Annotated in this window: 128 protein-coding genes, 5 pseudogenes and 1 other annotated feature (1 of these 134 only partly in view); of the genes and pseudogenes, 94 read left to right on the forward strand and 39 right to left on the reverse strand. The window is 36.9% G+C overall.

Features of this window, described 5'->3' with window-relative positions; translation table 11 throughout:
• From ACFVQC_RS00900 to ACFVQC_RS00910, 3 genes are all read left to right on the forward strand, one after another.
• The coding region (locus ACFVQC_RS00900) for a BclA C-terminal domain-containing protein (RefSeq protein ID WP_377897215.1) at positions 1–901 on the forward strand (901 nt) is incomplete at its 5' end.
• A 124-nt stretch (positions 902–1,025) separates the two neighbouring features.
• Positions 1,026–2,039 carry a GTP 3',8-cyclase MoaA gene (gene moaA / locus ACFVQC_RS00905; RefSeq protein WP_377897216.1) on the forward strand — a complete coding sequence of 338 codons (1,014 nt, stop codon included), beginning with the start codon at positions 1,026–1,028 and terminating at the stop codon, positions 2,037–2,039.
• 16 nt (positions 2,040–2,055) lie between these two features.
• Entirely contained in the window at positions 2,056–3,069 is a 1,014-nt protein-coding gene (locus ACFVQC_RS00910; protein WP_377897218.1) for a molybdopterin-synthase adenylyltransferase MoeB, read from the forward strand.
• A gap of 42 nt (positions 3,070–3,111) precedes the next feature.
• Here the strand turns inward: ACFVQC_RS00910 and moaC are convergent, their stop codons facing one another.
• Positions 3,112–3,597: a cyclic pyranopterin monophosphate synthase MoaC gene (moaC, locus tag ACFVQC_RS00915; RefSeq protein ID WP_002112363.1), complete on the reverse strand. Its 486-nt coding sequence runs from the start codon at positions 3,595–3,597 to the stop codon at positions 3,112–3,114.
• Positions 3,598–3,680: 83 nt separating this feature from the next.
• Here moaC and ACFVQC_RS00920 point away from each other — a divergent pair, with 83 nt between their 5' ends.
• From ACFVQC_RS00920 to ACFVQC_RS00950, 7 genes are all read left to right on the forward strand, one after another.
• On the forward strand, positions 3,681–4,970 hold the full coding sequence (locus tag ACFVQC_RS00920) for a molybdopterin molybdotransferase MoeA (RefSeq protein WP_377897219.1): 1,290 nt from the start codon (positions 3,681–3,683) through the stop codon (positions 4,968–4,970).
• The gene (gene mobB / locus ACFVQC_RS00925) at positions 4,934–5,455 is read left to right on the forward strand and encodes a molybdopterin-guanine dinucleotide biosynthesis protein B (RefSeq protein WP_377897220.1); all 522 of its coding nucleotides are present in this window, start codon (positions 4,934–4,936) and stop codon (positions 5,453–5,455) included. Before ACFVQC_RS00920 ends, mobB begins: the two co-directional genes overlap by 37 nt.
• Positions 5,452–5,916: a molybdopterin synthase catalytic subunit MoaE gene (gene moaE, locus ACFVQC_RS00930; protein ID WP_002112357.1), complete on the forward strand. Its 465-nt coding sequence runs from the start codon at positions 5,452–5,454 to the stop codon at positions 5,914–5,916. The genes mobB and moaE overlap by 4 nt, the downstream gene beginning before the upstream one ends.
• A 2-nt stretch (positions 5,917–5,918) precedes the next feature.
• A complete protein-coding gene (gene moaD, locus ACFVQC_RS00935) occupies positions 5,919–6,152 on the forward strand; it encodes a molybdopterin converting factor subunit 1 (protein WP_002145315.1) in 234 nt (77 codons plus the stop codon).
• Between the two features lie 99 nt (positions 6,153–6,251).
• Complete coding sequence (locus tag ACFVQC_RS00940) at positions 6,252–6,674, forward strand: DUF3888 domain-containing protein (RefSeq protein ID WP_377897221.1); 423 nt, start codon at positions 6,252–6,254, stop codon at positions 6,672–6,674.
• Positions 6,675–6,707: 33 nt separating this feature from the next.
• Positions 6,708–7,565 carry a glucose uptake protein GlcU gene (gene glcU, locus ACFVQC_RS00945; protein ID WP_377890838.1) on the forward strand — a complete coding sequence of 286 codons (858 nt, stop codon included), beginning with the start codon at positions 6,708–6,710 and terminating at the stop codon, positions 7,563–7,565.
• 13 nt (positions 7,566–7,578) lie between these two features.
• Positions 7,579–8,364, forward strand: coding sequence for a glucose 1-dehydrogenase (locus ACFVQC_RS00950; protein ID WP_377890840.1), 786 nt, complete (start codon positions 7,579–7,581; stop codon positions 8,362–8,364).
• 74 nt (positions 8,365–8,438) lie between these two features.
• Here the strand turns inward: ACFVQC_RS00950 and ACFVQC_RS00955 are convergent, their stop codons facing one another.
• Positions 8,439–8,933: a CarD family transcriptional regulator gene (locus ACFVQC_RS00955; RefSeq protein WP_087963297.1), complete on the reverse strand. Its 495-nt coding sequence runs from the start codon at positions 8,931–8,933 to the stop codon at positions 8,439–8,441.
• Positions 8,934–9,198: 265 nt separating this feature from the next.
• Between ACFVQC_RS00955 and ACFVQC_RS00960 the strand changes: the two genes are divergently transcribed.
• On the forward strand, positions 9,199–9,435 hold the full coding sequence (locus ACFVQC_RS00960; protein WP_002089059.1) for a DUF2553 family protein: 237 nt from the start codon (positions 9,199–9,201) through the stop codon (positions 9,433–9,435).
• 1 nt (position 9,436) lies between these two features.
• Positions 9,437–9,619: a sporulation protein Cse60 gene (locus ACFVQC_RS00965; protein WP_002160180.1), complete on the forward strand. Its 183-nt coding sequence runs from the start codon at positions 9,437–9,439 to the stop codon at positions 9,617–9,619.
• Positions 9,620–9,652: 33 nt separating this feature from the next.
• Here the strand turns inward: ACFVQC_RS00965 and ACFVQC_RS00970 are convergent, their stop codons facing one another.
• Positions 9,653–9,880 (reverse strand): DUF3973 domain-containing protein, encoded by a 228-nt coding sequence (locus ACFVQC_RS00970; protein ID WP_215569305.1) that lies wholly within the window; start codon positions 9,878–9,880, stop codon positions 9,653–9,655.
• Positions 9,881–10,303: 423 nt separating this feature from the next.
• Between ACFVQC_RS00970 and ACFVQC_RS00975 the strand changes: the two genes are divergently transcribed.
• Both ACFVQC_RS00975 and ACFVQC_RS00980 read left to right on the forward strand, forming a co-directional pair.
• Complete coding sequence (locus ACFVQC_RS00975; RefSeq protein WP_002160182.1) at positions 10,304–10,732, forward strand: SRPBCC family protein; 429 nt, start codon at positions 10,304–10,306, stop codon at positions 10,730–10,732.
• The gene (locus ACFVQC_RS00980) at positions 10,733–11,056 is read left to right on the forward strand and encodes an ArsR/SmtB family transcription factor (protein ID WP_377890844.1); all 324 of its coding nucleotides are present in this window, start codon (positions 10,733–10,735) and stop codon (positions 11,054–11,056) included.
• A gap of 46 nt (positions 11,057–11,102) precedes the next feature.
• On the opposite strand, the gene ACFVQC_RS00985 is transcribed toward ACFVQC_RS00980, so the two are convergent.
• Positions 11,103–12,545 (reverse strand): MDR family MFS transporter, encoded by a 1,443-nt coding sequence (locus ACFVQC_RS00985; protein ID WP_377897222.1) that lies wholly within the window; start codon positions 12,543–12,545, stop codon positions 11,103–11,105.
• 212 nt (positions 12,546–12,757) lie between these two features.
• Complete coding sequence (locus tag ACFVQC_RS00990; RefSeq protein ID WP_377897223.1) at positions 12,758–14,029, reverse strand: BaiN/RdsA family NAD(P)/FAD-dependent oxidoreductase; 1,272 nt, start codon at positions 14,027–14,029, stop codon at positions 12,758–12,760.
• A gap of 283 nt (positions 14,030–14,312) precedes the next feature.
• Here ACFVQC_RS00990 and ACFVQC_RS00995 point away from each other — a divergent pair, with 283 nt between their 5' ends.
• Together ACFVQC_RS00995 and ACFVQC_RS01000 are read left to right on the forward strand one after the other, a co-directional pair.
• A complete protein-coding gene (locus ACFVQC_RS00995) occupies positions 14,313–15,965 on the forward strand; it encodes a putative polysaccharide biosynthesis protein (protein ID WP_002112344.1) in 1,653 nt (550 codons plus the stop codon).
• A gap of 41 nt (positions 15,966–16,006) precedes the next feature.
• Positions 16,007–16,735, forward strand: a complete 729-nt coding sequence (locus ACFVQC_RS01000) for a pseudouridine synthase (RefSeq protein ID WP_377890850.1) — start codon at positions 16,007–16,009, stop codon at positions 16,733–16,735.
• An 82-nt stretch (positions 16,736–16,817) separates the two neighbouring features.
• On the opposite strand, the gene ACFVQC_RS01005 is transcribed toward ACFVQC_RS01000, so the two are convergent.
• On the reverse strand, positions 16,818–17,039 hold the full coding sequence (locus ACFVQC_RS01005; protein ID WP_000805512.1) for a DeoR family transcriptional regulator: 222 nt from the start codon (positions 17,037–17,039) through the stop codon (positions 16,818–16,820).
• A gap of 357 nt (positions 17,040–17,396) precedes the next feature.
• Here ACFVQC_RS01005 and pepV point away from each other — a divergent pair, with 357 nt between their 5' ends.
• The 4 genes from pepV to ACFVQC_RS01025 all read left to right on the forward strand — a co-directional run bounded on the left by pepV (position 17,397) and on the right by ACFVQC_RS01025 (position 22,775).
• A complete protein-coding gene (pepV, locus tag ACFVQC_RS01010; RefSeq protein ID WP_377897224.1) occupies positions 17,397–18,803 on the forward strand; it encodes a dipeptidase PepV in 1,407 nt (468 codons plus the stop codon).
• 103 nt (positions 18,804–18,906) lie between these two features.
• Entirely contained in the window at positions 18,907–19,452 is a 546-nt protein-coding gene (thpR, locus tag ACFVQC_RS01015) for an RNA 2',3'-cyclic phosphodiesterase (RefSeq protein ID WP_377890854.1), read from the forward strand.
• A 137-nt stretch (positions 19,453–19,589) separates the two neighbouring features.
• On the forward strand, positions 19,590–21,731 hold the full coding sequence (gene pulA / locus ACFVQC_RS01020; protein ID WP_377890856.1) for a type I pullulanase: 2,142 nt from the start codon (positions 19,590–19,592) through the stop codon (positions 21,729–21,731).
• Between the two features lie 246 nt (positions 21,732–21,977).
• The gene (locus ACFVQC_RS01025) at positions 21,978–22,775 is read left to right on the forward strand and encodes a phosphotransferase family protein (RefSeq protein WP_002145333.1); all 798 of its coding nucleotides are present in this window, start codon (positions 21,978–21,980) and stop codon (positions 22,773–22,775) included.
• A gap of 3 nt (positions 22,776–22,778) precedes the next feature.
• Here ACFVQC_RS01025 and ACFVQC_RS01030 read toward each other — a convergent pair whose 3' ends face one another.
• A complete protein-coding gene (locus ACFVQC_RS01030; RefSeq protein ID WP_002112336.1) occupies positions 22,779–23,057 on the reverse strand; it encodes a YtzH-like family protein in 279 nt (92 codons plus the stop codon).
• 232 nt (positions 23,058–23,289) lie between these two features.
• On the opposite strand from ACFVQC_RS01030, the gene trmB reads away from it, so the two are divergent.
• A complete protein-coding gene (gene trmB, locus ACFVQC_RS01035; protein WP_377890859.1) occupies positions 23,290–23,943 on the forward strand; it encodes a tRNA (guanosine(46)-N7)-methyltransferase TrmB in 654 nt (217 codons plus the stop codon).
• 70 nt (positions 23,944–24,013) lie between these two features.
• Entirely contained in the window at positions 24,014–24,868 is an 855-nt protein-coding gene (locus ACFVQC_RS01040; protein ID WP_377890861.1) for a YtnP family quorum-quenching lactonase, read from the forward strand.
• 175 nt (positions 24,869–25,043) lie between these two features.
• On the opposite strand, the gene ACFVQC_RS01045 is transcribed toward ACFVQC_RS01040, so the two are convergent.
• Positions 25,044–25,355, reverse strand: a complete 312-nt coding sequence (locus tag ACFVQC_RS01045) for a PepSY domain-containing protein (protein ID WP_377897226.1) — start codon at positions 25,353–25,355, stop codon at positions 25,044–25,046.
• Positions 25,356–25,503: 148 nt separating this feature from the next.
• On the opposite strand from ACFVQC_RS01045, the gene ACFVQC_RS01050 reads away from it, so the two are divergent.
• The 17 genes from ACFVQC_RS01050 to ACFVQC_RS01130 all read left to right on the forward strand — a co-directional run bounded on the left by ACFVQC_RS01050 (position 25,504) and on the right by ACFVQC_RS01130 (position 41,172).
• Positions 25,504–26,577 (forward strand): M42 family metallopeptidase, encoded by a 1,074-nt coding sequence (locus ACFVQC_RS01050; protein WP_377890863.1) that lies wholly within the window; start codon positions 25,504–25,506, stop codon positions 26,575–26,577.
• Positions 26,578–26,906: 329 nt separating this feature from the next.
• The gene (locus ACFVQC_RS01055) at positions 26,907–27,416 is read left to right on the forward strand and encodes a DUF84 family protein (protein WP_002145339.1); all 510 of its coding nucleotides are present in this window, start codon (positions 26,907–26,909) and stop codon (positions 27,414–27,416) included.
• 83 nt (positions 27,417–27,499) lie between these two features.
• Positions 27,500–27,814 (forward strand): thioredoxin family protein, encoded by a 315-nt coding sequence (locus ACFVQC_RS01060; protein WP_002015619.1) that lies wholly within the window; start codon positions 27,500–27,502, stop codon positions 27,812–27,814.
• Positions 27,815–27,893: 79 nt separating this feature from the next.
• Positions 27,894–28,706 (forward strand): DUF1444 domain-containing protein, encoded by an 813-nt coding sequence (locus ACFVQC_RS01065; protein WP_215572115.1) that lies wholly within the window; start codon positions 27,894–27,896, stop codon positions 28,704–28,706.
• Entirely contained in the window at positions 28,703–29,317 is a 615-nt protein-coding gene (ytpR, locus tag ACFVQC_RS01070; RefSeq protein ID WP_002112328.1) for a YtpR family tRNA-binding protein, read from the forward strand. Before ACFVQC_RS01065 ends, ytpR begins: the two co-directional genes overlap by 4 nt.
• 144 nt (positions 29,318–29,461) lie before the next feature.
• Entirely contained in the window at positions 29,462–29,806 is a 345-nt protein-coding gene (locus tag ACFVQC_RS01075; protein ID WP_377890867.1) for a thiamine transporter, read from the forward strand.
• A 40-nt stretch (positions 29,807–29,846) separates the two neighbouring features.
• Entirely contained in the window at positions 29,847–30,803 is a 957-nt protein-coding gene (locus ACFVQC_RS01080) for an N-acetylmuramoyl-L-alanine amidase (protein WP_377890869.1), read from the forward strand.
• A gap of 157 nt (positions 30,804–30,960) precedes the next feature.
• Positions 30,961–34,785 (forward strand): DNA translocase FtsK, encoded by a 3,825-nt coding sequence (locus ACFVQC_RS01085; protein ID WP_377897228.1) that lies wholly within the window; start codon positions 30,961–30,963, stop codon positions 34,783–34,785.
• Positions 34,786–34,846: 61 nt separating this feature from the next.
• Positions 34,847–35,965 carry a nicotinate phosphoribosyltransferase gene (locus ACFVQC_RS01090; protein ID WP_377890873.1) on the forward strand — a complete coding sequence of 373 codons (1,119 nt, stop codon included), beginning with the start codon at positions 34,847–34,849 and terminating at the stop codon, positions 35,963–35,965.
• Positions 35,966–36,216: 251 nt separating this feature from the next.
• Entirely contained in the window at positions 36,217–37,527 is a 1,311-nt protein-coding gene (gene murC / locus ACFVQC_RS01095; protein WP_377897229.1) for a UDP-N-acetylmuramate--L-alanine ligase, read from the forward strand.
• A gap of 120 nt (positions 37,528–37,647) precedes the next feature.
• A complete protein-coding gene (locus ACFVQC_RS01100) occupies positions 37,648–38,061 on the forward strand; it encodes a MerR family transcriptional regulator (protein WP_377897231.1) in 414 nt (137 codons plus the stop codon).
• Positions 38,051–38,956 (forward strand): DMT family transporter, encoded by a 906-nt coding sequence (locus ACFVQC_RS01105; RefSeq protein WP_377897233.1) that lies wholly within the window; start codon positions 38,051–38,053, stop codon positions 38,954–38,956. The genes ACFVQC_RS01100 and ACFVQC_RS01105 overlap by 11 nt, the downstream gene beginning before the upstream one ends.
• A gap of 55 nt (positions 38,957–39,011) precedes the next feature.
• Positions 39,012–39,560 (forward strand): GNAT family N-acetyltransferase, encoded by a 549-nt coding sequence (locus ACFVQC_RS01110; RefSeq protein WP_377897234.1) that lies wholly within the window; start codon positions 39,012–39,014, stop codon positions 39,558–39,560.
• The gene (locus tag ACFVQC_RS01115; protein WP_377897235.1) at positions 39,557–40,048 is read left to right on the forward strand and encodes a GNAT family N-acetyltransferase; all 492 of its coding nucleotides are present in this window, start codon (positions 39,557–39,559) and stop codon (positions 40,046–40,048) included. Before ACFVQC_RS01110 ends, ACFVQC_RS01115 begins: the two co-directional genes overlap by 4 nt.
• A 77-nt stretch (positions 40,049–40,125) precedes the next feature.
• On the forward strand, positions 40,126–40,530 hold the full coding sequence (locus tag ACFVQC_RS01120) for a PH domain-containing protein (RefSeq protein ID WP_377897237.1): 405 nt from the start codon (positions 40,126–40,128) through the stop codon (positions 40,528–40,530).
• Positions 40,527–40,709, forward strand: a complete 183-nt coding sequence (locus tag ACFVQC_RS01125; protein ID WP_377897239.1) for a hypothetical protein — start codon at positions 40,527–40,529, stop codon at positions 40,707–40,709. Before ACFVQC_RS01120 ends, ACFVQC_RS01125 begins: the two co-directional genes overlap by 4 nt.
• A 16-nt stretch (positions 40,710–40,725) precedes the next feature.
• On the forward strand, positions 40,726–41,172 hold the full coding sequence (locus ACFVQC_RS01130) for a hypothetical protein (protein WP_377897240.1): 447 nt from the start codon (positions 40,726–40,728) through the stop codon (positions 41,170–41,172).
• A 39-nt stretch (positions 41,173–41,211) separates the two neighbouring features.
• On the opposite strand, the gene ACFVQC_RS01135 is transcribed toward ACFVQC_RS01130, so the two are convergent.
• Complete coding sequence (locus ACFVQC_RS01135; protein WP_002034367.1) at positions 41,212–42,327, reverse strand: aminopeptidase; 1,116 nt, start codon at positions 42,325–42,327, stop codon at positions 41,212–41,214.
• Positions 42,328–42,514: 187 nt separating this feature from the next.
• Here ACFVQC_RS01135 and ACFVQC_RS01140 point away from each other — a divergent pair.
• From ACFVQC_RS01140 to ccpA, 5 genes and pseudogenes are all read left to right on the forward strand, one after another.
• A pseudogene (locus ACFVQC_RS01140) lies at positions 42,515–42,784 on the forward strand (DUF948 domain-containing protein); the annotation flags it as partial.
• A gap of 172 nt (positions 42,785–42,956) precedes the next feature.
• Complete coding sequence (locus ACFVQC_RS01145) at positions 42,957–43,013, forward strand: hypothetical protein (RefSeq protein WP_377892591.1); 57 nt, start codon at positions 42,957–42,959, stop codon at positions 43,011–43,013.
• A gap of 13 nt (positions 43,014–43,026) precedes the next feature.
• Complete coding sequence (gene ytxJ / locus ACFVQC_RS01150) at positions 43,027–43,353, forward strand: bacillithiol system redox-active protein YtxJ (protein ID WP_002145356.1); 327 nt, start codon at positions 43,027–43,029, stop codon at positions 43,351–43,353.
• Positions 43,354–43,466: 113 nt separating this feature from the next.
• A complete protein-coding gene (locus ACFVQC_RS01155; protein WP_377897241.1) occupies positions 43,467–44,483 on the forward strand; it encodes a CamS family sex pheromone protein in 1,017 nt (338 codons plus the stop codon).
• Between the two features lie 376 nt (positions 44,484–44,859).
• The gene (ccpA, locus tag ACFVQC_RS01160) at positions 44,860–45,858 is read left to right on the forward strand and encodes a catabolite control protein A (protein WP_204208491.1); all 999 of its coding nucleotides are present in this window, start codon (positions 44,860–44,862) and stop codon (positions 45,856–45,858) included.
• A gap of 37 nt (positions 45,859–45,895) precedes the next feature.
• On the opposite strand, the gene ACFVQC_RS01165 is transcribed toward ccpA, so the two are convergent.
• Complete coding sequence (locus ACFVQC_RS01165) at positions 45,896–46,255, reverse strand: DUF4288 domain-containing protein (RefSeq protein WP_377897242.1); 360 nt, start codon at positions 46,253–46,255, stop codon at positions 45,896–45,898.
• A pseudogene (locus ACFVQC_RS01170) lies at positions 46,243–46,377 on the reverse strand (DUF3949 domain-containing protein); the annotation flags it as partial. The pseudogene ACFVQC_RS01170 and the gene ACFVQC_RS01165, both read right to left, overlap by 13 nt.
• 111 nt (positions 46,378–46,488) lie before the next feature.
• Here ACFVQC_RS01170 and ACFVQC_RS01175 point away from each other — a divergent pair.
• Complete coding sequence (locus ACFVQC_RS01175) at positions 46,489–46,761, forward strand: DUF3917 domain-containing protein (protein WP_002112306.1); 273 nt, start codon at positions 46,489–46,491, stop codon at positions 46,759–46,761.
• A 49-nt stretch (positions 46,762–46,810) separates the two neighbouring features.
• On the opposite strand, the gene mscL is transcribed toward ACFVQC_RS01175, so the two are convergent.
• From mscL to ACFVQC_RS30210, 3 genes and pseudogenes are all read right to left on the reverse strand, one after another.
• Positions 46,811–47,209 (reverse strand): large-conductance mechanosensitive channel protein MscL, encoded by a 399-nt coding sequence (gene mscL / locus ACFVQC_RS01180; protein WP_377897243.1) that lies wholly within the window; start codon positions 47,207–47,209, stop codon positions 46,811–46,813.
• Between the two features lie 128 nt (positions 47,210–47,337).
• Positions 47,338–48,264 (reverse strand): Gfo/Idh/MocA family protein, encoded by a 927-nt coding sequence (locus ACFVQC_RS01185; RefSeq protein WP_377897245.1) that lies wholly within the window; start codon positions 48,262–48,264, stop codon positions 47,338–47,340.
• 79 nt (positions 48,265–48,343) lie between these two features.
• Positions 48,344–48,445 (reverse strand): annotated as a pseudogene (locus ACFVQC_RS30210) (ankyrin repeat domain-containing protein); the annotation flags it as partial.
• A 105-nt stretch (positions 48,446–48,550) separates the two neighbouring features.
• Here ACFVQC_RS30210 and ACFVQC_RS01190 point away from each other — a divergent pair.
• Positions 48,551–48,838, forward strand: a complete 288-nt coding sequence (locus tag ACFVQC_RS01190; protein ID WP_377897246.1) for a hypothetical protein — start codon at positions 48,551–48,553, stop codon at positions 48,836–48,838.
• A gap of 115 nt (positions 48,839–48,953) precedes the next feature.
• Here ACFVQC_RS01190 and ACFVQC_RS01195 read toward each other — a convergent pair whose 3' ends face one another.
• The 5 genes from ACFVQC_RS01195 to acuA form a co-directional block, all read right to left on the reverse strand.
• Entirely contained in the window at positions 48,954–49,373 is a 420-nt protein-coding gene (locus ACFVQC_RS01195) for a VOC family protein (RefSeq protein WP_377897247.1), read from the reverse strand.
• 89 nt (positions 49,374–49,462) lie between these two features.
• Positions 49,463–50,296, reverse strand: a complete 834-nt coding sequence (locus tag ACFVQC_RS01200; RefSeq protein ID WP_377897249.1) for an alpha/beta fold hydrolase — start codon at positions 50,294–50,296, stop codon at positions 49,463–49,465.
• A gap of 52 nt (positions 50,297–50,348) precedes the next feature.
• Positions 50,349–51,515, reverse strand: coding sequence for an acetoin utilization protein AcuC (acuC, locus tag ACFVQC_RS01205; RefSeq protein ID WP_377892590.1), 1,167 nt, complete (start codon positions 51,513–51,515; stop codon positions 50,349–50,351).
• Positions 51,512–52,156 carry an acetoin utilization AcuB family protein gene (locus ACFVQC_RS01210; RefSeq protein WP_377892565.1) on the reverse strand — a complete coding sequence of 215 codons (645 nt, stop codon included), beginning with the start codon at positions 52,154–52,156 and terminating at the stop codon, positions 51,512–51,514. Before ACFVQC_RS01210 ends, acuC begins: the two co-directional genes overlap by 4 nt.
• Positions 52,157–52,173: 17 nt before the next feature.
• On the reverse strand, positions 52,174–52,806 hold the full coding sequence (gene acuA / locus ACFVQC_RS01215; RefSeq protein ID WP_377897250.1) for an acetoin utilization protein acetyltransferase AcuA: 633 nt from the start codon (positions 52,804–52,806) through the stop codon (positions 52,174–52,176).
• 176 nt (positions 52,807–52,982) lie between these two features.
• Here acuA and acsA point away from each other — a divergent pair, with 176 nt between their 5' ends.
• From acsA to tyrS, 6 genes are all read left to right on the forward strand, one after another.
• Positions 52,983–54,701, forward strand: a complete 1,719-nt coding sequence (gene acsA, locus ACFVQC_RS01220) for an acetate--CoA ligase (RefSeq protein ID WP_002145366.1) — start codon at positions 52,983–52,985, stop codon at positions 54,699–54,701.
• Positions 54,702–54,790: 89 nt separating this feature from the next.
• Positions 54,791–55,348 (forward strand): maltose acetyltransferase domain-containing protein, encoded by a 558-nt coding sequence (locus ACFVQC_RS01225; RefSeq protein ID WP_377897252.1) that lies wholly within the window; start codon positions 54,791–54,793, stop codon positions 55,346–55,348.
• Positions 55,349–55,415: 67 nt separating this feature from the next.
• On the forward strand, positions 55,416–55,871 hold the full coding sequence (locus ACFVQC_RS01230; protein WP_002164969.1) for a hypothetical protein: 456 nt from the start codon (positions 55,416–55,418) through the stop codon (positions 55,869–55,871).
• Complete coding sequence (locus ACFVQC_RS01235; protein ID WP_377897254.1) at positions 55,852–56,397, forward strand: RNA polymerase sigma factor; 546 nt, start codon at positions 55,852–55,854, stop codon at positions 56,395–56,397. Before ACFVQC_RS01230 ends, ACFVQC_RS01235 begins: the two co-directional genes overlap by 20 nt.
• Positions 56,378–56,623, forward strand: coding sequence for a hypothetical protein (locus tag ACFVQC_RS01240; RefSeq protein WP_377897255.1), 246 nt, complete (start codon positions 56,378–56,380; stop codon positions 56,621–56,623). Before ACFVQC_RS01235 ends, ACFVQC_RS01240 begins: the two co-directional genes overlap by 20 nt.
• Before the next feature lie 77 nt (positions 56,624–56,700).
• Positions 56,701–56,928, forward strand: a binding site (T-box leader).
• Between the two features lie 70 nt (positions 56,929–56,998).
• Positions 56,999–58,255, forward strand: coding sequence for a tyrosine--tRNA ligase (tyrS, locus tag ACFVQC_RS01245; RefSeq protein ID WP_002034349.1), 1,257 nt, complete (start codon positions 56,999–57,001; stop codon positions 58,253–58,255).
• Between the two features lie 78 nt (positions 58,256–58,333).
• Here the strand turns inward: tyrS and ACFVQC_RS01250 are convergent, their stop codons facing one another.
• Complete coding sequence (locus tag ACFVQC_RS01250) at positions 58,334–58,636, reverse strand: YjdJ family protein (protein WP_377892555.1); 303 nt, start codon at positions 58,634–58,636, stop codon at positions 58,334–58,336.
• A 150-nt stretch (positions 58,637–58,786) separates the two neighbouring features.
• Between ACFVQC_RS01250 and ACFVQC_RS01255 the strand changes: the two genes are divergently transcribed.
• Positions 58,787–58,915 carry a transporter gene (locus tag ACFVQC_RS01255; protein WP_377892554.1) on the forward strand — a complete coding sequence of 43 codons (129 nt, stop codon included), beginning with the start codon at positions 58,787–58,789 and terminating at the stop codon, positions 58,913–58,915.
• A gap of 381 nt (positions 58,916–59,296) precedes the next feature.
• Here ACFVQC_RS01255 and rpsD read toward each other — a convergent pair whose 3' ends face one another.
• Positions 59,297–59,899 carry a 30S ribosomal protein S4 gene (gene rpsD, locus ACFVQC_RS01260; RefSeq protein WP_002145373.1) on the reverse strand — a complete coding sequence of 201 codons (603 nt, stop codon included), beginning with the start codon at positions 59,897–59,899 and terminating at the stop codon, positions 59,297–59,299.
• A gap of 398 nt (positions 59,900–60,297) precedes the next feature.
• On the opposite strand from rpsD, the gene megL reads away from it, so the two are divergent.
• On the forward strand, positions 60,298–61,476 hold the full coding sequence (megL, locus tag ACFVQC_RS01265; protein ID WP_377897256.1) for a methionine gamma-lyase: 1,179 nt from the start codon (positions 60,298–60,300) through the stop codon (positions 61,474–61,476).
• A gap of 216 nt (positions 61,477–61,692) precedes the next feature.
• Here megL and ACFVQC_RS01270 read toward each other — a convergent pair whose 3' ends face one another.
• Positions 61,693–62,172: a GAF domain-containing protein gene (locus ACFVQC_RS01270; protein ID WP_002067564.1), complete on the reverse strand. Its 480-nt coding sequence runs from the start codon at positions 62,170–62,172 to the stop codon at positions 61,693–61,695.
• 147 nt (positions 62,173–62,319) lie between these two features.
• On the opposite strand from ACFVQC_RS01270, the gene refZ reads away from it, so the two are divergent.
• On the forward strand, positions 62,320–62,958 hold the full coding sequence (refZ, locus tag ACFVQC_RS01275; RefSeq protein WP_002145375.1) for a forespore capture DNA-binding protein RefZ: 639 nt from the start codon (positions 62,320–62,322) through the stop codon (positions 62,956–62,958).
• Between the two features lie 11 nt (positions 62,959–62,969).
• Here the strand turns inward: refZ and ACFVQC_RS01280 are convergent.
• Positions 62,970–63,284 (reverse strand): annotated as a pseudogene (locus ACFVQC_RS01280) (EamA family transporter); the annotation flags it as partial.
• Here ACFVQC_RS01280 and ACFVQC_RS01285 point away from each other — a divergent pair.
• The 8 genes and pseudogenes from ACFVQC_RS01285 to ACFVQC_RS01320 all read left to right on the forward strand — a co-directional run.
• Positions 63,273–63,869: pseudogene (locus tag ACFVQC_RS01285) on the forward strand (LysR family transcriptional regulator substrate-binding protein); the annotation flags it as partial. The pseudogenes ACFVQC_RS01280 and ACFVQC_RS01285 overlap by 12 nt on opposite strands.
• A gap of 168 nt (positions 63,870–64,037) precedes the next feature.
• Positions 64,038–65,747, forward strand: coding sequence for a septation ring formation regulator EzrA (gene ezrA / locus ACFVQC_RS01290; RefSeq protein ID WP_002145377.1), 1,710 nt, complete (start codon positions 64,038–64,040; stop codon positions 65,745–65,747).
• A gap of 274 nt (positions 65,748–66,021) precedes the next feature.
• A complete protein-coding gene (locus ACFVQC_RS01295) occupies positions 66,022–67,164 on the forward strand; it encodes a cysteine desulfurase family protein (RefSeq protein ID WP_002160227.1) in 1,143 nt (380 codons plus the stop codon).
• Between the two features lie 6 nt (positions 67,165–67,170).
• Positions 67,171–68,385 carry a tRNA uracil 4-sulfurtransferase ThiI gene (thiI, locus tag ACFVQC_RS01300; RefSeq protein ID WP_377897257.1) on the forward strand — a complete coding sequence of 405 codons (1,215 nt, stop codon included), beginning with the start codon at positions 67,171–67,173 and terminating at the stop codon, positions 68,383–68,385.
• A 79-nt stretch (positions 68,386–68,464) separates the two neighbouring features.
• The gene (locus ACFVQC_RS01305; protein ID WP_000168891.1) at positions 68,465–68,659 is read left to right on the forward strand and encodes an alpha/beta-type small acid-soluble spore protein; all 195 of its coding nucleotides are present in this window, start codon (positions 68,465–68,467) and stop codon (positions 68,657–68,659) included.
• 313 nt (positions 68,660–68,972) lie between these two features.
• On the forward strand, positions 68,973–70,559 hold the full coding sequence (gene mbcS / locus ACFVQC_RS01310) for an acyl-CoA synthetase MbcS (protein WP_377897258.1): 1,587 nt from the start codon (positions 68,973–68,975) through the stop codon (positions 70,557–70,559).
• A 103-nt stretch (positions 70,560–70,662) separates the two neighbouring features.
• On the forward strand, positions 70,663–71,094 hold the full coding sequence (locus tag ACFVQC_RS01315) for a VOC family protein (RefSeq protein ID WP_002145380.1): 432 nt from the start codon (positions 70,663–70,665) through the stop codon (positions 71,092–71,094).
• Between the two features lie 87 nt (positions 71,095–71,181).
• On the forward strand, positions 71,182–72,762 hold the full coding sequence (locus ACFVQC_RS01320; RefSeq protein WP_377897260.1) for an amidohydrolase: 1,581 nt from the start codon (positions 71,182–71,184) through the stop codon (positions 72,760–72,762).
• Positions 72,763–72,997: 235 nt separating this feature from the next.
• On the opposite strand, the gene ACFVQC_RS01325 is transcribed toward ACFVQC_RS01320, so the two are convergent.
• Positions 72,998–73,801, reverse strand: a complete 804-nt coding sequence (locus ACFVQC_RS01325) for an NAD kinase (RefSeq protein ID WP_377897261.1) — start codon at positions 73,799–73,801, stop codon at positions 72,998–73,000.
• A 204-nt stretch (positions 73,802–74,005) separates the two neighbouring features.
• Between ACFVQC_RS01325 and ACFVQC_RS01330 the strand changes: the two genes are divergently transcribed.
• From ACFVQC_RS01330 to ackA, 5 genes are all read left to right on the forward strand, one after another.
• A complete protein-coding gene (locus tag ACFVQC_RS01330) occupies positions 74,006–74,644 on the forward strand; it encodes a DUF2953 domain-containing protein (protein WP_377892543.1) in 639 nt (212 codons plus the stop codon).
• Positions 74,645–74,656: 12 nt separating this feature from the next.
• Positions 74,657–75,052, forward strand: a complete 396-nt coding sequence (gene ytfJ / locus ACFVQC_RS01335; RefSeq protein ID WP_000350005.1) for a GerW family sporulation protein — start codon at positions 74,657–74,659, stop codon at positions 75,050–75,052.
• Positions 75,053–75,185: 133 nt separating this feature from the next.
• Positions 75,186–75,686 (forward strand): thiol peroxidase, encoded by a 501-nt coding sequence (gene tpx, locus ACFVQC_RS01340; RefSeq protein WP_002145386.1) that lies wholly within the window; start codon positions 75,186–75,188, stop codon positions 75,684–75,686.
• A 211-nt stretch (positions 75,687–75,897) separates the two neighbouring features.
• Complete coding sequence (locus tag ACFVQC_RS01345; protein WP_340826228.1) at positions 75,898–76,884, forward strand: class I SAM-dependent methyltransferase; 987 nt, start codon at positions 75,898–75,900, stop codon at positions 76,882–76,884.
• A 299-nt stretch (positions 76,885–77,183) separates the two neighbouring features.
• Positions 77,184–78,377 (forward strand): acetate kinase, encoded by a 1,194-nt coding sequence (ackA, locus tag ACFVQC_RS01350; RefSeq protein WP_377892541.1) that lies wholly within the window; start codon positions 77,184–77,186, stop codon positions 78,375–78,377.
• Between the two features lie 24 nt (positions 78,378–78,401).
• Here ackA and ACFVQC_RS01355 read toward each other — a convergent pair whose 3' ends face one another.
• Positions 78,402–78,833, reverse strand: coding sequence for an NUDIX hydrolase (locus ACFVQC_RS01355; RefSeq protein WP_377892539.1), 432 nt, complete (start codon positions 78,831–78,833; stop codon positions 78,402–78,404).
• A 179-nt stretch (positions 78,834–79,012) separates the two neighbouring features.
• Between ACFVQC_RS01355 and ACFVQC_RS01360 the strand changes: the two genes are divergently transcribed.
• On the forward strand, positions 79,013–79,846 hold the full coding sequence (locus tag ACFVQC_RS01360) for an EcsC family protein (RefSeq protein ID WP_002112252.1): 834 nt from the start codon (positions 79,013–79,015) through the stop codon (positions 79,844–79,846).
• A 31-nt stretch (positions 79,847–79,877) separates the two neighbouring features.
• On the opposite strand, the gene ACFVQC_RS01365 is transcribed toward ACFVQC_RS01360, so the two are convergent.
• Positions 79,878–80,540: a YitT family protein gene (locus ACFVQC_RS01365; protein WP_002015542.1), complete on the reverse strand. Its 663-nt coding sequence runs from the start codon at positions 80,538–80,540 to the stop codon at positions 79,878–79,880.
• 858 nt (positions 80,541–81,398) lie between these two features.
• On the opposite strand from ACFVQC_RS01365, the gene ACFVQC_RS01370 reads away from it, so the two are divergent.
• Entirely contained in the window at positions 81,399–81,593 is a 195-nt protein-coding gene (locus ACFVQC_RS01370) for a hypothetical protein (protein WP_377892536.1), read from the forward strand.
• Between the two features lie 28 nt (positions 81,594–81,621).
• Here the strand turns inward: ACFVQC_RS01370 and ACFVQC_RS01375 are convergent, their stop codons facing one another.
• The gene (locus ACFVQC_RS01375; RefSeq protein WP_219920511.1) at positions 81,622–81,939 is read right to left on the reverse strand and encodes a radical SAM protein; all 318 of its coding nucleotides are present in this window, start codon (positions 81,937–81,939) and stop codon (positions 81,622–81,624) included.
• Between the two features lie 166 nt (positions 81,940–82,105).
• On the opposite strand from ACFVQC_RS01375, the gene ACFVQC_RS01380 reads away from it, so the two are divergent.
• The gene (locus ACFVQC_RS01380) at positions 82,106–83,311 is read left to right on the forward strand and encodes an argininosuccinate synthase (protein WP_377892534.1); all 1,206 of its coding nucleotides are present in this window, start codon (positions 82,106–82,108) and stop codon (positions 83,309–83,311) included.
• Positions 83,308–84,696: an argininosuccinate lyase gene (argH, locus tag ACFVQC_RS01385; RefSeq protein ID WP_377897262.1), complete on the forward strand. Its 1,389-nt coding sequence runs from the start codon at positions 83,308–83,310 to the stop codon at positions 84,694–84,696. Before ACFVQC_RS01380 ends, argH begins: the two co-directional genes overlap by 4 nt.
• Positions 84,697–84,766: 70 nt before the next feature.
• Here argH and ACFVQC_RS01390 read toward each other — a convergent pair whose 3' ends face one another.
• Together ACFVQC_RS01390 and ACFVQC_RS01395 are read right to left on the reverse strand one after the other, a co-directional pair.
• Positions 84,767–85,321: a DinB family protein gene (locus tag ACFVQC_RS01390; protein WP_377897264.1), complete on the reverse strand. Its 555-nt coding sequence runs from the start codon at positions 85,319–85,321 to the stop codon at positions 84,767–84,769.
• Positions 85,322–85,422: 101 nt separating this feature from the next.
• The gene (locus tag ACFVQC_RS01395) at positions 85,423–85,602 is read right to left on the reverse strand and encodes a ProA domain protein (RefSeq protein ID WP_070145106.1); all 180 of its coding nucleotides are present in this window, start codon (positions 85,600–85,602) and stop codon (positions 85,423–85,425) included.
• 94 nt (positions 85,603–85,696) lie between these two features.
• Here ACFVQC_RS01395 and ACFVQC_RS01400 point away from each other — a divergent pair, with 94 nt between their 5' ends.
• Positions 85,697–86,392: a hypothetical protein gene (locus ACFVQC_RS01400; RefSeq protein ID WP_377897266.1), complete on the forward strand. Its 696-nt coding sequence runs from the start codon at positions 85,697–85,699 to the stop codon at positions 86,390–86,392.
• A gap of 43 nt (positions 86,393–86,435) precedes the next feature.
• On the opposite strand, the gene ACFVQC_RS01405 is transcribed toward ACFVQC_RS01400, so the two are convergent.
• Entirely contained in the window at positions 86,436–86,894 is a 459-nt protein-coding gene (locus ACFVQC_RS01405) for a universal stress protein (protein WP_215576584.1), read from the reverse strand.
• A 146-nt stretch (positions 86,895–87,040) separates the two neighbouring features.
• On the opposite strand from ACFVQC_RS01405, the gene ACFVQC_RS01410 reads away from it, so the two are divergent.
• Positions 87,041–87,832 carry an SDR family oxidoreductase gene (locus tag ACFVQC_RS01410; protein WP_377898121.1) on the forward strand — a complete coding sequence of 264 codons (792 nt, stop codon included), beginning with the start codon at positions 87,041–87,043 and terminating at the stop codon, positions 87,830–87,832.
• A 213-nt stretch (positions 87,833–88,045) separates the two neighbouring features.
• Positions 88,046–89,179, forward strand: a complete 1,134-nt coding sequence (ald, locus tag ACFVQC_RS01415) for an alanine dehydrogenase (protein ID WP_377897267.1) — start codon at positions 88,046–88,048, stop codon at positions 89,177–89,179.
• 51 nt (positions 89,180–89,230) lie between these two features.
• Here ald and ACFVQC_RS01420 read toward each other — a convergent pair whose 3' ends face one another.
• Together ACFVQC_RS01420 and ACFVQC_RS01425 are read right to left on the reverse strand one after the other, a co-directional pair.
• Positions 89,231–89,656, reverse strand: coding sequence for a hypothetical protein (locus tag ACFVQC_RS01420; RefSeq protein WP_377897268.1), 426 nt, complete (start codon positions 89,654–89,656; stop codon positions 89,231–89,233).
• A complete protein-coding gene (locus ACFVQC_RS01425) occupies positions 89,653–89,916 on the reverse strand; it encodes a helix-turn-helix transcriptional regulator (RefSeq protein ID WP_088079481.1) in 264 nt (87 codons plus the stop codon). Before ACFVQC_RS01425 ends, ACFVQC_RS01420 begins: the two co-directional genes overlap by 4 nt.
• A gap of 143 nt (positions 89,917–90,059) precedes the next feature.
• Between ACFVQC_RS01425 and ACFVQC_RS01430 the strand changes: the two genes are divergently transcribed.
• The 6 genes from ACFVQC_RS01430 to ACFVQC_RS01455 all read left to right on the forward strand — a co-directional run bounded on the left by ACFVQC_RS01430 (position 90,060) and on the right by ACFVQC_RS01455 (position 93,738).
• Positions 90,060–90,392 carry a cupin domain-containing protein gene (locus ACFVQC_RS01430; RefSeq protein WP_377897269.1) on the forward strand — a complete coding sequence of 111 codons (333 nt, stop codon included), beginning with the start codon at positions 90,060–90,062 and terminating at the stop codon, positions 90,390–90,392.
• Positions 90,389–91,177: a GNAT family N-acetyltransferase gene (locus ACFVQC_RS01435; protein WP_377897270.1), complete on the forward strand. Its 789-nt coding sequence runs from the start codon at positions 90,389–90,391 to the stop codon at positions 91,175–91,177. The genes ACFVQC_RS01430 and ACFVQC_RS01435 overlap by 4 nt, the downstream gene beginning before the upstream one ends.
• A 2-nt stretch (positions 91,178–91,179) precedes the next feature.
• A complete protein-coding gene (locus tag ACFVQC_RS01440) occupies positions 91,180–91,524 on the forward strand; it encodes a DUF6176 family protein (protein ID WP_377897271.1) in 345 nt (114 codons plus the stop codon).
• Between the two features lie 440 nt (positions 91,525–91,964).
• Positions 91,965–92,474 carry an RNA polymerase sigma factor gene (locus ACFVQC_RS01445; RefSeq protein WP_377892518.1) on the forward strand — a complete coding sequence of 170 codons (510 nt, stop codon included), beginning with the start codon at positions 91,965–91,967 and terminating at the stop codon, positions 92,472–92,474.
• A complete protein-coding gene (locus ACFVQC_RS01450) occupies positions 92,455–93,468 on the forward strand; it encodes an anti sigma factor C-terminal domain-containing protein (protein ID WP_377897272.1) in 1,014 nt (337 codons plus the stop codon). Before ACFVQC_RS01445 ends, ACFVQC_RS01450 begins: the two co-directional genes overlap by 20 nt.
• A 63-nt stretch (positions 93,469–93,531) precedes the next feature.
• Complete coding sequence (locus tag ACFVQC_RS01455; RefSeq protein ID WP_219920499.1) at positions 93,532–93,738, forward strand: hypothetical protein; 207 nt, start codon at positions 93,532–93,534, stop codon at positions 93,736–93,738.
• 13 nt (positions 93,739–93,751) lie between these two features.
• On the opposite strand, the gene ACFVQC_RS01460 is transcribed toward ACFVQC_RS01455, so the two are convergent.
• Positions 93,752–94,579: a DUF2785 domain-containing protein gene (locus ACFVQC_RS01460; RefSeq protein WP_377897274.1), complete on the reverse strand. Its 828-nt coding sequence runs from the start codon at positions 94,577–94,579 to the stop codon at positions 93,752–93,754.
• 105 nt (positions 94,580–94,684) lie between these two features.
• Here ACFVQC_RS01460 and ACFVQC_RS01465 point away from each other — a divergent pair, with 105 nt between their 5' ends.
• Positions 94,685–95,059: a DUF3221 domain-containing protein gene (locus tag ACFVQC_RS01465; protein ID WP_377897275.1), complete on the forward strand. Its 375-nt coding sequence runs from the start codon at positions 94,685–94,687 to the stop codon at positions 95,057–95,059.
• 30 nt (positions 95,060–95,089) lie between these two features.
• Here ACFVQC_RS01465 and pepQ read toward each other — a convergent pair whose 3' ends face one another.
• The gene (gene pepQ, locus ACFVQC_RS01470) at positions 95,090–96,187 is read right to left on the reverse strand and encodes a Xaa-Pro dipeptidase (protein WP_002112217.1); all 1,098 of its coding nucleotides are present in this window, start codon (positions 96,185–96,187) and stop codon (positions 95,090–95,092) included.
• Positions 96,188–96,336: 149 nt separating this feature from the next.
• Here pepQ and ACFVQC_RS01475 point away from each other — a divergent pair, with 149 nt between their 5' ends.
• A complete protein-coding gene (locus ACFVQC_RS01475; protein WP_377892587.1) occupies positions 96,337–97,020 on the forward strand; it encodes a metal-dependent hydrolase in 684 nt (227 codons plus the stop codon).
• A gap of 40 nt (positions 97,021–97,060) precedes the next feature.
• Here the strand turns inward: ACFVQC_RS01475 and ACFVQC_RS01480 are convergent, their stop codons facing one another.
• Complete coding sequence (locus ACFVQC_RS01480; RefSeq protein ID WP_377897276.1) at positions 97,061–97,222, reverse strand: hypothetical protein; 162 nt, start codon at positions 97,220–97,222, stop codon at positions 97,061–97,063.
• A gap of 244 nt (positions 97,223–97,466) precedes the next feature.
• Between ACFVQC_RS01480 and ACFVQC_RS01485 the strand changes: the two genes are divergently transcribed.
• Positions 97,467–98,780, forward strand: a complete 1,314-nt coding sequence (locus tag ACFVQC_RS01485; protein ID WP_000201581.1) for a DRTGG domain-containing protein — start codon at positions 97,467–97,469, stop codon at positions 98,778–98,780.
• A 231-nt stretch (positions 98,781–99,011) separates the two neighbouring features.
• Positions 99,012–99,275 (forward strand): DUF3949 domain-containing protein, encoded by a 264-nt coding sequence (locus tag ACFVQC_RS01490; RefSeq protein WP_070145094.1) that lies wholly within the window; start codon positions 99,012–99,014, stop codon positions 99,273–99,275.
• 8 nt (positions 99,276–99,283) lie between these two features.
• Here ACFVQC_RS01490 and ACFVQC_RS01495 read toward each other — a convergent pair whose 3' ends face one another.
• Entirely contained in the window at positions 99,284–99,589 is a 306-nt protein-coding gene (locus ACFVQC_RS01495) for a YtpI family protein (RefSeq protein ID WP_377897277.1), read from the reverse strand.
• Between the two features lie 315 nt (positions 99,590–99,904).
• On the opposite strand from ACFVQC_RS01495, the gene ACFVQC_RS01500 reads away from it, so the two are divergent.
• Positions 99,905–100,837, forward strand: coding sequence for a DHH family phosphoesterase (locus tag ACFVQC_RS01500; protein WP_377897279.1), 933 nt, complete (start codon positions 99,905–99,907; stop codon positions 100,835–100,837).
• 51 nt (positions 100,838–100,888) lie between these two features.
• Here the strand turns inward: ACFVQC_RS01500 and ytrI are convergent, their stop codons facing one another.
• Positions 100,889–101,392, reverse strand: coding sequence for a sporulation membrane protein YtrI (gene ytrI, locus ACFVQC_RS01505; protein ID WP_377892505.1), 504 nt, complete (start codon positions 101,390–101,392; stop codon positions 100,889–100,891).
• Positions 101,389–101,802, reverse strand: coding sequence for a YtrH family sporulation protein (locus ACFVQC_RS01510; protein WP_377892504.1), 414 nt, complete (start codon positions 101,800–101,802; stop codon positions 101,389–101,391). Before ACFVQC_RS01510 ends, ytrI begins: the two co-directional genes overlap by 4 nt.
• A gap of 42 nt (positions 101,803–101,844) precedes the next feature.
• Between ACFVQC_RS01510 and dnaE the strand changes: the two genes are divergently transcribed.
• The 8 genes from dnaE to ACFVQC_RS01550 all read left to right on the forward strand — a co-directional run bounded on the left by dnaE (position 101,845) and on the right by ACFVQC_RS01550 (position 112,717).
• Complete coding sequence (dnaE, locus tag ACFVQC_RS01515) at positions 101,845–105,177, forward strand: DNA polymerase III subunit alpha (protein WP_377897280.1); 3,333 nt, start codon at positions 101,845–101,847, stop codon at positions 105,175–105,177.
• A 133-nt stretch (positions 105,178–105,310) separates the two neighbouring features.
• Positions 105,311–106,519, forward strand: a complete 1,209-nt coding sequence (gene ystJ / locus ACFVQC_RS01520; protein WP_179117546.1) for an NADP-dependent malic enzyme — start codon at positions 105,311–105,313, stop codon at positions 106,517–106,519.
• 14 nt (positions 106,520–106,533) lie between these two features.
• Entirely contained in the window at positions 106,534–107,178 is a 645-nt protein-coding gene (locus ACFVQC_RS01525; RefSeq protein ID WP_002145425.1) for a FadR/GntR family transcriptional regulator, read from the forward strand.
• Between the two features lie 185 nt (positions 107,179–107,363).
• Positions 107,364–108,233 carry an acetyl-CoA carboxylase, carboxyltransferase subunit beta gene (gene accD / locus ACFVQC_RS01530; protein WP_002015500.1) on the forward strand — a complete coding sequence of 290 codons (870 nt, stop codon included), beginning with the start codon at positions 107,364–107,366 and terminating at the stop codon, positions 108,231–108,233.
• On the forward strand, positions 108,221–109,195 hold the full coding sequence (gene accA / locus ACFVQC_RS01535) for an acetyl-CoA carboxylase carboxyl transferase subunit alpha (protein ID WP_000818787.1): 975 nt from the start codon (positions 108,221–108,223) through the stop codon (positions 109,193–109,195). Before accD ends, accA begins: the two co-directional genes overlap by 13 nt.
• A 128-nt stretch (positions 109,196–109,323) precedes the next feature.
• Positions 109,324–110,283 (forward strand): 6-phosphofructokinase, encoded by a 960-nt coding sequence (gene pfkA / locus ACFVQC_RS01540; protein WP_002034288.1) that lies wholly within the window; start codon positions 109,324–109,326, stop codon positions 110,281–110,283.
• Between the two features lie 54 nt (positions 110,284–110,337).
• On the forward strand, positions 110,338–112,095 hold the full coding sequence (pyk, locus tag ACFVQC_RS01545) for a pyruvate kinase (RefSeq protein WP_377897281.1): 1,758 nt from the start codon (positions 110,338–110,340) through the stop codon (positions 112,093–112,095).
• A 232-nt stretch (positions 112,096–112,327) separates the two neighbouring features.
• Entirely contained in the window at positions 112,328–112,717 is a 390-nt protein-coding gene (locus ACFVQC_RS01550) for an FxsA family protein (RefSeq protein ID WP_377892500.1), read from the forward strand.
• A 462-nt stretch (positions 112,718–113,179) separates the two neighbouring features.
• Here ACFVQC_RS01550 and ytvI read toward each other — a convergent pair whose 3' ends face one another.
• On the reverse strand, positions 113,180–113,348 hold the end of the coding sequence (gene ytvI, locus ACFVQC_RS01555; RefSeq protein WP_002145428.1) for a sporulation integral membrane protein YtvI. Its footprint extends 950 nt past the window's final position; only the last 169 of its 1,119 coding nucleotides appear in the window; the start codon falls outside the window, past its right edge; the stop codon is at positions 113,180–113,182.

Below are 113,348 nucleotides of genomic sequence, written 5' to 3' on the forward strand. Positions count from 1 at the left end.
AAGTACGGGAGCGACGGGAAGTACAGGAGCAACGGGAAGTACAGGAGCAACGGGAAGTACAGGAGCAACGGGAAGCACCGGCCCAACGGGAAGTACAGGAGCAACGGGAAGTACAGGAGCAACGGGAAGCACGGGAGCAACGGGAAGCACCGGCCCAACGGGAAGCACGGGAGCGACGGGAAGCACAGGTTCAACAGGAAGTACGGGAGGCACAGGAGTGACGGGCCCGACGGGAAATACGGGAGCAACGGGAAGCACCGGCCCAACGGGAAGTACAGGAGCAACGGGAAGTACGGGAGCCACAGGAGTGACGGGTCCGACAGGAAATACGGGAGTCACAGGAAGTACGGGTCCAACGGGAAACACGGGAGCAACGGGAAGCACAGGCCCGACAGGAAGTACGGGAGCAACGGGAAGCACAGGCCCGACAGGAAGTACGGGACCAACAGGAGGCACCGGGTCAACAGGGAGTACGGGAACGACTGGAGTTAGTACAACGGCTACGTATGCTTTTGCTAATAATACATCTGGAACAGCTATATCGGTTCTTTTAGGGGGGACGAATGTTCCTTTACCAAATAACCAAAATATTGGACCGGGAATTACGGTAAATGGTGCTAATACGGTATTTACAGTTGCAAATGCAGGCAATTACTATATTTCATATACAATTAATATAACTGCTTCGCTATTAGTAAGTTCGCAAATTATTGTTAATGGAACTGCTTTGTCTGGAACTGTTAATTCACCAGCAATAGCTACAACTGCTTTTAGTGCTACGGTTATTTCAAATATTCCAGCAGGAGCGACTATAAGTTTACAATTATTTGGTTTAATTGCTATTGCGACATTGTCAACGACTACACCAGGAGCGGTATTAACAATTATTCGCTTAAGTTAATAAAAAGCCTTGAAGCTTTTATGCTTCAAGGCTTTTTATTTGTTTGAGCAAAAACATCGCAGTTCGAAAATATATTATAATAGAATGAAGATAGATATAAGTTTGGCAGAAAGGGAGAGTGGCGATGCAGGAGAAGGTTAAAGATTTTTTCGGACGCCCACTTCAAGATTTGCGCATCTCTGTCATTGATCGTTGTAATTTTCGGTGTACGTATTGTATGCCAGCAGAAGTGTTTGGGCCTGATTATGCTTTTTTGAAAGATGAGTTTTTACTGACATTTGATGAAATCGAGCGATTAGCAAAAGTATTTGTTAGCATCGGTGTACGGAAAATTAGACTTACTGGCGGTGAGCCATTGCTCCGTAAGGACTTAACAAAACTTATCGAACGTCTCGTGAAAATTGACGGTTTAGTAGATCTAGGATTAACGACAAATGCGATTCATTTAACGAAACAAGCGAAGGCGTTAAAAGAAGCTGGGTTACACCGAGTAAATGTTAGTTTGGATGCGATAGATGATAATGTATTCCGTGCAATTAATGGCCGGAATATGAATACGAAGCCAGTGTTAAAAGGAATTATAGCAGCGAAAGAAGCAGGCCTTGAAGTGAAGGTGAATATGGTTGTGAAAAAAGGGATGAATGATCATCAAGTACTTCCGATGGCTGCGTATTTTAAAGAACAAGGAATTTCACTTAGATTTATTGAGTTTATGGATGTTGGCAGTACGAATGGGTGGAATTTTGATCAAGTTATTACGAAACGAGAATTGATTGACATAATTCATCGAGTATATCCAATTGAGCCGGCTGAAGCTCATTATTTTGGTGAGGTTGCGAAGCGGTATCGATACGTTGGAACGAATGTAGAGGTTGGTTTTATTACCTCTGTTTCTGAGTCATTTTGTTCTTCTTGTACGAGAGCAAGAATTTCAGCGGATGGAAAGTTTTATACTTGCTTGTTTGCGACAGAAGGAATGGATTTAAGGAAACTTCTGAGGGAAAACCTTTCAGATAATGATTTATTAAAAGCCATACAAGGTGTATGGGAGGATAGAAAGGATCGATATTCAGATGAACGGACGGAAGAAAGTGCGAAAAATCGTCCGAAAATTGAAATGTCTTATATAGGAGGATAAGAAAGGGGGATGTCGTATGAAAGAGCGATATTCAAGACAAATGTTATTTTCTGGTGTTGGGGAAGAAGGGCAACGGAAAATAAGAGAGAAGCACGTGCTCGTTATTGGTGCTGGTGCACTTGGAGCGGCGAATGCTGAAGCGATTGTTAGAGCGGGTGTTGGAAAAATAACAATTGCTGACCGTGATTATGTCGAATGGAGCAATTTACAAAGGCAACAATTATATACAGAAGAAGATGCAAAGCATTATAAGCCGAAAGCAATTGCGGCAGCAGAACATTTAAAAGCTATTAATTCAGAAGTAGAAATTGTACCGGTTGTGACTGATGTAACGGTGCAAGAAATGGAAGAGTTAATTAAAGGGGTAGATTTAATATTAGATGCGACAGATAATTTTGAAACGCGCCTTCTTATTAATGACATATCTCAGATGTATAAGGTTCCGTGGATATACGGAGGATGCGTTGGAAGTTACGGAGTAACTTATACAATCTTGCCAGGAAAAACACCATGTTTTCGATGTTTAATGGAACATCCAGCGAGCGGAGCGACATGTGATACGGCCGGTATTATACAGCCAGCAGTGCAATTAGTAGTTGCACATCAAATAACAGAAGCCTTGAAAATATTAGTAGAAGATTTTGAGGCACTTCGTGAAACGATGCTATCATTTGATCTTTGGAATAATCAGCAGATGGCATTTAAAGTGAATAGGCAGAAAAAGGATACATGTTTATCTTGTGGAAAGTTACGTACATATCCGAGTTTAACATTTGAAGCACAAACGAAAACAGAAGTATTATGTGGGCGAGATACAGTTCAAATCCGTCCAGGTGTGCGTCAGGGTTTTAATTTAGAAGAAATTAAAAAGCGCTTACAAAAAAGTGTAGATGTAAAAGCAACGCCGTATTTATTATCATTTCCAGTGGAAGAATATCGTTTTGTTTTATTTACAGATGGCAGAGCGTTTATTCATGGTACGAATGATATGAATGTTGCGAAACGACTATATACAAGATATATAGGTTGAACCTAAAGGGGAATCCTTTAGGTTCAAATGGAAAAGGTAGGATTAAGAATTTCTAATATAATCTCCATTTTTTCCGCCCGTTTTTTCAAGTAAGTACGTTTCGCCAATAATCATACCCTTATCAACGGCTTTACACATGTCATATACAGTAAGGGCGGTAGCGGAAGCAGCTGTTAAAGCTTCCATCTCAACGCCGGTACTACCTTCTGTTTTAACTTTTACTTCAATAAGTAGTCGATATTGTTCTTCTGACTGTTTCCAATCGAAGGAGACATCAACACCTTTTAATAATAAAGGATGGCACATTGGGATAATATCAGAAGTACGTTTTGCAGCCATAATGCCTGCGATTTGTGCAACAGCTAATACATCACCTTTACCAATTTCATTGTGAGAGATTTTATCAAAAATTTCTTTCGTAACGAGGATGCTAGAGCATGCTATTGCTGTTCGAACGGTTATTTTTTTGTCACTTATATCAACCATTTTAGCGCGTCCTTGGTCGTTGAAATGTGTGAATGAAGACATGGAATTCCTCCTTGAAGTAATTGCGATTTAATATATAAAGTGTAATCGAGATTAGATATTTTGCAAATATGAGGTGAGAAACAATGGTAGAAAAACGAATCCCGATTCAAGTTGCTGAGGCAGTAGAGCGGGTTATGAAATACGCTAAGCATGGTGAAGTAGAAGAAGTTTCTATTACAGAAAGTTACGGGAGGATTCTTGGGGAGGATGTTGTCTCAGATCACGACGTTCCACACTTTGATCGTTCTCCTTACGATGGTTTCGCAATTCGAGCAGAAGATACGAAGGAAGCGAGTAAAGAACGGCCGGTTGAATTTGAAGTAATAGGAGAGATCGGAGCAGGTTCTGTTTTTACAGAAGAAGTAGGGGCTTTTCAGGCGGTTCGTATTATGACAGGAGCAGCTATTCCAGAAGATTGCAATGCAGTCGTAATGCTAGAACTGACGGAAGGATGCGAGAGGAAAGAAAGTACATATATGAAGTTGAAACGCCCTTTCCAAAACGGTGACAATGTGTCATTTAAAGGAGAAGATATAAAACAAAATCAAGTCCTTGTTAAGAAAGGTGTTGTAATCAATCCAGGTGTTTCCGCATTATTAGCGACGTTTGGATATAGCACTGTGAAAGTTGTAAAACAGCCTGTTGTCGGTATTGTAACGACAGGAAGCGAATTACTAGAAGTGCATGAGGCGTTAGAGCCAGGGAAAATTAGAAATAGTAACTCTTATATGATTGCCGCTCAAATTATGAAAGCTGGCGGAAAAGTGCGTTACTATGGACAACTTGCAGATGAGTTAGATGCATGTTTTACAGCTGTTAAATCAGCGATGGATGAGGTTGATATTTTAATTACAACGGGCGGTGTTTCAGTAGGGGATTACGACTATTTACCAGCTATTTATGAAAGGCTACAGGCGAATGTACTCTTTAATAAAATAGCGATGAGACCGGGGAGTGTAACGACAGTAGCTGAAGTTGATGGAAAGCTACTCTTCGGTTTATCAGGTAATCCGTCAGCTTGTTATGTAGGTTTCGAATTATTTGTGTATCCAATTATGAAAGCGTATTTGCATGCGAAGGAACCTCACATATATAGGACAGACGCCATTTTGCAAAAAGATTTTCCGAAACCAAATCCGTTTACTCGTTTTGTAAGAGCGAAAGCGAGCATTGTTAATGGGGCACTACAAGTGGCGCCGGTCGGTTTAGATAAGTCGAGTGCGGTCTCTTCACTTGCGGATGCAAATGCTTTTATCGTGCTGCCTGGAGGGACGAGAGGATTTGAAGCAGGAATGAAAGTGTCTGTATTATTGTTAGAATGCTCTGAGGGAAGTGATTGGCCGTGGGCAAAGCCTCTTCAATCTTACAAATAGTAGGGTATCAAAATAGCGGGAAAACAACACTTGTAGAGAAGATGGTACATGCATTAGCTGAAAGAGAAATAAAGGTTGCTACAATTAAACATCATGGTCACGGGGGCTTTCCTGAAGTAGCGCAAAAAGATAGTGAAAGACACCAAAAAGCTGGTGCTGTAGTAAGTAGTGTAGAAGGCGCTGGATTACTATCTCTGTCCTCTTTGCGAGATGAATGGTCCTTGCAAGAAATTATTCGCTTGTACGAATTTTTTGAAGTGGATACGATTTTAATAGAGGGCTATAAAGCTGAGGAATATCCAAAAATAGTGTTACTTCGTTCTGCGGAAGACGCTGAACTTTTACATAAGGTAGAAAATATAGCGGCGGTTATTACGTGGTATGATGCTCCGTCAAATGTACGAGAAGAATATAAAGTATTTCATATAACAGAAGAAAAATTGTATATAGACTGGTTTTTACAAACGGTTAGGGGTGCAAAATGATAAATACGTATTATGAAGTAATTGATACAGAAATCTCGATTGAAGAGGTGGCAAAGAAAGTAGTTCGCCGTGAATGTGGTGCTGTCACAACATTTATCGGAACAGTTAGGGAGTTTACGAAAGGGCGTCGTACACTATACTTAGAGTATGTAGCTTATAAGACGATGGCAGAAAAGATGCTACAGAAAATTGGGTCAGAAGTGAAGGAGAAGTGGCCCGGTACACATGTTGCAATTACACATCGCATCGGCACATTGCAAATTTCTGATATAGCGGTTGTTGTTGCTGTATCAACGCCTCATCGCAAAGAGGCTTATGAAGCGAATGAATATATTATGGAGCGTATTAAGCAAATTGTTCCGATTTGGAAAAAGGAGTTTTGGGAAGATGGTGACTCATGGATTGGTGACCAATTAGAAAAAACACCATATCCAGCAGGAGAGCCTGGGAAGGAGTTATAAATATGATTCGAGTATTGTTATTTGCGAACTTGCAAGAAGAAGCAGGGACGAGTGAATTACAAATAGAGAAAGAAAATATTACGGTTGCACAATTGAAAGATATTGTTGCGAAAGAATATAATGTACCAGTGTCAGCACCAATTATGGTTGCAATTAATGAAGAGTACGCGAACGAAGATGATACGATACAATCTGGTGATGTTGTTGCGTTGATACCACCAGTGAGCGGTGGTTAATATTGGATTTTTGCTATAAAAAACGACTTTCCTAAATAGGGAAAGTCGTTTTTTTATGGCATTTTGGAGAACACTATCTTATAGGAAAAGGAGGAAGTTATGAAAAAGATATGTGTAATGATTTCAATGATATGTTCTGTTTTTTTCTTTTCTCCAAGTAATTCTTTTGCCAAAGAATCGACGGAACAGCTTTTAGAAAGTGCGTTACTGAATAGGTACTATTCAGTTATTAGGCAAGCAACGGAAGATCAATATGAATGTGATTCAGTTATAAATATAAAACGTCTCGGTAAGAAAGATGAGTTCGTTCCTAGATTTGAAATTACGCTACAATTTCTTACGTTTCAAGGTGCACATAATCCGCCGAATGATAAAGTTACACTTACTTTGGAAGATAATTTAGATCACATAAAGATAAAGAAAGTGGAGCGAGAAAAGAATGTTTCTGGCGCTATTGTAGAAAAGATTTGTGCACGAAAAAACGAAAAAATAAAAGCTCACTCTAATGATTTAGAGCGGTAACCTATGACATTTTGTAGAGAAAGGTAATGAGCGATGGATATACTTTTAGCGATTTTACCAGCTATATTTTGGGGGAGTATTGTGCTATTTAACGTGAAACTGGGCGGGGGACCGTATAGTCAAACGCTCGGTACAACGTTCGGTGCACTTATCTTCTCAATTGTTGTTTATATTTTTATGAAGCCGGTATTAACTCCGACCGTTATTGGAGTTGGAATTGTATCCGGCTTATTTTGGGCACTTGGTCAAGCGAATCAATTAAAAAGTATTGATTTAATGGGTGTTTCCAGAACGATGCCGATTTCAACAGGGCTTCAATTAGTCGCGACAACATTATTTGGGGTTATCGTGTTTCATGAATGGTCAACGACGATATCGGTCGTCCTTGGAGTTTTGGCGCTCGTTTGTATTATTATCGGGGTTATTTTAACATCGCTTCAAAGTAAAGAAGAGAAGAATGCAGAGCAAGCAAGAAATTTCAAAAAAGGAATTATTATTTTATTAATTTCAACAGTCGGTTATTTAGTTTACGTAGTAGTTATCCGGTTATTTAACGTGAACGGCTGGTCGGCTTTATTACCACAAGCGGTCGGTATGGTGTTAGGCGGGATTTTACTTACATTTAAACATCATCCATTCAATAAATATGCGATTCGAAATATTCTTCCGGGATTAATTTGGGCAGCGGGAAATATGTTTTTATTCATTTCGCAACCGCGAGTTGGGGTCGCGACAAGCTTTTCCCTTTCGCAAATGGGAATTATTATTTCTACGCTTGGCGGGATTCTTATATTAGGTGAAAAGAAAACAAGGCGTCAATTAATTGGGATTGTTATTGGTATCGTTTTTATTATTGCAGCTGGAATTATGTTAGGCATTGCGAAAGGTTAAGGGAGGTATTGAAATGTATAGTGATTTAGAAGGGAAAGTCGTCGTTATTACAGGATCAGCAACTGGTCTCGGAAGAGCGATGGGAGTAAGGTTTGCTAAGGAAAAAGCGAAAGTGGTTATTAACTATCGCTCAAGAGAGTCAGAAGCGAATGATGTATTAGAAGAAATTAAAAAAGTAGGCGGAGCAGCGATTGCTGTAAAAGGTGATGTTACGGTTGAATCAGATGTTATAAATTTGATTCAATCTGCTGTAAAAGAATTTGGTACGCTCGACGTTATGATTAATAATGCAGGGATAGAAAATGCGGTACCATCGCATGAAATGCCGTTAGAGGATTGGAATAAAGTAATTCATACAAATTTAACAGGCGCTTTTTTAGGAAGTCGTGAAGCGATCAAATATTTTGTAGAACACGATATTAAAGGCTCGGTTATTAATATGTCTAGTGTTCATGAGAAAATCCCGTGGCCATTATTTGTTCATTATGCAGCGAGTAAGGGTGGGATTAAGTTAATGACAGAAACGTTAGCATTAGAATATGCACCAAAAGGTATTCGAGTAAATAATATTGGGCCTGGTGCAATTAATACGCCAATCAACGCTGAAAAGTTTGCTGATCCAAAGCAGCGTGCTGACGTAGAAAGTATGATACCGATGGGCTACATTGGAAAACCTGAAGAAATCGCAGCAGTAGCAACGTGGCTCGCTTCAGCAGAGGCAAGCTACGTAACCGGAATTACGTTATTTGCAGATGGTGGAATGACTTTATACCCATCGTTTCAAGCGGGGCGTGGGTAATATGAAAGGCCAAAGAGATTTAACTCTTTGGCCTTTTTTACGCAAAAAAAAATAGCGGTCGGCTATTTTTAAAATTAATGATTGATTGTATCTTGAAGAAATTCTGTTGCTTGATGTTCTGAAACATTCTGTACGAGCGCAACTTCACTAATAACCATTTTACGCGCATTATCTAGCATTTGTTTTTCGCTCGCATTTAATGCTCTTTCTTTATTGCGACGAAGTAAATCACGAACAACTTCTGCACTATCTTGAAGATTGCCGTTCTTCATTTTTTCCATATTCATTGTATATCTTTGTTTCCAAGAGAGTGAGGGGTCTGATTCCCCATGATGAAATTCAAGAAGTATACCATCTAACGTACCTTTATCGACGATATAACGTATACCCGATTTGTGTAATTGATCTATCGGAAGCATTACTTGCATATCTTTACTAATGATGCGTATAACACAATATTGACGCGTATTGCCTAATATTTCTTTTTCTTCAATTGCTTCGATGATTCCTGCACCGTGCATTGGATAAACGATTTTATCACCAATTTGAAACAAATCATCCACCTCCATATGTGGTAACCATTTTTAATGATAACATACGAGGATAAAAATGTCAAATTTTATATAATATCATATCTGATATACTGTAGTCAATATATAAAAGTCGTTTTTTTATGTGTTTTTTTGCTCTTATAAGTTGAATAAGTAGAGGGGATTTTTTTAGAAAAATAGTACAGGCGCAGAAAGAAGGCATATCCACTTATTTTTAAGCATAAAATATAAAATCGCTAATACAATATACCTAAATCCGTTCTTTGCAAGGGAGGGAGAGAAGGTGGGGCGCACAATTAGAATTGATATTACAAATAAAGTTGTAGCTAAATTTAGGCAAGATTATTTGGAATTATATACGAGTAAGTTTATGATAGGTAAGTTTTATGTCTATACTGAAGATAAACAATATGTGTTAGAAGACGGATATATATATGAAGATGGAAAGTTTTATCGCATCATAGATACGCACCGTGGCAATAAACAAGCGGCGGAGGGCTGCGATCTAGGATGGTGTTAACATGATTCGTGTGAAAGTGTTTGATGAAAGTCATGAAAAAGACTTGGAAGAATCTGTAAATGTATTTTTAAAAAAAATTGATGATGGAAATTTTGTAGATATAAAGTATCAAGTTGGTGTTTCAATTAACGATGATGAAAATCAAATTTATTGTTTTTCAGCGATGATTGTTTATAAAGCATAAAAAAGAGCTGGGGAGCCAGCTCTTTTTTATGCTTTACGTTGGGACAACATGTGTCGGTAAAATATTCATAATAGATTGTGTTGCGTCGATTTTCTTTGTCGTTAAAAGAACTTCTTCTGTTTCATGCTCCTGAGCATCAGTACACATACCGAGGTGATAACGATCACCTAAAAATGGATCAATATAAAAACCGTTTTTGAAAACTTTATCATTCGGGTGTTTTTTGTGGTGAATTTCAGAACAGTTAATGCAGTAGAACATAGCTTTCATCCCCTTTTCGTTGTTGGTTAAAAAAGTGAGTGGGTAGTCATTTCGCTTCTAAGGAAATGTTGAGGAGAAGAGAAATAACTACCTACCCAAAATGGTGGGCATATTCCTTCTGATTTTACATATCTCGCGTATTGTCCCCGAGGGAAGGAGGAGAGACGAAGTACAGGTGAGATAAGTTAGGCACCTCGCTCAATTTGAATGATGGAGTTTCATGTTGAGAGAAGTTTTTATTTTTTATTGCCTTTGTGAGTATATTATGAGGAAATGCCGAGAGGGTGTTTGTCCTGTTGAAAAAATGTTGAGAATTTCTCAACGGTGAAAAGAATCAGCGTTGACATGAAACTAAAAGGTGTTATATTATTTAAATGCAACCAAAAGGTGTTATGTTTTAATGCCGAATAAAGGAGATATAAAATGGAACAACAAAATACATTAAATGATATTAAACAAACAATCGTTTTTGACGCGCCTATTCAAAAAGTATGGAATGTAGTATCAACTGCAGAAGGAATTGCGTCATGGTTTATGCCAAATGATTTCGAATTAGAGGTAGGACATGAGTTTCATGTGCAATCACCTTTTGGACCATCACCATGTAAAGTGTTAGAGATTGATGAACCAAATCATTTATCTTTCTCATGGGATACAGATGGTTGGATTGTTTCATTCATTTTGAAAGACTTAGGAGATAAAACAGAATTCACGTTAATTCACGGCGGCTGGAAACATCCTGATGAAATTCTTCCGAAAGCGAATGCGAAGAGCTCTATTATTCGCGATAGAATGAATGGCGGCTGGGTAGCGATTGTAAATGAAAAACTGAAAAAGGTTGTTGAAGGTTAAATGTCTTCGTCAGCAGCGAAATATGATGTATTTCAAGCAATTGCTGATCCAACCCGCCGAGAAGTGTTACGGTTATTAAGTGATAAAGAGTTACCAATTTCAAAAATAACGAATCATTTTCCGATGAGTCGTACTGCTGTTGTAAAGCACCTTCATATACTTTCCGAAGCGAATTTAGTAAGCGGAAGAAAAAGCGGAAGAGAGAAGATATATCGTTTGCATCCAGAACCATTAGAGGAATTACAGCAGTGGCTCTCGTACTATGAACGATTTTGGGATAATAAATTGTCCGTGCTTAAACATATTGTGGAGAATGAAGAATAGATTTTATGCAAAGAGGATGACCAAAATAAAATGGTCATCCTCTTTATTATTGCTCACTGGTTTGTGTAGCTGGCTTTAATAAAATCCAAGCGATAATTAATGTAAATACCGCTAATACGAAAGTACTCATATAAATAACGTGTACACTTGCTGCTAATGCGGATTGTGATTCAGTTGCTACGTTTGCTGTAGTTCCGCCGTGTCCACCAGAAGATACAAGATCAAGGTTTTTAATACCACGTGCGTGAATCATTGTATTGAAGATCGTTCCGAATATTGCAGCACCTAATGTTTGACTAAATGTATTAATAAATGTGTTTAAACCAACTGCCGTTCCGCGCGTATGGGTCGGTACAGCTGCTTGAATTGTTACCATATAAATTGGTGTAACAAGCCCCATTCCTAAGCCGAATAATCCGACTGCAACATAAATAAGGAATGATGGTGAATCTGTTGATAATGTAAATAATAAGAAAGTAGCAACTGATAAAATGCTAGCTCCAAGTAAAATAATTTGTTTCGTTTGTAACTTGCCAACTAAGTTACCGGAGAACATCGCACCGAATGTCCACATAACAGGAATCGGCATTAAAATGAGTCCAGCCTCTGTCGCATTTTTTCCTAAAACACCTTGGCTCCAAATTGGAAGATACACTGTAATACTAATAATCATTGCGCCAGCAATAAGTGTTAGTATGTTTATTGTAGATAATGTACGATTAGAGAAAAGTGCTAGCGGAATTAATGGTTCCGGAGACTTTTTCTCGATGTATAAGAAAATAATGAATGAAACAGCGGCAAAGATTAATAGGCCGATAATTGAAATGTCTCCCCAGTTTTGCTTACTGCTACCTGTTAATAATGCGTATAGCAGAGCGATTGTACTTAATGAGAAGACTGTTGCACCAAGGTAGTCGATATGTTGCTTAGCTGCGGACTTAACAGATTCCTTATAAGAAGTGGCAAACATTAAGCAAGCGATAATTCCAAAAGGAACGTTTAAGAAGAAAATATAGCGCCAAGAAAGAGAATCAACTAAAAATCCACCTACTAACGGCCCAATAACACCAGATACTCCCCAAACGGCACTCATCCAGCCTTGTGCTTTCGCGCGGTCTTTCGCTTCGCTATATAGATCTCCAATAATCGTCATTGTGATCGGCATAACCGCACCAGCCCCTATACCTTGAAGAGCACGGAAGAAGATTAATTGTTCCATTGATGTAACGACTCCGCAAAGTGTAGAACCGATTAAGAAGATTGTTGCTCCGATGAGCAGAACTTTTTTACGGCCGAATAAATCAGCTAGCTTTCCGTATATTGGAGTCGAAACAGCTGTTGCAAGCATATAGATTGCATATACCCAACTAACAAGTTCGACGCCTGACAAATCACTCGTTATACGAGGGATCGCTGTACTAACAATCGTTCCTTCTACCGCAGAAAGAAACGTCATTAGCATTAAAGACATCATGACTTTTTTTCTCATTTGTTTTCCCCTTACCCTTTTTCGAATATTCAACAATATAAAATATAAAGGTACTAAGGTATATAAAGCAACAAAAAAGCAATGGGAAGTTAGGAGGAAGGGATATTTTTGAAGAAACGGTCGATATATTTAAAGTATCGCCAATATAATTTCGTGTACTGCTTTGCTATTTCAACATACTAAAAAAGAAACAGGAGTCCCTGTTTCTTTTTTTAGTATTGCATTTTCGCATTTTGTCCTGCTGTTGTTCCGGCAATTCGACCAGTAACAAGGGCGGATGTAATGTTATAGCCGCCAGTATAACCGTGAATATCAAGAACTTCTCCGCAGAAGTATAAACCATTCGTGAATTTCGAAGCCATTTCTTTCGGGTTAATTTCTTTAACGGAGACCCCTCCGCCAGTAACGAATGCTTTTTCAATGGACTGCGTACCATTTACATGGACGGTAAATTCTTTAAAGTCTTTCACAAGTGCACGAATCTTCTCGTGAGAAACTTGTCCAGCTTGTTCGCTACCGTCAATTTCATTTTTTTCTAATAAGAATAAGAAGTAACGTTCAGGAACATAGCCTTTTAAAACGTTTTTAATTCCTTTTTTCGGATCTTCTTTCAGTTGTTTCAGCATGCGCTGGAACAGTTGCTCACTATTTTCTTCTGGCAATGCATCGATACTCATGTGCACTGTGTTCGTTTTAAACTTTTTCATCGCTTTCACAACGAATTGGCTACAGCGAAGAGCAGCAGGACCAGATAGACCGAAGTGAGTGAAAAGCATGTCCATTTTATGAGAAATGATAACTTTTCCTTTCGGGTTTAATACACTTAAGTTTACATCTCGTAAAGCAAGACCTTGTAATGTGCGGTCACGAATAAACGGTTCGTTTGAAAGAATTGGTACTTCTGTTGGGAAAAGTTCTGTAATTGTATGCCCAGCTTTTTCAGCCCAAGCGTATCCGTCTCCAGTAGAACCAGTTTGAGGAACAGATTTTCCGCCAACAGCGATAACGACGTGATTCGTTTCTAACACTTCACCTGTTTGCAGAACAACAGCCTTCGTTTGACCGTTTTCATATTCAATCGTTTCAACAGGCGTATTCGTACGTATTTTCACACCTAAGTCTTTTAATCGTGTTAACAGTGCATCTACAACAGATTGCGCTTTATTTGATACTGGGAACATGCGGCCATGATCCTCTTCTTTCAGTTTTACACCGAGATTTTCGAAGAATGTAATAATATCTTCATTACTGAAAATAGAAAAAGCACTGTATAAGAAGCGACCATTTCCAGGTATATGTTTAACGATTTCATCAAGTGGTAGACGGTTCGTTACGTTACAACGACCACCACCAGAAATCGCGAGTTTACGTCCTAGTTTATTTCCTTTATCAAGAAGTAAGACGCTTGCGCCTTCTTCAGCAGCACCGATTGCAGCCATTAGCCCTGAAGGACCGCCGCCGATGACAATAACATCATAATGCATAATATATCGACCTCATTTTCTACATTTCCTGCCTAAAAGAATAGCATGTTTTCCCTTAAAAGAAAAATAGAGTGAAGTACTGCTTAAGAGGAGAATTGTGGTACAATACAAAAGTTAGAGTTCAGCATTATCCTGCTATTTATGGGCAATAAGACTACTACCTTAAGATTTAAGAGAAGTAAAGAGGGAGTTAAAGCGGCCTGTAAATGCTCGAATGGTTAGTAGGAGGAGAGTCTCCCACTAATTATAGTTTCACTTTATGTAGATGTAGGAGGATTTTTGTATGTCCGATTCAAAATTTCTGCGCGGAACGCTTATTGTGACGTTAGGGACATTTTTAGTAAAGTTCTTAGGCATGATTTACGTCTTTCCGTTTCATGCATTAGTAGGCACAGAAGGCGGAACGCTCTATACATATGGATACATTCCATATACGATATTTTTAAGTATCGCAACGGCAGGGGTGCCGCTTGCTGTTTCGAAGTTTGTTTCCAAATATAATGCACTTGGAGATTATAAAACGAGCCGGAGAATGTTCCGCTCGGGAATGGTTATGATGATAGTAACAGGAGTTCTTTCCTTCTTAGTACTGTACATGACCGCACCATTATTTGCAGAAGCAATGCTTGGTAAACAAAGTTTACAAAATAAGATAGAAGAAGTTACGACGATTATTCGCCTCGTAAGTTTTGCGCTTATTGTTGTGCCGGCAGCAAGTTTGATTCGTGGTTATTTCCAAGGCCACCAATCGATGGGACCGACTACGGTTTCACAAATTATTGAGCAAATTATTCGTATCGTCTTTTTATTAGCGGGTAGTTTCATCGTTATTAAAGTACTTGGCGGTACAGTAGCAACGGCAGTTGGGGTTGCGACATTCGCTGCGTTCGTTTCAGCAGTTGGAGCACTTGGCGTATTAATTTGGTACTGGTTAAAACGTAAAAAATATTTGGATCAATATTTAATTGAGCAAACTGTACCAGAATCAACGGTGAGTACCGCTCAATTGTTTAAAGAGTTGTTTGCATATGCAATTCCTTACGTTGTAATTGGATTAACAATTCCTTTATATCAACAAATTGATACATTGACATTTAACTCTATTATGCAGGCGATTGGTCAAGGAGATATCGCAGAGCGGGCACTTGGTATTTTCACGATGTGGACGCATAAATTAATTATGATTCCGGTATCACTTGCAACAGCGTTTAGTTTAACGCTCGTACCAGCGATTACAAAGTCGTTTACTGAAAAGCAATACCGTTATTTGAAATTACAAATTACACAAACATTCCAGGCGAATATGTTTTTAACATTGCCAGCAGTTATCGGTATTTCTACACTTGCATATCCAATTTACACTGCTTTCTACGATTCAGATCCACTAGGTGGACAAGTATTAATGTGGTATGCACCAGTTGCATTGTTATTCGCTTTATTCACAGTAACAGCAGCTATCTTGCAAGGGATTAACAAGCAGAAACATGCGGTTATTGCGCTTGTGATGGGTGTTATTTTGAAATTTGTATGTAACGTAATCTTTATTCGTTATTTCGGTACAGTTGGGGCGATTTTAGCTACTGCAGTCGGTTTCTTAGCTTCCGTATGGTATACGAATAGACAAATCAAAAAACACGCACACTATTCATTTGGTGTTGTATATAAGAGAACATTCCAAATTGCAGTATTAACACTTGTAATGGTTATTGCTGTAAAACTATCACAATGGCTTCTATCCTTCATGATTTCGCCTGATGGCCGTATTGGTGCTCTTATTACAGTTGCGATTTGTGCAGGTATTGGTGGTCTTGTTTACGGATTGTTAGCGATTCGCACGGGAGTACTAGAAAGAGTATTTGGCGGAGAAGCTTTAGAGAAAATCCAGCGTAAACTTGGTAGTAGATTCAAAATAAAGTTGAAATCAAAAGGGGCGTAAATACGTCCCCTTTTCTATGATAAATAAAGAAGGTGAAGAACATGAGATTAGATAAATTATTAGCGAATATGGGACACGGAAGTAGAAAAGAAGTAAAGAAATTACTGAAAGACGGCGTTGTGAAAATTGATGGAACGCCAGTGAAAGATGCGAAGTTTCATGTGAATATAGAAGAGCAAGAGGTTATGATTCACGGTGAAGTTGTTGAATATAAAGAGTTTGTTTATTTAATGATGCATAAACCACAAGGTGTTATTTCAGCGACAGAAGATGATAACCACGAAACAGTAATAGATTTATTAGAATTAGAAGATGCGATTTTCGATCCATTCCCTGTTGGAAGGCTCGATATTGATACAGAAGGTTTCTTATTAATCACAAATGATGGGAAGTTAACGCATCAACTATTATCTCCGAAAAAGCATGTGCCGAAAAAATATTATGCACACATTTCAGGCGTTGTAACGGAAGAGGATGTAATAGAATTCGCTAAAGGTGTTATTTTAGAAGATGGCTATGAAACGAAGCCAGGCGAACTTACAATTTTAAAAAGTGATGATATTTCCGAAATTGAGCTTGTTATTACAGAAGGAAAATTCCATCAAGTGAAGCGTATGTTTGAAGCGGTAGGGAAAAAAGTAGTGTATTTAAAGAGAACAGAGATGGGACCTTTAATGTTAGATGAAGAGCTAGAACTTGGGCAATATCGTGAATTAACAGATGAAGAAGTAGAAATGTTAAAGACGTATCAAGTAGATAACGAAAAGTAACGCCAATTTCAGAGCATAGAAAAGACCCCTTTCTAATGAGTTAGAAAGGGGTATGTATTTATTTACATACAATTATTTTTTATTATGAGGTCATTCTCACTTTCTTTCCTGTCGTTGTCCACTTGCCGCGGCAAGGGCTATACACGAGTTCATTAAACTGCAACACATTTAGATCACGTTGTATCGTTCGCGGTGTGATCCCGAACTCATCTACAAGGTCTTTCGTTGTTACCGTACCGTTTTCATTGATGTACATATAAATTGATTTAATGCGTGTTAGCATACGAGTAGTTGTAGGTTTCAAGAGAAAACCACTCCTCTACTAGTTTTTTTGACCCCATTCAGGAAAGAAGGTCGTTACTACCATTGTACTCTACATGATAAAATTCATGCTTTAATCTACTTAAATTTTACAAAAGTTTAACAAATATTCATATAGAAAAATATTGGTAGTTGACATTGTATATTTAGTCAGTCAACTAACTCATAAATTTCTACGTAAAACGCCAAATTCCTGCAAATTTTTTTGAGAAAATAAAAGAAAAACTAATAAGAAATATCTGAAATATTACAATTGTTCGTTATTAGGTTTTCATGTATGGCATAAGAGATTTTCGTTTGCTATGATGAAAGAGACAATATAGTGAAGGATGGATGCGTGATGTTAACGATTAATTGGACAGAAGAAGTTACAAAACGAAAAGATGATTTAATTCGTGATACACAACAATTTTTGCAAATTAAAAGTGTATGGGAAGAAGAATCTGCGAAAGAGGGCGCGCCATTTGGTGAAGGTGTAGAAAAAGCCTTATCTTTCATGTTACATAAAGGAGAAGCAGAAGGTTTCGCTTCTAAAAATTTAGAAGGGTATGCAGGTCATCTTGAAATGGGACAAGGAGAAGAATTAGTAGGTATTCTTTGTCACGTTGATGTTGTACCAGAAGGAGATGGCTGGACAACTCCTGCGTATAGTGCGGATATTCGCGGCGGAAAGATTTTTGCACGCGGTGCAATTGATGATAAAGGGCCGACGATGGCAGCTTATTATGCGATGAAAATCGTTAAAGAATTAGGCTTACCTCTTTCAAAACGTGTTCGTATGATTTTAGGAACAGATGAGGAAAGTAATTGGAAGTGTGTAGATCATTATTTTAAAAATGAAGAAATGCCAACAATCGGTTTTGCGCCGGATGCAGATTTTCCAATTATTAATGCGGAAAAAGGAATTTCTGACATACAAGTTGTGCAAAATGGTGGCGAAGAGAAAGACGGTGCATTTAAGCTTATTTCATTTGAGTCAGGTCGTCGTTTAAATATGGTTCCTGATTGTGCAGAAGCAGTTATTACAGGAGAAGATGTAAATGCACTTACAGTAGCATATGAAGAGTATTTACAAACTGCTAAAAAAATAGGTAAAGCAATTGTAGAAGGAAATACGGTGACGTTGCAAATCAAAGGGATTTCAGCTCATGGATCTACTCCAGAAAAGGGAGAAAATGCAGGTTTATTATTGGCAAACTTCTTAACGACAGTTTCTCTTGATGGAAAAGGGGCTTCATTTGCATCGTTTGTAACAGAAACATTTACAGGTGATATTCTTGGAGATAAAGCTGGTATTTCTTATAAAGACGATATTAGCGGCCCGTTAACGGTGAATGTTGGTCGCCTGTCTTATTCGCAAGAAAACGGTGGTAATTTAGGATTAAATGTACGCTATCCAGTTACGACTAACTTTGAAGAAACGATTGCAAAGTTAAAAGAATATGTTGGTACTCATGGATTTGAAGTAGCGGATTATTCTAACTCTCGCCCGCATCACGTTGACAAAGATCATACGTTAATTCGTACTTTGCAACGCGTATATGAAGAACAAACTGGTGAAAAAGCTGAATTGTTAGCAATTGGCGGTGGTACGTATGCTCGTTCATTGAAAGCTGGCGTTGCATTTGGCCCGCTATTCCCTGGAAAAGAAGAACTTGCGCATCAAAAAGACGAGTACATTGAAATTGAAGATTTATTAAAAGCAACAGCGATTTATGCGCAAGCAATTCATGAATTAGCGAAATAAAAGATATGTAAATAATAACCGCTCTCTACTTTAGAGGGCGGATTCTTTTTAGCTGAATGAGATAAGAAAGAAAAGCAACAATAACATAAAGGAGACGATGTAGATGGTGCCGCATTATTTTGTCGCAGTAACTTTACCACGTCATATAAAAGAAGTGCTCTCTAATTATAAAGAGGAAATGAAGGATGAATTACCATTTCGCTCGTGGGTACATGAAGAAGACTATCATATTACACTTTCATTTTTAGGAAGTGCGGCGCAGGAACAATTAGAAGGAATAAAGAATGGATTACAAATACTTACAGAAACAAAAGAACTATCGTTCACGTTACAAGGGTTTTCAACGTTTGGCCTAGAAGAAGAGCCGCGTATTTTTTGGGCGAAGGTAAGTGAGAATAATGATTTGGTTCAGTTGCAAAAACAAGTGCATACAATTTGTGAAGAAAATGGTTTCTCTCTAGAGACACGTCCTTATCATCCACATATTACTGTTGCTCGTAAATGGGTAGGAGAAAAAGTATTTGATCTGACAAATGTAAAAGATTTACCCGTAACATCATTTCGAGTAGATGCGATTACTTTGTATGAATCTCACGTTAAGGAAACGCCAAAGTATAGAACAGTTGCCGAAATAAAATTACAAAAATAGAATGTGTGAAAACGTTTTTTATACAGGTGAATATACTATAGGGAATAATGTGTTACTGTATAGAGCTTCGCGGATAAGAAAAGCCTTATCATTTGCAGCTCGTTTCATTTTAACTTTAAGAATGATGGTGATTTTTTATGTTGAAAGTAAAACGTCCATTTGATGCCTATTTAGATGAAATGAATAAAATTACAATTTTGCTCCCGCATGCGTATGGAACAAGCCGGACATTTCGTTTACAAGAAGGAAGCAATGTGAAAGAGTTACCGATTGTTCATACTATTGCTCTTTCAGATGCAACGAAGTATGAATGTTTTATAGAAGAGCCGCTAGATGTGGGGAAGTATTATACAGTACGGGATGAACGGAATGAAGAAACAGATTTACAAATAGGCGCTGTGATTCGAACAGTAGTTTTCGATGAAAAATATTATTACGAAGGTACCGACTTAGGTGCTGTGTATAAAAAAGAAGAAACAATATTTAAAGTATGGGCTCCGACCGCAAGGCTTGCGAAAGTACGGATTTATAAAAGTGATAAAGAATATATTGATTATGAAATGTACAGAGAAGAAAATGGAGTGTGGATTCATACATTACAAGGTGATCATGATGGAGCACGATATACATTCCTTGTTTGTATTAATTTAATATGGAATGAAGCGGTTGATCCTTACGCAAAGTCAGTGACTGTAAATGGGAAATACGGCGTTGTTATCGATTTGGAAAAGACGAATGTAACAAAACGAGAGGAATTATCACCATTACAGTCAATGACAGATGCCATATTGTATGAACTGCATATTCGTGACGCTACTATTCATCCAAACAGTGGAGTGAATAAAAAGGGAACATATAAAGGATTGATGGAAGAAGAGACAACGGGACGAAATGGGACATTAACAGGATTGTCTCATATAAAAGATTTAGGCGTTACACATGTTGAACTATTACCTTTACATTGTTTTGGTGGTATAGATGAAGTGAATCCTGCTTCCGCATATAATTGGGGATATAATCCATTATATTACAATATACCAACAGGATTTTATGTTACAAACCTTTCTGATCCATATAACAGGATAGTAGAGTGTAAACAACTAATTGAAACATTTCATGATCACGGCATCAGGGTGATTATAGATGTTGTATATAATCATGTTTATGAAAGAGAATTATCATCATTTGAGAAGCTTGTCCCGGGATATTATTTTCGTCATGGGGAAGATGGTATGCCTTCTAATGGGACGGGAGTTGGAAATGATATAGCATCTGAACGGAGAATGATGAGGAAATTTATTATAGAATCTGTTTTATATTGGCTTACTGAATACAATGTTGATGGATTCCGATTTGATTTAATGGGGATTTCAGATGTTGAAACGATGAATGCGTTAGAAAAAGAAGTGCGAAAAATAAAGCAGGATGCGCTGTTATTAGGTGAAGGATGGGATTTACAAACACCGCTTCCTCTTGAAGAGAAAGCGACGTTAAATAATGCGAATAAAATGCCATGTATCGCACAGTTTAATGATCAATTTCGTGATGGAGTAAAAGGAAGTGCTTTTAATATAAATAAACGTGGCTTTGCATTTGGTGGGCATGTAGACTGTAATCATTTGCAGTATATAGTAGCTGGTAGCCTTTTAAGTATGAAAGAAACAGGATTGTTCCTAGAGCCAATGCAAAGCATTAACTATGTAGAATGTCATGACAATATGACGATGTGGGATAAACTAGTGCAAAGTAATCCAGAATCAGAAGGAATTTTGAAAAGGCGTCATCGCTTAGCAACTGCAATGGTTATTCTTTCACAAGGGATTCCTTTCTTACATGCGGGGCAAGAGTTTTATCGTACGAAGCAAGGAAATGAAAATAGTTATAATGCAAATGATGAAATCAATCGATTAGATTGGGATCAAAAAGAAAAAGAGATGGAGACAGTTAACTATATAAAAGGTTTAATTGCGATTCGGAAGGAGCATGGGGCATTCCGATTAAAAAGCGCTGACCTTATAAAAAAGCATATGACTTTTTTGCAAACATCAAAAGAAGCACTTGCATACCATTTGCGAGATGTAGAATCTTTCGGACCGTGGAAAGAGATTGTTGTGCTATTCAATAGCGGTTTGCAGAATGAAATAGTTCAGCTCCCAAAAGAAGACAAGTGGCATATATTAGTAAACGAAAAGCAAGCAAAAACACAGCCAATTTCTTCATTTAGAGGAAAGGAACTTCAAATGGCTCCAACTAGTACGTATATATTGGCGATAATGTGACAAATCGCTACTTGACGATGAGAATATAATAAATGTAGAATTGACAAAGGTGACGATTTTGATAAGTTGTCATTCTATGAGTGATTTTGTAAAATAAACTAGAAGAACAGGTGATTTATCCTGTTTTCGGCTTATGCTAAGTTTTTTTCATTCAAATACAGTAAAATATATGAATCCACAACATGTGTAGAAATGTTGCGGTTTTTCTTTTCATAACTATAAAAGATAAGGATTTGTTAACGGGTAATGAATATGGAATGGTTGGAACAATTATTAGGAAAAGAGTGGAGTCTTATACCGGCTGGTGGAGTAACGGGCGATGCATATATTGCGCAAAACGGACAACAAAAGTTATTTTTAAAGCGGAATACATCGCCCTTTTTAGCGGTATTGTCAGCAGAAGGAATTGTTCCAAAATTACTTTGGACAAGAAGGGTAACGAACGGTGATGTAATTTCTGCTCAAAAATGGCTTCCGGGACAGAAGTTAGAGCAAGAGGATATGAAACTAGAACGTGTTGCGAAACTTTTGAAGAAAATACACTCCTCTAAAGCGCTTGTGCAGATGATTCAAAGGCTAGGAAAGCAGCCGCTTCATGCGCAAGAGTTATTACAACAATTACAGCTCGTTTTAAGAGGAGATATAAGAGTTGATGAAACAATTCAGCAAGGTCTTCAATATTTAACGGAGTCATTAAAAGATGTTGAGTACAATGAATTCGTTGTATGCCATTGTGATGTAAACCATAACAATTGGATATTGTCGGATGAAGATGAATTGTTTTTAATTGATTGGGATGGAGCTGTTATTGCTGACCCAGCTTTAGATCTTGGTATGTTATTATATTGGTATGTTCCGCGCCATGAATGGAGTGAGTGGCTCGGATATTATGAGGTTGAACTAGATGAATCATTGCTTAGGCGTATGAGATGGTATGTGATAGCACAAACGATTTTATCTATTCAATGGCACACAACAAAAAAGCAGCAAGCAGAAGCGAAATATTGGCACCAATATTTACAGCAACTACTTGCTTCAGAATAATACTTAAGAAAAATTGTCCATTCCAGCAATCCACTGAGTAAGTTGTTCTTGATTATTGGAAATATGGTTGTCCAAATTAGAGGAAGATTTACCCGATTGACTATAAGAATATACATCGTTTAGCATTGCTTTAGCGTCACTACTTATACTATCGTTTGCGAGTAACGATTGAATGAGGCGCTCTAATTGCTCGCATTCAGAAACTGTCCCGCAGCAATCACTTTGATGATTGATTAAAATATCTTTTAACACTTCTAATTGATGCTGTTGATTAATTGGCATGAACGGTTCATCCTTTCGAGTGTTTTTCTCTCCCTAGAAATGTAAGAGAAAAAGCTGTTTCGTCATGGAATGTTTAATGCTTTATGTAGTTTTTATCAAAATGGTACATCTTATACTTGAAAGAAACGGACCGAGTGCTCGTACGTACTTGGTTTTTTGTTTGATAGATTGATTAAAACAGAAAGAAGGAATTTTTCCTTTAAAATAGTTTTGTAAAGAGAGGGAGACATCTATGCGTTTAAGACATAAGCCTTATGCAATGGATCGAATTAATGAGTATTCACATATCGTAATTGGAAACCCAGAGGAGAGCGCTGGTAACTGGAAAGAAATATTTGGAAATGAACAGCCGATTCATATTGAAGTAGGTACAGGACGTGGACGCTTTATGTATGATATGGCAAAAGCAAATCCACATATAAACTATATTGGAATTGAAAAATTCACAAGTGTTGTTGTAGATGCACTTGATAAATTAATTGAAGAAGAAGTACCGAACTTAAAGTTAATTAATAAAGATGCTGAAGATTTAACAGTTTTCTTTGCGAAAGGTGAAATTGACCGCGTTTATTTAAACTTCTCAGATCCATGGCCGAAGAATCGTCATACGAAGCGTCGTTTAACGTATAAAGCATTTTTACGCAATTATGAAGAAGTGCTAGTAGATGGCGGAGAAATTCATTTCAAAACTGATAACCAAAGCTTATTTGAATATTCTCTTATGAGTATGGCTGAGTATGGTATGTTATTAACTTACCTTAGCCTAGATCTTCATAATAGTGATTATGAAGGAAACATTATGACAGAATACGAAGAGAAATTCTCTAGTAAAGGTCATCGTATTTACCGAGTTGAAGCAAAATATCGTACGGAGCCTATGCAGTAATGCATAGGTTTTTTATATGAAAAATAATCGGAATATTATGTTAAAATTAAATAAAAAAGGGGGATGGGATATGGAACAGTTACAAATTGGAAATATAAAAGTGACGTGGCTAAAAGGTGGGAATACACATTTAGATGGAGGCGCGATGTTTGGAGTTGTGCCAAAAGTACTTTGGTCACGTAAATATAAACATAATGATACAAATCATATTTATTTGCGAACAGATCCGTTACTCTTGCAAACGAAAGAAGGAAACATGCTTATTGATTCAGGGATAGGGAACGGTAAATTGAATGAGAAAATGAAGCGGAATCAAGGTGTAACAGAAGAATCATCAGTTATGGAATCTTTAGAAAAACTGGGACTGCAGACTGAAGATATTCATTACGTCTTAATGACACATCTCCATTTTGACCATGCATCTGGTTTAACAAAATGGGAAGGTGACCAACTTGTGCCGGCGTTTCCGAATGCGAAAATTTACGTAAGTGAAACAGAATGGAATGAGATGAGGAACCCTAATATTAGATCACGTAATACATATTGGAAGGGAAATTGGGAGCCAATTGTAGATCAAGTTGTTACGTTCCAACAAGAATTAGACATTACAGATGAAATAAAAATGGCGCATACGGGCGGTCATAGTGATGGACATGCAGTTATCGCTTTGGAAAGTCAAGGTGAAACGATGCTTCACTTAGCGGATCTATTGCCGACGCACGCACATCAAAATGTACTATGGGTAATGGCCTATGATGATTATCCGATGACATCAATTGAAAATAAGCAAAAGTGGATGGAATATGGTGCTGAAAAAGAGGCGTGGTTTACGTTTTATCATGACGCATATTATCGTGCGGTGAAGTGGAATGAGGAAGGGCATATTGTAGAAAAAATAGAGAGAAAAACGAGTGTAGAAGCTTAAAAAAGAGGAGATTGTTCAAAAATATTTGTTGGAACAGCCGCCTCTTATTATTGATCGATATTATTATCAGATTTTGTCGGTAAATCGATATATTTAAAAAATCGCCGATATAATTTTAATTACTATCGGCGATTTTCAAAAAAAAAAGAGGTTCACCTAACGGGAAACCTCCTTTTTATGCTGCTATAACTTCTAAGACAGTACCTGTTTTAGCATCAACTAAAAATTCAAATCGTTCTTGTATATCATCTAACATCGTTGTAAGACCGCCGCGATAAACTTCGTACGCGACATCATATTTTTCAAATGTCTCTGGAACCATATGTACCCAAGAGCCAGTAATTTCACCTTTATGACTTAATGCTCGTTTCACCATTTTCAATGCTTTTTCTGAAGAAATATGGGATTGTTCTTGTACTTTGTTTGCAACGAAATAACCAGCTGCGAACCCAACGCCAAGACCTGTGACTAAACCTTTCCAGCTCATATATTCACCTCAATTCTGTAAAATAAAAATAGTGTACCAATAATAATTATAATGCAAATGCAACTAAAAAAGAAGAAACTAGAAACATTTCGAAAATTTCGTTACAATAAAAGAGGTATTCTACTAAGGTTTGAAAGAAGGGGACTTCGTGAATAAAGAGACATTACAATTATTTCGTACGTTAACAGAATTACAAGGTGCATCAGGTTTTGAACATGATGTGCGCCGTTTTATGAAGCAAGAATTAAGCAAATATGCTGATGGAATTGTGCAAGACGGTTTAGGTAGCGTATTTGGTCTGAAAAAAGGGGACGAAACTGGCCCGCGCGTTCTTGTAGCAGGTCATATGGATGAAGTAGGTTTCATGGTTACGCAAATTACGAAAAATGGGATGCTTCGTTTTCAAACGTTAGGTGGCTGGTGGAGCCAAGTACTATTAGCTCAGCGTGTACAAGTTATGACGAAGAATGGTCCTGTTATTGGGGTTGTTGGTTCTATTCCGCCTCATTTATTAAGTGATGCGCAACGTGCAAAACCGATGGATATAAAAAATATGTTAATTGATATAGGTGCAGATAGTTATGAAGATGCGATTGAAATTGGCATAAAGCCAGGGCAACAAATCGTGCCAATCTGTCCATTCACGCCGATGGCAAATGAGAAGAAAATTATGGCGAAAGCTTGGGACAACCGCTATGGGTGTGGTCTTGCTATCGAATTGCTAAAAGAATTAAAAGATGAAACATTACCAAACACATTATACTCTGGTGCGACTGTACAAGAAGAAGTAGGTCTTCGCGGAGCACAAACTGCTGCAAATATGATTCAACCAGATATTTTCTATGCGCTTGATGCAAGTCCAGCAAACGATGCATCTGGTGATAAGACGCAGTTCGGTCAATTAGGAAAAGGCGCTCTTCTTCGCATTTATGACCGCACAATGGTAACACATAGAGGAATGCGCGAATTCATTTTAGATACAGCAGAAACACATAACATTCCGTACCAATACTTTATTTCACAAGGTGGTACAGATGCGGGCCGTGTACATACAAGTAACTCTGGTATCCCATCAGCAGTAATTGGTGTTTGTGCACGCTACATTCATACACATGCTTCTATTTTACATGTTGATGATTATGCGGCAGCGAAGGAATTAATTACGAAGCTTGTGAGAGCGACGGACAAAACGACGTTAGAGACAATTAAGAATAACGCGTAGAAAGGAAGGGGGAAAAACCCCTTCTTTTTTTAGGTTAAATAGATGACCCAGCGATGAATGGGAGCGGTCAGTGCCTAGTTGGTGCTCGAGCGATGTATTAAGACCGCGGGTAGGAAGAGAGAGGAAGGCTGTTTTTGGAAAACCTTTTCTTTTTTTAGGTTGAATAGATGACCCAGCGATGTGTGGTGGCGGTTAGTGCTTAATTGGTGCTTACTCCGAATAGATAGTGAGAGTATGATCTATTTTAACGTTCGAGTCCCGAAGTTGTGAAAGTGAAAAGTTTGAATGTAGAAGGAATATGAGTGTGAATTTATATAGAGGTGAATGAAATGAAGGTAGTAGTTGGATCGAAGAATAAAACGAAAGTTGGGGCTGTGGAGAAGGTTTGGAAAGATGCTGAAATTACATCTCTTTCTGTTCCATCAGGAGTAGCAAACCAGCCTTTTTCAGATGAAGAGACGATGCAAGGAGCAGTAAATAGAGCGAAGAGAGCATTGCAGGAAGGTGCAGCTCATATCGGCATTGGGCTAGAAGGTGGCGTTATGAAAACGGAGCATGGGTTATTTATGTGTAACTGGGGCGCTTTAGCGACGATTGACGGTAAAACATTTGTTGCGGGTGGGGCACGTATTAAGTTACCAGACGATTTTTTAGCACCGCTTGAAGAAGGAAAAGAGCTAAGTGAAGTGATGGAAGAGTTTGTAGAGCGAAAAGATATTCGTAGTCACGAAGGTGCTATCGGTATTTTTACAGATGATTATGTCGATCGAACGGAATTATTTGTACACGTTGTTAAGTTACTTGTTGGGCAATATAAGTATGATGAAAAGCAAGCATAAACCTTGCACCATGCGCGATGTATGGTAGTATAAAGAAAAGATTATAGTGTGAAAAAGTGCACTCGTTAGAGGAGGAAATATAGATGAAATCATTAGAAAGCATGGAACAATTCCAAGAATTAAAAAATGAAGAGAATGTAGTCTTCATGTTCTCAGCAGAATGGTGCCCAGATTGCCGTTTCGTTGATCCATTTATGCCAGAAGTAGAAGAGAAGTATAGTGATTTCTCATTTTACTATGTAGATCGTGATGAGTTTATTGATCTATGCGTGAAAGTAGACGTATTTGGCATTCCAAGCTTTGTAGCGTACAATAAAGGTGAAGAAACTGGACGCTATGTAAATAAAGATCGTAAAACACAAGAGCAAATCGAAGAGTTTATTGAAGGTTTAAAATAAGACAATTAGCCAATTGAATTGTAAAAACAACCTCTACCTTCGCGGGGGAGGTTATTTTTTTGGAAGGGAGGAAAAAGAGATGAAAATGACAAGTAAAAAGATGAAAGACGAGTTAATGAAGAAATTATCTCGACCAGAATGGGACTTTCATTATGATAGCGAGAAAGAAGTTCTTCGTATTGAACAAACAGACTCGAAAAAAGGTATTAACGTATCACTTCCAGGAGTAGTTGCAAAATGGGAAGTGAACAAAGAAAAAGCGATTGAAGAGGTCGCTTATTACGTACAAGAAGCGCTAATTGCAATGCATAAAGAAGAAAATAGCACGGCGAAAATTTTACCTGTTATTCGCTCTACTTCTTTCCCGAAACAATCAGAAGAAGGAAATCCGTTTATTATGACGGACCATACGGCGGAAACACGTATTTACTATGCGCTAGATTCTAATAAAACGTATCGATTAATTGATGAGCGCTTATTGCAAAAATTAGAGCTTACAGAGGAACAAGTACGTGAAATGGCATTATTTAATGCTCGCTCATTAGGCTATGAATTTAATCAGGACACAGTAGCAGGTAATACATTCTACTTTTTAAACACAAATGATGGATACGATGCGAGTCGTATTTTAAACGAATCGTTACTACACTCGATGCGTGAAAAGATCTCTGGTGATATGGTTGTTGCAGTTCCTCACCAAGATGTATTAATTATTGCTGATATCGTCAACGAAATCGGTTATGATATTATTGCACAAATGACAATGAAATTTTTTGCCGAAGGGCATGTTCCGATTACATCACTTTCATTCGTATATGAAGATGGGGACTTTGAACCAATCTTTATTTTAGCGAAGAATCGGAAGAAGACAGATGGAAAAGAGAAAGGATGAACGAAGTGAACGTTTTTTACAACCTTGAAGGAATTGGTGACACTTTAATTGTTACCTTACAAGATATTACTTTAGAAAACCGTACATTTGACCGCAAAGGAGATGTTGCTCGCGTTTATGATCGTGAAAGCAACGTAACAGGAGGATTCAACATCTTTAATGCGTCTTCTTATGTAGAAGTAACAGACAACGGAAACGTTACATTAACGAAAGAGTTTGTTGAAAAAATTAACGACATTTTAGCAAAGAACGGCTTTGAAGAAAAAGTAGAAGCTGACTTCACGCCGAAATTTGTTGTAGGCTATGTAGCTGAAAAAGAAAAGCATCCAAATGCTGATAAATTAAACATCTGTACAGTAGAAATCGGTACAGAAACATTACAAATCGTTTGTGGTGCACCAAACGTTGATGCAGGACAAAAAGTTGTCGTTGCAAAAATCGGTGCGGTAATGCCAAGCGGTATGTTAATTAAACCAGCTGAACTTCGCGGTGTTCCTTCTTCTGGAATGATTTGCTCTGCACGTGAATTAGAGCTTCCAGATGCTCCAGAAGAAAAAGGTATTCTTGTATTAGAGGATAGCTTTGAAGTTGGACAAGAGTTTAAATTTTAATTGATATTAGAAAAGTAGTCTCGCATACGTGAGGCTATTTTTTTTGTGCGGAACTCCTAGCATTGTAACGTTTCCTCTCAAAATCTATATTGTATTTTAAAAATAGATTAGGTAAAATTTAGAAAAATAGAAGGGGGTAGACGTATGAAACAACAACTAAAAATCGCAGAACTTCTGAAACGAATTGAAACTTCAAAACAACAAGATATCGAATTAGGCTCCTATGAAATATATGTTTTTAGCGAAAGTGAATTAGAAAATGGACAAATCAGTTACCGATATGATAAACATAAAAATTCATTAATAAGTAAAGAAAATGGAAGATGGCAAGAAGGATGGATTGTGATTGGATATGAAACAGATATGGGCGATCCAGTTTTCGTGAACGTTGATGATGACGCGTATCCGGTTTATACGGCAGAGCGCGGTACAGAAACGTGGCAGCCAGTTTATATTGGAAATATGGATGAGGTTATAAAACAATTATAAGAAGAACTTTGAGTCCGGTGCAAAGTGAGGGGAGAGAAATATGAAGTATATAAAAATAATGAGCATGATTGCATTCATTGGAATATACATGGGAGGTTGCTCACAAGAACAACCGAAAAAAGAAACACCATCTTCTACACAAGAAAAAAACAAAGCTAACAAAGAAGACGCACCGGTAGAAAAGCAGCAAGTAGAACAAGAAAAGAAAGAAGAACCGCAAGCAATTCAAACGAATGAGCAAGTTGAACTTAAGCAGGAGGAAGTGTCGGCCAAAGAAAAGACAGAGGAAATCCCGCCGGCGCAGGTGACTGAACAGCCCGTACAAAATAATGAACAAAAAGTAGAGAGTAAGGAGAAACAAGAAAAGTTTCTCGTCGTTATTGATCCAGGGCATCAACAAAAAGCGAATTTAAATTTAGAGCCAATTGGTCCAGGAGCAACTACGCAAAAATATAAAGTAACAGACGGAACAGCGGGAGTTGTAACGAAAAAGAGGGAATCAGTTCTTGTATTAGAGATGGCTTTTATATTGAAAGAAAAACTGGAAGCAAAAGGTATACAAGTATTGATGACGAGAACGTCACATGAGGTTGATATAAGTAATAAGGAACGAGCGACATTCGCGAATGATCATAAGGCGAATTTATTTTTACGTCTTCACGCGGACGGTTCTGAAAATCCAAACCAAAGTGGGTTCGCTGTATTGACGCCAGCAGAAGGAAATCAATATACGAAAGAAATCTATGCTGAAAGTCTTCAAGTCTCTCAAACAATTGTAAATAAAATGAGGGGAAATCATCAGGTGAAAGTAAATGGAATTAAATTTCGAGATGACCTTTCTGGATTTAATTGGTCGAAAGTACCTGGAGTACTATTAGAACTCGGATTTATGTCAAACCCAGAAGAAGACAAAAAATTATCAGACCCACAGTATGTAAATTCTTTATTACAAAGCGTGACGGATAGTGTAGATGAATATCGGAAAAATAAAGCTTAAATTGCAGTCTTATATGGAAGGCTGCTTTTTTCTATATACAAAACACTCGTAAATTAGAATATTATGGATAAAGTTAATATGCTTAATTTTACCTGCACTTTTTTCCGAATGCTGATACAATAAAGGTTGTTACTATTTAGTAGAAAGAGTGGTAAGCATGTTAGATTGGATGAAAAAGCTGTTTAACAAAGAGGAAGAAAAAACAGCGATGAATAAAGAAGTACCAAAGCAAATTGTAAGTCAGCCGAAAATTCCTCGTGTAAACCACTACACTGAAGCAAGAGAAGCACAAATGGCAAGTCGGAATGCAGGGAAATGTCGTTTTCCACTAATACCAGATAATGGCTTCGATGAGGAGGATGTAAGAGAACTGCCTAACTTTGAAGAACAACCTATTCAAAGAGGAACATATGAAGAACAGCCTACTCAAAGAGGAACAAAAGTGGAAAGAAGCAGACGACCGTATGTGGAAACAGAAGCACCTACATATGAGGAACCGGAATTGCAATATGAACCGGAACCAGAGCCTGTCGTAAAAAAAGCATTCGTACCGTCGCAAGAAAGTAACCGTAGACCATTTCGTCCAACAGAAATGATTTCTCCAATTTATGGATATAACCGTCCTTCAGTAGAAACGAAGGTTGTGCAGGAGGAAGAAAAGGAAAGAGAAGATCTTGAAATATCTGTTGAAGGAAAAGCTGTTGTTGACGCATGGTTAGAGAAAAAAGGATATACATTATCTGACTTTTCGGAAGTTCTACAAGGGAGTTCATCAGTTAAGAACGGAGTGAACGAACGAAGTAATAAAGTAGAAGAAAAATCGGTTGTGGATGCATGGTTAGAGAAAAACGGTTACGAAGTTGAACGTCAAGCCCCTTCATTAGAAGAAAGCCTAAGTGATGATTTGCTTCATAAAACAGTAGGACAGCATGTGGAAGAAGAGGCTACAATTGTACAAGCCTTGAAGCAGGAGCAAGATGTAGTGGCGTTATCATCTACAGAAGATAACGAAGAAACTTTACAAGAAGAGTCAATAGATTCTAAAGTAGAGCGTGTGTATTCGATATTAGCAGAAGAAAATGAATGTAATACAGAAATAGAAGAAATTGTTGCTGAAGTTGCAGCAAATCAAGTCGAAGAAGAAACCTTAGAAGATGTAGTGATTGTAAAAGCAGATGAAAAGCTTGAAGAAACAATTACTATAGAAATACCAGATGCTTTTGAAGAAGAAGTTGTGGAGTTAGAAGAATCTGAGGAAGCAGAAGAAGATGCGGAGTTAGAAGAATCTGAGGAAGCAGAAGAGGTTGCGGAGTTAGAAGAATCTGAGGAAGCAGAAGAAGTTGTGGAATTAGAGGAATCTAAAGAAGCAGAAGAAGATGCGGAGTTAGAAGAATCTGAGGAAGCAGAAGAAGTTGTGGAATTAGAGGAATCTAAAGAAGCAGAAGAAGATGCGGAGTTAGAAGAACCTGAGGAAGCAGAAGAAGATGCGGAGTTAGAAGAACCTGAGGAAGCAGAAGAAGTTGTGGAATTAGAGGAATCTAAAGAAGCGGAAGAGGTTGCGGAGTTAGAAGAATCTGAGGAAGCAGAAGAGGTTGCGGAGTTAGAAGAACCTGAGGAAGCAGAAGAAGGTGCGGAGTTAGAAGAACCTGAGGAAGCAGAAGAAGATGCGGAGTTAGAAGAACCTGAGGAAGCAGAAGAAGATGCGGAGTTAGAAGAACCTGAGGAAGCAGAAGAAGATGCGGAGTTAGAGGAATCTAAGGAAGCAGAATCAGTTACGGAATTCGCATTAGAGGAAACACCGCAAGAAGAAGTAATTGAAGAAGCGATGAATACAGAGTCGTTAGAAAATATAGCAGTTGAAGAGCAACCAGTGATTTCTCAGCAAGAAACAATTGAGTTCATGGAAGAAAGTGAAGTATTCGTACCAGTTTCAGAAGCAGATGAGCAAACGAAGAAAGATGTTCAAAGCTTTGCGAATGTTTTAATTGAAGAAGCTGAAGAAAAGAAACAAGTTGTTGAAGAACAGCCTGCTGCACAAAAAGAAGAGCCGAAACGTGAGAAAAAGCGTAATGTTCCATTTAACGTTGTCATGTTAAAACAAGACAGAAAGAAGTTAATGGAAAGACATGCGGTACGAGCGAACGTAACGCAATCTACTGTCGGTGAACGAGTAACGGAAAAACCGATGCAGCAAGTAGTGGTAGAAACCCAAGTAGAAGAAAAACCGATGCAGCAAGTGGTAGTAGAAGCCCAAGCGGAAGAAAAGCCAATGCAGCAAGTAGTAGTAGAAGCTCAAGTGGAAGAAAAGCCAATGCAGCAAGTGGTAGTAGAAGCCCAAGCGGAAGAAAAGCCAATGCAGCAAGTGGTAGTAGAAGCTCAAGTAGAAGAAAAACCGATGCAGCAAATGGTAGTGGCACCACAAGTAGAAGAAAAACCGATGCAACAAGTAGTGGTGGCTGAACAAGTACAAGAGCCAATTTCAAGTACGGAAGTACAAGAGAAAGCATATGTTGTAAATCAAAAAGAGAACGATATGCGCAACGTACTACAAACGCCGCCGAAGTATGAGCTTCCGTCATTAACGTTGTTGTCGATTCCACAGCAGGCAGCATTAGATAATACGGAGTGGCTAGAAGAACAGGAAGAATTATTAAATACGACATTTAATAATTTCCATGTTGGAGCACATGTTATTAATGTGTCACAAGGGCCGGCGGTAACTCGTTTTGAAGTACAACCAGACCCAGGTGTGAAAGTAAATAAAATTACAAATTTAAGTGATGATATTAAGTTAAGTTTAGCTGCGAAAGATATTCGAATTGAAGCACCAATTCCAGGGAAGAGTGCAATTGGAATTGAAGTTCCGAACAAGGAAAGTAAGCCAGTATTCCTTCGTGAAATTTTAAGAAGTCCTGTATTTACAAAGAGTGAATCACCGCTTACAGTTGCGCTGGGGCTTGATATTTCAGGTGATCCAATTGTAACAGATATTCGAAAAATGCCACATGGACTTATTGCGGGTGCAACTGGTTCAGGGAAAAGTGTGTGCATTAACGCGATTTTAACGAGCATTTTATATAAAGCGAAGCCGCATGAAGTGAAGTTGATACTAATTGATCCGAAGATGGTTGAGCTGGCACCATACAATTCTGTTCCGCATCTTGTAGCACCTGTTATTACTGACGTAAAAGCAGCTACAGCTGCGTTAAAGTGGGCGGTTGAAGAGATGGAACGTCGTTATGAATTGTTTGCTCATGCTGGTGCTCGTGATTTAACTCGTTACAATACGATTGTAAGTGGGAGAGAAATCCCAGGTGAGACATTACCTTATATTGTAATCGTCATTGATGAGTTAGCGGACTTAATGATGGTTGCTCCTGGTGATGTTGAGGAAGCGATTTGTCGTATTGCACAAAAAGCTCGAGCTTGTGGTATTCACTTATTAGTTGCGACGCAGCGTCCATCTGTAGACGTTATTACAGGTTTAATTAAATCAAACATTCCAACGCGTATTTCATTTACGGTATCATCTCAAGTTGATTCGCGTACGATTATCGATATCGGGGGCGCGGAGAAATTACTTGGCCGTGGTGATATGCTATTTTTAGGAAACGGCACATCTAAACCAGTTCGTGTACAAGGTGTATACGTATCAGATGATGAGATTGAAAGAACAGTTGATCATGTGAAAAAGCAAATGAAGCCAAACTACTTATTTAAGCAAGAGGATTTATTAGCAAAATCAGAGCAGAGTGAGTCTGAAGATGAACTATTTTTTGATGCATGTCAATTTGTTGTAGAGCAAGGGGGAGCGTCCACATCTTCTGTACAGAGAAAATTCCGCATTGGTTATAATCGCGCGGCACGTCTAATTGAAGAGATGGAATCGCAAGGGATTATTTCTGAAGCCAGAGGAACGAAACCGAGAGATGTCCTTATTTCCGAGGATGAATTTGCCGCTATGCAGGAAACGAATGTATAGTAAACGGTTTTGCTGTATACTAAGAGAAAATGTTGGATAGTAAAGTAGGGAGTAAAGCGACATGAAAGAAATTGAATTAAAATTAAAAGGTGAAATAAATCGACTAACAAATAAAACATTTAAATTTGATGAACGTGTTGGAGAAGGCTGGTTCTCTGCCGTTTACTTTTTAAAAACTAGAGAAATCATTGAAGAATTTCGCCCGGAAAGTGTTGTGACAATGCAGTTTTTCCAAAAAGAACATTCAGTTCTTTGCGGAGCAGATGAGGTAATCGCATTGCTACAAACATTCGCCAAAAATCCTGAGAAATTAGAAATTCATTCTTTAAAGGATGGCGATAATATTAGTCCGTTTGAAACAGTTTTAACAATTCATGGCCCTTATGAATACTTCGGCTTTTTAGAAGGTGTAATTGATGGGATTTTGGCTCGTCGTACATCAGTTGCGACAAACGTATATAACGTTGTCCAAGCTGCACGTAGTGTAGATAAAGAAAAACCGGTTATTTTCATGGGAGATCGTGACGATCATTATACTCAACAAGCTGGTGACGGTTATGCGGCATACATCGGAGGTATGAGCGCGCAAGCGACGCATGCAATGAATGAATGGTGGGGCAGAAGTGGTATGGGGACGATGCCTCACGCTTTAATTCAAATGTTTAATGGTGATGTTGTTGAAGCAGCAAAAGCATATCATAAAAAATTTCCAGAAGATGAATTAGTCGTACTAATTGATTACAACAATGATGTCATTACAGATGCACTTCGCGTAGCGCGTGAATTTGGATCAACATTAAAAGGTGTACGTGTGGATACGTCTCGTACAATGATTGATCAATATTTCATTCGTCATCCAGAAGTACTTGGAACATTCGATCCGCGTGGTGTAAATCCATCACTTGTATTTGCTCTTCGTAAGGCTCTTGATGAGGAAGGTTTCCAACATGTAGATATCGTTGTAACTGGTGGGTTTGATGAGAAACGTATTCGTGAATTTGAAGCTCAAAATGTTCCTGTCGATATATACGGAGTAGGAAGTAGCTTATTAAAAATGAATATTGGTTTTACTGGTGATAATGTAGAATTAGATGGAAAACCAGAAGCGAAAGCTGGTCGTAAATACCGTCCAAATCCACGTCTAGAGCGTGTTCAATTAGAAACAAAAGAAGATATGTAAAAGCGAGAAAAACTGATAGGTGATTGACCCTATCAGTTTTTCTGTTATCATAGTATAGCGGCTTGTTTTTTGCTATAATAAATGTGTTATGGACATAAAAAAAGTACGTACGAGTTTATCACTGATAAGTGAATATAAAAAGAAATTCACTGCATCAGAAATGTATGATGATTACCAAAATAAGAAAAGATTCATATACTGTCTTATAGATAGGCCGTTGTATTAGTTCGAAATGTTGGAGGTTCTTTAAGATGACAGTTTACCATTTTGTAGGAATTAAAGGAACAGGAATGAGTTCATTAGCACAAATTCTTCATGACATGAAGCATACTGTTCAAGGGTCTGATTATGAAAAGCGTTTCTTTACACAAACAGCATTGGAAAAGCGTGGTATTTCCATCCTTCCTTTTGATAAAAATAATATTAAAGAAGGACAAGTGATTATCGCGGGAAACGCATTTCCTGATACGCATGAAGAAATCGTAGCAGCAAAAGAATTAAATATCCCAGTACATCGTTATCATCACTTCTTAGGTGATCTTATGAATCAGTACACAAGTGTTGCAGTAACTGGTGCACATGGAAAAACATCAACTACAGGTTTGTTAGCCCATGTAATGCAAGGCGCACACCCAACATCTTACCTTATTGGAGATGGAACTGGGCATGGGGTAGAAAATAGTAAGTATTTTGTATTTGAAGCTTGTGAGTATCGTCGTCATTTCTTGTCTTACTATCCAGACTATGCAATTATGACAAATATTGATTTCGATCATCCAGATTATTTTTCAGACATCAATGATGTATTTAATGCATTCCAAGAGATGGCATTGCAAGTGAAAAAAGGTATTATTGCATGTGGTGATGATGAAGAACTTCAAAAAATTCAAGCGAAAGTACCTGTTATTTTCTATGGATTTGGAGAAGATAATGATTTCCAAGCACGTAACATTCAAAAGAGAACTGATGGTACTATATTCGATGTATTCGTTCGTAATACGTATTATGACACGTTCAAAATTACAGGATACGGCGATCACAGCGTATTAAATGCATTAGCAGTTATCGCGCTTTGCCATTACGAAGACGTTGATGTAGAAGCGGTTAAACATCAACTAACAACATTTGAAGGTGTTAAACGTCGCTTTAATGAAAAACCGATGGGAGAGCAAGTTATCATTGATGACTATGCACACCATCCGACAGAAATTAATGCAACGATTGAAGCAGCTCGTCAAAAACATCCAGAGCGTGAAGTTGTCGCTGTATTCCAGCCACATACATTCTCACGTACAGAAAAATTCTTAGATGAGTTTGCAGAAAGCCTAAGCAAAGCTGACCAAGTATACTTATGTGATATTTTCGGATCGGCGCGCGAAAACAAAGGTGAATTAACAATTGAAGATCTGCAAAAACGTATCGATGGCGCAGAGCTGATTACAGATACAACAACAGAGGTATTAAAGAAACATAAAAACGGCGTTCTTATTTTCATGGGCGCAGGTGACATCCAAAAATTCGAAGCAGCTTACGTAAAAGAAGTTCAAGTTGCAGAGAAGTAAGAAGAAAGACGCATAGCTATGGCTATGCGTCTTTTTGTTGTGTTCGATTTTTATTTATGTATTGACCTGGAGTTAACTCTAGGTTGTAAGATAAACATGTGAAAACAAGGGGGAGAGAATATGTATAAAATCGGTGAAGTAGCAGAGTTAACGGGGATGGGTATTCACACTTTGCGCTATTATGAGAAATTAGGCTTATTACCACCACCAACGCGAAATAGTGGTATTCGGCAGTATACAGAAGGAGATGTACGTTTATTAAAGTTTTTATATTCATTAAAGCAAACCGGCATGTCATTAGAGGAGATGGCCGAGTTTGCAAGTGACGGATGCATTATAGAGGAGATTAGACAGAGAAAAGAGGAAGTACCTGCGAAAGTGAAAAAGAGGATTTCAATTTTAACCACACACTTAGGTCGTTTAAAGGAACAGCAGGAGCAATTGCAAAAAGTCGTCGAGTTAACAGAGGGGAAATTAGAAATTTATTACGGCTTTCTGGAAGGGAAAGATGTGGAGGGTGACAATGAAAAATAAAGTGTATGCTCAGTTATTAGGGTTTGCGATTTTCACTGGTGGGACATTTAACGCTTCGAAATATGCTGTACAATATTTCGGGGCGATTCATATAGCGGCATGGCGTTTTGGAATTGCTGCACTTGTGATGTTATGTCTTTTAAAAATACGGAAAGATTTTGAGTTAGAAGTATGGAAACAGAATAGTGCTTATTATCTTTTGCTTGGTATAGTTGGTGTATTCGGCTTTAACTTCTTTTTCTTTTTAGGAATGAAACATACAGAAGTAATTAATGGAGCGCTTATTATGGCGACAAATCCACTTGTTACGACGTTATTAGCAAGTGTAATTTTACGAGAGAAAATAGTGAAGCGCCAAGCGATTGGAATGTTACTTGCACTACTTGGTGTTGTCTTTGTCCTTACACAAGGTTCGTTTGCAATACTACAAAATTTATCGTTTTCAAAAGGCGATTTATATATTTTATTAGGGAATATTTGCTGGGCACTATACGGCGTATTAAGTAGAAGATTTATTAAGACGGGTAGTCCAATACAAACGACGACATATACGATGATTATTGGGGCACTTGCTTTTATTATGATATCTTTCACGCAAAAGAGTGTAGTACCAGTGTTAGAAATCCCTCTATTAGCTTGGATATCTATCATCTTTATGGCAATTGGAATGAGTGTGCTTGGTTACTTATGGTGGAATAATGGAATCGCTCAAATTGGTGCAGCGAGAACATCTCTATTCTTTAATCTAGTGCCTGTTGTTACTATAATTATTTCTTTTATAGAAGGAGTAAATATAACTGTCGCACAATGTGTAGGTATGATATTAGTGATTACGGGAGTATTGTGTTCTTCAGGTTTTATACAGATAAAATCAAAAGAAAGTGTGAATATTTAACATTTTTTATCCGGAGGTGTTAGAATAATAAGAAAACTAAAAGGGGCTAAAAAACATGTTCACACTCCGAGTAGATGACGAAATCGAACTACAACTATTAGAAAAACATCATAAAGAGGAATTATATCAATTATTGGATCAAAATCGTAATCATTTAAGAAGATGGCTCCCTTGGGTGGATGGGACGAAATCTGCTGATGCGTATGATGATATTTTTCCGATGTGGTTAAAGAAATTTGCAGAGGGAGACGGTTTTGAAAGTGGTATACGTTATAAAGGAAAGCTCGTTGGGATGGTGGGCATTCACCCGGTGAGCTGGGGAAAAAAAGCGACGAGTCTTGGATATTATCTTGCAGAAGATGCTGGTGGAAAAGGTATTATGACGCGAAGTGTGAAGACTGTGCTTCATTATGCATTTGAAAATTTGAAACTGAATAAAATTGAAATTCGTTGCGGTATTGAAAATGCGAAAAGCCGTGCAATTCCAGAGCGATTAGGTTTTAAGTTGGATGGGATTTTAAGAGAAGAAGAAGGGTTGTATGATCATTTTCAGGATATTGCTGTTTATAGTTTACTAGCTTCAGAATGGAAGGATATTCGATGAACGAGAAGATTTGTATTATTCCATATGAAAGTAAGTTCCAAGATGAAGTAGTAGATCTCATTGTTTATATTCAGCAAAAAGAGTACAATGTCCCAATTACGAAAGAAGAGCAGCCGGACTTACTAGAAATAGAAACGTTCTATCAAAGGGACAGCGGAAACTTTTGGGTAGCAACTTATGATGGTAAAGTAGTTGGAACGGTAGCTTTATTAGATATTGGGAAGCATCAAGTAGCGCTAAGAAAAATGTTCGTGAAGAAAGAGTTCCGCGGAAAAGAATGGGGTGCATCAAGTATGCTACTTCAAACAGCAATTTCTTGGGCGAAGGAAAAGAAATTGGAAGACATTTATTTAGGAACAACAGTTAAATTTCTAGCAGCACACCGTTTCTACGAAAAGAATGGTTTTCAAAGCGTGAGTATAGAAGAGTTGCCAAGAAGTTTTCCAGTGCTAGAGGTAGATAAGAAATTTTATAGATATATTATTTAAAAGGTCATTCATAAATGGCCTTTTTTTATGAACTAAAATGGAAAAAATGGTATAATTTAGTTAAGGGAGGTGTGTGTATGGATTTTCCAATTCAAAGAAGTAAGTCAGCGGTAATTTTCGTTAGTCTCACGTTAGCTTTTATGTTTGTATATCCAATTGTTGTGTTCTTTACAAGAAAAGGGGATTGGGCTCCAGCTCTAATTGGGATGGGATTATGTTTTATTGTAAATATCCCTCTCGTTTGGGAAATATTCATTAAAAAACATAAAGTAGAAAATGGTATTTTAAAATATGGAATTTTAAATGACGACGTTGTATTAAAAGATATAAGAGTTGTTCGTCAAGTTGGGAAATCCCTTGAAATTACGACGAATACATATAAAGTACATATGATTGCGATGCCGCAAGATATAACAAGTTTTTTGTCACTTGTTGAGAAAGAGAATCCACATGTGAAAATAGAAATGGTAGGTAAGAGATGAAATATGTAAAACTTTTGTTTTGTTTGGAAATTTTGTTTGTGCTTGTTGGTTGCACTAGAGTATATATTAAATGGGAATTGCCATTATATGTCCCAATATTAATAGGTACTATCGCAGTGACGCTTTTATTTTATTTTCATTTCCAGCAAACAAAAAGCGAGAAAAGTAGCTCCATATAAAGTAGGGGGATTAGAAATGAAAAAAATCTGTATGTTGTTTTTGTTTCTGCTAACCACATCTATTCTTTTAATAGGATGTAGTGCGAAGAAAGAGAAGTCTGATGTTAGCTTAGAAAAGGCACAAAAAATTGAAATAGAATCGCTTACTGATTCGAGTGATAAAAAAACAATTACCGATAAGAAAGAAATCACAAAGTTGTTTGAATCAATCAAAATGGATGAGTGGGAAATGGAATCGGCTCCTATGAATACTCCGCAAGGGAAAAAGTTTAAAATGTATCAAGAGGATACACCGAAATTGTTGGATTCGAGTAAAGATAAACAAGAGTTACATGAAATTGGTACGATGACAGTATATAAAGATGTCCCTTATGTTGAGGTTGAATTGAAAATTAATAAAATAAAAAATAAAAATAGTTTTAAAGTACCAGAAGATGTAGCTAAAAAATTATTAGAGTATTAATGAAAAAGCGCTCGGATAGAATTCCGAGCGCTTTTCATATTATTTTAAGTTCTCTGGGTTTAAAGCTTCTAGTTCAGTTACAACGAAGCGTCCGTCTTTACGGATTAGTACGTCGTCGAAGTAAATTTCGCCGCCGCCGTATTCAGGGCGCTGAATGCATACTAAATCCCAGTGGATGTTAGAGTTGTTGCCGTTCCATGCATCATCATAAGCCTGTCCAGGTGTGAAGTGGAAGCTGCCATCGATTTTTTCATCGAATAGAATGTCTCCCATTGGATGTAAGATGTATGGGTTTACGCCGATTGCGAACTCACCAACGTAGCGTGCGCCTTCGTCTGTATCGAAGATTTTGTTAATGCGCTCTGAATCGTTTGCAGTTGCGTCAACGATTTGGCCATTCTCGAATTTAAGTTGTACATTTTCAAATGTATAGCCGTTGTAAGGAGATGGTGTGTTGTAAGAAACTGTACCGTTAACAGAATCGCGAACTGGTGCAGAATATACTTCACCATCTGGAATGTTTAAATGACCTGAGCATTTAATTGCTGGAATGTCTTTAATAGAGAATGTTAAGTCAGTTCCAGGACCAGTTAAGCGAACCTTATCTGTTTTATTCATTAATGTAACAAGGCTATCCATTGCCTTATCCATTTTACCGTAATCTAAGTTACATACTTCGAAGTAGAAGTCTTCGAAAGCTTCTGTGCTCATTTTAGCAAGCTGTGCCATAGAAGCATTTGGGTAGCGAAGAACAACCCAGCGTGTTTTCGGAACACGAATGTCTCTATGAACCTTTTTACCAACTGTTTGGCCGTGAACTTTCATACGTTCACTTGGAACGTCGGCTTGTTCGTTAATGTTATCGCCAGAGCGAAGGCCAATGTAAGCATCCATATCTTTCATTACGCTCGCTTCATATGCAGCGATTTGTTCGAAATGTTCTTCAGTAGCACCCATTAATAAAGAGCGATCTACTTGATGATCTTTTAAAGAAACGAATGGGAAACCACCAGCTGCATATGCTTCTTTTACAAGTGCTGTTACAAGTTCTTTTTGTAAGCCAAAGTTTTCAATTAATACTTTCTCACCTTTTTGTAATCGGATAGAGTAGTTAATTAAATTGTATGCTAACTTTTCAATACGTGGATCTTTCATATGTAAAGCCTCCCTACTAATTATGTATCCTCACCTATTGTAACCTACTTAGTGGAATTTGTTGAATGATTTATGTTAAAGTTAACGAATAAGTATGAAAATTCTAATGAAAAGATAGGGATTAGAACGAAACGGAAAATGATTGTATAATAAGAGAAAGTATGAAAAAGATAAAGGAAGTGATGAAATGCAAGTTCTTTTATATGTAAGTGCGGCTATTATTGCAGTTGCTTTCGCTGTATTAGTAGTGTATGTATGTAGAACGTTGTTATCGGTTCAAAAGACGTTAGAAAATGTTGCAAGTACGTTAGAAGGTTTAGAAAAGCAAATGCAAGGAATAAGCGTAGAGACGGAGCAATTATTACATAAGACAAATGCGTTAGCTGATGATATTCAAAAGAAGTCACAGTCGCTAAATAAAGTAGTGGAAGGTGTAGATGGAATCGGAACGACGATCCACTCTTTAAATACGAAGCTTCGCAATGTTTCAGAGTCTGTTACAGACGAAATTGAAAATAATGCAGATAAAGTGGCACAAGTTGTACAGTGGAGCAGCGCAGCAATTGAAGTATACAATCATTACCGTGCTACGAGACAAGAGAAAAAGATTGAAAAAGAAGAGCGTAAACTTGAGAAAGCTGAGCAGAAGGATGAAAAGAGAGAGAAGCGCTCTAGACTTCGCATGAGAGGTGAGTAATGATGAGTATGATGAAGATTGAAACAATTGAAGAACTTGAAGCGTTAGTAGAAAAGAATGAGCCTTACGTTCTTTTTAAACATAGTACGACATGCCCAATTAGTCACGGTGCATATACAGAGTTTCAAGCGTATTGCGGTGAAGAAAGAGAAGTGCCAGCATACTACTTATACGTACAAGATGCGAGAGATGTTTCGAACCATGTTGCAGAGCAGTACAGCATTAAGCATGAATCTCCGCAAGTGCTATACATAAAAGATGGAATGGTAGTATGGCATACATCGCATTGGAATATTAAAAAAGAAGCTTTAGAAGAGAATGTAAAATAGGGGGAGGCAAGCGAAGGGCTTGCTTCTTTTTTATTTTGTTGCAATATATTTAATGGTACACTATAGATACATTAAAACTAAGTAAATTGACTTTTGAAAGTGGGTTTTAAGCAATGAAGAAAATGGCGTTATGCATCGCAAGCTTAAGTTTATTACTGGGGGCTTGCAGCAATAATACTATTGAGAAGAAAGATGAAGTTGTACAGAAAGATACGAAAGAAAAAAGTATGATTCCAAGAACTGCTGTTTCTAAGGATTACTATAGAACTGTTATTCCTTTAAAAGAACAAAAGGTAATTAATACAGTTAATGTTAAAACTAATTCTAAACTAGATTTAGCAGAATATGAAAATGGTTTAATGGATATTGCTTCAAAACAATTCGATACAGAAAATTACGTATTACAATTAAATCAATATATTCCAGAGAAAACAATTGATGAATTAGTTACGAAACAAGAAGTACCAGTTTTGACTAATATTATAGAACAGGACTACTTCGGCAAACAGAATTCAAATGAACTAAGCTTATCTGGTGTTGTTATTGGTTTATCTATGTCTTCAAGTGTATCTAATGAGGAAGCTATTTCTAAAGGTACTGAAGTTGCTAAGGGGCTTGTAGAAGCTATTAATAAAAATGATAAATATAACAAATCACCAATCACGTTTGCTATATTCAAGCAAGAAAGTACAAGTTCTTTAAAGAATGGTACTTATATTGCAAGCGCTACTGTTCAAAAGAACGAGACTAACCTTGGAAATTGGAATACTATTGATGAAAAATCGTATTCGTATCCTTCTCAAGAATTTGAGGGAGCACAAGGAGAAGATAAGAAAAAGTTAGATGATTTTTCGGAAGCAATAAAGAAATTCTCTCCAGGAGATTATATCCCTGTTAATGCTAAGATTTCTTATAAGCAAAATAAGATGGATAAATTAAAGATGGATCTTGTCGTTAAATATAATGGTAAGTCAGAATTAATGGCACTCTCTCAAATTGCTGCTCAAAGTATGTTAGAACAATTTCCTAAAGATGCTAAAGTTCAATTACAGATAAAGTCCGAGAATAAAATCGAGGCTGTTATTATAAAAGAGAAGAACAGCGATAAACCGTTTGTTTCTTTCCTATAAAATAAAAAAGACAGTTTTTAAGCTGTCTTTTTTATTTTATAAATTTTCCGCAGTTCAATGAGTTTATGAAAGAATTAAAAGTATTCGGAAGTAAATTATAAAAAGATTTCTTAGTCTATGTAGCCCTTGTCACATAGTTTTTTACAAAAATTGACCTTTTTTGCATAAAAAATACGAAAATACGAGAAAAGAAGCGAATTTTTTCGAAACTTTTGCGGGAAAATATTGTATGACCCTGCGTTTTTATCGTATCATTAGTAAAAGGAAGAACTCGGGACGATTGTTGGCATCTGCAAATAGAGTTGATGTCTTTTTTTCATTCAAGTGAACCGATACATAAAAATAGATAACATAAATAGAAGGAGTGTGCGAAGAGATGAACATAACAATCTATGATGTAGCGCGCGAAGCAAACGTTTCAATGGCTACCGTATCACGTGTTGTGAACGGTAACCCAAATGTAAAGCCTACAACAAGAAAGAAAGTATTAGAAGCAATTGATCTTTTAGGATACCGCCCAAATGCGGTAGCACGTGGACTAGCAAGTAAGAAGACAACTACAGTGGGTGTTATTATTCCTGATATCTCAAATACGTTTTATGCAGAACTTGCTCGTGGAATTGAAGATATCGCAACAATGTACAAATATAACATCATTTTAAGTAACTCTGACCAAAACAAAGAGAAAGAGTTCCACTTATTAAATACGATGCTTGGGAAACAAGTGGACGGGATTGTTTTCATGGGTGAAGATATTACAGATATTCACGTTGAAGAGTTCAAAAAATCTCCAGTACCAATCGTATTAGCAGCGTCATTTGATGAACAAAATGAAACTTCATCAGTAAATATTGATTATACACAAGCAGCTTACGATGCAATGAAGCATTTCATTGAGCAAGGACATAAACGTATCGGTTTCGTCTCTGGTCCTTTCATTGATAAAGCAGGAAGCGCGAAGAAGTTACAAGGTTATAAAAAAGCTTTAGAAGAAGCAGGTATTTCATATGATGAAAATCTTATAATTGATGGAGATTACACATATGATTCAGGTATAGAAGCATTTGAAAGACTTTGGAGCATGGATGAAAAACCAACAGCAATCTTCGTATCTTCTGATGAAATGGCACTAGGTGTAATCCACGCAGCACAAGACGCGGGATTAAACGTACCAACTGATATCGAAGTGCTTGGTTTTGACAACACACGTCTTGCATTAATGGTTCGTCCGCAACTTTCAACAGTTGTACAGCCAATGTATGATATCGGTGCAGTAGCAATGCGTCTACTAACGAAATACATGAACAAAGAAAAAGTAGAAGATCACTCAGTTATCTTACCTCACCGTATCCAATTTAGAGATTCAACGAAGTAAGAATAAGGGAGCTCACAGCGATAGCTGTGAGCTCTTATTAGTATTCAGGATAGTATTGTTTAACTACTGTATCGACAGTTTCATTTTTCTTAACATGTAAAAATCTTGCGTACAATTCTGTTCCTGTCTCAAATGACGTATCATTTAATTCAAATACATGTAACACTTTTCGAAACTTCCATGTTACTTGCACATCGTACATATTATCGTACGTATCTTCAGACTGTAGAGCTATCTTTTCACCTAGCTCGTGAGCTTCCTCTAAACTGTTCGCCTTAACGAGAATAATACTTTCTTCAAAAAGTGTATCGTGATTCTCTTCATAATGTTCATCAATTTTACTAGGATTAGGGTCACCTGAATGAACAGATTCAAATAATAATTTTACAGCGTACATATGAGATCAATCTCCTTATGCTGAATGTTTACTTTATAAACAATACTCGCGATAAGTGAATCCGGTATTGTAAATACGTTGCTTTGATAATGGTAATGTATTTGGGATTCTTCATAAGACATTCGCTACAGTTGGGGTTATTCCTTGTTATATGTCACACAAGTGCAAATTTAACTATTATAGGGCAATGTCATGTATAATAGAAAGAAAAGGCTTGTGAGGGGGGAGAAGAGATGATCGTTCTTTGGATAATTACGCTTTGCATGACTGCTATTTTTGCATATATGACGTTAAAACAAAATGGCTTAAAGCGATTTGTTCCAGGAAGTATTCTTGCAGGAATCGCCCTTATCACGTATGTAATTTCAATTTTTACTGAAAGTATTTCGATAGATTTAAGTACGAGTTTAATGTTTATCGGTATTACACTATTTGCAGGTAGCATTATGGTACTTATGGTTGCAGGTATTATTGCATTTATTCATATGAATTCGGAAACGTTATAGCATATAAAAAAGGCATGTCCCGAGAGGGGCATGCCTTTTGTCCATGCAATTATGCTCTATCTTTAGAAGAGTTTTGTTGTTTTAGTAAGTCGCGAATTTCGCCAAGAATTTCTTCTTCTTTTGTTGGTTCTGGAAGTTCTTCTTTCTTTTCTTCTTCTCTTTTAGATGTTAGTTTGTTGAAAACTTTAACAAACATAAAGATAGCAGCTGCAATAATTAAGAAATCAAAAATAGTTTGGATGAAGTTACCATACATAATAGATGATTTACCGAATGTAAGTTTTAAATCTGTAAAGTTAACGCCGCCCAGTACCATACCAAGTAATGGTGTGATGATATCTTTTACTAAAGAACTAACGATTTTACCGAATGCAGCACCGATTACAACCCCGACAGCTAAATCGATTACATTCCCTTTGAACGCGAATTTTTTAAACTCGTTCCACATGTGTCAATCCCATCCTTTCCACGATTCATTATGAAATTTATAATTCCTATCAACATATTCTATAGAAATTTGTGATAGAAATAAAGAGGAAATGGGAATGAAAGTAAATTCTGAAAAATGTATCCGTTTTAATTTTTGCTTACAGTTTGCAGTAGAGATTGTAGTAATTGCTGTGTTTTTAATCCTTCTGATCCATCTACTAACGGTTTCGTATCTCCATGTACACAGTCAATAAAATGATGAACAGCATCTTCAAAACCACGTTGTTTTAATGTCGTTTCCCATGACGGGGAACCGCTTTGTGAAACAGAGTTTTCCTGTTCTATTTCAAATGTATTCATATTTTTAACGCGAATGATTTTCCCTGTCGTTACAAGTTCAATTTGTTCTAAGTTTGTACCAGCATGACGGTGCATCGCTGTAGAGAGTAACATTCCATTTGCAGTTGTGTACGTATGATGTCCGTAAAGGAGTTCATTTTTTTCGTTTATTTGCATCATATTATGAACGACGTTAAGGTCATCGTTAGCTAACCAACGAGCGGTATCTACAATATGTAAGTAATCATCTAACATCGTAAAGTCATACGTATATGGCCCTACTTTATTTGTGCGGTGCTTTTCAATTCGAATCCATGAAATATCATGAGCTTGTTCTTTGGCAGCGACGTACATAGGAACGAATCGACGGTTAAATCCGACCATTAATTTTCGGTTATGCTTTTCGCTCATTTCGACTAGCTCTTCAGCTTGATCCACTGTAGCTGCTAACGGTTTATCGACATAAACGTCGATACCTTTTTTTAGAAGTGTAGAAACGATTTCATAATGTGTAGCAGTTGAACTATGAACGAAAACGGCATCACATTCTGAAGCTAACGTTTCCATAGAATGAAAGTCTTGAATACGGTATTGCTGACAAATTTGTTTCCTTTTCTCTGCGTTAGGTGTAAATGCCCCTACAAAATTCCAATCTGTTTCTTTTATAAGTGTTGGAAGATAGGCCTTTTGTGCAATACTTCCAAGTCCAATCATCCCGATTTTAGGTTTGTTCATGTTTATTCCCACCCTATTAATATTGATGTAACGGGTTAAATGTAGCATAGGGTGGGGGAGGAAGGCAAAAATTAGCTTTTTACTTACGTCCTTCTAGCAAGCCCTTCTCTATTTCTTTAAAGTTATGAGCATGGGCGTGTTGCAGCGGGGTAACACTGTCATTGTCGGGAATGCTTACATCTGTTAGGAAAAGGGTATTTTTGATAATTTGTGTTAAAGTGTAAAGAGAGATAAAACTTCTTTGTTTTGCTAACAGGCAGGATAGTTTGAGAGGGAGTGCTAGATTTTGGGGGCGGAATTAAAGAATAATAAATCAAACAAGGTTTTAAAGATTGGAACTAATATCATACTTATTTTATTAATTATTGGTGCAATACAAATGTTTTATGATGAAGATTATACAAATGACCATTTCGGTTGGTTATTTTTGGTCGCATTTTGGATGGTTAAAAGTATTTCTGGTTTTACGATAAGTTTAAAAGAAGGAGATAAAAAGTCGGTATTAATTGATTTAGGTTTAGTGCTCTGTTCCTTTTATCTTTTTTTTGTTTATAGTATGAAATATTTCTTCTGAAAATCAACTCACTAACGAGGCTTTAATGGAATAAGCCTCGTCTCTTTTTATCTATGTTATTCAATATTTTCGCCAATTGTAAAAGTTGATTCCATATTAGAATGATCAATATATTTTATTGTGATATTAGGTATTTTTCTTTGAAAATAGGGCTCAATTCACTCCAAACATCAAATTTATTCCCATCTAAATCGTAAAAAATAAAATTCTTTCCAGTATGTCCTCTGTCTTCAATCTCTCCAACCATCATTTCTTTTTTCATAAAGTCTTTATGAATGGATTCAAGTGCATTCAAGCCATTAACTTCAAATGTTAAAGAAAAGCGTTCTTCACCGTGAAAATCGAAAAAATTTAAGCTTTGATTATTTTGAGATTTAATCAGAAAAAAGCTTTGGTTTGCAAAGTTAATAATAGCCTTGTCTTCGTCTTTAAAGCTCAACTCTGCTCCCAATTTGTTTACATACCAGTTTGAAGAAAGTTCTACATCGGTAACTGGAATATAAGTCGTTCCAACTCTTAATAATTTTTCTCTCACTCTATTCTCCCCTTTTAGCAAAATAGCACTCATAAACTAACTTCTTCTCTCTTTATGTACGTATTGCCTTTGTGAGTTTGTAATTTCTTTTACGTCCATAAAAATTGTTGAGTGGTAGTAGTGAAATGAGTGGCTTCTTCTAAAAAAGGATAATGGTTACTATACTCAAATGGCACAAAAATAGAATTACGTATACCCTCATGTATCTCAATGGAATATTGAATCGGGCACTGCACATCGTGTCTTCCGCACATAATGAGCGTCTTTGTTTTGATAGAAGGTAAACACTTTCTTAAATCAAATGACGGATATTCTTGAGAGAAGGCATTCATCCGGCTGACGGACATTGTTTTGTGGATGTGCTTACAAAAATAAGAGTTATAGTTTTCGGGTTTATACAAAGATAATTTGGTTCTTTTAGTAGATAGTTCCTTTCGTTTTTCCTTTGTAAGATGAGGGTTTTTTAAGCTTTCGATGAGCTCTTGCATATAGTGAAACTGTGGATGTTCTGGATGATAAATACAAAATGGTGTTTCGGTATAGTTGCTTGCTGCGGCTCCGGCCATGACTAATGATTGTAAGGCATTTGGATATGTAATCGCGTATAAAAGTCCAAGCATACCGCCTGTTGAATGACCGGCGAAATGCCATGTAGAAAATTGTAAAGCTTCTTTAATCGCTTCTAAGTCGTGAATTGATTTGATCATGGTCAATTCTTTTTCTGAATTGGCTTTTTGAGAATTACCAGCATCACGTAAATTAATGAGGAATACACGGTGTGTCTGAGTAAAAGCTTCTGCAAAATAATCGCCTGTCTCATTAAACTGTGAATAGTGATGTGTAATGCAAAGTGGTTCGCCATTGCCTTTTACAAAGAGTTCGAATGTGCCGCGGTTCGTCTTGAGCATTTGTTGTTTCCACATAATAATCGCCTCTCATAAAAAAGAATAGGAGCAAATCTCCTATTCTTTCTGCTTAATACAAAGATTTTGTCATATTATTCCGAATAATTTCGAGAGATTTCGCTACAGTTAATGCATTTTTTTCTTCGATTTCTGGTTTTCTAGGGATAGGTTGATACATGTTGTCTGGATCTTCCCATGTGAGGGGAAGTTCTGTTTCTGCTTGTCCTTTCCAAGCGTCAATCCATTCTGGAGGGAGATAACCTGAGATGTTTTGGATGTTGTTCATTTCGAGCCAAATGAGTGCCCAGGCTCTTGGGACGACGCGCCAGTGGTCATAGCCACCGCCGCCGACGGCAATCCAGCGACCATTGCAATATTCATTAGCGATTTCACGAGCGAGTTTCGGTATTTCACGATAAATGTTCATCGTTGCGCAAAGGTGTGTGAGTGGATCGTAATAATGAGCGTCAGCACCATTTTGCGTTAAAATAATATCCGGTTTAAAGTACTCTGCAACTTCTTTTACAACAGTTCGATATGAATCTAAAAATGATTCGTCTTCTGTAAAAGCATCGAGTGGAACGTTAAAAGAATAACTATATCCATTTCCTTGTCCACGTTCATTTACTGCGCCAGTTCCAGGGAATAAATAACGCCCAGTTTCATGTAATGAAATGGTGCACACGTTAGGATCGTCATAAAAAGACCATTGTACCCCGTCACCGTGATGAGCATCTGTATCAATATATAAAACGCGTAAACCGTATTTCTTCTGAATATATTTCATTGCGATAGAGCTATCGTTATAAATACAAAAGCCAGATGCTTTACCACGAAAGCCATGATGTAAGCCGCCGCCTAAATTGAGGGCGTGCTTTACTTTCCCGGAAAGAACAGCATCTACAGCTGTTAACGTACCGCCAACGAGTAATGCACTTGCTTCATGCATATTTGGAAACATCGGTGTATCTTCTGTTCCGAGCCCATATGTCATCGCAATTGATTTTTCTAACTTTCCTTCTCCAGCAAGTTTCACCGCATTTATGTACTCCTCGGTATGAATGAATGCAATTTCCTCATCTGTAGCCATTCTTGGCGAGATGACTTGAGAAGGGGAGATAAAACCACCCTTTTGTAATAAATCATACGTAAGTGTGACGCGTAGTTGGTTAAAAGGATGATCAGGGCTAAAAGAATAGCCCCGAAAGTCATCCGAATAAATGAAGGCGCTGCTCATGCTTGCATCCCCATTATGTTTGGCCATAATACGCGGTAACCCTCTGCTTCAAGTGCATCAATCACTTTTAGAGGATTCATCGTTTGAATGCGAAAAACGAGTACTTTATCATTCTCATCTTTTGCTGGATAGACGAGAACGCTCACAATATTAATTTGTGAATCACTAAAAATAGCAACGACTTTTCCAAGAATACCAGGTTCATTTTTTACTTGAATTTCAATTTGTGAACTTGGTTGATGTGCACCTGTTAATTTTACTAACGTGTGCAGTACTGTAGATTCGGAAATAATGCCTACTAGCTTTCCGGCCTTTGTAACAGGGAGACAGCCAATTTTATTTTCAAAAAATAAAGTAGCAATTTCCTCAACGAAATCAAGAGGATGGCAAGTCATGACAGGGTGTTTCATAATAAGTTCGAGCGGTTGCTGTAGCATATCGAGTGAAACTTGTTCATCAAGAATTGATGGACTTGCATCTCTTACATCCCGGTCAGAAATAATGCCTACTACGTGATTATTTTGATCGACAATTGGAATGTGCCGAATACCTTTCGTACGTATTGTTCGGATTGCTGTTTCGATTGTGTCATCTGGATGCAATGTTACTACATTTTGATTCATAATTTCTTCTACAATCATTCCAGTTGCCCCCTTTATTAATACATAAAACGATTGTGAAAACGTAGACGATCGAATGCTTGAATGGAATCCGTATCGACGCGCTTACCGATGCGAACCATTAAACAGTTAGCGGGGTGTGAACAAATTTCAGGATCGTCTGTAGCCATCCATTGTAAACCACCGGCATTCATCATTTTTTCCATTACTTTTCGGTATTCCCAAACATTTAAGCCTGTTTGTTTTAAATCCCAGTGCCAATAATATTCAGTCGTTAATATAATGTAATCTTCCATATGATCGTCCATCATTGAAACTTCTAATAAGTTTTTTCCGACAGAGCAACCGCGAAAGGCTGGGACAACTTCAATGGCCCCGAGTTCAATTAAGTTTCCAATCTTTCCTTCTGACCATCGCTCGAGAGGATCAGGATATAAGTATGTAACATATCCAACGATTGTTTGGTCATGTCTAGCAATAATGAGACGAGCTTCTGGTAATTTAGAAATTTCGACAATTGCTTTATATTGCTGCTCGGCAGGACGAAACGCAATTAAGTCTGGATGAAATTCATACATTTCTAAGTTATGTGTAGAGACAGGACCTTCAATAATTAAAGTGCCTTTCGCTGTTTTTAAGTTTCTGGCATTATATATTTTTTTATGAATCAATTTATTGCTCACCACCTTGAGGGTTTGTGAATCTATTAATATCGTACTTTATAATATATGCGATGTGAATCGAATTTTGTCATTAAAAATTTGTCTAAAAATCAACAAAAATACTGAAAATTTTAAATAATGTTATTATAATAGATAATAGAATACATAGGAGGGGGATGTAAAGTATGAAAGTAGAAACGCTTCCTGTCATTAAAGGAGAAAATAATTTGCCGAATTATGAAGAGGCATACGCGAATTTTAACTGGGAAGAGGTTAATAAAAATTTTACTTGGAATGAAACTGGCCGAGTAAATATGGCGTATGAGGCAATTGATAAGCATGCGAAATCCGATCGAAAGAATAAAGTAGCACTTTATTATCAAGATGGATCGCGAAAAGAGAAATATACGTTTAAGGAAATGAAGGATTTTTCTAATAAAGCAGGAAATGTCCTGAAAAACTATGGCGATGTTGAGAAAGGCGATCGCGTTTTTATTTTTATGCCGCGTTCCCCAGAATTATATTTCGCACTTCTAGGTGCAGTGAAATTAGGGGCAATTGTTGGACCATTATTTGAAGCATTTATGGAAGGCGCAGTTCGCGATCGTTTAGAAGATAGCGAAGCAAAGGTGTTAATTACAACTCCTGAATTGTTAGAGCGCATACCATTAAATGATTTACCTGCTTTAAAAACGGTCTTCCTTGTTGGAGACAATGCAGAAGAAGGCGGTAAAACTGTAGCGTTCAATCCTTTATTTGAACAAGCTTCAAAAGAATTACATATCGAGTGGTTAGGCCGTGAAGACGGTTTAATTCTACATTACACATCGGGTTCTACTGGTAAGCCAAAAGGCGTCCTTCATGCTCAAAACGCAATGGTGCAGCACTATCAAACAGCGAAATGGGTATTAGACTTAAAAGAAGATGATGTATATTGGTGTACAGCTGATCCTGGCTGGGTAACTGGAACAGCTTACGGTATTTTTGCACCGTGGTTAGTGGGGGCATCAAATGTTATTTTAGGTGGACGCTTTAGTCCAGAAGCGTGGTATGAAGCGTTACAAGATTACGGTGTAACAGTTTGGTATAGCGCACCAACAGCGTTCCGTATGTTAATGGGAGCTGGACAAGACACAATTAAAAAATATGATTTATCACAAGTGCGTCACGTATTAAGTGTTGGTGAGCCATTAAATCCAGAAGTAATTCGCTGGGGTATGAGCGCATTTGGACTTCGTATTCATGATACGTGGTGGATGACAGAAACAGGTGGACAAGTTATTTGTAACTATCCTTGTATGGAAATCCGTCCAGGTTCAATGGGTAAACCAATTCCAGGTGTGAAAGCAGCGATTGTTGATAATGAAGGAAATGAAGTGCCTCCATACACAATGGGGAATTTAGCGATTGGTAAAGGCTGGCCAGCTATGATGCGTGGAATCTGGAATAACCCACAAAAATATGATTCTTACTTCATGCCGGGAGATTGGTACGTATCAGGTGACTCAGCTTATATGGACGAAGATGGATACTTCTGGTTCCAAGGACGTATTGATGATGTAATAATGACGTCAGGTGAGCGCGTTGGTCCGTTTGAAGTAGAAAGTAAATTAATCGAGCATGCTGCTGTAGCAGAAGCTGGTGTAATTGGTATTCCTGATCCAGTACGCGGGGAAATCATTAAAGCATTTATCGCGCTTCGCGTGGGATACGAACCGTCTGATGAATTAAAAGAAGAGATTCGTCAATTTGTGAAAAAAGGCCTAGCAGCTCATGCAGCTCCAAGACAAATTGAATTTAGAGATAAATTACCGAAAACGAGAAGTGGTAAAATTATGCGCCGCGTATTAAAAGCGTGGGAGCTGAATTTACCAACAGGTGACTTATCAACGATGGAAGATTAAGAGAGAAAGGTCTGAACGAAACAACGTTCAGGCCTTTCTTTTTTATGTTATGATGAACTTATATATACGTGTTGGAAGGGGAGAAGGAAATGAGAACAGAAAAAGAAAAGATGATACAAGGGGAAATGTACATACCTGCTGATCCAGTTTTAGTACAAGAGAGGGAGAAAGCTCGTATATTAACAAGAAAGTTAAATGAAACATCAGAAGTAAAATTAGAAGAACGTAGTGCAATCGTAAAAGAATTATTCGGAACGACTGGAGATAACATTCATCTTGAATCTTCTTTTAGATGCGATTATGGCTATAACATTCATGTCGGTGAAAATTTTTATGCGAACTTTGACTGCACCATTTTAGACGTATGCCCAGTTACAATCGGAGTGAATTGTATGTTGGCTCCAGGAGTTCATATTTATACGGCAACGCACCCGCTTGATCCAGTAGAACGCATAAGTGGATCTGAATACGGAAAACCCGTTACAATTGGCGATAACGTATGGATTGGCGGAAGAGCGATTATTAATCCAGGCGTAACAATTGGAGACAATGCGGTTATCGCATCTGGCGCCGTTGTAACGAAAGATGTGCCAGATCATGTAGTAGTTGGCGGGAATCCTGCAAAAGTTATTAAAAAAATAAAATAATATTTGAACGAAGCGCCTTCCTCGTCTGTATACATTTATGAAAGAATAGATGAGGGAGGCTTTTTATATGTCCAATAAATTGATGCTTACTTTTGCTTTAATTGGAATTATAGTTGTGTTTTCTTGTGGTATGTTATTACCTATACCAATTGGATTTAAAATTTCAATGATTACAGTTGGGATTATTATGATTGTTATTTTTTCAATCCTTATTCCGTTTGATAAGAAGTATATTGTACGAAAAAATGGAAATAAAATTGATTTTACAAAAACAAAAGTGTATTTTCGCTGGAATGTATTTGATACTATTTCTGTCTGTCTTGCAGTGTATGCATGCATATGTGTGCAAGCATTAAATATTTTAGTTTCAATTGGATTCACGATTCAAAACCCATATGTTCAATTTTTTGCGAATCAATCACAAGTATGGATTATTGTCGCAAGTGCATATTTAATTTCCCGTATTTCATTAACGTTAAAAGGAATAAAGGAGATCAAAAAAAATGGCGCAGATTGGGATTGAGGAGGAGCTCATGCTTGCGTACCAAAATGGAGATAAGCAAGCTGGAGAAAAACTATATGTTTTAATCAAACCGGCGCTATATACATTTTTGTATCGATTTAATCGTGATGAACAACTGAGTATAGATCTCGTTCAAGATACGTTTTTGACTCTAGAGCGTAAGAAACATATGTATGAAACCCGAAAAGGAAAAATTAAAACTTATTTATTTCAAATTGGTTACCGTCTTATGATTAATAAATTGAATCGAAGAAAAAAATGGCGTTCTCTTTTACCGTTTTTAGTGCCGATTCAGGAAAAGGAGTTTTCCCACGAAGACCGGCTTACGGTAAGAGAAGCAATTTTGAAAGTTCCTGAAGAACAGCGAGCGGTCCTGATTCTTTCTTATTATCATGATATGCAGCAAAAAGAAATTGCAGAGGTACTGGATATTCCTGTTGGAACAGTGAAGTCGAGGCTTCATAACGGAATAAAGAAATTGAAACAATTGCTGGAGGTGAATGAAATTGAGCGAAAATCCTTTTAAGAATGAATACAAATTAAAGCAGCATTTAGATAGTGACCATGTAGAAATACCGGATTTCCCAAAAACAGTAAATCGTTTCGGTCGATTACTCGGATTTCTTGCTTCTCCGGCGAAAGATCCTGTGGAAGCGACGATTGGGAATGATTTATCGGTTGTGTTTCATGTATCGTTATTAGTTGGTGTTCCAGTTCTTTCTCTTATTACGATATTCCTTGCGACTTTGTAAAGGATTGGTAGGAAAAGAACTCCCGCCTCTATTTGACATGCTTATATAAATGATGGTATAAAGAAAAGTATATGAATAATTGAGCGTGGAAAGGGAGAAGTAGTGATCATTTCCCTGTTTTAGAGAGCTGATGGTCGGTGAAAATCAGCACATAGATGATCGCGAATTACGCCCCTGGAGCATCTTTTTTCGATTGAATTGTATTCAAAAGGGAAAAGACGGTGCTAAGCCGTTATGTAAATAAGGTGGTAGGCTTTTTTGTCTGCAACTAGGGTGGTAACGCGATGATCAAAATCGTCCCTTATTTGAAGGGGCGATTTTTTTATGTTTTCAACCTTCACGCCAGTAATGAACTTAAAGGAGAGTATGTAGGATATGGGTATTTTACAAGATCTTGAATTTCGCGGGCTAATTAATCAGCAAACAGATGCTGAGGGATTAGAGCAATTATTAGAAAAAGAAAGCGTTAAATTATACTGTGGTTTCGACCCGACAGCGGATAGCTTACATATTGGTCATATGTTACCAGTATTAATGTTACGTCGTTTCCAATTAGCTGGTCACCAACCAATCGCACTTGTTGGCGGTGGTACTGGTATGATTGGTGACCCAAGTGGTAAAAAAGCAGAGCGTACATTAAATACGAAAGATACAGTTGCTTACTACACGGAAAGCATTAAAAACCAACTTTCAAACTTCTTAGAGTTTGAAAACGTGGACAACCCAGCAACGATGGCTAACAACTACGACTGGCTTGGTAACTTAGATGTAATTACATTCTTACGCGATATCGGTAAAAACTTCGGTTTAAACTATATGTTAGCAAAAGATACAGTAGCATCTCGTTTAGAAACTGGTATTTCATTTACTGAGTTTAGTTACATGATTTTACAATCATACGACTTCTTAAACTTATACCAACAACACAATTGCCGTCTTCAAATCGGTGGTAGTGACCAATGGGGTAACATTACAGCTGGTCTTGAATTAATCCGTAAATCAGAAGAAGATGCGAAAGCATTCGGTTTAACAATTCCACTAGTTACAAAATCTGACGGTACGAAGTTTGGTAAAACAGAGGGCGGCGCAATTTGGTTAGACCCAGAGAAAACAACTCCTTACGAGTTCTACCAATTCTGGATCAATACAGATGACCGCGATGTAGTTAAATACTTAAAATACTTCACATTCTTATCTCATGAAGAAATTCTTGAGCTTGAGAAGCAAGTAACTGAAGCACCAGAAAAACGTGCAGCACAAAAATCATTAGGATCTGAAATGACAAAACTTGTTCACGGCGAAGAAGCGTTAGAGCAAGCAATTAAAATTTCAGCTGCATTATTCAGTGGCTCTGTAGCAGAACTTACTGCAAGCGAAATCGAGCAAGGATTCAAAGACGTACCATCTGTAGAACGTACTGCAGAAGATACAGTATTAATCGACTTACTTGTAGAAAGCAAAATTTCACCATCTAAACGTCAAGCACGTGAAGATGTAACAAACGGTGCAATCTACGTAAACGGTGAGCGTACACAAGCTTTAGACTACGTTGTAACAGAAAACGACCGCATCGAAGGTAAATTTACAATTATTCGTCGCGGTAAGAAGAAATATTTCTTAATTCGTTACTAATCAGAAACGAATGTAAAACAAATAGTACCCCGAATGGTAGGCTGAAAAGTCTATCGTTCGGGGTTTTTATGTATGCATTTAAATTGCCTCATGATTTCTTTTAAATAGAATATGAAGAATTAATACGAGCATATAAAGTAAGCTAATTAGCATAACGACAAATGCTGTGGGATAAAATTTTGCCGCATATATAAAGAAATCGATTTGATAAATATCGTCATAATGTGAAACGTACCCTTTAAAATAATTCGTAAACTTAGCGCTATATTTCCATTCATCAGGATAATCAATTAAATTACTCCCTTGATACCAACTAATAAGTGTTGAAGTAATAAACAGCATACATGCACTGCCCAATTGAACCATTTGGTTTATTGTCAAAACGAATCAACCTCCTATTTTATGGTTATTATAACGTGCATTCGTATTCCTGTAACCTTTTTGTTGTAATCTCCTTTTCGAGTTCATACGGAAATCACATGTAAGCGGTATGATAAACGTATAACAAATAGAAAGGAGTGTTAAAACAAAATGTCACTAGAAGCGCTCATTATTTTTTCTTTGCTAAATGCAGGACAGCTTGCAGAGCATACGAAAGGCGATATACATAAAGAGCAGAAAGATGCTTATGTATATGTTCAAAAAGAGGAAAATAAATAACTTTAATATATATAAATAAAAGCTACTTGAAGTGACTGTTTAGTTGTCTTCGGTAGCTTTTTCTATTGAGATATAATGTGGAAGTCATGAAAAAAGGGGTAGTCAGAAAACGAAATGATTATATGTTTAAGGGAATAAGTATAACAGCATGTAATGAAGATGGATTATAAAATTTTGCACAATAAACGGAGCTAGTATTAAAGAGGATCCAATCGTTGGAATGAATAAAAGAGAAGTAAGGACGATTATCCATAACTCATGAAAAAACTTCCTTGAAGTATTTTACTATACATACGACATTTATATAAATAAAAAAGCCCAGGCCCCTTGATAAACAAGGTTCCTAAGGCTTTTAATATTACTCTTTGCAGAGTACCGAGATTAACGAGAGTAGAACTCTACGATTAATGCTTCGTTGATTTCAGCTGCTAACTCAGGACGCTCAGCGTGACGAGTGTAAGTAGCTTCTAACTTATCAGCATCGAAAGTTAGGTATTCTGGTACGAAGTTGTTAACTTCGATCGCTTCTTTAACAACAACAAGGCTGTTAGATTTTTCGCGAACACCGATAGTTTGACCAGGTTTAACGCGGTAAGATGGGATATCTACGCGAGCTCCATCAACCGTGATGTGACGGTGGTTTACTAATTGGCGAGCTGCACGACGAGTGCGAGCTAAGCCCATGCGGTAAACTAGGTTGTCAAGACGAGCTTCAAGAAGGATCATGAAGTTTTCGCCGTGCTTACCAGGCATTTTACCTGCTTGGTCAAATGTGCGACGGAATTGACGCTCAGTCATGCCGTACATGTGACGAAGTTTTTGTTTCTCTTGTAATTGTAAACCGTATTCTGAAAGTTTCTTACGTTGGTTAGGACCGTGAGGACCTGGTGCGTAAGGGCGTTTTTCTAATTCTTTTCCTGTACCGCTTAGAGAGATTCCAAGACGACGAGACAGTTTCCATGCTGGACCTGTATAACGAGCCATAGTTGACTCCTCCTTCAAAAATGTTTTTATTTTCGTAAAATAAAAACAGACGTAATCGATATTTACGGGTATTTTGTTTTCATGTACCTTCGCTCCAGCAGCAGGGAGTTACGAGATACACCTCCGCAGAGGAACAAAATACAAACGATAAACTCACATTACAAGGCTGCCTTTTTATTTTACACAAACGCTATTATATCTTTTAGCTGTGATTTCGTCAAGTGAGTACCTTTTTGTTTTATTCATATAAATTTTGGAAATTAGTTAAGAAGGAATTTAAAACGATGTAAAAGAAGAGATAGAAACACAAATAAAACGCTTACATAAAATAAGGTAAACCGTTCATCAAATTTTTATTGATGAATATGCGGCAATAAAAACATAAAGGGGATGTTTTTATGAAAAAGAAACATATGGAGACAGCATTAATTCATCACGGATATGAATCAAATGAAAATAAAGGGAGTTTAACACCACCTTTATTTCAAACTTCTACATTTACGTTTGAGACAGCACAGCAAGGAGAAGCGAGTTTTGCGGGAGAAGATCCATCTTATATTTATTCAAGACTGGGGAATCCAACTGTGAAATTATTTGAAGAACGTATGGCTGTTTTAGAAGGTGGAGAGGAAGCGTTGGCGTTCGGTTCAGGTATGGCAGCCATTTCAGCAACGTTAATCGGTTTTCTAAAGGCTGGAGATCATATTATTTGTTCAAATGGATTATATGGATGTACGTACGGTTTTTTAGAAGTATTAGAAGAAAAATTTATGATTACTCACTCGTTTTGTGATATGGAGACAGAGACTGATATTGAAAATAAAATTCGTCCAAATGCAAAGCTCATTTTCGTTGAAACACCGATTAATCCAACGATGAAATTAATTGATTTAGAAAAGGTAATCGGGGTAGCGAAGCGAAATGACTTGCTTGTTATTGTCGATAATACGTTTTGTTCACCTTATTTACAAAGACCTCTTGAGCTCGGTTGTGACGCCGTCGTTCACAGTGCGACAAAATATATTGGTGGTCACGGGGATGTTGTAGCGGGTGTAACAATTTGTAAAACGAAAGCGATAGCTGACAAAATCCGTCCGATGCGAAAAGATATCGGCGGCATTATGGCGCCTTTTGACGCTTGGTTATTGTTACGCGGATTAAAAACATTAGCAGTAAGAATGGATCGTCATTGTGATAATGCGGAAAAAATTGTATCGTTTTTGAAAAATCATGAAGCAGTAGAAGGTGTTTGGTACCCGGAAGGGGAATTAGCATCCCGGCAAATGAAACGAGGCGGGGGCGTTATTTCTTTTTCAATTAAAGGCGGGAAAGAGGAGACACAGTCGTTTATCAATGAGCTCCATTTTATTACAATTGCCGTAAGTTTAGGTGATACAGAAACGTTAATTCAGCATCCAGCGACGATGACGCATGCAGCTATTCCAGCTGAACTAAGAAAAGAAATGGGTATTTTCGATAATTTAATACGCCTATCTGTCGGTTTAGAATCATGGGAAGATATCGTTTCTGATTTAGAACAGGCACTCAAGAAAATATCTACTGTTAGTAATCAATAAAGTGAAACTTTAATCAGTGGGGGTTTTGTCCATCCCCCACTGATTATTAGCCTTCACCAATCGGGCTTTTACGGGCAGTTATCTCCCACCTAACTTCCTCGCATTTGCCGAATTTTGAGGAGGGAGTCTTACTGCCCACAAATAGCGGGATAAAAAAGAGTGAGCTATCGGTTTCGTACGTTACGTACTTAATCGATAACTCACTCTTTTCTTTTTTTAAATATGTTTTAGGAGTGTTTCCACAAACTTTTCTAAATAATGCTGATCTACTTCATCAAAACGATTTTTTTCAGGACTATCAATATCGAGTACACCAATGATATTTCCTTCTTTCATAATCGGTACAACGATTTCAGAATTAGAGGCACTATCGCAAGCGATATGTCCTGGGAATTGGTGCACGTCCGCTACAAGTTGCGTTGTTTTTGTTTCAGCTGCAACGCCGCAAACACCGCGTCCGAACGGAATACGCACGCAAGCTGGCATTCCTTGGAATGGTCCAAGAACAAGCTGATTTCCTTCTGTTACATAAAAGCCAACCCAATTAACGCGATCTAAAAATTGATTTAATAGTGCGGACGCATTTGATAAGTTTGCGACTACGTTCGGTTCGCCAGTTAATAATGCATCCAGTTGTTTAATTACTGTCTCATATTGCTTTTCACGAGATCCTGCATAACTTTCTTTTGTAAACATGGAAACAACTCCCTTTTTATCGAGATATGTAAAATGGTAGCAAAATACGATGTATTTCACATGACTTTGTCGATAGAAAATTAAAGGAATTTGTCTTAAAAGTCAAGAAATTTAAACTATAGCTGTTCATTGAGAGGAAGTGAGCGCATGAAGCAGACGAAACAAAAGGTAATTGATGCGGCAATATCGTTGTTTAATACGAAAGGTTATGACGGGACATCGGTGCGAGACATTGCAAAGCGAGCGGATGTGAATGTAGCGAATATTTCATATTATTTTGCTGGAAAGCAAGGGTTATTAGAACAGCTTATTACGGATTTTTTAGAAGGCTATATTCACGTAATTGAAACGTCATTTGAACAAAGAGAATATTTATCGGCTAAAGATGTGATGGTGCAAATGGTGCGAGGGATTTTACGATATCAATTTGATAATAGAGAACTGACACGTTTTTTTTATAGAGAGCTTTCGCTTGATACGACATTAATTCGTGAAGTGATGACCGTTTATTTTTCGAGAGAAAGATATTATATAGAACAAATCATTAAACAAGGACAAATGAAGCAAGAATTTAAGAAGGTATCTTTTACAATGTTTATGACGCAATTAAAGGGCATGATGAATATGCCGTTTTTATATCCACAATATATATCAGAGGTGCTACACTCGTTTCCATCTGAGACGTTTTTCTTAGAAATGTATACGAAGGAAATTGAGCAATGGATGGAACGAACATTATATAAAGCGAGTATGTATTATGAACTGCCAAGAGCTATTCATATGTGAAAAATCCCCACCTAACGAACTGAGGTGGGGATTTTTATATGTTGTTTTCTTTGCCATAAATTGTTGCATACTAGCGCAATAATTGTTAATGAGGCGCCGGCAATTTCTATGTTATCGACAGTATAACCTTGAAACATAGAACCGATAAGTGCAAGTACAGGAACTAAATTCATAAATAATATGCCGTTAATAGATGAAATATATCGATTTCCCGTGTTCCAGCAAAATACAGCGATAACCCCCGCAACAATCGACATATAAAAGAGTTCAAAACGAACGCTCATAACTGTATGCAGTGACGGTACAGAAATTATATTTGTGTAGGTATATTACCGAGTTTAGCGGCTCATTACATATCAAAGTGTAAAGACTTATTAGAGGATATATTATGAAATAGAATGGGAAATTGAGCATACGAAAGTATTAATGGAGTTATTTAAAGAGCGAAAAATTGAAGCGATGTTCATCTATTCAGTAGTAGAAGGCGCTACGTATATAAAAGAAATGCGGGAAGAAAAAATCGTTTGTGCTGTTTCGAATGATCATCCGTATAGGGCGAAAAGGGTAATCAAAATGAACAGCTAATTGTATACCCAGAAATATGCGATGTAAGGAAAATGATTATGAATGTGTTTCACGATATAGGTGTAAAACCAACTATAGCTGTTGAAACATCTTATGCAGAACCGATGCTTGCAATGGTAAAATCTGGCCCTGGTATTACTTTACTTCCGGAAATGGTGGTAGAGCAAGCGGTAAGGCAAGGAAATGTACATGTGATTTCTATTGAACCACCACTTGTGCGCAAAATTTATTTCGCATCTCATATGAAAGAGTGCCTGTTATTACAATCATTTGAGGATAGGTGGTTAAGTAAGCGGAATATTAAGAAAGATTACATTTACATTTAAAGAAACATGAAATTTTAAAAAAAACTAGGTCAAAAACACGTCATTACATGGTATGATTAGAACATTGTTAGTTGTTAAATATAGGGGATTCCCTTTTTATACATAATGCCTTCCATTTCATAAACGGAACGGACAAAAAAAGAGATATAACTTAGGAGGCTTTTTTGCATGGATTCTATCCTGACGATCGTTATCATTGTAGTAAGCTCTATTCTAGTGCTGCTCATGATAGAGCTTGTGATAAGAAATCGTTCATATAAAGATATTGAAGCACTGGAGCAGTGGAAACAAGAGATAAAAGATAAACCTGTGGCAGATGAACTAAAGCGGGTAAAAGATTTAAATATGACAGGTCAAACAGAAGAACTGTTTGGTAAATGGCGTGAAGAGTGGGATGAAATTGTATCAACAACTCTTCCGAAAGCTGAAAAAGATTTAGGGCAAGCGCGAAAATTCGCCTCGCAATTCTCCTTCCGCAAAGCAAAGCATGCGATGAAAGAATCCATAAGTGGTTTAGATGACGCTGATAATCGTATTACAGACATTTTAAATGAATTACAGCAACTGTTAGAAAGCCATGAGAAAAACAGCTCGGAAATTGAAGGGTTACGTGATACATATCGTAGTATGAAAAAGAGCGTTCTTGCTCATCGACACATGTATGGAGCAGCTGAGCAAAAAATTGAAGAGATGTTAGATGTTGAATCCGAGAAGTTCAAAACTTTTGAAGAGGCAACTGATAATGGTGATTATTTAAAAGCGAGAGAAATTGTTATTAGTTTAGAAGAAGGTTTAGCAAGTTTAGAACTCGTTATTCATCAAATTCCAGATTTATTGGTAGAGTGTCAAGCGACATTACCAGTTCAGCTGGAAGATTTATTACAAGGCCATGATGATATGATAAGACAAGGCTATGTATTAGAGTATTTGGAAATTCCTAAAGAAGTCCGCGATATGACGACACAACTACAAACATGTTTAATGGATATACAGGAGCTTTATATAACGGAAGCAGCAGAAAAAGTAGAGAACTTAAAAACTCATTTAGACAGTTTTTATGATCAACTTGAACAAGAAGTGCATGCGAAACACTATGTGGAGCAAAAAACACTGTCTGTTTATGAAGATTTAGAAGAAATTCGTACAGAAACAATTGAAACGAAAATAGAAACACAACTTGTGAAACAAAGTTATCAATTACAGGACAAAGACATTGAGTCACAAAAAGTAATTGAAAAGCAAATGCATATTTTAATGAAACGTTTTGAAGTGTTGCAAATACGCGTTGCTGAACAAGATATTGCATTCTCTATTATTCGTGAGGAACTAGAAGAAGTTTATGAGCAATGTGAAACTTTAAAAGTACTTCATGCAGAATATAAAGAAATGCTACAAACGATGCGCAAAGAAGAATTTGAAGCACGTGAGAAGTTACAAGAAATGCGAAATACAATTTTTGAGACGAAACGTTTTATGCAAAAGTCGAATTTACCAGGTCTTCCAGAGAGTATTATGGAAGATTTACAAAAAGGGCAAATGGCGATACAAGCTGTATATGAGCAATTAGAAGTAAAGCCGTTAAATATGAATACTGTAAATAGTAGTTTAGAAGAAGCATACACAGTTGTGAATGGTGTATCTGAAATGACGGAAGAATTAATTGGACAGGCGTATTTAGTTGAAAAACTAATTCAATACGGTAACCGGTACCGCAGTCATGATGAGAATCTTGCAGAAAGCTTAAATTATGCGGAGAAATTATTCCGTGAATATCAATACGATGCAGCTTTAGAACAAGCGGCTTCTATATTAGAGCAACTTGAACCTGGTGTTGTTCAAAAAATAGCTGAATATGTAGACAATGAGCAAACCCTTTAATAAAGGGTTTGTTTTTTTGTGTAATTTTGAAGTCGATGTTGCTATAATGAATAGCGGAATACAGTAAGGTTGTTCGTTTCAAAATAAAGTGAAACCATAAGTGATGGGGTTTCATCCACCATTGATTGTTAATCTTCACCACTCAGTATGCCTGCAAATGGCGGGGGAAAATGTACACTTTTATATAAAAACGGAACCTTTGAGTAGTCTTAGCGTAATTACACGTATTTGTGATATGATTATATGATGTGATAGCGCTGAAAGGGGAAGAACGATGATCTATTTTGATAATAGTGCGACGACGAAGCCATATCCAGAAGCTCTTCAATCGTACGTAACGGTTGCAGGGAAATATTTTGGTAATCCTTCTTCTATTCACTCGCTTGGAGGAGAGGCAGAGCGTCTATTAACACAATCGAGAACGATTGCGGCACAGCTCCTTCACGTTAAACCTTCTGAAATTATTTTCACATCAGGTGGAACGGAAGGGAATAACCTTGCGATTAAAGGGATAGCGATGAGGAATCGTTCGCGCGGTAAACATATCATTACAACAAATATTGAACACGCGTCTGTGTTTGAGGCATATAAACAATTAGAAGATCTCGGTTTTGATGTAACATATTTACCGGTTAACGAGCACGGTGTTGTATCGGTAGAAGATGTAAAACGAGCGCTTCGTGAAGATACGATTCTTGTGTCAATTATTCACGTGAACAACGAGACTGGAGCGATTCAGCCCGTTGCTGAAATTGGAACATTATTATCGAACCATCCGAAAATAAGATTCCACGTGGACCATGTACAAGGGATAGGAAAAGTACCACTTGATTTATACGCTTCTCATATTGACCTTTGTTCAATATCTGGACATAAATTTCATAGCGTAAAGGGGACAGGTCTTCTTTACATACGTGATGGTGTAAGATTAGATCCAATCTTATCAGGTGGTCAACAAGAGCTCAAGTATCGTTCAGGTACAGAAAATTTACCTGGTATTGTAGCGATGGTGAAAGCACTTCGTATGACGATGGAACAAGTGAAAGAAAAGGTAGTTCATTTGCAAAATTTACAAACAGAGCTGGTCCGTTTCTTTAAAGAGATGGAAACTGTAACGATTAATACATCACTTGAATATGCGGCACCGCACATTTTAAATGTATCATTTGTCGGTTTAAAACCAGAAGTAGTCGTTCATGCTTTAGAAGAACATGGTGTATATGTATCGACGAAGTCTGCTTGTTCTTCAAAAGCAAATGAAGTGAGCCGAGTACTAGTGTCAATGGGAGTACCGCACGCCGCAGCTACAAGTGCGATTCGCATTAGTCTAGCACCGGACAACACGATGGAAGAAGTAAAACAATTTGAAGGTATTGTTAAAGAGACAATGCCAAAATTATATGAAGTGATGAGGTAAAGAAATATGATGACATATGAATATATTTTAGTTCGTTATGGAGAAATGACGACAAAAGGAAAGAATCGTTCTAAGTTTGTAAGTACGTTAAGAGATAATGTGAAATTCAAATTAAAAAAATTCCCAAACATTAAAATTGATGCAACACATGATCGTATGTACATTCAGTTAAATGGTGAAGACCATGAAGCAATTTCTGAAAGATTGAAAGATGTATTTGGTATTCATAAGTTTAACTTAGCAATGAAAGTACCATCAGAATTAGAAGATATTAAAAAAGGTGCATTAGCAGCTTTCTTACAAGTAAAAGGTGATGTAAAAACATTTAAAATTACAGTGCACCGTTCTGATAAGCGCTTCCCAATGAAGACGATGGAGTTACTTCCAGAAATCGGTGGGCACATTTTAGAAAATACAGAGGATATCACAGTAGATGTTCATAATCCAGATGTGAATGTACGTATAGAAATTCGCAGTGGTTACAGCTATATTATGTGTGGTGAGCACATGGGAGCTGGCGGTTTACCAGTTGGCGTTGGCGGAAAAGTAATGGTACTTCTTTCTGGTGGTATCGATAGCCCAGTAGCAACTTACTTAACGATGAAACGCGGCGTATCTGTGGAAGCAGTTCATTTCCATAGTCCACCTTTCACAAGCGAGCGCGCGAAACAAAAAGTAATCGATTTAGCACAAGAGTTAACGAAATACTGTAAACGTGTAACACTTCACCTTGTTCCATTTACTGAAGTGCAAAAAACGATTAATAAAGAAATTCCATCTAGCTATTCTATGACAGTTATGCGTCGTATGATGATGCGTATTACAGAGCGTATTGCAGAGGAGCGTAATGCACTTGCAATTACGACTGGTGAAAGTCTTGGACAAGTAGCGAGCCAAACGTTAGATAGTATGCATACGATTAACGAAGTGACAAACTATCCAGTTATTCGTCCGCTTATTACGATGGATAAATTAGAAATTATTAAAATTGCAAAAGAAATTGGAACGTATGATATTTCAATTCGTCCATATGAAGACTGCTGTACAGTATTCACACCAGCAAGTCCATCGACGAAACCGAAGCGTGAGAAAGCAAATCGTTTTGAAGCGAAGTACGATTTCGCACCGTTAATTGAAGAGGCTGTAGCGAACAAAGAAACAATGGTATTACAAACAGTAGAAGTAGTGGCCGAAGAAGAAAAATTCGAAGAACTTTTCTAAACCCATAAATTACCACATTCAAATGTGCATGAAGTCATGTTGTTTATCACACTCTATACTCACAAGGAGGTGATACAACATGGCAAGCACAAATAAATTAGCAGTATCTGGTGCTCAAGCAGCATTAGATCAAATGAAATACGAAATCGCTCAAGAGTTTGGTGTTCAACTTGGAGCTGATGCAACATCTCGCGCTAACGGATCTGTTGGTGGCGAAATTACTAAACGTCTAGTTTCACTAGCTGAGCAACAATTAGGCGGTTACCAAAAATAATCCCATATACGATGGCTTAGAAAGAGCGGGTTCTCCCGCTCTTTCTTTTTTTGTCATTATTTATCCCGCTATTTGTGGGCAGTAAGACTCCCACCTCGAAATTCGGCGAATGTGAGGAAGTTAGGTGGGAGATAACTGCCCGTAAAGGCCCGATTGGTGCGGGCTGATTAAAGTTTCACTTTATCGATAAATCGATATAATTTTATGCAACGGTTCGACATAAATATAAAAAAATTGTCAAAAGAAGAGGGTTCAAAATTTACTGAAAATTCTTTATTATATAAGAGAGGCATAGAAATAAAGGAGGATGTTTATGAAGAGAGAGGAATTGTTGGCGCCGCCGTCTTATAATTTAGTTTCGGAAATAGAGAAGTATACGAATGATAAAGAGAAGCTTGCTTTAATTTGGCAAGATGATAAAGGGAATAGACGAGAGATTACATATTTTGAATTAATGAAAGGTGCGAATAAAATTGGAAACGCTTTTATAAAAAGTGGCTTACAAAAAGGGGACAAGCTCCTTATTATGATGCCGCGCTTAATTGAAGCTTACATGACGTATATTGCTGCGATTAAAGCAGGATTTGTCGTTATTCCAAGCTCAGAAATGTTACGTAAAAAAGATATTGAGTATCGTATTGGGCACGGAGAAGTAAAGGCTATCGTAAGTTACGAACCGTATATTGGACAATTTGACGGCGTAGAAGCGGTGGAATCTCTTCAAAAATTCGTCTTGAGCGAGCGTTCAGTAGATGGTTGGACAAATTTAAAAACAGCATTAGAAACAGAAAGTGACATGTTAGAAATGGCGAAGACAGATAAAGAAGATATGGTCTTTTTATCTTATACGTCAGGGACGACAGGAAATCCAAAAGGAGTTGTTCATACGCATGCCTGGGCATACGCTCATTTACGTACAAGCGCTCCGAACTGGCTCGGAATCGAAGAAAATGATGTTGTATGGGCAACGGCTAGTCCAGGTTGGCAAAAGTGGATTTGGAGCCCGTTTGTAGCGACTCTCGGTTCAGGTGCAACTGGATTTGTATACCATGGTAAATTTGAACCGAAAACGTATTTAAATTTATTAGGCGATAATAAGGTGAATGTGCTTTGTTGTACACCGACTGAGTATAGATTAATGGCAAAGGTAGAAAACTTGAATGAGTACAATTTAGAAGCGTTACATAGCGCGGTATCAGCTGGTGAGCCGTTAAACAGAGAAGTGATTGAAACGTTCCAAAGGCATTTCGATATTACGGTAAGAGATGGTTATGGGCAAACGGAAAACACATTACTTGTTGGGATAATGAAAGGGATGGATATTAGACCAGGATCAATGGGAAAACCAACGCCAGGAAACCATGTTGATATCGTAAATGAAGAAGGAGTTCCAGTGCAGGTAGGAGAAGTTGGTGATATTGCAGTTCACATTGAAACACCAGCACTCTTTAAACAATATTATAAAGACGATGAGCGTACAGCAATGCAATTCCGCGGTGATTATTATATTACCGGTGATAAAGCGAAGAAAGATGAAGACGGCTATTTTTGGTTTGAAGGACGCGGCGATGATATCATTATTAGCTCTGGCTATACAATCGGGCCGTTTGAAGTAGAAGATGCACTTGTAAAACACCCATACGTAAGAGAATGTGCGGTTGTCGCAAGTCCAGATGAAATTCGCGGAAGTGTCGTGAAGGCATTTATCGTATTAAGAGAGAATATAGAAAAGAACGAAGAAACATTAATTCCAGTGCTCCAACAACACGTCAAAGAACTGACTGCACCATATAAATACCCTCGGAAAATTGAATTTGTAGATGAACTACCAAAAACGATTTCCGGAAAAATTCGCCGTATTGAGCTTAGAAAACAAGAGATGGAGCTTCCTTCAAAATAATTTTGAAAAGGAAGAAGTAAATAGTTGAATGAAATGTAAAACGTATGATATTATAAAAACGAACACAAGTTCGTTTTTATAAATTTGAAAAAGAGGTGTCCGTATGATTTTAGGTATTAATCCGTACTTAGTTTTAGATGGTAGTGGGCAAGAAGCTGTACAACTTTATAAAGAGGCGTTAGATGCGAAAGTAGAAGTAATGCAAACTTTTGGTGATATGCCTGAAAATCCAGAATACCCTATTCCAGCTGAAGCGAAAGAGCGTGTTGCACATGCTCATTTAAAAATTGGTAATACGGAACTTATGATTTCTGATACATTCCCAGGTAAAGGGCATGCGATTGGATCTCAAGTAACGATTGCAATTCGAATTAGTAATGCAGAAAAAGCAAAAGAGGTATTTGATAAGTTACAAGAAGGTGGAGAAGTTATCATGCCACTTCAAGAAACTTTCTGGAGCCCAGCATACGGACAATTGAAAGATAAATTTAATATTGAATGGCAAATTACAACGAATCCTACTGAACAAAATTAATTTTTAGAAAAGCACCATTTTTAATCGAAATGGTGCTTTTTTTATACGTTCTAATTTCGTAGACTAAAGGAAAAAGGGGATGAGTATATGGGAGAAATTTGGCATGGTGGAACCATTTATACAATGCGAGAAGAAAATGAAAAAGTGGAAGCTGTTTACGTTGAAAATGGCATCATTGTTGATGTGGGGAATAAAGAAGAGTTAGAAAACCGATATTCAGAAGTGAAGTCGTGCGATTTACAAGGGAAAACGATGATTCCAGGACTCGTTGATAGCCATATGCATCTTATTGGGCATGGAGAGAGGTTGCTTCGTCTAGATTTATCAAATTGTACATCATATAGCGAAGTGCTTACCCTTGTTAAGAAGCGAGTAGAAGAAGCGCCACAAGGAACATGGATTATCGGAGAAGGATGGAATGAAAATAATTTTACAGATACAAAACATGTTCATATACGTGATTTAGATGAGATTTCTAAAGAGCATCCAATTTTATTAAAGCGCGTTTGTCGTCACGTGACGTGGGTGAATTCATACATATTGCAAGAAGCGAGCATAACAGAAGCGACGCAAGATCCAAAGGGCGGAAAAATTGGTCGTGACTCATTAAATAAATTAACAGGACTTTTATATGAGCAAGGACAAGAGCTAATTAAACATGTTCAGCCTGAAATAGATGGAGTGTATTTGCAAAGAGCTCTGCAAACAGCTCTGCAAACAGCGATTTCAGACTGCTGGCAATACGGATTAGTTGGCGGGCACACGGAAGACTTAAATTATTATGGCGGCTTTCAAAAAACGTACAATGCGTTTTCACACGTTATAAAAGAAATGCCATTTAAAGCACATTTGCTCGTTCATCATGAAGTAGCGAATGAGCGAAAAGAATATGAAAATGAGCACTATATTGAATTTGGGGCGATGAAGATTTTTTCTGATGGCTCTTTTGGCGGAAGAACAGCTTTATTAAGTGAGCCGTATGAAGATGCGCAGGAAACGAATGGAGTTGCGATTTTTTCACGTGAAGAGCTTGCAGGATTAGTGAAGAAAGCACGTGATTTACATATGCCAGTTGCCATTCATACAATCGGTGATTTATCGCTTGAATATGTCATTGATGCACTTGAATTATATCCACCAGCAGAAGGATTACGTGACCGCATTATTCATTGTCAGCTCGCTCGTGAAGAGTTGATTGAAAGAATGAAAAACTTGCAAGCCATTATTGATATTCAGCCCATCTTTGTTTCATCGGATTTTCCGTCAGTTATTGAAAAACTAGGAAAGCATCGTCTTCGTTACGCGTACGCTTGGAAGACATTGCTCGGCGCAGGATTACATTGCAACGGTGGATCTGATGCTCCAATTGAACAAGTGAATCCGTTTTTAGGTATATATAGCGCTGTTACACGTAGAAGTTTTATTGATGGCGTATGCTATATGCCAGAAGAAAGATTAACGGTATATGAGGCTGTTTCTTTATTTACAACAGGAAGCGCGTATGCAATTGGAAAAGAAGCAAAGCGAGGACAAATTACAAAAGGATATGAAGCAGATTTTACGATATTAGACCGTAATGTTTTTGAAATTGAGGCGGAAGAAATAAAAGAAGTGCAGGCAGAAATGACCGTCATTGATGGGGATATTGTTTATAGAAAAGACGTGTGAAAATATATCAGCGATTTTCGGAATATATCGACTGTAACTCGAAATATATCAGCGATTATTGAAATATATCGACCGCAATTCAAAATATATCAGCGATTTTTAAAATATATCGATTTACCGACAAAATCTTACAATAATGGCGACTGCATAGTAAGAGATGGCTGCCCACACCAATCGGGGGAAATAAATAACCCTCGAATTATGGAAATCCCATAATTCGAGGGTTATTTTATTACTATAAAAACGTTCTCTGTACTTTTTCCCAGAAGGAATTGTTTTTTAATTTAACAGTTTTAATTTGTTTATCACTTAAACGAACCACGGCTTTTTCCACTTGTTTAATGCTAAGTGCTTCGTTATCCATTCCGATAACAGGATAATCATTGCCATCTGGTTTAAGTGTTAAAGTTAACGTACGCTCGTGATTTAAAAGGAACGGTGACCCGAGTGTACGGTATGTGTTGTTATTTAAAGATGCTAGTTCGCTTACTTGGAAACATGGGATAAGTGGGTCGACAACTGCACCATGTAATGATTTATTGTAAGCGGTACTTCCTGTTGGTGTGGAGATAACTAATCCATCACCTCTAAATGTTTCAAAATGTAAATTGTCGACGTGTACATCTACGACAATTGTTTTAATGATGCTGGAGCGTAATGAAAATTCATTTAAACAATGGAAAGATGTACCGTGATCTACATCTACTTTAATCGTTGGATATTTTCGCACTTCAATTTCGTTTTTTGTAATTTCTTGAAGGGCTGTATCAACGTGATCGATGTGGAAATCGCAGTAGAAAGAAATTTCATTTTTCGTAGAAATACCTGCGTATAAGCAATCTTCTCTAAAGCCAGTTTTACGAACGGCTTGTAAGAAAGTTCCATCATCTCCAACGCTGACGATAGCGTTTGCATTTTTTGGATGATCTAATATGGTAAATCCATTCTCCTCTAAAATACGATATACTGGTTTCATTTTTTCAACGAGCGTTACTTTGTCATCACCATAAAAGAAAAATAAATTGCGACGATCTGCCATTATGTATCCCTCCACTGCAGTTAAATTTTCTAGTTTTAGTGCTGCATACCATCAAAGTGTATTCTGAATGATATGCTCAAATAGTATATTTCGATATGAAATGTCAAAATCCCTTTTTATTTTTAGAAAAATTTTTATATTCAATTTTATCAAAGGTTGTTTAATGATGAATAAACTTGTCGATAATGGGTATGGAGTGAAAGGATGGTACGAATGAAATGGCTCGTAATTGGAATGATAATTCTTCTACTTTTTATTTTGCTAATACTATTATCGAAAATATCGCTTAAGGTGACGTTTTTATATTCAGAAATGGAAAAGCAATGTTTATTTCAAGTGAAAATATGGATGATTCGATATACGTTTGATGTATTGGAAAGAATTGAAAAACAGCAAAAAAAGACGGGGCAGAAAATCGAAAAAGCTGAGGAAGATGGCGGCATAGATAATAAAATTATGGCACAACTTGATAGCATTGGAGAACTGATAAAAAAGCTTCAAGAAGTTCATACTATTGTTAAAGATTTTCTCAAACGAGTGAAAATCAATAGTTGGAAATGGCATTCACAAATTGGAGCAGGCGATGCGGCTAGTACTGGAATTGTCACTGGATATGCATGGGGAACAAAAGGAATGGCTGCTGGAGTTGTAGGACAATATATGCATATTGTCGACATACCAGAATTTGAAATTACACCTGTTTTTCAAGGGAAGGGATTTGCATCAAGATGTGAACTAACAGCTTCCTTTCATATATTTCGTACTGTGAAAACAGCGGTAAAACTATTCATGTTTATGAGAAAACAAAAGTCTGGTATGGAAGATAAATCTGTTCAAGCATAGGGGGGATATAGAATGGACCATCCAATTCAAGGTTTAATGACAACAGCAATGCAGCATTTAAAACAAATGACTGATGTAAATACAATTGTTGGTGACCCGATTAAAGCAGCAGATGGAAGTGTAATTCTTACCGTTTCGAAAGTAAGTTTTGGATTTGCTGCTGGTGGAAGTGAATTTGGCAAAGTAGAGCATTCAGGCCGTCACCCGTTTGGAGGAGGTAGCGGTGGTGGGGTTTCCATTAATCCTGTTGCCTTTCTCGTTATAAATGGAGAAGGTGTGAAGGTTTTACATTTAGATAAACAAACACATGTCATTGATAAAATAATTGAATTAGCGCCACAAGCTGTTGATAAAGTGAAAGAAATGATGGATAAACGAAAAGAAGATGATCCGGAATTTCAAATTTAACGAGTAAAGAAGCTAATCAATGGGTTAGCTTCTTTATTTTTTTGTAAATAAAGCGATTTTATTTGCATTATCGATAGGGACAAACTATCATTTACATTGTACATATTTTGTTTAAATAAGGGAGGATTTTTAAGTGGCAAATGTAACCTTTAAAGGTAACCCAATGACTTTAGTTGGAACAGAAGTTAAAGTTGGCGATCAAGCGCCTAACTTTCAAGTATTAGCAAATGACTTATCTCCAGTAAGTTTAGAAACATACAAAGGTGAAGTGAAATTAATTAGTGTTGTACCTTCAATCGACACAGGTGTATGTGATGCACAAACTCGTCGTTTTAACGAAGATGCAGCAGGTATTGAAAATACGAAAGTATTAACAATTAGCGTTGATTTACCATTCGCTCAAAAACGCTGGTGTGCAGCTAACGGTTTAGAAAATGTTGCGACACTTTCTGATCACCGTGACCTTTCATTCGGCGAAGCTTATGGCTTAGTAATGAAAGAGCTTCGTTTACTTGCTCGTGCAGTATTCGTAGTAGATAGCAATGACAAAGTAGTTTACGTAGAATACGTAAGTGAAGGTACAAGCCATCCAAACTATGAAGCAGCATTAGAAGCAGCAAAATTGGCGAAGTAATGTAAAAGAAGACGACCTCTCATTAAAGTTTCACTTTAGAAGAGGTCGTTTTTTCTCATGTATTGTTAACTAAACCAATATATGAGAAAAGACGTTACATCATAAACAACTTGAAGGGGAGCTCTTTGCAAGAGGTCGCTTTTTCTTTTGGGAAAAATTTAGATTATGGTATGATATAAGTTATGTGTAAAAGAGAGAAGGAGGAATGTACGTGAGTCAGGCAGTAGAAACATTATTTTCTATTTTTGATTCTTCTACGGTAGTTTTACGTAAAGAATTAGATGTAACATATTTAGAGGCGCTTGTAGAAACAGGTGATAACTTGTTTGAAGGAGCGATTTTACAAGAAGAATTATCCGAATCAACAATTGAAAGGTTGAATCGTGAATATAGTACGTTTAATGAAGAAACATATAAAGGTGAAGAAATTCGTAAAGCATTTCAGCTAGCCATTTTAAAGGGAATGAAAGAGGGCGTACAAGCGAATCACGAAATGACGCCAGATGCAGTTGGAATGTTCGTGAGCTACTTATTCCATAAATTTATGCAAGGTCAAAAAGAAATTACTGTTTTAGACCCTGCAATCGGAACGGGTAACTTAATGACTACAGTGTTTAATAGCGCCAAAGAAGAACTAGCAATGAGTGGATTTGGTGTAGAAGTGGATGAAGTGTTAATTAAACTTGCTTTAGTAAATGCGAATTTACAAAAACATGCAATCGAATTCTTCCATCAAGATGGACTAGCACCACTTTATATTGATCCAGTTGATGCAGTTGTTTCAGATTTGCCAATTGGTTACTATCCAAATGAAATCGGTGCAAGTGAATATACATTAAAAGCAGATGAAGGAATGTCATATGCGCATCACTTATTTATTGAACAAAGTGTGAAACATACGAAAGAAGGCGGGTATTTATTCTTCTTAGTACCAAACTTCATTTTTGAAAGTGATCAAGCGCCAAAGCTACATGCATTCATTAAAGAAACATGCTTTATTCAAGGATTGTTACAGCTACCTGTTTCCATGTTTAAAAACGAGAAAAATGCAAAAAGTATATTTGTTCTCCAAAAGAAAGGCCAGGATGTAATAATGCCGAAACAGGCACTATTAGTAGAATTACCTAAATTCTCCAACATGAAGGCTATGGAGAACATGATGGATCAACTAAATACGTGGTTTGCAACACATAAGTAATGCCAGATATATGTAACAGGGTTAGTAATTAATGTAGTACAGTTGTATAAAATATGGAATATTTTTTAATATATACAAGATTTAACTGAATCTTTTTGAAATCTGTAATATATTTTTTTTCTTGGTGTTACAATTTTTTCACTTGAAATATATGTCGGACGATGTTTAAATTAAAATCGTGAGTATAAAATTTACTAATGATGAAACGTTTTCATAATGAGTGAATTTAATTAGATAAAATCGAGCGGTTTGTGGAATGATCCACACAACTACCAAGAGAAAAAGGGGCGAAAGACTAGATGTCAAAAATCATCGCGATTAACGCAGGAAGCTCTTCCTTAAAGTTCCAATTATTTGAAATGCCAAGTGAAACAGTATTAACAAAAGGTTTAGTAGAACGTATCGGTTTAGAAGATAGTGTCTTCACAATTACTGTAAATGGCGAAAAACAAAAAGAAATTACAAACATCCCAGATCATGCAGTAGCAGTTAACATGCTTCTTAAGAAATTAACTGAAAACGGAATCGTAAAATCTCTTGATGAGATTGGCGGTATCGGTCACCGTGTTGTACACGGCGGCGAAAAATTTGCTGATTCTGTTTTAATTGATGATGAAGTATTAGCTGATATCGAAGAATTAAGCGATTTAGCACCACTTCACAACCCAGCAAACCTTGTTGGTATTAAAGCGTTCCAAGAAGTACTACCAAATGTACCAGCAGTAGCAGTATTCGATACAGCATTCCACCAAACAATGCCGGAATCTGCATTCCTATACAGCTTACCATATGAGTACTATGAGAAATTTGGCATCCGTAAATACGGTTTCCACGGAACTTCTCATAAATACGTGACTGAGCGTGCGGCTGAATTATTAGGTCGTCCAATTGAAAGCTTAAGCCTACTTTCTTGTCACTTAGGTAACGGTGCAAGTATCGCAGCAGTAGAAGGCGGTAAGTCTATCGATACTTCTATGGGCTTCACTCCACTTGCTGGTGTAACAATGGGTACACGTTCTGGTAACATTGACCCTGCGTTAATTCCATACATCATGGAAAAAACAGGCCAAACTGTAGAAGAAGTAGTTAGCGTATTAAACAAGAAGAGTGGTATGTTAGGTCTTACTGGTTACTCTAGTGACCTACGTGATATCATTGCGAAAGAAGAAGAAGGCGACCACCGTGCGAAAGTAGCACTTGACGTGTTCGTAAGCCGTATCCATAAATACATCGGTTCTTACACAGCTCGTATGAAAGGCGTTGACGCTATCATCTTTACAGCTGGTGTAGGTGAAAACAGTGCAGTTATTCGTGAGCGCGTATTAGAAGGCCTTGAGTACATGGGTGTATACTTCGACGTAAAACGCAATAACGTATTCGGTGAAGAAGCATTCATCAGCTTCCCACACTCTCCAGTAAAAATTATCGTAATTCCAACTGACGAAGAAGTTATGATTGCTCGTGACGTATTACGTCTTGGAGATATTGGTTAATATATGCATGAAAAAGACGAGATCCTAAAGGATTTCGTCTTTTTTTTGTATATATTTTAAAATTTGATCTGGATATAGTATTTTTTCCTTTTGAATAAATGCAGTGAGGGGAATCCATTTTGCATATGAGGCTGTTTGTTCATCTTTTATATTCAGTATCTCTATTTCATATAGTGATGTGTCTAATAAGCGTAAAGAATATAGTTGAATGATTTCATGACCAATTTCCTCACCCGAATAAAAAATATTTTCTAAGCATCCTAAATAATCGGTAACTTCTATTTCTGCATGAAGCTCTTCTTTAAATTCTCGAATAATGGTATCTGCTGATTTCTCACCAAGTTCAATTGAACCGCCAAGAGGACGATAATATGTTTCGTCGCCTGTACGATATTCTTGTACGAGAAGTCGCTCTTGATGTATAGCAATGCCAAAAGCTTTTGCACGTGGATACATATGTATAATCGCTCCTTATTTGTTTTGCATAAGGATGATTATAATGTAGCTAAGTAGAAATTGATAACATATATTCGGATAGATGTTTGGACTTAGGCTGTAAATAAAGAACACGCGATGTACAAGCCTATTTGCAAATATGATACAATAGAAAAAAATCGAACGAGGTGGTTGTTGCGATGCGATCGAAGCGAGAACAAGCCATTTTAGAAAATATAAAAGAGTGGGAAGGGCAATTAGTAGAGCAAGAGGCGACCGATTTTCAAAAGATGTTTGATAAGTGGTTGCATACTACAGTTGCAAAACTACCTGAGAAAAAACGAAAAGACTTTTTTACGAAAGCAGATGGATGGCTTTTTCATTTGCATGCACTTATTCAAAGTTCACAATCACAGTTAGATGCACGTAATCGTATTTTAGGAACGTCGAGATTATTTGATGAATCAATTGAGCAACTTGAAGATTTGAAGGCGTTATCTATTGATCAATTAACATACATAGCAGAGCAGCAAACAGCACGTCATCGCCTATATTCATTCGTACAAGGCGGAGCAACGGGTGCTGGCGGTCTATTATTATTAACGGCTGATTTTCCGGTTATGATTGCATTAAATGTGAAGGCTGTACAACTAATTGCGACATCATTTGGGCATGATGTGAACAAGCCGTATGAAATGATGCTTGCGTTAAAGGTATTTCATGCAGCATTATTGCCGGCGAGACTTCAGCAATATGCATGGTACAATTTACTGAGAGAACTTGAGCAAGAAGATTCATTCTTTTATGAAGGAGACGAAGAGGTGTTAAAGCCAGCTTCTACTGAGGTTGTGTTAAAACAAATTTTGAAGACATTTTCGATTTATGCTCTTCGTCGTAAATTATTCCAAGGCATTCCTGTACTTGGAATGGCAATTGGATCTACAGTGAACTATCGCTTAACGAGGAATGTTACTGAATTTGCAAATAAGTTTTATCAAGTACGCTACATATTAGAAAAAGAAAAGAGAGCATGAAAAAAAGCGAGAGGCCGAAGCCTTTCGCTTTTTAGTTTGTCGCATGTTTTTTGGAAATTGGAATAGAAACGGGTTGCTTTGCTGCTTTTTTTTCTGTTTTTGGATAGTAAATTAAATCCAATGTTTTTGCCTGTACGGCAATCGAAAGAATAGTAAAAGCGATTTCTGTCCAATTTAAATAATATAATGAAAGCGCAAGAACAATCGCGTCAAAGACGAAGAAAATTTGCCCAATTGTAAACCGAGTTCGTTTACTTAATATAATTGTTAAAATATCGTCTCCACCGGTTGCACCGCCAAATCGCAATATAAAACCGAGTCCAATACCAGCTAACGCACCGCCAACTACTGCAGCTACAAATAAATTATTTGATAAATCTACCGTAAAAGGAGAATAATTTTCCATAAGGGAATAAAATACTCCGAATGAAAGTGAACCTAAGAATGAATAGCCAACCATTTTTCTACCTAAAAATGAAGCGCATAGTAAAATAATAGGGATATCCATTACTACAGTTGAAATAGATGGTGAAATATCATAAAAATTTTGGATAAATAGTGCAATACCTACAAAGCCACCTTCTGTTAAGTGGTTTTGGAAGTGAATGTGATATAGCGCTGCTGCTAAAATAAATGAACCGATTAAAACCATAAAAACTTCTTTAATAATTTGTCGACTTTGGATGTTCCTCATCGTTATTCCTTCTTTCCGTAGTTAGTAGTCCTTTTGGTGTTGTAAACTAACTACGAGCTCACATGTAGCTTTCAGTTAGTTTACGAAAAAACTAACTAAGCTATATGTCGCTGAAGAAATAACGAATAATCCTCTCGTCCATCAATTCTCCCTACCTTCGTTTTAGTTTAAGTCTTAAAGCGACTAAACAAAACGTGGAGTAGAATTCTTCATTTAGCAATCCTGCTCTTCTTTGTTTTGTTTAGCTAGTAACAATTAAGTCCTAAACAAAACGCTATGTGTAAGAAGAGTCTTTTTTTTGCCAAATTATCCTTCGGGCAATCATAATTTCCCCACTCTCGTATTTTTTTCGCTAGACTAAAGTATCTGAGCTGAAAAATACGCTACGTGTATGATTCGTCAATACGATGCCACATGCTCCTTCGAGCGATCATGATATCAAAATCCCTTCCTTCAAGATTTATATTATTATATCATACTTTCAAAAAATGTATGCGGATGGAAACCGACAATAACCGGAGGGAATCTACAAAAATTGTTATGTTTAAATATTTTTGTAGAAAAGCCTAAGCTATTTTGAAAATTGAACAAGCTTTAGAAAGTTTGTCCAATAAGTAAAAAGAAAATATAAATATTTATTCAATCGTATTTTCTTCGTCACTTTTATCTTTAAAAAATGCATCCCAGCTAATCACACTTAAAAAAGTTAAAGCGATAATAATGAAAGCTTGCATAAGTTTGAGACCTCCTTTTGTACATAGTATATGAATAATTCACTTTAGAATGTGTCATTTTTTTACAAGTCTTAATTGTTATGAGATTATATTAATATAGGTAGATGAAAGGAAGAGAGAAGATATGCTGAAAGACATGTTTAAAAGAAAAGAGCTAAAATGTATTTCATGTCAGAAAAAGATTGAATACGAAGAAGAGCTTGTTGCTTTTGTAAAGTTGCCGAAAGAAAGAAGAATATTAGTAGGCCCGTTTGATGTATGTTTAGCAAAAACGGCGCAAGAAATATATTGCAAAGCTTGTTACGACAAAAAAGCATGACCCAAATTAATTGAGGGGCATGCTTTTTTCATTGGTGTGCTTTTCCCTCAGATACGTTTTGAGTGAGGCGATACCAAAGCCAAAGGTCGTTAATAATAGAGGCTAAATCAGCTATTTCAGAATTAAGCCTACAGGAAATTTCAAAATTCTCTTCGTTATTTAAACGATGTTGTTTTTGATTAATGTAATGTTCAAGCTCTTTTATACGATCAGGTATTTTCCCGCGAATTTGCTCCCATTTTAATAAAATAGCGTGCTGCGTTTGTTCAGAGATGTCTTCCCATTCTTCTTGTATGTTCGGCACTGCAATTCCTAGATGTTCATTGTATATAAAATACTTTTCCATAGACAGCCCTCCATTTTCCTGCCTCTATTTTACATAAAAAAAGAAAGGAATTCGACGAAATTGTTTGAAAAAAATTATGAATTCCCCTTGATTCATTTTATGAAAGGTGATAAAGTTTGAATTATTATAAGAAATAGTGAATATTTATTCTTTAGGGGGATGCAAAATGGAGAAGAAAAAAGTTGTGTTAGCATATTCCGGAGGTCTTGATACTTCCGTTGCAATTAAATGGTTACAAGAGAAGGATTATGATATTATCGCGCTTTGTTTAGATCTAGGGGAAGGTAAAGACTTAGCGTTTGTAAAAGAAAAAGCACTTTCAGTAGGTGCAATTAAATCATATATGATTGATGTTCAAGAAGAATTTGCGAATGAATATGCATTGATAGCGATGCAAGCTCATACGTTATACGAAGGGAAATATCCTCTTGTCTCTGCATTATCTCGTCCGCTTATTGCGAAAAAATTAGTAGAAATTGCAGAGCAGGAAGGTGCAAGCGCAGTTGCACATGGATGTACAGGGAAAGGGAATGACCAAGTTCGTTTTGAAGTTTCTATTCAAGCGTTGAATCCATATTTAGAAGTGATTGCGCCTGTACGTGAATGGAAGTGGTCACGTGAAGAAGAAATTGCATATGCAAAAGAAAATGATATACCGATTCCAATTAATTTAGATAGCCCGTTTTCAATCGATCAAAACTTATGGGGACGCAGCAATGAATGTGGAATTTTAGAAGATCCATGGGCAGCGCCGCCAGAAGAAGCATACGAGATGACATTGGCATTAGAAGATACACCGAATAAACCAGATTTTGTAGAAATCGGATTTGAAGCAGGAGTACCGACGACTTTAAACGGCGCTGCATATTCACTTTCAGAATTAATTAAAACGTTAAATGCACTTGCTGGAAAACATGGCGTTGGACGTATCGATCATGTAGAAAATCGCCTTATCGGTATTAAATCTCGTGAAGTGTACGAATGTCCAGCGGCAATGACATTAATAACAGCGCATAAAGAACTTGAAGATTTAACACTTGTGAAAGAGGTTGCTCATTTCAAACCGATGATTGAGCAAAAACTAACAGAATTAATTTATAACGGTTTATGGTTCTCACCTTTAAAACAAGCACTCAATGCTTTCTTACAAGAAACGCAAAAAAATGTAACAGGTACAGTACGTGTGAAATTATTTAAAGGTCATGCGATTGTAGAAGGACGTAAATCTGAGTACTCTTTATATGATGAAAAACTTGCAACGTATACTGCCCAGGATGAATTTAATCATGATGCAGCAGTTGGTTTCATTTCATTATTCGGTTTACCTACAAAAGTATACAGCCAAGTGAATCAGAAGAAGGTGGAAGCGTGAGCAAACTTTGGGGCGGACGTTTTACAGAAGAAGCGGAAGCATGGGTAGAAGAATTCGGAGCTTCTATTTCCTTTGATAAGCAATTGGTTAGCCAAGATATAAAAGGGAGTATTGCACACGTTACGATGTTAGCAAAGCAAGGCATCGTTACGAAAGAGGAAGCAGAGAAAATCAAGATAGGGCTTCAGTATTTATTAGAGGAAGCGAAAGAAAATAACTTGAATTTCTCAGTCGAAGCGGAGGACATTCATTTAAATATTGAAAAGATGTTAATTGAAAGAGTCGGTGAAGTAGGAGGGAAACTTCATACAGGCCGAAGCCGTAACGATCAAGTAGCGACAGATATGCACTTGTATTTAAAAGAAAAAGTAGAAGATATTATAAAAGCTACAAAACAATTGCAAATTGTTCTTGTTCATCAAGCGGAAAATAACATTGAAACAATTATGCCTGGTTATACGCACTTGCAGCGCGCACAGCCTATATCGTTTGCTCATCATATCCTTGCTTACTTTTGGATGTTAGAGCGCGATGTGAATCGTTATGAAGATTCGTTAAAGCGTATTAACATTTCACCATTAGGAGCAGGAGCACTAGCTGGTACAACATTCCCGATTGACCGAGAATATAGTGCGGAGCTTCTTGGATTTAATGGAATCTATGAAAATAGTTTAGATGCGGTAAGCGATCGTGATTTTATACTGGAGTTTTTAAGTAACTCATCTATGCTTATGATGCACTTATCACGCTTTTGTGAAGAACTTATTTTATGGAGTAGTCAAGAATTTCAATTTATTGAAATGAGCGATCAATACGCAACTGGAAGCAGTATTATGCCGCAGAAGAAAAATCCGGATATGGCGGAACTTATTCGTGGTAAGACTGGCAGAGTATACGGTAATTTATTCAGTTTACTTACAGTAATGAAAGGATTGCCGCTCGCTTACAATAAAGACTTACAAGAAGATAAAGAAGGAATGTTTGATACAGTGAAAACAGTAGAAGGATGCCTTCATATTATGGCAGGCATGCTTGAAACGATGACTGTAAACAAAGAAAAAATGGGGCAAGCTGTGACGCAAGACTTCTCTAACGCAACAGAAATTGCCGACTATTTAGCAAGCAAGGGACTGCCGTTCCGTCAAGCTCATGAAATTGTTGGGAAACTAGTTCTTCATTGTACGCAAAAAGGAATCTATTTATTAGATGTACCACTTGAAACGTATAAAGAAATGAGTCCGTTATTTGAAGAAGATTTATATGAAGTTCTTTCACCTTATGCAGCTGTAAAGCGCCGTAACAGTGCTGGCGGGACAGGGTTTGAGCAAATCGAAAAAGCTTTGGAGAAAGCGAAGGGGTTAGCCATAGAGTTTGTTGGAAGTTAAATGATGTATGATATAGAAGGTAAGGTGCTTTTTTAGAAAGTGCCTTACCTTTTTGTATTTAGACTTTTAGCTATGTATCTATCATTTCATAATTATTTTTCATAATCATAAAATGATGATTCTCATGGATCGCTAACAGTTGGATAGATTGAATAAGGTTAGGGTAGTGAGCAATTGGATCTAAAAATACGATATGTCCTGCAATATTTTCGTCTATATGTTGAACTAGTTTTTTTATTTCATCTGTTTCACGTGAAAGTAATGCTTCTAATTCGTTTACATTCATAGAGTGATAGATTTTTTTTGAAGGGATTAAAATCCAAGGAGCTTTCATTCCTTTGCCGTGTTTTTCTTTATATTCGGCATAAATGTCATGTATGTCAGTTGCAAATGGGGCGTTTTTTCTTAGTTTGGCATAAGGGATAAGAGTGAAAGCGAATTTAATCGCTACTTTTAGCATCCTTGTAATTAAATATAAGTGATAAAAGTGCTCCCCAATAGACCATTTTCCGTCCTCTTTCCTATACCATAGTTGTTCTTGTGAAAGTGAATGAAGATTAGGAAGGAACTGGTTTCTTTGCACATGTAATGTGTGAAAATGTTTTGAGATATTTTCAGATTTCATAGTAGAGCATCCTCCATACCTGTTTTTTCCTAATTATAACATTTTTCGTATAGATTTAATTAAGCCTAGAGCAATATGTTCTAGGCTTAAAGCTTCATTGATTAATCATACTTATGTCGATCTTCTGTGATACGAATATACTCAATATCCATTAAATCTCGAAACAGCGCACCATGACTTAGTTCAACGCCATGTTTTTCTTTAAAATGTGAGCATATTGTATTTAACATTTCAATCTCTTGCTCGTTGACATCTAAAATAATACGTTCATGATCTCCCATATAAATCCTCCTTCTCTAAACACATATATTTTGTCCGTCTATTTCTAAAAAATGTATGTTAATGTAATGTTAGGAAATGAGAAAGGAATGGAAGATGAGACGTATTTATTTTATAGGGTTAATTTTGTACACATTAATTGTGCTACATGTGGCATTCCCATCAATATTTTCATTTGCGAATGTAGAAACAGTGCATGTTGCGATATTTATCTTTACTCTATTTGTAGTAGATTGCTTTATTTTGATATGGCTTTCGAAAAGAAAAAATGTACAAGATAAAAAAGAAATTGAACGAAAAAAGAGAAAACGTTCATTTTGGATGACAACGTATTGTTTTTTATTAGTAATCACGGCTGCTTTTGCAAGTGAGCATATTCCGCTAGAAAGGTTAAATATCGAATTTTGGGCAATTGTATTTGCATGTTATTTTTTCATGCATTTTCTTCCTTATATGAAAGAAAAGCGAGGAGAAGAGGAAGATTCGCTTGTAGAAGAAGCGAGAGAACAAGAGCATAAGAGAATAGAAGAGGATATAAAGAAACTCGGAGAACAAAAATGGTATTTAAAATCAAAAATCATATATGTTCTTTGTTTTATTACGCCGCCAATTGGTTATTTGTATATTTTTTTGCTTCGCAAAAAAATGACAGAAGATGCAAAGCAAACGTACTTAACGGTTGCGACGTTAATGATGGCGCTATGGTCTTTGAAGTTCCTTCCGCCTTATGTGTTTGCAGTTGTAATTGTTGTTGTAGCTTGTCTCGTATTTGTAGTGAAATATGTGAAATGAAAAACACCAAGCCCATGTGGACTTGGTGTTTTTTTATTATAAATTAAAGATCACCTTGCTCCTCATCACCACGAACAACAAGGACATCGCATTTCGCATAGCGAATAATATGTTCAGAGACGCTACCAATTAGGAAACGTTCTACAGCATTTAAACCAGTTGCACCGCACATAATTAAATCCACTTTATGTGTTGGGGCAATTTCTTTTGAGATTTTAGATTTAGGATTACCAAATTCTAATACAGTTTCTACTTTTTCAAGACCAGCTTCAAGCGCAGTTTTTTTGTAGTCTTCTAATAAGTCTTCTGCAAATAGATTTGCACGTTCAGCAATTGCGCGGCTATAAGCCTCTACTGCTGAGTATGCTTTTACGTCAACAATATGAGCAATTGTTAATGTTGCATTGTTTCGTTTTGCGACTTGAATTGCTTTTTTAAAGGCTTTTTCTGCTTCTTTAGAACCGTCCACCGCAATTAAAATATTTGTATATGTATTATTCATAGTAAATTCCTCCCAATCATTTGTATAACTGTTTACAACTTAATTATAAAACAAATTATGGTAATGTGCTTGTTGAAACGTTACAGAATTTTGAAAACTTTGTTTCAATTCATTTTAGTTGTAATTGGAGCGAGAACTTGTTACATATGAAGTATGGCAATTTAAAAGGAGGCATGTTTGTGAGACACGCGCTCATTACAGCCGGTACGAAAGGTTTAGGAAAGCAAGTAACAGAAAAGTTATTGGATAAAGGATATTCAGTAACAGTAACGTATCATAGCGATATAGCTGCTATGGAAACAATGAAAGAAACATATAAAAATATGGAAGAGCGTCTACAGTTCGTGCAAGCGGATGTCACGAAAAAGGAAGATTTACATAAAATGGTAGAAGAAGCGATGAGCCGTTTTGGCAAAATTGACTTTTTAATTAATAATGCTGGTCCTTACGTATTTGAAAGAAAAAAATTAGTCGATTACGAAGAAGACGAATGGAATGAAATGATCCAGGGTAATTTAACAGCGGTGTTTCATTTATTAAAACTTGTCGTACCGATTATGAGAAACCAGCAATTTGGCCGTATTATTAACTATGGATTTCAAGGGGCAGATAGCGCACCTGGATGGATTTATCGTTCAGCCTTTGCGGCTGCGAAAGTAGGACTTGTTTCATTAACGAAAACAGTAGCTTACGAAGAGGCGGAATATGGTATTACTGCGAATATGGTTTGCCCTGGTGATATAATTGGTGAAATGAAAGAAGCAACGATTGAAGAAGCGCGAAATCTGAAAGGTAGTAACACACCAATTGGTAGATCTGGAACAGGCGAAGATATCGCAAGAACCATTTCGTTTTTATGTGAGGACGATTCTGATATGATTACTGGTACGATTATTGAAGTAACAGGCGCTGTTGATGTTATTCATAGACATCGATAGAATTAAATAAAGTGAAGTTTCGAATAATTGGACAGTTTATCCTTTATACTGAGAGGTACGGATAATACTGTCCTTTAATGTAAGATTAAATCTATCGGAAAACTTGTATTATTTTTTGTCAAATATTGAGATATTATGTTAGAATATAAGAGCGTAGAAAGCGCTTTAAAAAATGATTCAGGGGTCATTTCATAACTCAAGGGGGAACTAATAATGCGTATCGGTATTCCAACAGAAATTAAAAACAATGAAAACCGTGTGGCAATGACGCCAGCGGGAGCTGTACATTTAGTACAAAATGGTCATGAAGTTTTTGTTCAAAAAGGATCAGGTGTAGGATCAGGCTTTACAGATGAAGAATACTTACAAGCTGGTGCGAAACTTGTTGAAACTGCTGAAGAAGCATGGAATCAAGATATGGTTATGAAGGTAAAAGAGCCAGTTGAAAGTGAATACGGTTATTTTCGCGAAGGTTTAATCTTATTCACATACTTACACTTAGCTCCAGAGCCAGAATTAACAAAAGCATTAATTGATAACAAAGTGGTATCAATTGCATATGAAACAGTACAATTAGACAATCGTTCTTTACCATTACTTGCACCTATGAGTGAAGTTGCAGGTCGTATGTCTGCGCAAATCGGTGCACAGTTCCTTGAGAAAAACAAAGGCGGAAAAGGTATTTTACTTGCAGGTGTTCCAGGGGTTAAACGCGGCAAAGTAACAATTATCGGCGGTGGTCAAGCTGGTACAAACGCAGCGAAAATTGCAGTAGGTTTAGGTGCAGATGTAACAATCATCGACTTAAGTGCAGAACGTCTTCGTCAATTAGATGATATTTTTGGAAACCAAGTAAAAACGTTAATGTCTAACCCGTACAACATTGCAGAAGCTGTAAGAGAATCTGATCTTGTAATCGGTGCGGTATTAATCCCAGGTGCAAAAGCGCCAAAACTTGTAACAGAAGAAATGATTCAATCAATGGAAACAGGTTCTGTCGTTGTAGATATTGCGATTGACCAAGGTGGTATTTTCGAAACAACTGACCGTATTACAACTCATGATAACCCAACTTACGAAAAACATGGTGTTGTTCATTATGCAGTTGCAAATATGCCAGGTGCGGTTCCACGTACATCAACTCTTGCATTAACAAACGTAACAGTACCATATGCAGTGCAAATTGCTAACAAAGGCTACAAAGAAGCTTGCCTAGGCAACGCTGCATTATTAAAAGGTATTAACACATTAGATGGCTATGTAACATTCGAAGCAGTTGCAGAAGCGCACGGCTTACAATACGCTGATGCGAAAGAGCTTCTTGAAAAAGCTCCTGCTTTATCATAATAGAAATAAAATAAAGACCTTTCCTTTGTAGGAAGGGTCTTTTTGTTTAAACTAATTATCTAATTTCTTTACAATTTTCAAGCCGAACATCATTGTAAAGAAAAGAATGCCGAACAAGTAATAAAGGGCATATTCAACTCGTATCGTCGAATTTTCATTAGTGATATATAAAACAAATAGTATTGCAGAACCAATTAAATGAGAAAGACCGAAAATTTGTGCCATAAACTTTAAACTCATTTTCTCAATTCGTTCATCTATCTCAGGTAATGGGTATTTCTCGGACTCTTTCTTTTTTTTCTTAAAGAATATTCGTTTCACTACAAATAGTACCAAGGCTAAGAGGATGTATACGCCAGCGAATAGAAGGACAGAACGAATCTTTTCTTCATCACTACTATTGAAATAAAGAAAAGTCGATCCTAACACTAAAATGGTAAGATGTGAAATGAATTCTTGATTAAAAGTATTTTTCATTCTTTTTCCTCCCCAGTTTTATCTAATTGAAATAAATCTTCTACTTTACAGTTGAAAAACTCACATAATTTCAATGCTAATTCTAAACTTGGGTTGTATTTATTCTTCTCGATAGCGATGAGGGATTGTCTAGTGATTTGAACAGAGGAAGCTAATTGCTCTTGGGTGATGTCTCTAACGACGCGGAATTGTTTTACTTTATTTTGTATCAAATATACAAAGTCTCCTTTTTGTAAATTTGTTACATTCATAATATCCATTTATAGGTAAAAAGTAAATAAAACTTTACAAAAAGTAAATAAAACTTTACGAGAAATCTCGCTTGTTACAATGTATATTTTTGTGATAATTTGGAATTAAATAAGAAATGAAAATCGATAGAGGGAATTGGGTGGGGAGAACTATGGAAACAGTAAATCTATTAGATTTAACAAAAGATATTAAAGACCAACATAAAAACTTTGTCGTTTCAAATATAAATAATCATTGCTTACGAATCGCCGTATTTACTGGTGAATATGATTGGCACTACCATTCTAATTCGGATGAATTATTCATTGTGTTAGAGGGAGAATTACTTATCGATTTTCAAGATAGAGAGACAGCAGTTTTAAAGCCAAATGATTCAATTTTAATTCCAGCATGTACAATTCATAGAACGAGAGCGTTGAAGAGAACGGTAAATCTTTGTTTTGAAAATGTAGAGGCGGATACGATTATAGTGGAACAATTATGAAACAATTATCTGTAGCCGAGTATAGAAAAGTGATTTCAAATTTAGAAGGTAATACAAGAGCAGCAACCTTTGCTTATGCAGTATGCGATCAAATAATAGACGGTAAGGTTTTTGCAAACGAGGATATAACAGCAGGATTAATTATTACAGCTAACGGTATTTATTATTTATTTGGTGATACTTATGATCAAAATTATAACGAAGATTTATTTTCGTATATAAAAACGGCTATTGAAAAAACAGAGAAGAGATTTACATTGTTCACTTCGAGTGACGAGTGGGAAATGATGTTAGAAGAGCATTTTAGTAATGTGCTTCGGAAAATCCCGCGAATGAAATTTCAAAGAATAACCTTTGAAGAGAGAAAGCGAGATTGTAACAAAAATACATATGAAATTAAACGTATTGATAAAAGTGATATAGAACGAAGTAATGAATTTACAGAGGATTATTATAAAGAATATTGGGGATCAAAAGAAACGTTTTTGAATGGTGGTTTTGGATTTTGTATAGAACAAGATGGGATGATTGTAGCTGAATGTGTTTCGATATTTAATGGGAATGGGTTTGCTGAAATTGATATTGCGACACATGAAGCATATCAAGGGAAAGGATTAGCCCAAGCTGTCGCAACACATTTCATTGAACATTGCATGCAAAATGATATTATACCGTGCTGGGATTGTTATGTAGACAATATTCCTTCGCAAAAATTAGCTAGTAAATTAAGTTTTAATAATCCAATAGAATATAGATTGTTTGTACGTAAGAAAACGGGGGGATAAAAATGAATGTGGAGTTAACAAGATTTAAAGTGAAACAAGGTAAAAGTCATCGTGTAGATGAATGGATGCAGCTTCTTAATGAGAATATGAAAGAAGTACTTTTGACACTAAACGACGAAAAGATGTACGTTGAGACAATTTTCCGGGAAATAAGAGATGGAGAAGAGTACTTATATTGGTATTCTGTGCAAGGAGAAGGTGGGGCTCTTGTCGAAAATTCTCATCATGAAATTGATAAAAAGCACTTAGAGTTTTGGTATGAATGTATTGATGAAGAAGCACCGTCTGTTGATATGAAAACAGAAGTCGTTATGATTCAAGATGTTGTGAAGGAAGCGATAAAGTGAAACTTTAATCAGTGGAGGTTTTGTCCATCCCCCACTGATTATTAGCCTTCACCAATCGGGCAGTTATCTCCCACCTAATTTCCTCGCATTCGCCAAATTTTGAGGTGGGAGTTTTACTGCCCGTTATTGCGGGATGAAATAATAGAATAGTATTTTAAAAAGTGACGTAAACCTTCTTCTTTTTTGCTAGAAGAGAGCATCTAGCCGTGTATAGATGCGGTTAACCCCTTTTTCTGCCCTACGCCAAGTTAAAACAGAGATAGAAATTGGGTATGAAGTTTATTTGTTATGCAAAGTGGTAACTTATATGAAAAAATTAAAATAGATTTATATGAGAAGTGCATCAAATTGGGTGTGCTTTTTTATGTGCAGAAATTTTTTTAGAAAAGCTGTATACATTTTATGCTCTCAAACGTTGAGTATATAGAAGGGAGAGCAGAATGAGTCATGATACGTTTGAATCGTTATTAATAGAGAAGTCAAAAGCTGTGTTTGGATACTTAATTAAGATTGGAGCAGATAGAAAAGAAGCGGAAGATATTGTGCAAGATACGTTGTATAAAGCTTTATTGCTTATGGAGGAAATACCGTTAGAGCATTTAACACCGTGGCTATTTAGAGTTGCAATCAATCAGCACCGAGATTTACACCGAAAAGAAAAAAGACTAAACCCAATCGCAATTGAATCGGTCGTTCTTATTGGTCAAAAGTCATTAGATGAAGTGCTTTTAACAAGTGAGTTGCAAGGAGAAGTACAAGAAATATTGGAGACGATGACGGAGGATTATCGTCATATTTTACTGTTGAAATATGAATATGAACTATCTTATAAGGAAATTGCCATTTTATTAAGTATGAAAGAAGACACAGTAAAAACAAGTTTGTACCGTGCAAGAAATCAATTTAAAAAATTGTATAGGAGGAGAAATGATGAGTCGGAAGGACTTTGATTTGAATATGGATGATAAGCAGATGAAGACTTTGATGAAGAGAGCGAAGAGGAAGCAGTTTTGGCGAAACTGGCTTATTTCTATTTGTGCGTCCATGATTGTTATAGTAGGTCTGTTTTTGGGAGCAACGTATTTTTCTCAACAAACGTTTAGAAAAATGGAAAGAGAAATGAATGCACTACATAAGGTTCAAGGCCCTAATATTCGTTTCAGTGGGAGCATGTATTTAAGTCTCGGTGTGACAGGAAGTACGGTAATATATAATTCTTATAAAAATATAGCCGGTCAACCAGTAAAATGGATAAATGATATATACGAATCAGGTATCTGGGATTACAGTATGAAGCACTATAATGGTGAACTTGTTAGTTTAGATGAGGAGAAAAGGGATGAAGAGGCTATTGCGATACCAGATTATAATGTACAAACAATGCAAAGGGAGATGAGATTTTATCTACCTTTTGTTACTTATAAAAATTATGTAGATGATCTGAAAAATATCGGGGAGTTGCAAAATAAGGTTGCAGAAGTGGCCCTATCTTTTGATAAACCATATTCAACTGAACAAATTGTTGAGATGCTTCCAAAAGATATACAAACAGTTTGGTTTTGGGTAGATACATACAATGAAAAGAAAAGCGATTCTTATGTAGGGTTAAAAGATCCTAAAAGTGGTGCAATACTAAATGCTGAAATGGCTGGTAATGTTTTTGGGTTTGCAGGAAGTTATGCAAAGGCAAAAGAAGATGTGAAAAACGATTTAACAATAAATTCAAAAGAGTTTCTGTACCAAATGAAGTATTTAGCAAAAAATAGTGAAGGTATACCAAGTGATTATTTTGAACAATATTATAAAGAAATAAAAAACACAAAACCAAAAGACCTACCAATATACGGTGTAGTCGTAACAGGAAAAACAGAGGATTTACAAAGTTTACAAGGAGCACCATATATTAAGGCGGCTGTAAGAGGCGTAACAGTTGAGAAATATTGATTACAACCAATTAATGTGAATAATCAGAAAATTTATGTTATAATATGGGAAAAGGAGGCTTATATGAGGCAAATACATGGAGCAATTTATATTTACATAACAATGTTTTTCGTAGGAGCATCTTATGGATTAGGGCATGTGTATTCGCATCCTATATTAACTTTTTTAAGCGGAGCATGTATGGCGTTTGCGCTTCTTGTCCACCTTTTCTCAGTTTGGATCGTGAAATTTCAAATTAATATTAGTGAAATAGAAGAAGGCACTTTTTGAGTGGCCTTCTTTTTTAATAATATTGGCGAAGCCCCTGCAGTAATTTTTCAATTTCGCATTCAGTTTCTTTACATATAGACATTGTACGTAATCTGAAAAATAAACTACGTAAGAAAGATTTTATATTTCCGTATAGAAATTCGTACGAGTCAATATGTAGTTTCGGTTTTTGAACTTGCAATTGAGCTACTAGATCACGAAGAGCTAATATAAGTACCTCTTCCTCTAGACCATTTTGTAGCATTGCGACAATCGGATAAACGATACGCTCATCTTCTTCATATTTGTAATAGATGGAATGGACACAAACTTTGTTTAATAAAGTTTGTAGTATTTCTTCATGATGTAAAGTTTCCAGTTTAGGATTATTAACAAGCGCTTCAAATGTATCTGAAGCATGAGCGACACTATGTGCCCAGCCACGTTCTTGGACATAGCCTCGTAAGTCATGCTCTTTGTTCATATATAGAATTAATTTATCTTTTACATTTGAAATATCAGTCTGTGATAAGAAATTATGATTTGTATCCGCATCTATAATGAGGGCGATTAATAATGTTGTAAATGCACGGGTAAATACAGCGTCATCGTCATTTGCATGAATTTTATAGAATAAATAGTTTTCACTGATGCTTTCTGATAATAGTTTTTGTAAGTGGGTGTGTGAAATATAGTCCTTCTTGATTAGATGATAAAAAGTAGAGTAAATGAGTTTGTCTCTTAAATAGCTATCGGTAACGCCGATATGTTGAAGCATACTTGAACTTAATGAATCAATATGAAGTGTGTTGTTGATTATGTAATTATTATTACGAATTTCTTCCAACTGTTGTTGCAACATATAAACCTCCTATTTTAGAAAATTCTGCACATTAATAGTATAATGTGTGGAAGAAATAGACAAGAAATAATTTCTTTTGAATGACTCGATGTGGGAGGAAGTGTTATGGGGAAAGCCATGTTCTTCTTCATTAGTATTTTATTCTTAGGTGTGTTTCTAATAATATTATCAGCCTGTACTACGAAACCTGTAGAGCAAGTAGGGTTAAAAGAAGAACCTAAAGAAGGGTATGTAATACTAAGAAATGACACGGTGTTTTTTGTCGGTGATAAAACGTTTGAAACAAAAGTAGAGTTGCAAAATGATATGGAACAACAAATGAATAAAGAGCATCCATCAGATATAGTGTTGAGCTTTAAGGATAAAGACGCATATAATCAATTAAAAACAGGGGATAAAATAAAAGTATGGTCTTCTAAAATACTTGAAAGTTATCCAGCAAAAATGATTGTAGAGCAATTTGAAATAGTAGAGAAATAAGAAAAAGGCAGCAATCACGCTGCCTTTTTCTTATTTCACAAATTGTAATTCTTTCGGGAACTTCGTTAAGATTTCTGATCCGTCTTTTGTGATGTAAATATCATCTTCAATACGAACGCCGCCTACGTTTGGTACGTAAATACCTGGTTCGATTGTGAAGACCATACCTTCTCTTAATAGAGACTCGTTGCCTTCTTTTACATCTGGGTATTCGTGTACGCTAATTCCAAGTCCGTGACCAAGGCGGTGTGGGAAGAAGTCTCCGTAACCTGCATCTGCGATAACAGAGCGAGCAGCGTTGTCAATTGCACCAAATGTAACACCTGGTTTACATGCTTCAACTGCTTGTAGTTGTCCAGCAAGTACAGTGTTGTAAATGCGAGTTTGTTCTTCAGAAATATCACCAAATGCTACTGTACGTGTAATGTCAGAGCAATAACCTTCAATGATTACACCTAAATCAAATAGTACGAAATCGCCGCGTTTCATTTTGTTTGCGCCTGGAATACCGTGTGGAAGAGCAGAGTTTGCACCTGCCAATACCATCGTATCAAATGACATTTTATGGATGCCTTTTGTTTTTAATTCATGCTCAATAATTGCTAATACTTCTAGCTCGCTGCGATTTTCTTTAATTGCATTTATACCAACTTCAACAGCATAGTCTGCCATTTTAGCTGCTTCACGTAAAATAGAAAGTTCTTTTTCGTCTTTAATTAAGCGAAGCTCGCGAACTTTCTCTTCAGCTGATTTGAAAGCTGCATTTGGGAATAATTTTGTTAATTCTTCGTAGCGCTCTACGTTTAAATGTTCTTTTTCAATTGCAACTGCATTTGCATCAATACCACGATCTTTAATTGCTTTTGCAATCATATCCCATGGTTTGTCCGTATCAGTAAATCCGATAATTTCATGTGCCCAGCCAGCGTTACGCGCTTGGCCTTCTTCCATTTTAGGACAAATTAAAATAGGTTCTTTTTCTTGGAATACAAACATACCAAGTAGTCTTTCATGTGGTTCGCAGTGGAAGTTCGTCATGTAGAAAACGTTTGGTGTAGAAGTTAAGAACGCAGCTTCTACGTTTTTTTCTTTTAGCCATTGCATTAAATTTTCTAATCTAGCATTCATCGATTGGCACCCCCGAGATATTTAATTACAGATATAACTTTACATCGGATGAAAGCGTTATGACAAGTAAATAGATGTTAGAAAAGACAGGGAATTAAGAAATCATGTAGAATAAAAAGTGAGAATGTGAATAGGGGAGGAATGTAATGATGGAAGTATCTTATCACGGGCATTCAGTTGTAAAGATTGAAACGAATGGAAAAGTTATTTTAATTGATCCGTTTTTAACAGGAAATCCGAAAACAGATTTAAAGGCTGAAGATGTAAAAGTTGATGCGATTATTTTATCGCACGGACACGGTGATCATGTCGGCGATACAGTAGCGTTAGCAAAGAAAAATAATGCGGTTGTTGTAGCGCCATTTGAATTAGCGACATTTTTAAGTTGGCAAGGTGTAAATACACATCCAATGCATATTGGAGGTTCGCATGAATTTGACTTTGGAAAAGTGAAATTTACCCAAGCATTCCACGGCTCTAGTTATATTGATGAAGAAAATAAGACGATTACATATACAGGTATGCCAGCTGGTATTTTGTTTACAGCAGAAGAGAAAACGGTATATCATGCAGGAGATACTGCACTGTTCTCTGATATGAAGTTAATTGGAGAACTTAATAATATTGATGTAGCATTTTTACCAATTGGTGATAATTTCACAATGGGGCCAGAAGATGCTGTGTTAGCAGCAAAATGGATTGGTGCGAAAACGGTTGTACCGATGCATTACAATACGTTCCCAGTTATTGAACAAGATCCATATCAATTTGTAGAAAAGCTACAAAATTGTACAGGGAAAGTATTAGAAGCTGGAGAAAGTATTACACTATAAAAGAGAAATCCTTCATTTGAAACGACAAGTGAAGGGTTTTTTATGTGTGTAGTACAGTTTTTAAAGTCAGTATTTGTTTAGGTGATTCTTTTCTTTTTGGAAGTGGCTGTTCGGGTGTTTCATTCAACTCCATTGCAACTTTTTTTCCATCTACGAAAGCTAAAAATACAGCACCTACAACCTCTAAAATTTTTTTCATCATGTATTCGCTCCTTTGTTTCATTTCTTGTCTTAATTGTATATGGAAGCGTCTGGACAAACTATCGAACGAGATGACAACAGCATTACATTGTTGTAATAGAGTGACTGGTGGAATGTAAGGGTTATTTTGTTATAAAAAAAATAGTACAGATATATATAGAGAGAGTGTAACAGTTTTGAAAATATAGTATACTGAGAATACAACACATGAAGAATTTAGGGAAAAGAAAGTATGGTGAAACCATTTGGCTACCAAACATAATCAAATTTTAGAACATATTAATAGCCTGCCAGTAGGGCATAAAATTTCTGTGCGGCAAATTGCGAAAGATTTAAGTGTAAGTGAAGGGACAGCTTACCGTGCAATTAAAGATGCAGAAAATAAAGGGTATGTTAGTACAATTGAACGTGTCGGAACAATTCGAATTGAGCAAAAGAAGAAAGAGAATATCGAAAAACTGACATATGCAGAAGTCGTTAACATTGTCGATGGCCAGGTACTTGGGGGCAGAGAAGGACTACATAAAACGTTAAATAAATTCGTTATTGGGGCTATGAAATTAGAAGCGATGATGCGCTATACAGAAGCGGGGAACTTACTTATTATCGGTAACCGTACGAACGCACATCAATTAGCATTAGAAACAGGGGCTGCTGTATTAATTACAGGTGGATTTGATACAGAAGAGCATGTGAAAAAGTTAGCAGATGAATTGAAATTGCCAATTATTTCGAGTAGTTATGATACATTTACGGTCGCAACGTTAATTAACCGTGCAATTTATGATCAACTTATTAAGAAAGAAATTGTACTAGTTGAAGATATTTTAACACCAATTGAAGAAACACTATATTTAAAGCCTAGTGACATAGTGCAGAAATGGCATGAGTACAATGAAGAGACGATGCATGGACGCTATCCAATTGTGGATGAAAATAAAAAGGTGTTAGGTATCGTAACTTCGAAAGATATGATTGGTGTTGCGAAAGATACACCGATTGATAAAGTGATGACGAAACACCCTATTACGGTAAATGGAAAAATGTCTGTCGCAGCTGCAGCACGTATGATGGTGTGGGAAGGTATTGAATTACTTCCTGTTGTGGAGGATGGAAATAAATTGCAAGGTATCATTAGTCGTCAAGATGTACTTCAGGCCTTGCAGATGATTCAGCGTCAACCACAAGTTGGTGAAACGATTGATGACATTGTAACGAATCAATTTATGACGCCGAAAGAAGCAAAAAATGAGCATTTATATCAATTTTCAGTGACACCACAAATGACGAATTCAATCGGGACGTTATCTTACGGTGTATTCACAACAATTGTGACAGAAGCAACAAACCGCGTCATTCGTGCGCAGAAGAAGAGCGATTCAATTGTTGAGAACTTAACAATTTATTTCGTAAAGCCGGTTCAAATTGATAATGTTGTATCGGTTCATCCGAAAGTATTAGAAATTGGGCGTAAATTTGGTAAGGTAGATGTAGAAGTGCATCATGAAGGTAATGTTGTCGGGAAAGCATTGTTAATGGTGCAACTGATCGATAAATAAAAAGATGGAACAAATCGCTTTGATTTGTTCCATCTTTCTTTGTTTTATTGGGTTTTAAAGTTATTACTAAAGGTGTGGGGGAGTTTTAGTGGGAAAGCAAAGGAGTAGCAGGATATATATATAAGGATAGATAATTGAATAATTAGAAAAAACGGAATGTTAATTCATTTAGAATGTATACTATGTTATAATTATATTGTAAGATAATGGATGTCGGAAGGAGGATACAACATGTCATCAGAATTACTCTTTTTTGGTGGTATCGCACTCTTTTATTTCCTTGTGATGATACCAATTCAATACTTATACTTACAAGGATTAAATGAAAAAAAGAAAAGAACAGGATTATCTCAGCAAGAATTATACAAACAGATGTCTTTTGAAGAAGAACAATTACATTTTCACGTGCAAGGTAACCTCTTTAATATACCATCTGCGTTTGTTGCATATATGATTTTGAAAGTTAAGGGACGTAAAAAAGCATCACAATATTGATGCTTTTTTTACGTTGTTTTATAAGATTCGGCTTCTTTGACTGCTAATGGTAAAAAATGTTTATATTGGCAGAATCCATTAAATGTACTCGCGCTGCCAAGTAAAATAAACAAAACACCAACGATAATGCGTGCAGTTGAAAGTTCTAAAAAGAATTGGTTTATCCCAAAGAATAGGACGAATAAGCCGAGTGCCATTGCGGATTTTCCTGAGAGCCAACCTTTCTCCATTGGACGGTTTGTACGAAAGAATTTTGTTTTGTAGAAGAGGTACAACACAAATGAGATGATAATACAAAAGACGAATACTGGCATAATACACGCTCCCATTGATTGGTATAAAAATAACGATTTAGAAAAAAGAAAAATCTAAACTTTCTAATTTTTATTATAAAGCAATTGTTCGCATGTATGAAATGTTTTCCGTTATAATGGGGGATAAAGTGAAACTTTAATTAGTGTGGGGAGATCCCACGTACTAATTATTAGCCCTCACCAATCGGGCTTTTACGTGCATCCGGGCTCCAAATTAATTTTGCCCCATTGTTTTTAATACTTTTGAGGTGGGAGTCTTACTACACGTTAATGCGGGATAAAATGAAGAAGTTGAATAAAAAGGAGATTATACATATGCATGAACAAATTTTAGGAGCAATTAAAGAGTTTGATACAATTATTATTCATCGTCATGTACGTCCGGATCCAGATGCGTTAGGTTCTCAGTGCGGACTTGGTACAATTCTGCAAGAATCGTTTCCAGAGAAAAATATTTATATGGTTGGGTACAACGAGCCTTCTTTAGCGTTTTTACGAGTAATGGATGATATTGAAGATAGTGTATATGAAGATGCACTTGTTATCGTTTGTGATACAGCAAATCAAGAGCGTGTTTGTGATCAACGTTATGCAAAAGGAAAGATGTTAATTAAAATTGATCATCATCCGAATGAAGACCCGTACGGAGATATTACGTGGGTGGATACGACAGCTAGTTCTACAAGTGAAATGATTTATGAGTTTTACAGTTATGGAAAAGATAAAGGATTAACGATATCAAAGGAAGCAGCTCGCCTTATTTTAGCGGGTATTGTCGGTGATACAGGTCGTTTCTTATTCCCAAACACAACAGCGAAAACACTTCGTTACGTAAGTGAACTTGTTGATATGGACGTGAAATTCACAGATTTATACAATGAAATGTATAAGACAAAAGAAAAGATTGCTCGTTTAAACGGTTATATTTTACAAAATTTCACGATGGTAGAAGAAGGCGCAGCATACATTAAATTAACGAAAGAGGTACTAGAAGAGTTTGATGTACTTTCTACTGAAGCATCTGGTGTTGTCGGGGCGCTTGGTAATATTGATGGATTAAAGGCATGGGTTCTATTTTTAGAGGAAGATGATGTTATTCGTGTTCGTCTTCGCTCAAAAGGACCAGTTATTAATAAATTAGCAATGCAATATAATGGCGGAGGACATCCGATGGCTTCTGGTGCAAAAGCATCTTCTTGGGAAGAAGCGGATTGTCTTTTTGCTGATTTACGTGAGCTGTGTAAATAAGAAGTTGTATGTTGAATGAAAGAGAAGGAGAGGCGCTGAAGCCCTCCTTCTTTATTTTTCTTTCTCTATATCAATACTAATTTCAAGTACGGTATCAAAAGAGACTGTGTCTACTTTAAAGCGGTATATACGATCGTAATGTTTGTACGTTTTATTTTCGATGACTTTTTTGAGCAGGTCTTTATTTTTTGCGATGCTTTGAATGTTTTTCGTTAAAAGATGCTGGAGATCATTATGGATAGAAGTGATCATGTTTTCAAGTGTAAGATTGTCTAAATCATATTTTTTTCGATTTATAATTTTTATTTTGATTTCTTGAATTGTTAAGAGTCGTTTATTTTCTGTGTTCAATTTCTCTTGGTCTTCGAGAAGGACGTGGAGTTTTGCTTCTTGTTTTTCGATAATTTCTTTTTGTTCTGCTATTTTACTAGCTTGTTCTTCTTGAAAAACACCGTATATGTACAAAAAAACAAACCAGCTCAACACTCCTCCAACAGCAGCGCCAGCTAAAACTAAATACCACCTTTTGGCTGTATTGGCACTGGGTACTCTCATACATGTTCCTGTGTAAGCCATTTAATAATAATAAGACCAGTTTGCATACCGCCAGTTGCAAAAAAAATAAGGAGAATTTGTTTTACGATATCTTTCATATCTCCGCCAAAGAAGCTTCTTTCAAAGCTATAAAAGGTATCGAACGTTCCGCCGATTGCTGCAACGAGTGCCCAAATTCTTAAATTTTGGGCAAATTGATTAATATAAGTTAGAGCTGGTTTTCCGACGAGAAATGCACCAAATCCGCCAATTAATGAACCACCAAGTATAACTCCAAAGGCAATAAAGTAACTAATAATAAGCAGAGAGAAAAAAGTATGTTCTCTTACATCCATCGTCATTCCCCTTTCTTCTTCATATATATGGACAAAGTCTGAGAAGTATGTTTTGATTTCCGCTTTCCTCATCACCTATAATAAAAGTAGTCACATAGGTAAAGAGAGGGTACAACAGTGAAGTTTGTGCATTTACAATGTCAAACCGTTTTTAGTTTATTAAAAAGTGCTTGTAAAATCGATGAGCTTGTCATTCGGGCGAAAGAGCTTGGATTTTCATCGCTGGCCATTACAGATGAAAATGTTATGTATGGAGTTATTCCGTTTTATAAAGCATGCAAGAAAAATGGTATACAGCCTATTATCGGCTTAACAGCTTCTATTTTTAGTGAAGAAGAAGAAAGGTCTTATCCACTCGTATTACTTGCTGAGAATGAAATAGGCTATCAAAATTTATTAAAGATTTCTAGCAGCATTATGACGAAGTCAAAAGAAGGTATCCCGAAGAAGTGGCTTGCTCATTATGCGAAAGGATTAATTGCAATTTCACCAGGGAAAGACGGAGAGATTGAACAGCTATTATTAGAAGACAAAGAGAGTCAGGCTGAAGACGTAGCCCATACGTATCAAAATATGTTCAGCAATTTTTATATAAGTTTGCAGCATCATGCGATTCAAGATGAACTGCTTTTACAAGAAAAACTGCCTGAATTTATTAATAAGGTAAACGTTCCAGTCGTTGCAACAAATGATGTTCGCTATATTAATCAAAGTGACGCACTTGTTCATGAATGTTTATTATCTGTTGAAGGCGGAACGAAAATGACTGATCCAGATAGGCCGAGAATGAAAACGGATCAGTATTATTTAAAGTCATCGGATGAAATGGAAGCACTATTTTCTCATGCTGAGGAAGCGATTCAAAATACAATAACAATCGCGGAACGTTGCCAAGTAGAAATTCCTTTCCATGTAAATCAACTACCGAAGTTTCCTGTTCCATCTAACGAGACGAATGATACGTATTTGCGTCGTGTTTGTGAAGAAGGCTTAAGTAAACGATATGGTACGCCGAAAGAAGTGCATATACAGCGTTTGAATCATGAATTACATGTGATTTCTCGTATGGGATTTAGTGATTATTTCCTCATCGTATGGGACTTTATGAAATATGCACATGAAAATCAGATTTTAACTGGGCCAGGCCGTGGATCGGCAGCGGGTTCACTCGTTTCTTACGTATTGGAAATTACAGATATTGATCCAATTGAATATGACTTATTATTTGAAAGGTTTTTAAACCCTGAACGTGTGACACTTCCAGATATTGATATTGATTTTCCAGATATAAGACGTGATGAGATGATTCGATATGTGAAAGATAAATATGGTCAGCTTCGTGTTGCTCAAATTGTAACGTTCGGAACTCTTGCAGCGAAAGCCGCAATTAGAGACATTGCTCGTGTAATGGGGCTCCCGCCAAGAGATATCGACATATTTTCAAAACTTATCCCATCAAAGCTTGGTATAACGTTAAAAGATGCATATGAGGAATCGCAATCGCTCCGTGAGTTTATACAAGGGAATCTTTTGCATGAGCGTGTGTTTGAAATTGCAAAACGTGTAGAGGGATTACCGCGTCATACGTCTATTCATGCAGCTGGTGTTATAATGAGCCAAGAACCGTTAACGGGAAGTATAGCGATTCAAGAAGGGCATAACGATGTTTATGTTACGCAATATCCAGCTGATGCACTAGAAGAACTTGGATTGCTCAAGATGGACTTTTTAGGCTTACGTAATTTAACGTTACTTGAAAATATTATAAAGTTTATTGTTAAAAAAACTGGGAAACAAATTGATATAAGAAATTTACCTCTTCAAGATGAAAAGACGTTTCAATTGTTAGGAAGAGGGGATACAACAGGTGTATTCCAGCTTGAATCAGGTGGTATGCGAAATGTACTTCGCGGGTTAAAACCAAATGAATTTGAAGACATAGTTGCTGTTAACTCTTTATACAGACCAGGACCGATGGAACAAATTCCAACCTTTATTGAATCGAAGCATGGGGAAAGACGAATTGAATATTTACATCAGGACTTAAAGCCTATTTTAGAACGAACATACGGCGTAATCGTATACCAAGAACAAATAATGCAAATCGCATCGAAGTTAGCTGGATTTTCGCTTGGAGAAGCGGATTTACTGCGCCGTGCTGTGAGTAAAAAGAATCGTGATATTTTAGATCAAGAACGCAAGCACTTTGTTCAAGGTTGTTTGGAAAACGGGTACGATGAGACATCTTCAGAACAAATTTACGATTTAATTGTAAGATTTGCAAATTACGGTTTTAACCGAAGTCACGCTGTAGCTTACAGTATGATTGGGTACCAGCTTGCATATTTAAAAGCGAATTATACGCTGGAATTTATGACTGCGTTATTATCAAGCGCAATTGGAAATGAAGATAAGATTGTGCAGTATGTACGAGAAACGAAGCGGAAAGGTTTTCACGTTTTACCGCCGTCTCTTCAGAGAAGTGGTTACAACTTCCAAATAGAAGGGAATGCGATTCGATATAGTTTACTTTCGATTCGGAATATCGGAATGGCTACCGTGACTGCGCTACTCGAAGAACGAGAGAAAAAAATGTTCGAAGATTTATTTGAATTTTGTCTTCGTATGCCATCAAAATTTGTAACAGAGCGAAATTTAGAAGCGTTTGTCTGGTCTGGATGTTTTGACGATTTTGGTGTTTCGAGGACGACGTTATGGAAAAGTCTTAAAGGAGCGTTAGAGTATGCAAATCTTGCACGTGACTTTGATTTAGGGGATGCTGTTCCGAAATCAAAATATGTACAAGGAGAAGAGCTATCCTTTATTGAACAGTTAAATAAGGAGAAGGAAGCACTCGGTTTTTATTTGTCTAGCTATCCGACAGCGCAGTATGCGGAGTTAGGAAAAGAATTAGAAATCCCATCTCTTGCTCAGGCGATGCGACATAAGAAAAAAGTACAAAGAGCAATCGTATATATAACAAGTGTGAAAATTATTCGTACGAAAAAGTTGCAAAAGATGGCGTTTATTACATTCTGTGATCAAAATGATGAAATGGAAGCCGTCATTTTTCCAGAAACGTATATACATTTTTCACACAGGTTACAAGAAGGGGAAATTGTTTTAGTTGATGGTACGATTGAGCAAAGAAATCATAAGTTGCAATGGATCGTGAATGGACTATATCCGCTAGAAGAAATGGATGTTTATGAAGAGATGAAAGAAGCATCTGTTTACGTGAAATTACCGTCTCAATATGAAAAAAAGCTTGTAAATCAAGTCACGAAAATATTGTTTGATTATTCAGGTTTTACGAAAGTACTAATTTATTATGAAAAGGAACATAAAATGGTACAATTATCTCGAAGTTTATCGATTCATCCAAGTGAAGAATGTCTAGGAGCACTTCGTGAAATTGTCGGTGACGAAAATGTCGTTGTGAAAATATAATGGACAATTTCCCTACACTTCGATTATTATAGTAGTAGTGTTCGTGGTCAGACCACTTGGAGAAATTGATATCAGCAAGAATAATTTGAGGAGAGTGGATAGTTTGTCAACACTTCGTGAAGAAGCACTTCACATGCATAAAGTGCATCAAGGAAAATTAGAAACTGTATCAAAAGTAAAAGTAGAAAATGCAAAAGATTTAAGTCTTGCATATTCTCCAGGGGTTGCAGAGCCTTGTAAAGAAATTTATGACGATAAAAGTAAGGTATATGAATATACAATGAAGGGAAATATGGTAGCAGTTGTGACAGATGGAACGGCTGTACTTGGTCTTGGTAACATTGGACCTGAAGCATCTCTTCCAGTAATGGAAGGTAAAGCTGTATTATTCAAGAGCTTTGCTGGTGTAGATGCATTCCCGATTGCCTTAAATACAAACGATGTAGATAAAATTGTTGAAACTGTAAAGTTAATGGAGCCAACTTTTGGCGGTGTAAACTTAGAAGATATCGCAGCACCAAACTGCTTCGTTATTGAAGAACGTTTGAAAAAAGAGACAAACATTCCAATATTCCATGATGATCAACACGGAACAGCTATCGTAACAGTAGCAGGCCTTGTGAACGCGCTGAAGTTAGTTGGAAAGAAAATGTCTGACATTAAAGTTGTCGCAAATGGTGCAGGTGCAGCAGGTATTGCAATCATTAAACTGTTATATCGCTATGGTGTACGTGACGTTATTATGTGTGACCGTAAAGGTGCAATCTATGAAGGTCGTCCTGTCGGTATGAATCCGGTGAAGGATGAAGTTGCAAAATATACAAATAAGAATCGTATCGAAGGTTCTTTAGCTGACGTTTTACAAGGTGCGGACGTATTCATTGGTGTATCTGCAGCAGGTGCATTAAATGAAGAGATGGTTCGTACGATGAATGACGATGCAATTATTTTTGCAATGGCGAATCCGGTTCCAGAAATTATGCCAGAATTGGCAAAAGCAGCGGGCGCAGCTGTTGTTGGAACAGGTCGTTCGGACTTCCCGAACCAAGTAAATAATGTACTAGCGTTCCCAGGTATTTTCCGCGGTGCACTTGATGTACATGCGACACAAATTAATGAAGAAATGAAGATGGCAGCTGTACAAGCCATTGCAGAGCTTGTATCAGAGGATGAGTTGAATGCAGACCATATCATTCCAGCGCCATTTGACGCGCGTGTAGCGCCTCAAGTAGCGGCTTACGTTGCGAAAGCAGCAATGGAGACAGGAGTAGCTCGCCGTCAAGTAGATCCAAATGAAGTCGCTGAGAAAACAAAACAATTAGCGCTGATTGGTAAAGAATAAGCGAGGAATTTCCATTGACATCATCAAATACAAAAGTATATCTCGAAATTGTAAAAAAAATCCGATCCATTATGGAAGAGGATTGTTTAGTAGCAGGGGATCGTTTGCCGTCTGAGCGTGAGTTAAGTTCACGCTTAAATGCTGGACGTTCCTCTGTAAGAGAAGCATTACGTGCGTTAGAACTGGTAGGATTAATTGAAACGAGACGTGGTGAGGGGACGTTTATTCGAAACTTTTACGATAACGGTCTTGTACAATTAATTGCTCCGTTCTTGCTGCAAGATGAGAAAACAATTCGGGATTTATTACAAACAAAACGATTGCTTGAGAAAGATATGATTCGACTTGTATGTAATTTACCGAAAGAAACGTTTTCTAAAGTACTAAGTAAATTACACCAAGTGCTTGAAGAAAATGAAAGCTCAATTCCGGTGCTTCATCAAACGTTCTTTAAAACACTTATTGAACAATTCGATAATTATTTACTCTATCGCATTTGGATGATCGTAAATGATTACGTTGCAACTCTTTCTTGTGAAGTTTCAGGAGATTCTATCGAAATCTATAGAAAGCTTTATGTTACTTTGGAAGTGAAACAAGAAAATGATGCGTTAAAAATTTACGATGAATTAGTAGAGAATATACAGTTTCACTCGTAATGTATAAAATTTGTCGAAATGACCATGACACGTTATGACAAACATTCTACCGCATAGCGGTTAAAGTTAAACGTAAAGAGAGAGGTTATTAGACAGATTGAGAAGATAAGGCTAACATCAAACATTGGTGTTAGCCCCATTTTCTTCTTACGCTAACCTTAGCTCTCAACGAAGGGGGTCAAATTGTGCTAAGAGATTTATTCGTGAAAAAGAAAAAGTACGCTGCAATACCTTCAGAACAAGTACGAAAAGATGTACCAGATGGCGTTATGACAAAATGTCCGAAATGTAAAAAAATCATGTATACGAAAGAGCTTCTTAAAAATTTAAAAGTATGCGTGAATTGTGGATATCATCATCCGATGAATGCATGGGAACGCCTTGATAGTATATTGGACGAAGGTTCATTTCGTGAGTATGACAAAGAGATGGTTTCACTAAATCCACTTGAGTTTCCGGGATATGAAGAGAAACTAGAAAACGATCGTAAGAAGACTAAATTGAATGAAGCGGTTGTAACTGGTGAAGGAACAATTGATGACATGCTTGTTGTTGTTGCAGTAATGGATTCTCGTTTTCGAATGGGCAGCATGGGCTCTGTTGTAGGAGAGAAAATTGCCCGTGCGGTTGAAAAGGCATACGACTTACAAGTTCCATTTATTATCTTTACTGCGTCGGGTGGTGCTCGTATGCAAGAAGGGATATTAAGTTTAATGCAAATGGCGAAAACAAGCGTAGCTTTGAAAAAGCATAGTAATGCAGGAGGGTTATTTATTTCTGTTATGACTCACCCAACGACGGGCGGGGTTTCAGCGAGTTTTGCTTCACTTGGTGATTACAATCTTGCAGAGCCAGGTGCACTTATCGGATTTGCTGGTAGACGCGTAATTGAACAAACAGTGCGTGAAAAACTGCCGGAAGATTTCCAAACGGCAGAATTTTTACTAGAGCACGGTCAATTAGATGCGGTGGTGCATCGTGATGATATGAGAGAATCACTCCGTAAGATTTTAGAGGTTCATCAAGGAGGGGAAATGGCTGTATGGCAGAGCTAGAATTTGAGAAACCAGTTGTTGAGCTAAGAAATAAGATTCGTGAACTGAAAGACTATACGAAAAACAGCCAGATGGACTTCAGTGAGGAGATTCGTATTTTGGAGGACAAGCTAGAAAAACTAGAGGAAGATATATACGGCAATATGAAAGTATGGGACCGTGTTCAAATTGCTCGTCATGCAGAACGACCGACAACGCTCGATTATATTGAGCACTTATTTACTAATTTTTTTGAATGTCATGGAGATCGCCTATTTGGCGACGATGCAGCGATTGTCGGCGGCATTGCGAAATATAAGGGGATGCCTGTAACTGTAATTGGGCACCAACGCGGAAAAGATACGAAAGAAAATATTCGTCGTAATTTTGGGATGCCTCATCCAGAAGGATATCGAAAAGCACTGCGTCTAATGAAACAAGCGGAAAAGTTTAATCGTCCCATTATTTGTTTCATCGATACGAAGGGAGCTTATCCTGGTAAAGCAGCTGAAGAACGTGGACAAAGTGAGGCAATTGCCCGTAATTTATTTGAAATGGCGGGTTTAACTGTACCTGTTATTTGTATCGTTATCGGTGAAGGTGGTAGCGGTGGTGCGTTAGGTCTTGGAGTAGGAGATTACATTCATATGCTAGAAAATTCCACTTATTCTGTCATTACACCAGAAGGTGCGGCGGCGATTCTTTGGAAAGATGCTGGTAAAGCAAAAGAAGCTGCAGAAGCGATGAAGATTACAGCATTAGATTTGAAAGAATTAGGTGTAATTGACGAAATTATTCCAGAGGCAAAAGGCGGAGCACATCGTAATGTTTTGAAACAATCAGAAAATATAGATTTAATGCTTAAGAAAACTTTTGAACAATTAAGCGGAATTTCGAAAGATGAATTAATCGAAAAACGTTATGAAAAATATATGAAAATTGGGCAAGTTTCGTTTTCAAACGCTTCCATTGGGATAAAATAATAAAAGCGTGCGTTCCTCTTCGCGAATGCACGTTTTTATTATGAAAAGACACATCTTCTCCATTGTGTTTTTGTATTTTTTCGTGTTATTTTATTATAAGGCAAATAATCTTTATGAGGTGAGTACAAATGAAACGTATTGGTGTATTAACAAGTGGTGGAGATTCACCTGGTATGAATGCTGCCATTCGTGCAGTTGTTCGTAAAGCGATTTTCCATGATATTGAAGTATATGGTATTTACCATGGATACGCTGGTTTAATTTCTGGTCATATTGAAAAATTAGAACTTGGTTCTGTTGGCGATATTATCCACCGTGGTGGTACAAAATTATATACAGCAAGATGTCCTGAGTTTAAAGACCCAGAAGTACGACTAAAAGGAATCGAGCAATTAAAGAAACATGGTATTGAAGGACTTGTTGTTATTGGTGGAGATGGTTCTTACCAAGGCGCAAAAAAATTAACTGAGCAAGGATTCCCATGTGTAGGTGTACCAGGTACAATCGACAATGATATCCCTGGAACAGACTTCACAATTGGTTTCGATACAGCTTTAAATACTGTTATTGATGCAATTGATAAAATCCGTGATACAGCTACATCTCATGAACGTACATATGTTATCGAAGTAATGGGACGTCACGCTGGAGATATCGCATTATGGGCTGGTTTAGCTGATGGTGCAGAAACTATCTTAATTCCAGAAGAGAAGTATGACATGGAAGATGTTATCGCTCGTCTGAAACGCGGTAGTGAACGTGGCAAAAAGCACAGTATTATCGTTGTAGCTGAAGGTGTTGGAAGTGCAATTGACATCGGTAAGCACATTGAAGAAGCAACAAGCTTTGATACTCGTGTAACTGTATTAGGTCACGTACAACGTGGTGGATCACCAAGTGCACAAGACCGTGTATTAGCTAGTCGTCTTGGCGCAAGAGCAGTTGAATTATTAATTGCTGGTAATGGCGGACGTTGTGTTGGTATTCAAAATAATAAACTTGTTGATCATGACATTATCGAAGCGTTAGCTCAAAAGCATACAATCGATAAAGATATGTATCAATTATCTAAAGAATTATCTATCTAATTGGCTTAATGCCTTGTATTTGGGAACGGTTTCATAATTTTTCGGAGGTGCAATATGCGTAAAACTAAAATTGTATGTACTATAGGTCCTGCTAGTGAAAGTATTGAGAAATTAGAGCAATTAATGGAAGCGGGTATGAACGTTGCTCGTTTAAACTTCTCTCATGGTAGCCATGAAGAGCATGGAGCTCGTATTAAAAATATTCGTGAAGCTTCAAAGAAAACTGGTAAAACAGTTGGTATCTTACTTGATACAAAAGGTCCAGAAATCCGTACACATGACTTCGTAGACGGACAAGCTGAGCTTGTAACAGGTGCAGAAGTAATTCTTTCAACTGAACAAGTATTAGGAACTGCAGAGAAGTTCTCTGTATCTTATGCTGGTCTTTATGATGATGTTGATCCAGGTTCTCGTATTCTAATCGATGACGGTCTTATCGAACTAGAAGTAATCGAGAAAGCTGACGGAAACATCCGTACAAAAGTATTAAACAGCGGAACTGTAAAAAATAAAAAAGGTGTTAACGTACCGAACGTAAGCATTAAGCTTCCTGGTATCACTGAAAAAGACGTACAAGATATCGTTTTCGGTATCGAGCAAAAAGTTGATTTCATCGCAGCATCTTTCGTACGTAAAGCATCTGACGTATTAGAAATTCGTGAATTATTAGAAGGGCATAACGCTCGATACATCCAAATCGTACCAAAAATCGAAAACCAAGAAGGTATCGACAACATCGATTCAATCTTAGAAGTTTCTGACGGTTTAATGGTTGCTCGTGGTGATATGGGTGTAGAAATTCCACCAGAAGAAGTACCATTAGTACAAAAACGTCTAATCAAAAAATGTAACGTATTAGGCAAACCAGTTATTACTGCAACACAAATGTTAGATTCTATGCAACGTAACCCACGTCCAACTCGTGCGGAAGCAAGTGACGTAGCAAACGCAATCTTTGATGGAACAGATGCAATCATGCTTTCAGGTGAAACTGCTGCGGGTCAATACCCTGTAGAAGCTGTAACAATGATGGCTAACATTGCGGTACGTGTTGAAAAATCATTACAATATGAAGATATGTTCAAAAAACGTATTAAAGAGTTCACTCCAACAATTACAGATGCAATTAGCCAATCTGTTGCGCACACAGCACTTGCTCTTGATGTAGCTGCAATCGTAGCTCCAACAGAAAGTGGACATACTGCGAAAATGATCTCTAAATACCGTCCGAAATCTCCAATCGTAGCTGTAACATCTGACGAGCAAGTAGGACGTCGTCTTGCACTTGTTTGGGGTGTACAAGCGTTTATGGCTGGGAAACGTGCAGCTTCTACTGACGAAATGTTAGATACAGCAATTCAAACAGGTATGGATGCGGGTCTAATCGGACTTGGAGATACTGTAGTAATCACTGCTGGTGTTCCAGTTGCTGAAACTGGTACAACAAACTTAATGAAAATCCACGTTGTTGGTGAAGAAGTTGCTAAAGGACAAGGAATCGGTCGTAAAGCTGCAAAAGGTAAAGTAGTTGTAGCGAAAACAGCTGCTGAAGCTGTAGCGAACGTAAACAAAGGTGATATCCTTGTTACAACAAGCACTGATAAAGATATGATTCCTGCAATTGAAAAAGCTGCTGCTCTAGTTGTAGAAGAAGGCGGTCTAACAAGTCATGCAGCTGTTGTAGGTGTATCGATCGGTATTCCTGTTATCGTTGGTGTAAACGGCGTAACAACAACTTTAAAAAGTGGCCAAGAAGTAACAGTTGATGCAGCACGCGGAATTGTTTATAATGGACATGCGGAAGTGCTATAAGAAGTAATACGGAGAGAAGGATCGGAGTCCTTCTCTTTTTTTTACACAAAAAAGGATAGAGATAGCTTTAAACACCTGAAATCGCTTTGAAAAACGTTTGTTATAATGTTTAGTGGAAGAGGGTTATCTGTACTTTGTAAAGCTTGTATGAGTGTTTTAAGGGGCTTATAAGGGGTTTTGTAAGGGTGATGCTTTCAAACCTTTTGAATGAAATATGAAGGAGTGTGGAGCTGTGAAGTGGTTGCTATTCTTGCTTATTGTAATACCGGCGATTGAGATTACGGTATTGATAGGATCGAGTCATGTAATAGGTTTATGGTCTACGTTCGCTATGATTGTATGTACGGGTATTGTGGGTGTATATTTGGCGAAACGACAAGGGTTTAAAGTACTTAGAGAGATTCAATTTAGGTTAAATAGAGGAGAAATGCCGGGTGATACGGTTCTAGATGGTATTTTTATATTCGTAGGAGGTATTCTTTTAGTACTGCCTGGATATGTGACGGATATAATAGGTTTTATCTTTGTTGTTCCTGTAACGAGGGCTTTATTGAAGCCGGTTGTTATGAAGTGGATTGATTGGAAATTTAGAAAGAGAACTACTATTATTGTTCAGAAATAACGCGTAGATTATAGCGATCTACGCGTTATTTTTTTGTTTGCTATTTATGGTCAATTGTTAGCTGGGGGATTATTGTTAGTTATTAAACGATAGGATACAGAGGGTTCTTGTGAATTTAAAGTGTTATATTATGGTGGTGTTCTTGCTTGTAGTAAGATTCGACTAGTGAGCAGAAGTTAGATAGGAGAAGAGAAATTACTGATTAAAGGATTCATCTACCTTGTTTTGTATATTTATTCATTTACATAAAAAGTAATAAATGTAAGTAATAATTATAGAATAAATAGAATAAAAATGTATTTATGACCTAAAATATGCGTTTTTATGCAAAAAAATAAGAGGATTATCCTTTTATAGGGAATTCTCTTTTAAATGTAGTAGTACAAAAAAGTACAGTGAATAATCAGTGGGAATTTCCCACTGATTATAGTTGATTTTTTGTTGTGTATGAGTTAGAAAATATTATTTTGATGGTGAGCCTTTAATGAATTTCCATAAGTCGTGGAATACATGAGCTTTGTGTAATGTATTAAGTAGTACTAATATGACTGGACCGATGATTAATCCTAAAAAACCAAAGAGCTTAAAGCCGACAAATAGAGCGATGAGTGTCGCTAATGGATCGAGTCCA

The organism is Bacillus sp. NPDC057893 (genome assembly GCF_042796455.1).
Lineage (GTDB): Bacteria > Bacillota > Bacilli > Bacillales > Bacillaceae_G > Bacillus_A.

Excerpts from the sequence above, each read along its gene's own strand:
- ACFVQC_RS01230 (WP_002164969.1), top strand. The coding sequence starts at position 55,416 with ATGTCCAATAAATTGATGCTTACTTTTGCTTTAATTGGAATTATAGTT.
- accA (WP_000818787.1), top strand. The coding sequence starts at position 108,221 with ATGGCAGAGCTAGAATTTGAGAAACCAGTTGTTGAGCTAAGAAATAAG.
- glcU (WP_377890838.1), top strand. The coding sequence starts at position 6,708 with ATGGATATACTTTTAGCGATTTTACCAGCTATATTTTGGGGGAGTATT.
- mbcS (WP_377897258.1), top strand. The coding sequence starts at position 68,973 with ATGAAGAGAGAGGAATTGTTGGCGCCGCCGTCTTATAATTTAGTTTCG.
- ACFVQC_RS01030 (WP_002112336.1), bottom strand. The coding sequence starts at position 23,057 with ATGCCAATTAATCAACAGCATCAATTAGAAGTGTTAAAAGATATTTTA.
- ACFVQC_RS01155 (WP_377897241.1), top strand. The coding sequence starts at position 43,467 with ATGAAGAAAATGGCGTTATGCATCGCAAGCTTAAGTTTATTACTGGGG.
- ACFVQC_RS01105 (WP_377897233.1), top strand. The coding sequence starts at position 38,051 with ATGAAAAATAAAGTGTATGCTCAGTTATTAGGGTTTGCGATTTTCACT.
- megL (WP_377897256.1), top strand. The coding sequence starts at position 60,298 with ATGAAAAAGAAACATATGGAGACAGCATTAATTCATCACGGATATGAA.
- acsA (WP_002145366.1), top strand. The coding sequence starts at position 52,983 with ATGAAAGTAGAAACGCTTCCTGTCATTAAAGGAGAAAATAATTTGCCG.
- ACFVQC_RS01040 (WP_377890861.1), top strand. The coding sequence starts at position 24,014 with ATGGAACAGTTACAAATTGGAAATATAAAAGTGACGTGGCTAAAAGGT.
- ACFVQC_RS00970 (WP_215569305.1), bottom strand. The coding sequence starts at position 9,880 with ATGTTCTACTGCATTAACTGTTCTGAAATTCACCACAAAAAACACCCG.
- ACFVQC_RS00910 (WP_377897218.1), top strand. The coding sequence starts at position 2,056 with ATGAAAGAGCGATATTCAAGACAAATGTTATTTTCTGGTGTTGGGGAA.
- ACFVQC_RS01440 (WP_377897271.1), top strand. The coding sequence starts at position 91,180 with ATGAATGTGGAGTTAACAAGATTTAAAGTGAAACAAGGTAAAAGTCAT.
- ACFVQC_RS01115 (WP_377897235.1), top strand. The coding sequence starts at position 39,557 with ATGAACGAGAAGATTTGTATTATTCCATATGAAAGTAAGTTCCAAGAT.
- ACFVQC_RS01295 (WP_002160227.1), top strand. The coding sequence starts at position 66,022 with ATGATCTATTTTGATAATAGTGCGACGACGAAGCCATATCCAGAAGCT.
- ACFVQC_RS01025 (WP_002145333.1), top strand. The coding sequence starts at position 21,978 with ATGAATATGGAATGGTTGGAACAATTATTAGGAAAAGAGTGGAGTCTT.
- rpsD (WP_002145373.1), bottom strand. The coding sequence starts at position 59,899 with ATGGCTCGTTATACAGGTCCAGCATGGAAACTGTCTCGTCGTCTTGGA.
- ACFVQC_RS01395 (WP_070145106.1), bottom strand. The coding sequence starts at position 85,602 with ATGGGAGATCATGAACGTATTATTTTAGATGTCAACGAGCAAGAGATT.
- ACFVQC_RS01255 (WP_377892554.1), top strand. The coding sequence starts at position 58,787 with ATGTCACTAGAAGCGCTCATTATTTTTTCTTTGCTAAATGCAGGACAG.
- pepQ (WP_002112217.1), bottom strand. The coding sequence starts at position 96,187 with ATGAATGCTAGATTAGAAAATTTAATGCAATGGCTAAAAGAAAAAAAC.
- mscL (WP_377897243.1), bottom strand. The coding sequence starts at position 47,209 with ATGTGGAACGAGTTTAAAAAATTCGCGTTCAAAGGGAATGTAATCGAT.
- ACFVQC_RS01210 (WP_377892565.1), bottom strand. The coding sequence starts at position 52,156 with ATGATTGTAGAAGAAATTATGAATCAAAATGTAGTAACATTGCATCCA.
- ACFVQC_RS01375 (WP_219920511.1), bottom strand. The coding sequence starts at position 81,939 with ATGGAAAAGTATTTTATATACAATGAACATCTAGGAATTGCAGTGCCG.
- ytpR (WP_002112328.1), top strand. The coding sequence starts at position 28,703 with ATGAACGAAGTGAACGTTTTTTACAACCTTGAAGGAATTGGTGACACT.
- moaC (WP_002112363.1), bottom strand. The coding sequence starts at position 3,597 with ATGTCTTCATTCACACATTTCAACGACCAAGGACGCGCTAAAATGGTT.
- pfkA (WP_002034288.1), top strand. The coding sequence starts at position 109,324 with ATGAAACGTATTGGTGTATTAACAAGTGGTGGAGATTCACCTGGTATG.
- moaA (WP_377897216.1), top strand. The coding sequence starts at position 1,026 with ATGCAGGAGAAGGTTAAAGATTTTTTCGGACGCCCACTTCAAGATTTG.
- ACFVQC_RS01090 (WP_377890873.1), top strand. The coding sequence starts at position 34,847 with ATGAAAGAAATTGAATTAAAATTAAAAGGTGAAATAAATCGACTAACA.
- ACFVQC_RS01450 (WP_377897272.1), top strand. The coding sequence starts at position 92,455 with ATGAGTCGGAAGGACTTTGATTTGAATATGGATGATAAGCAGATGAAG.
- refZ (WP_002145375.1), top strand. The coding sequence starts at position 62,320 with ATGAAGCAGACGAAACAAAAGGTAATTGATGCGGCAATATCGTTGTTT.
- thiI (WP_377897257.1), top strand. The coding sequence starts at position 67,171 with ATGATGACATATGAATATATTTTAGTTCGTTATGGAGAAATGACGACA.
- ACFVQC_RS01065 (WP_215572115.1), top strand. The coding sequence starts at position 27,894 with ATGAAAATGACAAGTAAAAAGATGAAAGACGAGTTAATGAAGAAATTA.
- ACFVQC_RS01455 (WP_219920499.1), top strand. The coding sequence starts at position 93,532 with ATGAGGCAAATACATGGAGCAATTTATATTTACATAACAATGTTTTTC.
- ACFVQC_RS01235 (WP_377897254.1), top strand. The coding sequence starts at position 55,852 with ATGGCGCAGATTGGGATTGAGGAGGAGCTCATGCTTGCGTACCAAAAT.
- ACFVQC_RS00990 (WP_377897223.1), bottom strand. The coding sequence starts at position 14,029 with ATGCATTATGATGTTATTGTCATCGGCGGCGGTCCTTCAGGGCTAATG.
- ACFVQC_RS01435 (WP_377897270.1), top strand. The coding sequence starts at position 90,389 with ATGAAACAATTATCTGTAGCCGAGTATAGAAAAGTGATTTCAAATTTA.
- ACFVQC_RS01320 (WP_377897260.1), top strand. The coding sequence starts at position 71,182 with ATGGGAGAAATTTGGCATGGTGGAACCATTTATACAATGCGAGAAGAA.
- ACFVQC_RS01380 (WP_377892534.1), top strand. The coding sequence starts at position 82,106 with ATGGAGAAGAAAAAAGTTGTGTTAGCATATTCCGGAGGTCTTGATACT.
- ACFVQC_RS01165 (WP_377897242.1), bottom strand. The coding sequence starts at position 46,255 with ATGTACGCTGTAAAATTATTATTTGAATCTGTTCATTCAGGTGACCCT.
- ACFVQC_RS00965 (WP_002160180.1), top strand. The coding sequence starts at position 9,437 with ATGATTCGTGTGAAAGTGTTTGATGAAAGTCATGAAAAAGACTTGGAA.
- ACFVQC_RS01330 (WP_377892543.1), top strand. The coding sequence starts at position 74,006 with ATGGTACGAATGAAATGGCTCGTAATTGGAATGATAATTCTTCTACTT.
- pepV (WP_377897224.1), top strand. The coding sequence starts at position 17,397 with ATGTTAACGATTAATTGGACAGAAGAAGTTACAAAACGAAAAGATGAT.
- ACFVQC_RS01110 (WP_377897234.1), top strand. The coding sequence starts at position 39,012 with ATGTTCACACTCCGAGTAGATGACGAAATCGAACTACAACTATTAGAA.
- ACFVQC_RS00980 (WP_377890844.1), top strand. The coding sequence starts at position 10,733 with ATGTCTTCGTCAGCAGCGAAATATGATGTATTTCAAGCAATTGCTGAT.
- ACFVQC_RS00975 (WP_002160182.1), top strand. The coding sequence starts at position 10,304 with ATGGAACAACAAAATACATTAAATGATATTAAACAAACAATCGTTTTT.
- ACFVQC_RS01355 (WP_377892539.1), bottom strand. The coding sequence starts at position 78,833 with ATGTATCCACGTGCAAAAGCTTTTGGCATTGCTATACATCAAGAGCGA.
- thpR (WP_377890854.1), top strand. The coding sequence starts at position 18,907 with ATGGTGCCGCATTATTTTGTCGCAGTAACTTTACCACGTCATATAAAA.
- ACFVQC_RS01045 (WP_377897226.1), bottom strand. The coding sequence starts at position 25,355 with ATGAGCTGGAAAGGTTTAGTCACAGGTCTTGGCGTTGGGTTCGCAGCT.
- ACFVQC_RS01370 (WP_377892536.1), top strand. The coding sequence starts at position 81,399 with ATGCTGAAAGACATGTTTAAAAGAAAAGAGCTAAAATGTATTTCATGT.
- murC (WP_377897229.1), top strand. The coding sequence starts at position 36,217 with ATGACAGTTTACCATTTTGTAGGAATTAAAGGAACAGGAATGAGTTCA.
- pyk (WP_377897281.1), top strand. The coding sequence starts at position 110,338 with ATGCGTAAAACTAAAATTGTATGTACTATAGGTCCTGCTAGTGAAAGT.
- ACFVQC_RS01410 (WP_377898121.1), top strand. The coding sequence starts at position 87,041 with ATGAAGTATGGCAATTTAAAAGGAGGCATGTTTGTGAGACACGCGCTC.
- trmB (WP_377890859.1), top strand. The coding sequence starts at position 23,290 with ATGCGTTTAAGACATAAGCCTTATGCAATGGATCGAATTAATGAGTAT.
- ACFVQC_RS01425 (WP_088079481.1), bottom strand. The coding sequence starts at position 89,916 with ATGGATATTATGAATGTAACAAATTTACAAAAAGGAGACTTTGTATAT.
- ACFVQC_RS01500 (WP_377897279.1), top strand. The coding sequence starts at position 99,905 with ATGCATGAACAAATTTTAGGAGCAATTAAAGAGTTTGATACAATTATT.
- ACFVQC_RS01085 (WP_377897228.1), top strand. The coding sequence starts at position 30,961 with ATGTTAGATTGGATGAAAAAGCTGTTTAACAAAGAGGAAGAAAAAACA.
- ACFVQC_RS00950 (WP_377890840.1), top strand. The coding sequence starts at position 7,579 with ATGTATAGTGATTTAGAAGGGAAAGTCGTCGTTATTACAGGATCAGCA.
- ACFVQC_RS01000 (WP_377890850.1), top strand. The coding sequence starts at position 16,007 with ATGAGATTAGATAAATTATTAGCGAATATGGGACACGGAAGTAGAAAA.
- ACFVQC_RS01490 (WP_070145094.1), top strand. The coding sequence starts at position 99,012 with ATGTCATCAGAATTACTCTTTTTTGGTGGTATCGCACTCTTTTATTTC.
- moaE (WP_002112357.1), top strand. The coding sequence starts at position 5,452 with ATGATAAATACGTATTATGAAGTAATTGATACAGAAATCTCGATTGAA.
- ACFVQC_RS01060 (WP_002015619.1), top strand. The coding sequence starts at position 27,500 with ATGAAATCATTAGAAAGCATGGAACAATTCCAAGAATTAAAAAATGAA.
- ACFVQC_RS01460 (WP_377897274.1), bottom strand. The coding sequence starts at position 94,579 with ATGTTGCAACAACAGTTGGAAGAAATTCGTAATAATAATTACATAATC.
- pulA (WP_377890856.1), top strand. The coding sequence starts at position 19,590 with ATGTTGAAAGTAAAACGTCCATTTGATGCCTATTTAGATGAAATGAAT.
- ACFVQC_RS01405 (WP_215576584.1), bottom strand. The coding sequence starts at position 86,894 with ATGAATAATACATATACAAATATTTTAATTGCGGTGGACGGTTCTAAA.
- ccpA (WP_204208491.1), top strand. The coding sequence starts at position 44,860 with ATGAACATAACAATCTATGATGTAGCGCGCGAAGCAAACGTTTCAATG.
- ACFVQC_RS01120 (WP_377897237.1), top strand. The coding sequence starts at position 40,126 with ATGGATTTTCCAATTCAAAGAAGTAAGTCAGCGGTAATTTTCGTTAGT.
- ACFVQC_RS01480 (WP_377897276.1), bottom strand. The coding sequence starts at position 97,222 with ATGATGAAAAAAATTTTAGAGGTTGTAGGTGCTGTATTTTTAGCTTTC.
- ACFVQC_RS01055 (WP_002145339.1), top strand. The coding sequence starts at position 26,907 with ATGAAGGTAGTAGTTGGATCGAAGAATAAAACGAAAGTTGGGGCTGTG.
- ACFVQC_RS01315 (WP_002145380.1), top strand. The coding sequence starts at position 70,663 with ATGATTTTAGGTATTAATCCGTACTTAGTTTTAGATGGTAGTGGGCAA.
- ACFVQC_RS01365 (WP_002015542.1), bottom strand. The coding sequence starts at position 80,540 with ATGAGGAACATCCAAAGTCGACAAATTATTAAAGAAGTTTTTATGGTT.
- ACFVQC_RS00955 (WP_087963297.1), bottom strand. The coding sequence starts at position 8,933 with ATGGAGGTGGATGATTTGTTTCAAATTGGTGATAAAATCGTTTATCCA.
- ACFVQC_RS00940 (WP_377897221.1), top strand. The coding sequence starts at position 6,252 with ATGAAAAAGATATGTGTAATGATTTCAATGATATGTTCTGTTTTTTTC.
- ACFVQC_RS01125 (WP_377897239.1), top strand. The coding sequence starts at position 40,527 with ATGAAATATGTAAAACTTTTGTTTTGTTTGGAAATTTTGTTTGTGCTT.
- ACFVQC_RS01325 (WP_377897261.1), bottom strand. The coding sequence starts at position 73,801 with ATGGCAGATCGTCGCAATTTATTTTTCTTTTATGGTGATGACAAAGTA.
- ACFVQC_RS01130 (WP_377897240.1), top strand. The coding sequence starts at position 40,726 with ATGAAAAAAATCTGTATGTTGTTTTTGTTTCTGCTAACCACATCTATT.
- ytxJ (WP_002145356.1), top strand. The coding sequence starts at position 43,027 with ATGAGTATGATGAAGATTGAAACAATTGAAGAACTTGAAGCGTTAGTA.
- ACFVQC_RS01135 (WP_002034367.1), bottom strand. The coding sequence starts at position 42,327 with ATGAAAGATCCACGTATTGAAAAGTTAGCATACAATTTAATTAACTAC.
- ACFVQC_RS01465 (WP_377897275.1), top strand. The coding sequence starts at position 94,685 with ATGGGGAAAGCCATGTTCTTCTTCATTAGTATTTTATTCTTAGGTGTG.
- ACFVQC_RS01305 (WP_000168891.1), top strand. The coding sequence starts at position 68,465 with ATGGCAAGCACAAATAAATTAGCAGTATCTGGTGCTCAAGCAGCATTA.
- acuC (WP_377892590.1), bottom strand. The coding sequence starts at position 51,515 with ATGAGCAGCGCCTTCATTTATTCGGATGACTTTCGGGGCTATTCTTTT.
- ACFVQC_RS01475 (WP_377892587.1), top strand. The coding sequence starts at position 96,337 with ATGGAAGTATCTTATCACGGGCATTCAGTTGTAAAGATTGAAACGAAT.
- ACFVQC_RS00985 (WP_377897222.1), bottom strand. The coding sequence starts at position 12,545 with ATGAGAAAAAAAGTCATGATGTCTTTAATGCTAATGACGTTTCTTTCT.
- ACFVQC_RS01270 (WP_002067564.1), bottom strand. The coding sequence starts at position 62,172 with ATGTTTACAAAAGAAAGTTATGCAGGATCTCGTGAAAAGCAATATGAG.
- ACFVQC_RS01360 (WP_002112252.1), top strand. The coding sequence starts at position 79,013 with ATGCGATCGAAGCGAGAACAAGCCATTTTAGAAAATATAAAAGAGTGG.
- ACFVQC_RS01100 (WP_377897231.1), top strand. The coding sequence starts at position 37,648 with ATGTATAAAATCGGTGAAGTAGCAGAGTTAACGGGGATGGGTATTCAC.
- ACFVQC_RS01420 (WP_377897268.1), bottom strand. The coding sequence starts at position 89,656 with ATGAAAAATACTTTTAATCAAGAATTCATTTCACATCTTACCATTTTA.
- ACFVQC_RS01225 (WP_377897252.1), top strand. The coding sequence starts at position 54,791 with ATGAGAACAGAAAAAGAAAAGATGATACAAGGGGAAATGTACATACCT.
- ytrI (WP_377892505.1), bottom strand. The coding sequence starts at position 101,392 with ATGAGAGTACCCAGTGCCAATACAGCCAAAAGGTGGTATTTAGTTTTA.
- tyrS (WP_002034349.1), top strand. The coding sequence starts at position 56,999 with ATGGGTATTTTACAAGATCTTGAATTTCGCGGGCTAATTAATCAGCAA.
- ACFVQC_RS01080 (WP_377890869.1), top strand. The coding sequence starts at position 29,847 with ATGAAGTATATAAAAATAATGAGCATGATTGCATTCATTGGAATATAC.
- ACFVQC_RS01175 (WP_002112306.1), top strand. The coding sequence starts at position 46,489 with ATGATCGTTCTTTGGATAATTACGCTTTGCATGACTGCTATTTTTGCA.
- ACFVQC_RS01185 (WP_377897245.1), bottom strand. The coding sequence starts at position 48,264 with ATGAACAAACCTAAAATCGGGATGATTGGACTTGGAAGTATTGCACAA.
- moaD (WP_002145315.1), top strand. The coding sequence starts at position 5,919 with ATGATTCGAGTATTGTTATTTGCGAACTTGCAAGAAGAAGCAGGGACG.
- ackA (WP_377892541.1), top strand. The coding sequence starts at position 77,184 with ATGTCAAAAATCATCGCGATTAACGCAGGAAGCTCTTCCTTAAAGTTC.
- ystJ (WP_179117546.1), top strand. The coding sequence starts at position 105,311 with ATGCATAAAGTGCATCAAGGAAAATTAGAAACTGTATCAAAAGTAAAA.
- ACFVQC_RS01400 (WP_377897266.1), top strand. The coding sequence starts at position 85,697 with ATGAGACGTATTTATTTTATAGGGTTAATTTTGTACACATTAATTGTG.
- ACFVQC_RS01075 (WP_377890867.1), top strand. The coding sequence starts at position 29,462 with ATGAAACAACAACTAAAAATCGCAGAACTTCTGAAACGAATTGAAACT.
- ald (WP_377897267.1), top strand. The coding sequence starts at position 88,046 with ATGCGTATCGGTATTCCAACAGAAATTAAAAACAATGAAAACCGTGTG.
- ACFVQC_RS00920 (WP_377897219.1), top strand. The coding sequence starts at position 3,681 with ATGGTAGAAAAACGAATCCCGATTCAAGTTGCTGAGGCAGTAGAGCGG.
- ACFVQC_RS01495 (WP_377897277.1), bottom strand. The coding sequence starts at position 99,589 with ATGCCAGTATTCGTCTTTTGTATTATCATCTCATTTGTGTTGTACCTC.
- ACFVQC_RS01390 (WP_377897264.1), bottom strand. The coding sequence starts at position 85,321 with ATGAAATCTGAAAATATCTCAAAACATTTTCACACATTACATGTGCAA.
- ytfJ (WP_000350005.1), top strand. The coding sequence starts at position 74,657 with ATGGACCATCCAATTCAAGGTTTAATGACAACAGCAATGCAGCATTTA.
- ACFVQC_RS00995 (WP_002112344.1), top strand. The coding sequence starts at position 14,313 with ATGTCCGATTCAAAATTTCTGCGCGGAACGCTTATTGTGACGTTAGGG.
- ACFVQC_RS01200 (WP_377897249.1), bottom strand. The coding sequence starts at position 50,296 with ATGTGGAAACAACAAATGCTCAAGACGAACCGCGGCACATTCGAACTC.
- ACFVQC_RS01430 (WP_377897269.1), top strand. The coding sequence starts at position 90,060 with ATGGAAACAGTAAATCTATTAGATTTAACAAAAGATATTAAAGACCAA.
- ACFVQC_RS01445 (WP_377892518.1), top strand. The coding sequence starts at position 91,965 with ATGAGTCATGATACGTTTGAATCGTTATTAATAGAGAAGTCAAAAGCT.
- ezrA (WP_002145377.1), top strand. The coding sequence starts at position 64,038 with ATGGATTCTATCCTGACGATCGTTATCATTGTAGTAAGCTCTATTCTA.